The organism is Kitasatospora dryopteridis, assembly GCF_050749075.1.
Lineage (GTDB): Bacteria > Actinomycetota > Actinomycetes > Streptomycetales > Streptomycetaceae > Kitasatospora.
This window is the reverse complement of record NZ_CP192749.1, coordinates 5,479,770-5,595,112: the sequence shown is the minus strand read 5'-3', so window position 1 is coordinate 5,595,112 and position 115,343 is coordinate 5,479,770. Positions and strand designations below refer to the sequence as shown.

The window sequence follows — 115,343 nt, the reverse complement described above, 5'->3', positions numbered from 1 at the left end:
GAGGTCGACCGGGGCCGCGTTCTGCGTCTGGGTGCCGCCGGATCCGCCCGTGGAGCCGGACGAACCCGAGGGGGACGAGGAGGAGCAGCCGGTGACCGCGACGGTGCCGCCCGCGGCGAGCACGGCGGCCGCGCCGCACAGCAGGGTGCGGCGGGAGGCGGCGGGGCCCCGGTCGGTCTCGGCGGCGGAAGCGGTGGCGGCGGGCTCGTTCATGCGGGCGGCTCCTCGGACGCGGGTACGGGCGGACCGGCCGCAGTCTATGCCCCTTACCTGGGCGTGCCGTTGGCTCGAGCGGTACTGACACACCACCTCCCCGGCCGGCCCAGGGCCGGGGAGGTTCGGTGAGTGTGTGCCTCGCTACTTCTTGGCGGCGGCCCGCTTGCGGGCGGCGCCGCCGGCCGCCGTGGTGCGGCTGCCGCCGCGCCGGGCGGCCGGGACGGCCGCGTCGGAGACCTCGGCGAGGATGTCGCGCAGGAACTTGCCGGTGTGGCTGGCGGTGATCGCCGCGATCTCCTCCGGGGTGCCCTCGGCGACGACGGTGCCGCCGCCGCTGCCGCCCTCGGGGCCCATGTCGACGATCCAGTCGGCGGTCTTGATGACATCGAGGTTGTGCTCGATGACGATCACCGTGTTGCCCTTGTCGACCAGGCCCTCCAACACCCTGATGAGCTTGCTGATGTCCTCGAAGTGCAGGCCGGTGGTGGGCTCGTCGAGCACGTAGACCGTGCGGCCGGTGGAGCGCTTCTGCAGCTCGGAGGCGAGCTTGACGCGCTGAGCCTCGCCGCCGGAGAGGGTGGGGGCGGACTGGCCGAGCCGGACGTAGCCGAGGCCGACGTCGTTGAGGGTGCGCAGGTGCCGGGCGATCGCCGGGACGGCCTCGAAGAAGGCCAGCGCCTCCTCGATCGGCATGTCCAGCACCTCGGCGATGGACTTGCCCTTGTAGTGGACCTCCAGCGTCTCCCGGTTGTAGCGGGCGCCGTGGCAGACCTCGCAGGGGACGTAGACGTCCGGCAGGAAGTTCATCTCGATCTTGATGGTGCCGTCGCCGGAGCAGTTCTCGCAGCGGCCGCCCTTGACGTTGAAGGAGAACCGGCCGGGCAGGTAGCCGCGGACCTTGGCCTCCTGGGTCTCCGCGAAGAGCTTGCGGACGTGGTCGAAGACGCCGGTGTAGGTGGCCGGGTTGGAGCGCGGGGTGCGGCCGATCGGCGACTGGTCGACGTGCACCACCTTGTCGACCAGGTCGGTGCCGGTGATCCGGGTGTGCCGGCCGGGCACGCTGCGGGCGCCGTTCAGCTCCCGGGCGAGGTGGGTGTAGAGGATGTCGTTGACCAGCGTGGACTTGCCGGAGCCGGAGACGCCGGTGACCGCGGTGAAGGTGCCGAGCGGGAAGCCGACGGTGACGTCCTGCAGGTTGTGCTCGCGGGCGCCGTGCACGGTGAGCTGGCGCTTCTTGTCCCGCGGGCGGCGGACGGCCGGGGTGGGGATGCTCCGCCGGCCGGAGAGGTACTGGCCGGTCAGCGACTCGTCGTTGGCCAGCAGCTCCTTCAGCGAGCCGGAGTGCACCACCTTGCCGCCGTGCTCGCCGGCGCCGGGGCCGATGTCGACGACCCAGTCTGCGGTCTTGATGGTGTCCTCGTCGTGCTCGACGACGATCAGGGTGTTGCCGATGTCGCGCAGCCGCACCAGCGTCTCGATCAGCCGGTGGTTGTCGCGCTGGTGCAGGCCGATGGAGGGCTCGTCCAGCACGTAGAGCACGCCGACCAGGCCGGAGCCGATCTGGGTGGCGAGCCGGATGCGCTGGGCCTCGCCGCCGGAGAGGGTGCCCGCGGCGCGGTTGAGGGAGAGGTAGTCCAGGCCGACGTCGACCAGGAAGCGCAGCCGCTCGTTGACCTCCTTGAGGACCCGCTCGGCGATCTTCTTGTCGCGGGCGGTCAGCTTCATCGCGCCGAGGAACTCGGCGCAGTCGCTGATCGACATCGCGGAGACGTCGGCGATCGACCTGTCCTGGATGGTGACCGCGAGGACCACGGGCTTGAGCCGGGTGCCGTTGCAGGCGGGGCAGTGCACCTCGCGCATGTACCCCTCGAAGCGCTCCCGGCTGGAGTCGCTCTCCGCCTCGGAGTGGCGGCGCTGCACGAACGGCACCGCGCCCTCGAAGGAGGTGGTGTACGAGCGGTCGCGGCCGTACCGGTTGCGGTACTTCACCTCGACCTGGGTGCGGTGCCCGTACAGCAGGGCCTTGCGGGCCCGGGCGGGCAGCCCGGCCCAGGGGATGTCGGTGCGGAAGCCGAGCTCGCCGGCGAGCGCGTCGATCAGGCGCTGGAAGTACTCCTTGGTGTGGCCCTGGGACCACGGGTGGATGGCGCCCTCGTCGAGCGACTTCTCCTCGTCCGGGATCACCAGCTCCGGGTCGACCTCCATCCGGTTGCCGAGGCCGGAGCACTCCGGGCAGGCACCGAACGGCGAGTTGAAGGAGAAGGAGCGCGGCTCCAGCTCCTCGAAGGAGACGTCGTCGTACGGGCAGTAGAGGTGCTCGGAGTACATCCGCTCGCGCTCGGGGTCGTCGTCCGGGAGGTCGACGAAGTCGAGCACCACCATGCCGCCGGAGAGCTTGAGGGCCGTCTCGACCGAGTCGGTGAGGCGGCGCTTGGCGCTCTCCTTGACCGTGAGGCGGTCGACGACCACCTCGATGGTGTGCTTCTCCTGCTTCTTCAGCGTCGGCGGCTCGGTCAGCTGGACGGTCGCGCCGTCCACCCGGGCGCGGGCGTAGCCCTTGGACTGCAGGTCGGCGAAGAGGTCGACGAACTCGCCCTTGCGCTCGCGCACCACCGGGCTGAGCACCTGGAAGCGGGTGCCCTCGGCGAGCTCCAGCACCCGGTCGACGATGGCCTGCGGGGACTGCCGGGCGATCGGCCGCGAGCAGTGCGGGCAGTGCGGCTTGCCGATCCGGGCGAACAGCAGGCGGAGGTAGTCGTAGACCTCGGTGATGGTGCCGACGGTGGACCGCGGGTTGTGGCTGGTGGACTTCTGGTCGATCGAGACCGCGGGCGACAGGCCCTCGATGAAGTCGACGTCGGGCTTGTCCATCTGCCCGAGGAACTGCCGCGCGTACGAGGACAGCGACTCGACGTAGCGGCGCTGGCCCTCGGCGAAGATCGTGTCGAAGGCCAGCGAGGACTTGCCGGACCCGGAGAGGCCGGTGAAGACGATGAGGGAGTCGCGGGGCAGGTCGAGCGAGACGTTCTTGAGGTTGTGCTCGCGAGCACCGCGGACGATCAGGCGGTCGGCCACTGCTTCTGGCGCCTTTCTCCGGGGGAGGTGGGCTTCGGGGGGCATGGGACGTGAGGGCGGTCGGTGATCCCCGATCCACCGCGGCCCGGCCCCGGGCGGGCTCCGCGGCGGCTGCAGCGCAGCGGCCACAGGCATGCCTCAGGGGGACCAACCGGCGGGACGGGCGTTTTCTTCCGACTCGGGACAGTCAGCCTATAGCGCAGGCGTTCGAATATCGACCTTGTCCAGTGGAGACCACCCGAATGAGTGACGCGCCCCCGACACGTTGATCGTCAGGACGGGAAAAGCGCCAGCTCGGCGCCGCACCCGGGCGATAGCGTCGCCGTGACAACGACCGGCGGCCCCCGCGGGAAACGCCGGCCACCGCACCGCGCACCACCGGGAGACCGCCCATGACCGCCCCCGAGTCCGCAGGCATCCCGCCCGAGGCACCCGCCGCCAGGGCCGCCGAGAGCCTCAAGGCCGTCGCCGACGGCACCGCTCACCTGCTGCGCACGGTCGCCGGGCTCGCCCCGGAGTCCGTCGCCGCGCCCTCCGCCCTTCCCGGCTGGACCCGCGGCCACGTGCTGGCCCACCTGGCGCGCAACGCCGACTCCCTGGTCAACCTGCTGGAGACCGCCCGCACCGGCGTCGACATCCCGCAGTACGCCACCCCCGACGCCCGCGAGCAGGGCATCCGGGACGGCGCAGGACGCCCGCTCGACGTCCAGCTCGCCGACCTGCAGCGGACCGCCGAGCGGCTCGCCGCCACCGCCGCCGCCCTGCCCGACACCGCCTGGGACGTCCCGCTGCGGCACCGCACCGGCTACGTGTTCCCGGCCTGCGAGGTGCCCTGGAAGCGGCTGATGGAGGTCGAGTACCACCACGTCGACCTGGACGCCGGCTACACCCCCGCGCACTGGCCGGAGTCCTTCGCCGCCGCCGAGCTGGCCCGGCTCGCCGGGCGGCTCGCCGACGTGGAGGGCCTGCCGGCCGTGCTGCTGGTCGCCGAGGACACCGGCGCCCGCGCCCGGATCGGCGGCCCGGAGGGCACCGAGCTGACCGTGGAGGGGCCCGTCCGGGGGCTCACCGCCTGGCTCTCCGGCCGCTCGGACGGCGACGGGCTGCAGGTGCACCGGGCCGGCGTCCTCGTGCCCGGGCCGCGGTCGGTGCTGCCCCCGCTTCCGCCGCTGAACTGAACAGGCGATGATGCAGGTGACGGACTTTCAGCCGGTATCCGGCCACGACCATCGAGGAGCAGAGCGATGACCTACCACGGAGCGGTCAAGGTCGGCGGTCCGCCCGACGTGCGGGAGCTCGCCCACCTCATCGTCACCAAGGTGGCGGTCGGCCCGTACGACAACAACGCCTACCTGCTGCGCTGCCGCGCCACCGACGAGCAGCTGCTGATCGACGCGGCGGCCGACGGCCAGGTCCTGCTGGAGACGGTGGGCGAGAGCCTGGCCACCGTCGTCACCACCCACCGGCACCACGACCACTGGGCCGCCCTGGCCGACGTCGTGGCCGCCACCGGCGCCCGGACGGCGGCCGGCCGGATCGACGCCGAGGGCATCGACGTCCCCACCGAGCTGCTGCTGGACGACGGCGACGTGCTGCGGGTCGGCCAGGTCGAGCTCACCGTCCGCACCCTGGTCGGGCACACCCCGGGCGCGATCGTGCTGATCTACGACGACCCCCAGGGCCACCCGCACGTGTTCACCGGCGACTGCCTCTTCCCCGGCGGCGTCGGCAACACCTGGAAGAACCCGGAGGCCTTCGCCAGCCTCTTCCGCGACGTCAACGAGAAGATCTTCGACGTGCTGCCGGACGAGGCCTGGGTCTACCCCGGCCACGGCAACGACACCACGCTCGGCACCGAGCGCCCGCACCTCGACGAGTGGCGCGAGCGCGGCTGGTGAGCGGCGGGCGGGGCGGCCACGCCCCACGACAGCGCAGCGGCGGGGTGTGACCGGTCCCCTCGGTCGCACCCCGCCGTGCGGGATCGGGTGGGTCAGACGTCGGCGCCGTCGCGCTCGTCCGCCTTCGCCAGTTCCTCGCGCTCCTGGCGGCGCGAGGCGATCAGGCTGGTCACGGTGGTCACGGCCAGCACCACCACGATGAAGCCCAGCGAGGCGCCGATGCTGATCTCCGGCACGTGCACCCCGCTCTCGTGCAGGGCGTGCAGGACCAGCTTCACGCCGATGAAGCCGAGGATCACCGACAGGCCGTAGGCGAGGTGGACCAGCTTCTTCAGCAGGCCGCCGATCAGGAAGTACAGCTGGCGCAGACCCATCAGCGCGAAGGCGTTCGCGGTGAAGACGATGTACGGGTCCTGGGTCAGGCCGAAGATCGCGGGGATGGAGTCCAGGGCGAACAGGACGTCGGTGGTGCCGATCGCCAGCATGACGATCAGCATCGGCGTCATCAGCCGACGGCCGTTCTCCACGATGAACAGCTTGGTGCCGTGGTACTTGTCGGTCGCCGGGAAGCGCTTCTCGATCGACTTGAGCAGGCGGTTCTCCTCGAACTCCTCCTCCTCGTCGGAGCGGGCGTCCTGGATGAGCTTCCAGGCCGTCCAGACGAGGAACGCGCCGAAGATGTAGAAGACCCAGGAGAAGGTGGAGACCAGGGCCGCGCCGCCGGCGATGAAGATCGCCCGCAGCACCAGCGCGATGATCACACCGAACATCAGCACGCGCTGCTGGTAGATCTTCGGCACCGCGAACTTGCCCATGATCAGGATGAACACGAACAGGTTGTCGACGCTCAGCGACTTCTCGGTGATGTAACCGGCGAAGAACTCGCTCGCGGGCTGCGAGCCGTACTGCTTCCACAGGAAGCCGCCGAACAGGGCCGCCAGGATGATCCAGACGGTCGTCCAGATCCCGGCCTCCTTGATCGAGACCTCGTGCGGCTTGCGGCCGCCGATGAAGAAGTCGGCGACGATCAGGGCGATCAGCACCCCGATCGTCCCGATCCACAGGCTCAGGGAAACGTCCACGTCTGCTCCTCCGGCAGGTAGGCGAACAGGCATCGTCACTGCCGGAGGTCTCCTCCACCCTGCGGCTCACCGATGGAGCACGCGGGCCAGCACCCCGGGACACCCGATGGGCGGACATCCGTGATGACGGGGCTGCTGCGGGGGAGTACTCCCCTCCGCTCTTCCGCCGAGGCTAACAGAATCACCAAGACAAGGTAAAGAAGGTAAAGAGCCGTCAGGGGGTCGCGCGCGATCGCACCTCAGAGGAACGGCTCGATGGCGGGCAGCATGTCCTGGAAGGTCCTGGCCCGGGCCGGTGCGCCGATCGCCTGCATCGCCCAGCCGCCGCCCGGCTCCCGGAAGACCTTGGCCATGATCTGGCCGGTGTGCCGACCGCCCGCGGCCAGCTCGTACCGGGCCAGTTCCTGCCCGGTGGACTCGTCGACCAACCGGCAGTGCGCGTCCTGCACCTCGGTGAAGCTCTGCCCGGTGTACGAGCTGACCGTGAAGACGATCTGGGTGATGTGCACCGGGACGTGCAGCAGGTCGACCAGGATCGCCTCGTCGTCGTCGCCCGAGCCGACCCCGCCGGTCACGTTGTCCCCGGTGTGCTGCACCGAGCCGTCGTTGCTCGCCAGGTGCCGGAAGAACACCACGTCGGAGGGGGTCTTCTCGGCGTACAGCAGGGCCGAGGCGTCCAGGTCGACCTGGCGGCTGCGGGTGCCGAACAGGCCCCTGCGGGGCGCCGCCCGCCAGCCCAGGCCCATCCGGACAACCGACAGCGACTCCCCCGAGCTCTTCTGCAGGCTGACGCTCTGCCCCTTGGCCAGATTCACCGACACCGTGCTTGCCTCTCTCCTCAGCCCGGCGGGAGCGGTCCCACCGCGGCGCGACGACGGAACACCCCGTTTGCCGTCCCCCGGCTGAGGCCCCCCTTGCCCTGCGGCCGGCACCGCCGTCGGCGGCCCCGTACGGGCCGCGGGCGGCAAGTGCCCGCAGGCCAGCCTAGGGCCTGCGGGCACATGTCATGCAGGGTGCACCCCGGGCCGGCTCCCGGGCTGCCGCGGGGCTCAGGCCATCCCGGCCTCGCGCATCTGCCGGAGCTCCTTCTTCAGCTCCCCCACCTCGTCGCGCAGCCGCGCGGCGACCTCGAACTGCAGCTCCGCCGCGGCCGCGTGCATCCGGTCGGTGAGGTCCTGGATGAGCTGGGCGAGCTCGGCGGCCGGCAGGCTCTTGGCCGGCTTGCGGTCCGCGCCGAGCGCCGGGACGGGCGTACGGGCCTTGCCGCCGCCGGCCCCGCGGTACCCGGTGGCGAGCAGCTCCTCGGTGTCCACGTCCTCCCGCGCCATGGTGGCCAGGATGTCGCCGATCTTCTTGCGCAGCGGCTGCGGGTCGATGCCGTTCGCCTCGTTGTACGCCTGCTGCACCGCCCGGCGGCGGTTGGTCTCGTCGATGGCGAGCTCCATCGCCGGGGTGATCCGGTCCGCGTACATGTGGACCTGGCCGGAGACGTTGCGCGCCGCACGGCCGATCGTCTGGATCAGCGAGGTGCCCGAGCGCAGGAAGCCCTCCTTGTCCGCGTCGAGGATCGCCACCAGCGACACCTCGGGCAGGTCCAGGCCCTCGCGGAGCAGGTTGATGCCGACCAGCACGTCGTACTCGCCGGCCCGCAGCTCGCGCAGCAGCTCCACCCGGCGCAGCGTGTCGATGTCGCTGTGCAGGTACCGGACCCGGATGTCCAGGCCGAGCATGTAGTCGGTCAGGTCCTCGGCCATCTTCTTGGTGAGGGTGGTGACCAGGACGCGCTCGTCCCGCTCGACGCGGGTGCGGACCTCGTGCACCAGGTCGTCGATCTGTCCCTCGGTCGGCTTGACGACCACCTCGGGGTCGATCAGGCCGGTCGGGCGGATGATCTGCTCGACCGTGCCGTCGCCGCGGGACAGCTCGTACTTGCCCGGGGTCGCCGACAGGTAGACGGTCTGGCCGATCCGCCCCAGGAACTCCTCCCACTTCAGCGGGCGGTTGTCCATCGCGGACGGCAGCCGGAAGCCGTGGTCGACCAGCGTCCGCTTGCGGGAGGCGTCGCCCTCGTACATCGCGCCGATCTGCGGCACGGTCACGTGCGACTCGTCGATGACCAGGAGGAAGTCCTCCGGGAAGTAGTCGAGCAGCGTGTTCGGTGCGGTGCCCGGCTCGCGGCCGTCGAAGTGCATCGAATAGTTCTCGACGCCGGAGCAGCTGCCGATCTGGCGGAGCATCTCGATGTCGTACGTGGTGCGCATCCGCAGCCGCTGGGCCTCCAGCAGCTTGCCCTGCTTCTCCAGCACCGCGAGGCGCTCGCCGAGCTCCTTCTCGATGTCGTTGACCGCGCGCTCCATGCGCTCCGGGCCGGCGACGTAGTGCGAGGCCGGGAAGACGTAGATCTGGTGGTCCTGGCTGATGATCTCGCCGGTCAGCGGGTGCAGCGTGTACAGCGCCTCGATCTCGTCGCCGAACATCTCGATCCGGACGGCGAGCTCCTCGTACACCGGGAAGATCTCGATGGTGTCGCCGCGGACGCGGAAGGTGCCGCGGGTGAACGCCAGGTCGTTGCGGGTGTACTGGATGTCGACGAAGCGGCGGAGCAGCGCGTCGCGGTCGATCTCCTCGCCGACCTTGAGCGGGACCATCCGGTCCACGTACTCCTGCGGGGTGCCGAGGCCGTAGATGCAGGAGACCGAGGCGACCACGACCACGTCGCGGCGGGTGAGGAGGGAGTTGGTCGCGGAGTGGCGCAGCCGCTCGACCTCCTCGTTGATCGAGGAGTCCTTCTCGATGTAGGTGTCCGTCTGCGGGACGTACGCCTCGGGCTGGTAGTAGTCGTAGTACGAGACGAAGTACTCGACCGCGTTGTTGGGCAGCAGCTCGCGGAACTCGTTGGCGAGCTGGGCGGCCAGGGTCTTGTTCGGCGCCATCACCAGGGTGGGGCGCTGGAGCTTCTCGATCATCCACGCGGTCGTCGCGGACTTGCCGGTGCCGGTCGCGCCGAGGAGGACGACGTCCTTCTCGCCCGCCCGGATGCGGCGCTCCAGCTCGGCAATCGCCGCCGGCTGGTCGCCGCTCGGCTGGAAGGGGCTGACGACCTCGAAGGGCGCCACTGACCGCTCGATACTCGTGATGGGTCGCACGGGTCCACCGTACGACCCCCCACCGACAACCGAGGCGGGAATTCGCAGCCGGCCGGCCATGCTCCTGAGCGGCCGGCCCGGAGGGCACGCCCTAACGGGCGCTGTCGCGGGCGAGGGCGACGAGGCGGGAGATGGCGCGGAGGTACTTCTTGCGGTAGCCGCCGCGGAGCATCTCCTCGGGGAAGACCTGGTCGAAGGGGATGCCGGAGGCGGTGATCGGGAGTTCGCGGTCGTACATGCGGTCGGCGAGGACGACCAGCCGCAGCGCGGTGGACTGGTCGTCGACCTGCCGGACGCCCCGCAGGAAGACGGAGTGGACCTCGTCGAGGAGGGCGCCGTAGCGGCTCGGGTGGACGGCCTTCAGGTGCTCCAGCAGGGCGTCGAAGTCGTCGAGGGAGGCGCCGGGGGTGGCGGCGGCGCGGGCGGCGACCTCGTCGTCGCCGTACGGCGGCGGGGCCTCGGGCAGGCCGCGGTGGCGGTAGTCCTGGCCGTCGATCCGGACGGGCCGGAAGTGGGCGGAGAGGCCCTGGATCTCGCGGAGGAAGTCGGCGGCGGCGAAGCGGCCCTCGCCGAGCTTGTCCGGGAGGGTGTTGGAGGTGGCGGCGAGCTTGACGCCGTTCTCGACGAGGCGGCTGAGCAGGGTGGAGACGAGGACGGTGTCGCCCGGGTCGTCGAGTTCGAACTCGTCGATGCACAGCAGGCGGTGCCCGGAGAGGGTCTCCACCGCGCCCTTGAAGGTGAGGGCGCCGACCAGGTTGGTGAGCTCGACGAAGGTGCCGAAGGCCTTCGGCCCGGGGGTGGCGTGCCAGAGCGAGGCGAGCAGGTGGGTCTTGCCGACGCCGTACCCGCCGTCGAGGTAGATGCCGGCGGGGCCGGCCGGGGCGGGGGCGGAGCGGCGGAACCAGCTGCGCTTCGGGGCGGCGCCGCTGCCGTTGAGGGAGGCGGCGAACTGCTCCAGGACCTGCACGGCCTCGTACTGGCTGGGCTGGGTGCCGTCCGGGATGTAGCTGCCGAAGCTGACGCCGGAGAACCGCGGCGGCGGGACCATCTCGGCCACCAGTCGCTCGGCGGGGACCACGGGGCGGCGGTCGGTGAGGGCTGTCACGGTGGCCGTCTCGGAGGCGGTGGCGTCGGCGTGGGGGGCTGCGGGCACGGTAGTACAGGGTACGCCCCGTGGAAGACTCGCCACCATGCACCTCTTGATGAATCCGCTCACAGCCCCCGTCGCGGACCCGGCGTCGCTGGAGTCGTTGGCCGCGCTGTACGCGTACCCGGAGCAGGTGGCCGCGGGCCGCCCTTGGCTGCGCGCCAACATGGTGTCCAGCCTGGACGGCTCCGCCCGGCTGGAGGGGCTCTCGGAGGGGCTGTCGAGCACCGCGGACAAGCGGATCTTCGGGGTGCTGCGGGCGCTGGCGGACGTGGTGCTGGTGGGTGCGGAGACCGTCCGGGCGGAGGGGTACCGGCCGGGCCGGGCCCGGGCCGAGTTCGCTGCGGCCAGGAAGGCGGCGGGCCAGGCTCCGGCGCCGGCGATCGCGGTGGTGAGCCGGGGGCTGTCCTTCGACCTGTCGGCGCCGCTGCTCACCGAGCCGCTGGTGCGGACGGTGGTGATCACCACGGAGGACTCCCCCACCGAGGCGCGGCGGGCGCTGGCGGAGGTCGCGGACGTGGTGGTGGCCGGGGAGCGGTCGGTGGAGCTGCCGGCGGCGGTGGCGGCACTGACCGCGCGGGGCTGGACCAGGCAGCTCACCGAGGGCGGGCCGCGGCTGCTGGGCGGCCTCGCGGCGGAGGGGCTGCTGGACGAGATGTGCCTGTCGCTGGCGCCGCTGCTGACCGCCGGGGACGCGCCGCGGATCGCGTACGGCCTGCCCGTCGCGGACCTGCGGCCCATGCGGCTGGTGTCGCTGATCGAGGAGGACGGCTTCCTCTTCACCCGGTACCTGCGGGCGGAGCCCGGCCCGGCGGCCGGCTGAGGCGGGTCCGGCGGCGGGCCGGGCCCGGGCGTGGCCCGTGTGGTGCGTGTGCAGCGTGAGGAAAGCTTCCGCCGGGCAAGATGAGGGCAAGCGGACCCGGGGGCCTGCACCGTCGAAGGGACTCACGTGTTCAAGACCGTACTGATGATCGAAAAGGCGCTGTCCGACGCGGACGTCGAGCTGGTCACCACCCTGCACGGTGACGAGAAGGTGTCCTTCGTGGTGCTGATGCAGCCCCGCGGAAGACAGGACGAGCTGCTGAGAGCGCTCGACGACGTGGCGCTCGGCCATCTCGACAGAGCGGTGCACGAGCACGACACGGCGGCGGGGCCCACGGTGGCCGGGGAGTCGCTGGAGCACAGCCTGCGCCACCTGCGCGCGGCCGGCGCCGAGGCCACCGGCCGGGTGGTCGAGGAGAACCCGCTGGACAACCTGAAGGACGTGGTGGAGGAGCACGGCGCGGACGAGGTCCTGGTGCTCACCTCGCCGCACTTCGTCGAGGAGTTCTTCCACCGCGACTGGGCCTCGCGGGCCCGGCACAAGGTCGGCGTTCCGGTGCTCAAGCTGTTCGCCAGCGAGTCCTGAGCCCGTCCGCCGGTGGTGCAGAATCGTCCTTGCGGAACCACCGCGAGGACGATTCTCGTCCTCCCAGTCCCCGGCTGTACGGAGCATCCCTTGAACGACGCCGCGCACGACCTGCACGCCCCGCATTTCATCGGCATCGGCGGCGCCGGCATGTCCGGACTGGCCAAGATCCTCGCGGTCCGCGGTGCCCAGGTCTCCGGCAGCGACGCCAAGGAGTCCGAGACGGTGCTGGCGCTGCGCGCCCTCGGCGCGCAGGTCTTCGTCGGCCACGCCGCGGAGAACCTGCCGGCCGGCACCAGCAGCGTCGTGGTCTCCAGCGCGATCCGCGCCGACAACCCGGAGCTCGCCGCCGCCCGAGAGCGCGGGATCCCGGTCGTGCACCGGTCCGACGCGCTCGCCGCGCTGATGGGCGGCCGCCGCGCGCTCGCCGTCGCCGGCACCCACGGCAAGACCACCACCACCAGCATGCTGGCGGTGAGCCTCGGCGAGCTGGGCCTCGACCCCTCGTACGCGATCGGCGGCGACCTGGACGCCCCCGGCTCCAACGCGCACCACGGCACCGGCGACATCTTCGTCGCGGAGGCCGACGAGAGCGACCGCAGCTTCCACAAGTACGCGCCCGAGGTGGCGATCGTCCTCAACGTGGAACTGGACCACCACGCCAACTACGCCTCGATCGAGGAGATCCACGAGTCCTTCGAGACCTTCGTGGGCCGGATCGTGCCGGGCGGCACCCTGGTGGTCTCCGCCGACCACGAGGGCGCCCGCGAGCTGACCCGCCGCGTCGCCGGCCGGGCCGACCTGAACACCGTCACCGTCGGCGCCGCCGAGGACGCGGACGTGCGGGTCCTCTCGGTCAGGGCGCGCGGCATGTCCAGCGAGGTGACCGTCCTGCTGGGCGGCGAGGAGCTGTCGTTCACCGTCTCCGTCCCCGGCCGCCACTACGCGCACAACGCGGTCGCCGCGCTGGCCGCCGGCGTGGCCCTGGGCGTCCCCGCGGCCGACCTGGCGAAGGCGCTCGGCAGCTACACCGGCGTGCGCCGCCGCCTGCAGCTGAAGGGCGAGGCCGCGGGCGTGCAGGTGATCGACTCCTACGCGCACCACCCCACCGAGATGGCAGCCGACCTGGACGCGATCCGCGAGGCCGCGGGCGCCGGCCGGGTGCTGGTGGTCTTCCAGCCGCACCTGTTCAGCCGCACCCAGCAGCTCGCCGAGGAGATGGGCGACGCGCTGGCCATGGCCGACGCCTCCGTGGTGCTCGACATCTACCCGGCCCGCGAGGACCCGATCCCCGGCGTCACCAGCGAGCTGATCATCGACGCCGCCCGCCGGGCCGGCGCCGACGTCGCCGCCGAGCACGAGTTCGCCGCCGCCCCGGCCCGCCTCGCCGCCATGGCCAAGTCCGGCGACCTGGTGCTCACCATGGGCGCCGGCGACGTGACCAACCTGGGCCCGGAAATTCTCGCCCGCCTCGCGGACGTTGCACCCGGAGCCTGATGGGAGGACTGTCGTGACCCACGAGATCCGGAAGACCGACGCCGAGTGGCGGGCCGAGCTGAGCCCCGAGGAGTACCACGTGCTCCGCGAGGCGGGCACCGAGCGCGCCTTCACCGGTGAATACACCGACACCAGGACGGTCGGCGTGTACAGCTGCCGGGCGTGCGGCGCCGAGCTCTTCAGCAGCGAGACGAAGTTCGAGAGCCACTGCGGCTGGCCCTCCTACTACGCGCCGCTGGCCGAGGACCGCGTCGAGTACATCCAGGACACGTCCTTCGGGATGCGCCGGGTGGAGGTGCGCTGTGCCCGCTGCGGCAGCCACCTCGGCCACGTCTTCGAGGGCGAGGGCTACGACACCCCGACCGACCAGCGTTACTGCATCAACAGCATCTCGCTGAAGCTCCGGCCCGCCGAGTAGGGCCGAGACCCACGAGCGCGCTCCCGCACGCCCTGCCACCGCAGAGCCCCACCGTGCCAGACTGATCATCAGTCGGACCGCACGAGAGGACCACGGTGGCAGGGCGTCGCACTTCCGGAGTACTGGCCATGCTGGCGGAGGCGCAGCGCCAACAGCACCGCCGGGAGGAGGCGCAGCGCCGGGCCGACGCGGCCGCGCAGCGGCAGTACGAGCGGGCCCGGCGGGACGCCGAGCGGGCGGCGGCGCAGGGCCAGCGGGAGGCGCTGCGCGCGTACCGGCAGAGCCGCGAGGCGGATGCGGCGCGGCGGACGGCGGAGCTGGAGGCGCGGGTCGAGGAGCTGCGCGGGACGCTGGCGACGGGCCTGCGCGGGCGCGGCTTCCGCCTCACGGACCTGACGGCGCCCACCGCCCCCTTCGACCCGGGGCAGCTGGGGGTGCCGGTGCCGATGCCAGACCAGTCCTGGTACCTGATACCGCCGCTGACGGGGCCGCAGGCGTTCAACCCGGCGGCCCGCCGGGAGTGGGACGAGCAGGCGGCGCAGGCCCGCGCCAGGTTCGAGCAGGACTGGTACGCGGCGCAGGACGCCGAGCAGCAGCGGCTGCGGCAACTGGCGGAGTACCGGGCGGAGTTCGACGCCTGGCTGGCCTCGCGGCAGCAGCTCGCGACGCAGGCCGCCCACCTCTCCGACGGGCTGCGCTCGGGCTCCGGCGAGGCCGTCGCGGAGTACTTCGAGACGGCGCTCGGCTGGCGCGGCGACTGGCCGGAGGGCTTCCCGCACGCGGCCGAGGCGGTGTGGGACGCGGGCGCCCGGCAGCTGGTGGTGGAGTGGCCGCTGCCGGACTTCTCGGTGGTGCCGGCGGTTGCCCGGCACCGGTACGTGAAGACCGACGACCGGGACGCCGAGGTGGCCCGCCCGGTGGGCGAGCGGCGCGCCCTGTACCGGGAGGTCCTCGCGCAGTGCGCGCTGCGGGTGCTCGCGGAGGCGTTCCGGGCGGACGCCGAGGGCCTGCTGGCCTCGGTGGTGGTGCACGGCGTGGTGGAGGCCGTCGACCTGGCGACCGGACGGGAGGAGAGCCGCTGCCTGGTGTCGGTGGCCGCCGAGCGGGCCGACTTCCTGGCGCTCGACCTGGAACGGGTCTCGGCGGTGGACTGCCTGGTGGAGGCGCTGCACGGACGGCTGTCGGCGCGTCCCGACAAGCCGGAGGCCGTCCGTCCGCAGCCGGTCTCCGCACCCGCCGCACCGGTGCCGTCGGTGGCGGCGGACGGCGAGGGCCCGGACCTGTTCGCCATGGACCCGATCGCCTTCGAGGAGCTGATCGCCGAACTGTTCCGCCGCCGCGGCCTGCGCACCCGGACGACCGCGCGCAGCGGCGACGAGGGCGTGGACGTCCTCGCGGAGGACCCCGACCCGATCACCGGCGGACAGATCGTCATCCAGGCGAAGCGGTACCGGCACACCGTGCCGCCGGCCGCCGTCCGCGACCTGGACGCCACCATGGCCCGGTGCGGCGCCAACCGCGGCATCCTGGTCACCACCTCGGGCTTCGGCCCCGGGTCGCGGCGCTGGGCGGAGGGCCGGCCGCTGACCCTGGTGGACGGGCCGATGCTGGTGGCGCTGCTGCGCGAACACGGCCTGCCGGGCCGGCTCGGCACGGACGGCACGCGGCCGGCGGCGGGCCGCGGCGGCCGGCGGCGGGCGGCGGCCCCGGAGCCGACGGTACTCCCGGAGCCCACGGTGCTTCCGGAGCCCACGGTGCTCGGGCCCGGGCAGAACGCGGTGCTGCCCCAGGGTTCGCTCGGTGCGCTGACCGTCCGCTTCTCCTCCGCGGGCGGGGACGCCGATCTGACGCTGCTGCTGCTCACGGCGGAGGGCCTGGTGCGCGGCGACGAGGACTTCGTCTTCTACCACCAGCGAAGCGCCGCCGCCGGGGCGGTGCTGCTCGGCGAGAAGGCGGTCGCGGACGGGCGGCGCAGCGAATCGGCGGTGCTGCGGCTGGCGGACCTCCCGGCGGACGTCCACCGGGTCGCCGTCTCGGTCAACATGGACGCCGACTCGCCGCTGACCTGTGCCCACCTCGCCGACGCCGAACTGCTGCTGCACACCGGGGACGGCACCGGCTGGTCGTTCCGCCCGCCGGCGGACCCGGCGGTTTCGGCGATGCTGGTCGCCGAGGTCTACCGCTACCGGGCGGCCGGCGGCCCCGCCGTGTGGAAGGTCCGCGCAGTGGGCCAGGGCTGGGCCGACGGCCTGGCCGGCCTGGCCCGCGCCCACGGCGTCGACGTCGGCTAGGTGTGGTGTCTCGGGACCATGGTCACGCGAAGTCCTCGAAGGTGAGCTGCTGCGGGATGTCCGCGAGTGGTTCGGGCGGCTGGTCGAAGACGATCCGGTGGTCGCTCCCGGCGGTCCGGCTGAAGGGCGGTCGGCCGCCGAGCGCGGCGTGCGGCCGCTCGTGGTTGTAGTAGTTCACGAACTCCGCGAGCGCGACGCGGCGTTCATGCTCGGTTGTGTAGTCGCGGACGTACGCCCACCCGTGCTGGTGGCGCTCCTGGACTCGGCGGCCGCGTTCACCGGGAGCCCTGGGATCTCAGGGCTCCCCGCGTGAGCGACTGTGCGTGGCGTCAGCGTGTGAACTTTTCGATGGCCGCCGGGGTGACGGGGGTGAAGAAGTTGACGAGGTTGCCGTCGGGGTCGCGGAACAGCAGCGACCGGTTGCCCCAGGGCATCGTGGTGGGCTCGTTGACGAAGTCGGTGACGAAGCCGGTCAGGTTCCGGTGAACGCGGTCCACGTCGTCGACGAGGAACTCGGTGATCACGCTGTGGTTGTCCGCCGGGCGGGCAGAGCCCGGAGCGAACAGCGGGACCGTGCGGGTGCCGGCGATCGCGAGGGTGGCGCCCGCGGTCTGGAGTTCGGCGAAGTCCTCGGTGGCCCACGTCGCCCGCGCCCCTGTGGCTCGCTCGTAGAAGTCGACGAGGCGTGCGACGTCGCCGGTGATGATGCGGATCGAGACGAAGTCCATGGGAATCTCCTTGGCTGTGCTGGAGGCGTGCACGTCGCAGGCTAGGAGAAATAGTGGACAGAATCGGTCCTGTATTCGCGTTAGGCTGCCAACATGCCTCGACCAACCGGCCGCGTGCTGACACTCCTGGAGCTGCTGCAGTCGGGCGGCACCCGGACGGTGGCCGAACTCGCCGACCGGCTCGGCGTCGAAGGGCGCACCGTGCGCCGGTATGTGGACCAACTGATCGACCTCGACGTGCCCGTGGAATCGGTGCGCGGCCGCTACGGCGGGTACCGGCTCGCCCCCGGGTACCGCTTGCCTCCGCTCATGCTCAGCGACGACGAGGCGCTGGCCGTGCTGCTCGGCCTGGTCGCCGGCCGCCGAGCAGGGCTGACGACGACGGAGCACACGGCGAACGAGACGGCATCGGCGAAGATCCGGCGGGTGCTGCCCAAGCACACCGCCCGCCGGCTCGACACACTCCTGGAAGCTCTCGCCTTCACGGATCAGCCCGGCGAGTTCGACACCCCGGACGCCGGGGTCCTGCTCACGATCGCCGATGCGGTGCGCCACCACCGACCGGTCTCGATCCGCTACACCGACCGTGACGGACGGCGCAGCGAACGCACGCTGCACGCGTACGGGATCGTCGCCCATGCGGGCCGGTGGTACGTCACGGGCAAGGACGCCCGGATCGGCGAGGACCGGACCTTCCGGCTCGATCGCATCGCGGACGCGCGGACCCTGCCCGGCTCATTCGAAGCGCCCGTGGGTCCCGGTCCGGCACAGCGCGTGTTGTCGGGGTTCGCCACGGCCGAGTACCGGCATGAGGTGACCTTGCGGATCCACGGGACGGTCGAGCAGATCCGCGCCCACCTTCCGGCCGGCGTCGCGAGCCTGGAGGAGCACGAGTCCGCGGCCGGCGAGGACCGCGCGACCGAGCGCTGGCTGCGCGTCGAGCTGCGGGCGGAGCGGCTCGACTGGTTGCCCCCGGTACTCGCCTCACTCGACCGGCCGTTCGTCATCGAGCGCCCCGATGAACTCCGCGACCTCGTCATCGCGCTCGCCGATCGCCTCACGTCCTACGCCGCCGAGCCTGACCGCGAGGAACCAATGTCATGAGATGGCACAGCTAGGAACCCCCACGCGCCCCTGGGCGGGATCTCCCGGTCAGGAGGGCAACCGGCGGCTGTACTTCCATTCGGCGGCGCAGCGTTCGTAGCCGAGCCAGTCGTTGACGGCCAGCATCGGGGCGTTGCTGCCGTCGTTGTGGGTGAAGGCCTCGGTGATGCCGGCGGCGCGGGCGCGGTGCAGCGAGTCGGCCTTGGCGAGCTTGGCGAGCCCGCGGCCGCGGTGGGCACGGGCGGTGGTGGTGAAGGAGGACCAGTAGCGGCCCTCGCCGTCGGTCTGGGCGGCTGAGAAACCGACCGGGCGGCCGTCGGCGAGGACCACGGTGGTGAGTTCGCGGTCGAGGTCGGGCCGGTGCCAGATCTCGGCGAGCCAGGACTCGTAGCCCTGGTCGGCGAGGTCGACGTCGCCCGGCTCGTCGCGGGTGCCCTCGACGTCGACCAGGTAGAGCGGGTACGGGTCGTCGGCGAAGTCGGCGGCGGTGCGCAGTTCGGTGCCGGCCGGCGCGTCGGGCAGCGGCGGCAGCGGGGCGGTGAGGTCGCGGCGGGCGAAGTAGGCGACCCGGCCGCGGGTGTAGCCGCGGGCGGCGGCGAAGGCGTGGGCGGCCGGTTCGTCGTCGACCCAGCAGTGCGCGTGCCGGACGCCCTCGGCGGCGAGCGCCTGTTCGGTGGCGTGCAGCAGAGCGGTGCCGGCGCCGCGTCCGCGGTGCTGCGGGACGACGTGGACGGTGGCGAAGCCGTGGCCGGGCTCCTCGCTGTCCGGGTAGGCGCCGAAGCGGGAGGTCGCGAGGATCTCGCCGTCGGCCTCGGCGAGCAGGAGCCGCAGGTGGGGCTGGGCGGCGACCTGCCAGGCGACGGTCTCGGGGGTGGTGACAAGATACGGGCGGCCGGCGCGCAGAGCGGCGCAGGCGGCCTCCGCGTCGGCCGGTCGGAAGGCACGGATCGTGGGCGTCATAGACACGTCACGTTAATGACTCGGCTGCCGCGGCGCCGCCGAATATCCCGGGTCCGGTGCCGACGCGCCAGAAAGCTCAAGTTCAGCTCTGAGTTCGGTCGCCGGTGGTTGGCAGCCTCATCGGGCCGGTACACCCTCTGCACGAGGGAGAGGGGGGAGGGCGCATGGCGCACTCGACGGAGCCGCCCCGGCTGGGGGTGGGGATCGGCTGGCGGGCGGAGATCGACACCGCGGTCGAGCGGCTGCCCGGTGTGGACTGGGTGGAGGTGGTGGCGGAGAACGTCTGCGCCGGCCACCTGCCCCGCTCGCTGGAGGTGCTGCGCGAACGCGGCGTCACCGTGGTGCCGCACGGGGTCTCGCTCGGCATCGGCGGTGCCGAGCCGCCGTCGCCGCAGCGGCTGGCCCGGCTGGCCGAGGTGGCCGGGGCGCTGGGGGCGCCGCTGGTCACCGAGCACCTGGCGTTCGTCCGGGCGGGCGGAATGGAGTCCGGCCACCTGCTGCCGGTGCCGCGCTCGCGGGACGCCCTGCGGGTGGTCGCGGAGAACGTGCGGATCGCCCAGGACCAGCTGCCGGTGCCGCTGGCCCTGGAGAACATCGCGGCGCACCTGCGCTGGCCGGACGACGAGCTGACCGAGGGTGAGTTCCTGGCGGAGCTGGTGGAGCGGACGGGCGTGCGGCTGCTGGTCGACGTGGCCAACCTGCACACCAACCGGGTCAACCTGGGCCTGGACGTCTCCGCCGAGCTCGCCCGGCTGCCGCTGGAGGCCCTCGCGTACGTGCACGTCGCGGGCGGGGTCGAGCGGGACGGGGTGTGGCACGACACGCACGCCCACCCGGTCACCGGCCCGGTGCTGGACGTGCTCGCCGAGCTGTGCGGGCACGCCGCGCCGCCCGGGGTGCTGCTGGAGCGCGACGGCGCCTTCCCGCCGCCCGCCGAGCTGGCCGGCGAACTCGCCGCGATCCGCGCCGTCCTGGCGGACGCACCGGCCCGAAAGGGGGTGCCGCACCGTGTCTGAGCGCGACGAGTACCTGCTGCGCGGGGACGACGCCGAACTGGCGGTGGCCCGGGCGCGGCTCGCCGACCGGCAGGCCGGGCTGATGGCCGCACTGGTCGCCGGCGGCCCGGTGCCGGAGGGCTTCGACCCGGCACAGGTCGCCACCCAGGCCCGCGGCCTGGCCTCCAAGCGGCGGGACACCGTCGCCCGGGTGGTGCCGGAGCCGGCCCGCATCCTCGGCGCGGACTGGCGGCCGCTGTTCGAGCGGTACGCCCGGACCGGTCCGATGCGCGGCGGCTACCGGGCCGACGCAAGGGAGTTCGCGGCCTGGGCACTGGCCGCGGAACCGTCCGCCGCCTGGCGGGCGGAGCTCGAGAGGTGGTTGCGGCCGGAGGCCGCGCCCCACCGCACCGGGGCCTTCCGGGCGGTGCGGGCGGTCCACGGCCGTCTGCGGCGCCGCACCGGCGCCGCCACCGACGGCCGGTAGCCCGGCCGGCGGGATCGACCGAGATCCTTCCTGTTCGACCCACGGGGGAGACAAACGATGTGGACTGTTGAATTCACGGTGGCCCTCGTCCTGGTCCTGGCGGCCGGGACGGTGGTGGCCGTCGCCAACGCGCGGATGCGGCGGGTGCCGCACCCGCAGGGCCTGTCCGGGCGCGGGCTCCCGCTGCTGGACACCGCCTTCCTGGCGGGCGGCCCCGCCCGGGCCGCGGACACCGCCCTGGTGCGGATGCAGCAGGAGGGCCGGGTGATCGTGTCGCGGGCCGGCACGGTCACCGTCACCGACTCCTACCCGCGGGACGCCGTCGAGGCGGCGCTGATCGACGCGGCGGGCCCGGCCCGGCAGATCCAGGTGGACGCGCTGCGCCGGGCGGTCGCCCGCAGCGCCGCCGTCCAGGACATCGGCAACCGGCTGGCGGACCGCGGCCTGATGCGCCGTCCGGACCGCCACCGCGCGGTGGTGGTGGCGCGCCGCTTCCTCGGCCTGGCCCTGGTGGCCACGGTGGTGCTCGGCGTGGTCGCGATGGTCTCGTGGGCGACCCGGACGTTCTCCGACCGCTACGACGGCGCCCCGCCGATCTTCCCGTTCGCGGCGCTGCTGGTCCTCGGCATCGTCCTGATGGTGACCACCCGGCCCGACCGCAGCCGGATCACCCCGGCGGGCCGCCGCCAGCTGTCGCTGATGCAGGACGGCACGCCCTGGCGGCCGCACGACGTGGCGGCGCCGGCGGCGGCGCTGCTGGTCCTCGGCGCGCTCGCCCTGGAGGGCACCGACGAACTGGAGGACGAGGAGCTGCGGGCGGCCCTGGCGGCCCGGCAGCTGGCCACCTCCACCTCGTCCGGCTCCGACTCCGGCTCCTCGTCGAGCTGCGGCGGGTCGGTCACCTGGTGCGGGTCGAGCGACTCGGGCAGCGGCTCCTCGTCGAGCTCGTGCGGGTCGTCGAGCTGCGGGTCCTCGTCGAACTCCTGCGGGTCCTCGTCCAGCTCTTGCGGGTCCTCCGGCAGTTCGTGCTCGTCCGGCAGTTCGTGCGGCTCGAGCTGCGGCGGTGGATGCGGCGGCGGCTCCTGACCGGGTCGGTCACAGTTCGGTATCGCGGGCCGGGGACGTGTTCCCCGCCCGCCCCCACCGGGACTAGAACAAGCCCATGTGGGTGCTCCTCCTGATCCCGGCCTGCGCGGCTGCCGCGCTCTCCTGCCTGCAGCTGGTCCGGGTGGCGACGAGGGCGGACGTCCTCGACGGCACCGCACGACCGTCCGAAGCGGTGGGCATCGGCCTCTACGAGACCGCCTACCTCGCCGGCGGACCGGCCAGGGTGGTGGAGCTCGCCCTCGTCCTGATGGCCGGCCGCGGGCGGCTGCACCTGGCGCACACCGGCTGGACGACGGTGGTCGACCCGCGCGGCCGCAGCCGGCTGGAACGGGCCCTGATCGAGGCCATCGGTCCCGAGGGCCAGTGCCGGACGGCACCGCTGCGGGCCGCCCTGGCCGGCCACCCGACCGTGCGGGAGATCGGTGAACGCCTCGCCCGGGCCGGGCTGGCCACCCCCGAGTCCGTCCGGGTGGACACCTCGCGGGCGGTGAAGCAGGTACGCCGGGCATTGCTGCTCTGCCTGCTGCTGCTGGCCGCGTCGCTGGCCCTGGCCGCACCGGGCACCGGGGACGCCGGCGCGGCGGTCGCCTGGTTCTCGCTGCCGCTGATCCTCACCTGCGGCACCCTGCTGATGGCCCGGGTGGACGTCCACACCTACACCCGCTTCGCCGCCCCGGCCGGCATGGAGGTCCTGCGGACCGCCCGCGTCCCGCGCCAGCTCGGCCACGACCGCGACCCGGAGCAGGCCATGCTCACCGCCGTCGCCATGGTCGGCCCGGCAGCCCTCGCCGACGAACGCCTCCGCGCGGCCCTACGGACGTAGGGCAGGCCGAAGGGGCGCGTGAGGTGCTCCCCACACGCCCCTCGACGGCCCGTCAGTGCGGGTGTCAGGCCAGACCGGCGAAGAGGTCGGCGACCGGCTTGCGGCGGCCGGTGAAGAACGGGACCTCCTCGCGGACGTGCAGCCGGGCCCGGGACGGGCGCAGGTCGCGCATCAGGTCGACGATCCGGTGCAGCTCGTCCGCCTCGAAGGCGAGCAGCCACTCGTAGTCGCCGAGCGCGAAGGAGGCGACCGTGTTGGCCCGGACGTCCGGGTACCCGCGGGCCATCATGCCGTGCTCGGCGAGCATCGCGCGGCGCTCCTCGTCGGGCAGCAGGTACCACTCGTAGGAGCGGACGAACGGGTACACGCAGACGTACTCGCGGGGCCGCTCGTCGGCGAGGAACGCCGGGATGTGCGACTTGTTGAACTCCGCCGGGCGGTGCAGCGCCATGTTCGACCAGACCGGCTCCAGGGCGCGGCCCGCGGCGGTCCGCCGGAAGCGGTTGTACGCCTCCTGCAGGTCGTCGGAGTTCTCGGCGTGCCACCAGACCATCACGTCGGCGTCGGCCCGCAGGCCGGAGACGTCGTAGGTACCGCGCACCGTGACGTCCTTGGCGGCGAGCTGGGCGAAGAGCTCCTCCACCTCGGCGGCGAGGGCGGCGCGGTCCTCCGGCAGCTCGCCCTTGAGCTTGAACACCGACCACATGGTGTAGCGGATGACCTGGTTGAGGTCGCGGGCCTTCTTCTTCGCGGGCTGCTGTTCAGTGCTCTCAGTCATGTCCTCATTGTCCCTTCCGCACCGGCGGCACCGGCCGCCGGGGTCAACAACTCGTTGACGGCGCGGCGGGCGCTGCCGATGCAGGCCGGGATGCCCACGCCGTCGTACGCCGCGCCGCAGACCGCCAGCCGGCCGGCCGCGGCCACCTGCTCCCGCACCCGCGCCATCCGCTCCAGGTGCCCCACCGGGTACTGCGGCAGGCCGGCCCGCCAGCGGGTGACCGCGGTGGCGTACGGGGCGGCGCGCAGGCCGGTGGCGCGTTCGAGGTCGGCGAGGGAGCGGGCGACGAGCTCCTCGTCCGGCAGGTCGAGCGCCGCCTCCTCGCGGTGCCGTCCGAGCGAGGTGCGCAGCAGGAAGGCGTCGGGGGCGGAGCGGTCGAGCCAGCCCCACTTGTGCGAGGAGAAGGTGGACGCCTTGATCGCCCGGCCGTCCACCGGCGGCACCAGGAAGCCGCTGCCGTACGGGAGGGCGGCGGTGTCGGCGCGGTGGAAGGCCATGGTGACCAGGGCCATGCCGGCGTACTCGACGGTGTCCAGTTCGGCGGCGGCGGCGGGCACGTCGGTGCGCAGCAGGGCGGCCGCCTGCGGGGCGGGCACGGCGAGCACGACGGCGTCCGCGGGGAGGACCTCGCCGCCGGTCGCCACGCGCCAGCCCTCGGGGGTACGGCGCAGTCCGTCGACGGGGCTGTCGGTGCGCAGTTCGGCGCCGGCCCGGCGCAGGTGGGCGGCCGCGGCCTCGGGGAGGGTGCCGAGGCCGCCGCGGAGACCCTGGAAGACCGGCGGTCCGTCCGCGGCGCGCGGCGCGCCGACCAGGGCGTGCACGCCCTCGACGAGGCCGGTGCCGGCCCGGGCGAGCGGCAGCAGCTGCGGGACGGCGGCGCGCAGCGAGATCTCGTCGGCGTGGCCGGCGTAGACGCCGCCGAGCAGCGGTTCGACGAGGCGGTCGACGACTTCGCGGCCGAGCCGGGCGGCGACGTACTCGCCGATGGCGACGTCCTGGCCGACCTCGGTGGGCCGCTCGTGCCGGGCGCGTTCCAGACCGGCCTCGGAGAGCACCTCGGAGGCGGCGAGCGCGGCGAGGTCGCCGGGGACGCCCATCAGCTGTCCGCCGGGCAGCGGGCGCAGGGCGCCCCGGGTCCAGATCGCGGCGCGGGCGTCGGTGGGCGGCTCAAGTTCGTCCGCGAGTCCGACCGCCCGGGCGAGCTCGACGGCCTCGGGTCGGCGGGCGAGCATCGACTCGGCGCCGAGGTCGACCCGGACGCCGCCGACCTCCCCGGCCATGAGTTTGCCGCCGAACCGGCCGGACGCCTCCAGCAGCGTCACCCGGCGCGATCCGTCGGCCAGGAACACCGCGGCGGCGAGTCCGGCGATGCCGCCGCCGATCACCACGACATGAGGTTCTGCCATGTCCCGCAGTCTTGCACTCCTTACCCCCGGGGCCCCGGCTGCCCCGGCCGCCCGGCGGGGGCGGCCGCGCCGGCGGGCCGCCCCGGATGTCGGCGGCTCGTCAACTCCGGTGCGGCGCAGGGCCGGTGTACACCGGGACGAGGCCGGTTCGTGACCACTTCGGGATCACCGGAGCGGGTCCGGCCGGGCCGTTGCCGCGTCCAATGGTGCGACCGGAGCGAATCCCAGGGGAGGACGGACATGAGGTCCAGGGGCAGACGGGTGCTGGCGGGTGCGGCGGTGGCGGCGGTGCTGCTGCTGAGCGGGTGCAGCGCCGCGGAGCGCGGGGGTGCGTCCTCGGCGGACGCGGCGGCGGCGCCGGCCGAGGCGGTGGCACCAAAGGCGGCGCCGACCGCGGGCGGGCCCGCGGCGGGTGCGGGCGCGGCGGACAAGCCGGCCGGGCAGCCCACCGCCAATGCGTCGGGGGCGCCGACCGCGAACGCGGCCGACCACCGGTTCATCGCCTACACCGGCCGGATCGTGCTGGAGGTGAAGGCCGACGACAAGGGCGGTGCGGCCGAGGCGGTGCGGCGGGTCGCCGCGGACACCGGCGGCTACGTCGGCAGCGAGTCGCTCTCCGACGGGCGCGGCGGCCAGGGCGCCGGGCGGCTGGTGCTGCGGGTGCCGTCGGCCCGCTACCAGCAGGTGATGGAGCAGCTGGCGGGGCTCGGCACCGTGGTGTCGCGCAGCAGCGAGGCGGACGACCTGACGCAGCAGGTGGTCGACACCGAGAGCCGGATGAAGACCCAGCAGGCGTCGGTGGACCGGGTGCGGGCGCTGCTCGCCGAGGCGAAGTCGCTGTCCGAGGTGGTGTCGCTGGAGGGCGAGCTGACCCGGCGCGAGGCGGACCTGGAGTCGCTGAAGCAGCGCCAGCAGGAGCTGGCCTCGCAGACGTCGCTGTCGACCGTCACGGTGGAGCTGCGCCGTCCGGCCACGGCCCCGCCGGTGGCGGAGAAGGAGGACAGCGGCCTGTGGGCGTCGGTGGGCCGTGCGTTCGGCGGCGGCTGGCACGTCCTGCTGGCGGTGGTGCGCGGGGTGCTGGTGACGCTGGCGGCGCTGGCGCCGTTCCTGGTGGTGCTGGCCCCGGTGGCCTGGCTGGTCCGGCGGGCGGTGAAGCGGCGGCCGGCCACGCCGGTGCCGGCCTGGGCGGTGCCGCGTCAGGCGGGTGCCCCGGCGGCTGCGCCCGCGCCGCAGCCGGCGCCCGCCGCGCCGGCGGCCGAGGTGCAGAAGCCCGAGGGGCAGGAGCCCGGGACGGCCGGGGAGTGAGCACGGCGCGGCGGGGGCCCGGCCCGGGCCCCCGCCGCGGCGGTGTCAGCGGGCGCTGGCCTCGTGCACGAAGGCGACCAGGCGGGTCAGCGCGTCCGGGTCCATGGTCGGCATGACGCCGTGTCCGAGGTTGAAGATGTGGCCGCTGTCGCCGAGTGCGGCGGCGGCGTGCAGCACCTCGCGGGCCTTGGTCTCGACGACGTGGGTGGGTGCGTAGAGCACCGCCGGGTCGAGGTTGCCCTGCAGGCCCTTGTCGGGGCCGACCCGGTCGGCGGCGACGTTCAGCGGCACCCGCCAGTCGACGCCGACGACGTCCGCGCCGGCCTGGCCCATCAGGCCGAGGAGTTCGCCGGTGCCGACGCCGAAGTGGATGCGCGGCACGCCGTAGTGGGCGACCTCCTCGAAGACCCGGGCGCTGGCGGGCATCACCGAGCGGCGGTAGTCGTCGGGGGCGAGCGCGCCGACCCAGGAGTCGAAGAGCTGGATCGCGGAGGCGCCGGCCTCGATCTGGATCTTCAGGAAGGCGGCGGTGATGTCCGCCAGCCGGTCGACCAGGCCCGCCCACAGCTCGGGGGCGCCGTACATCATGGCCTTGGTCTTCTCGTGGCTCTTGGACGGCCCGCCCTCGACCAGGTAGCTGGCGAGGGTGAACGGGGCGCCGGCGAAGCCGATCAGCGGGGTGGTGCCGAGCTCGTCGACGAGCAGCCCGACCGCCTCGGTGATGTACGGCATGTCGTCGGGCTCCAGCGGGCGCAGCCGCTGCAGGTCCTCGACGGTGCGGATCGGGTCGGCGATGACCGGGCCGACGCCGGGCTTGATGTCGACGTCGATGCCGACGGCGCGCAGCGGCACCACGATGTCGCTGAAGAAGATCGCCGCGTCCACCTTGTGCCGGCGGACGGGCTGCAGCGTGATCTCCTTGACCAGCTCGGGGCGCATGCAGGACTCCAGCATCGGAATCCCCTCGCGCACCTTGAGGTACTCGGGCAGCGAGCGGCCGGCCTGCCGCATGAACCACACGGGCGTGTGCGGCACCGGCTCGCGGCGGGCGGCGCGCAGGAAGACGGAGTCGTACGCGGCGCCGCGGCGCACGGTGGACTGCGGGTCGGTCTCGGCTGCGGGGGTCGCCGCGGGTGTCTCGCTCACGGGTCAAATCTTCGCACGCGCCGCCCGCGGGGCCGCTCCGGGCGGCTCGTAGGTTCGTCCGATATCCACAACCCGTGGCGCTACGGCGCGCCGCACCGGCGAAAGTTGCTCGGATTGGGGGCGCGGGCGACCTAGGCTTCCCTCCATGGCAGCGGTCGGCGGACACCCCGCACAAGGTGGCGGAACTGAGAAGGAGGCGGCGCCGATCGAGTTCCGCCGCGCGGTCGAGGCGCTCGCCGGCGCCCGGCTCCGACCCGAGGTGCTGCTCTCCCCCGCGCCGGCCCCGCGCCGGCTGGCCCCGTTCGCGTACGCGGTGACCGCCGTGGTCGAGGTGGACGGCGAGGAGCTCGCGGACGGCCGCCTGGTGCTGCTGCACGACCCCGCCGGCCAGGAGGCCTGGAACGGGGACTTCCGCGTGGTGACGATGACCAGGGCCGAACTGGAGCCCGAGATCGCCGGCGACCCGATGCTGAGCGAGGTCGGCTGGGCCTGGCTGATGGACGCGCTGCAGGCGCACGGCGCCGGGTACGCGGAGCCGGGCGGCACGGTGACCCGCTGCGCCTCGCACTACTTCGGGGCGCTGGCGGAGCGTCCGGCGTCGACCGAGATCGAGGTGCGGGCGTCCTGGACGCCGGCCGACAAGCGGTTCGAGCGGCACCTGGCGGCCTGGGGCGACATGCTGTGCATCTGCGCCGGGCTGCCGCCGACCGCCACGGCGCCCGTGGCGATGACGGACGCCCCGTCACTCGGCGGCGTGGTGCCGATGCCGGCCCGCCGCCGGCCCCGCCCGCACTGAGCCGCGGGCCGCGGTACGGCCGCCGCTGCCCTTCCGGGGGACGTCCCGTCCGGCGCGGCCACTGCCACTCCCAGGGCTGATGGAGTGTGACTTCCGTCGCCGTCCGCGTCAATTACCCGGCAAAAATTGATCATTTCGATCCGGTATCGATCGAATCTGTGCGATTCAAGGGCATGTCGTATCAGTCACCTGCGCGATTTGTCCGTATTGTTACTCACTAGATCGTGATCTTTCGCTAAAGCCGGGCACGGATGATGCCGAAGGTGTCAGTGACCCTTTCCGATCGCGGAACACTCCGACCGCCCCCATCGGGGTTCCGTCCGCCACTCCCCACAGGAGGCCTGGTGTCGGTCCTTCTCGAGCACCCCGCAAACGTGGTCGCCTACCGGCCGACGAAGCCCACCGCCATGGTGGTCATCGCCGACCCGCGCGTCCGCCTCGTCTTTCGCGGTTTTCTTGATCGTCTTGTGGGCTACGCGGCTGCGGCGGCCCAGGCCCGGTGGACGGCGGCGATTTCGTGGTCGGTGGGCTGACCTGCGTGTTCGGGCATATTCCTGGCCGCAATGACGGTGCGCCGGAGCTTGACGACCATGTCCTGGAAGGACGGGGTGGTCTTGGTGGTGTACCAGGGGGCGCGGGCCCGGTGCTCGGCGACGTCGGCGGGGTGGTGGCCGTGAAGGGCGTACCAGATGACGGTGAGGCTGTAGACGTACAGGCCGAACGGCACGGTGCGCTCGACCGCCGCCCGGACCCTGTTCTGGGCCTGGCCGACGTCCAGGTGTTCGCGGACTTCCTCGAAGGTGGTCTCGATCGACCAGCGGCCGGCGTAGCGTTCCACCAGCTCGGCGGCGGGGGTGGTCAGGTCGGTGGTGACCAGGGCCAGGTCGAAGGGCTTGGTCGAGCCCGGGTCGCGGACGAGCAGGACGCGGATGGTGCGGGTGTGGAAGCTGCCGTACCACAGGCAGACGAGCTCGGCGATGTGCACGGTCGCGGGCGGCCGGTTGTACCGGGTGACGGTGTGCGCGGTGAAGACTGCCTGCTCGGCCCAGCTCTTCGGGGTGCCGATCTTGGCGCCCTTCAGGCACGGCCGGCCACGGCGGCCGGTCGGCGGCGGGGCGAGTTCGTACAGGGCGGCGTTGACCGGCAGCCGGCACGTCCACGTCACCGTGCCGGGCAGCTCGCGCAGGGCGCGGCCGTGGTAGGCGCCGTCGGCCACCACGTCGATCCGCCGGTCGGTGAACGCGCGGGCCAGCAGCGCGACCAGGTCGAGGGCGAGATCGACTTTCGTCTTCCCCTGTTTGGGGCGCCACAGCCGGGCCAGGATGGGCAACGCGATCGGGCGGGTGAGGAAAGGCAGGCGCACCACCAGGGCGACCACCACGAAGCAGGTCCCCCGCCCGATGGGCTTCGGTCCGGTGGCCGCACCGTCGTACTGCCACGCGGCACCGAAGACCTTGCGCCCCGTGCGCTTGAACAGCGTGTCGTCGACGGCGACCTGCAGCGCAGCCCCCGCGGGCAGCAGCCGCTCCACGATCAGACGGGCCAGCACGAGGCCGACCCGGTCCAGGTCCCACACCCCGGCGGCGAAGAACCGGTGGGCCCGGTCGTGCGGCCACCGGGCCGACAGTCCGGCGCCGGTCAGCATCCCGGTCACCGTCCGCCGCCCAGTACGTGTCACCGTCCCCGTGACCAGCGCCGCGAGCGTCTCGAACGACGGCGCGGTGAAGCAATCCCGGAAGACCGCCAGCACGAGTAACAGCGAAGGGGGTACGGTCCCCGGTGGAAGCATCGACGGCCCCTCGACAGAGGTGGAACAGACCCGTCGATGCTTCCGCACGTCTACGACACAAGCCCCCTCTTTCGATCATGAAAACCGCGAAAGACGAGTCAGCTCGCCATGCCGCTCAACGCCGCCGCGCTGGTCGCCGTCCAGGGCTTCGGCCCGCGGGTGAACCGGCGCCAGCTCGACCAGTGGCTGGCCGCCCTGCAGCGCGCCCGCGAGCTGCCGGAGTCCCAGCTGCCCGCCGCCGCGGCGCCGCACGACGGGCCGCCGCCGCCCCGCGCCTGGGCCGACAAGGACCCGGTGGCGGCGGCGCGGCTGTCCGCGGCGCGGGCCGCGGTGTCGGCGATCGCCGAGGAGAAGAACCTGCCGGCCGAGAACCTGATCACGCCGGACCTCGTCCGGCGGGTCTGCTGGGAGCCCCCGGCGGTGGCCGACGCCGAGAACATCGCCACCTCCCTCCGCCGCCTCGGCGCCCGCCGGTGGCAGACCGACCTGGTCTCCCCGGCCCTCGCCACCGCCTTCGACGAGGCCGCCGGCTAGGTCGGGGCGGCAAGCCGCCAGGGGCGCGGGGAACTGCGCGAGAAGGAAGGCCACGATCCGTACCTTCCTTCTCGCGCGGTTCCCCGCGCCCCTGTTTTGCTCGGCCCGACCTGTGTGCTGGGGGACACACCCCGTCCGGGGGGTGTGGCCCCTGGGCAAGTTAGTTACCGACGGGTAGCATGGCTGTGAAGCAGCGCCGCTCCACCCGTGAGCCGTGCGGACTGCGCTTAACGTCATGTCCCCTGGGAGGAGAGCCCCCGTGCCTCGTACCGCGAGGGACGTCGTCTTCGTCGACGGCGTCCGCACCCCGTTCGGCAAGGCAGGCCCGAAGGGCATCTACCACGAGACCCGCGCGGACGACCTGGTCGTCAAGTGCATCCGTGAGCTGGTGCGCCGCAACCCGAACCTGCCCGTCGAGCGCATCGACGAGGTCGCCATCGCCGCGACCACGCAGATCGGCGACCAGGGCCTGACCATCGGCCGCACCGCCGGCCTCCTCGCCGGCCTGCCGAAGTCCGTCCCCGGCTACGCCATCGACCGCATGTGCGCCGGCGCGATGACCGCCGTCACCACCACCGCGGGCGGCATCGCCTTCGGCGCGTACGACATCGTCGTCGCCGGCGGTGTCGAGCACATGGGCCGCCACCCGATGGGCGAGGGCGTGGACCCGAACCCGCGCTTCGTGTCGGAGAAGCTGGTCGACGAGTCCGCCCTGTTCATGGGCATGACCGCGGAGAACCTGCACGACCGCCTCCCGCACATCACCAAGGAGCGCTGCGACGCCTACGCCGTGCGCTCCCAGGAGAAGGCCGCCAAGGCGTACGCCAACGGCGACATCCAGCCGGACCTGGTGCCGATCGCGATCCGCAACACCAACCCCGAGGTCGGCGAGACCGGCTGGGGCCTGGCGACGACGGACGAGCCGATGCGCCCGGGCACCACCATGGAGTCGCTGGCGAACCTCAAGACCCCGTTCCGCCCGCACGGCAACATCACCGCGGGCAACGCGGCCGGCCTGAACGACGGCGCCACCGCCTCGCTGCTGGCCGCCGAGGACGTCGCCGAGGAGCTCGGCCTCCCGATCAAGATGCGCCTGGTCTCCTACGCCTTCGCCGGCGTGGAGCCCGAGGTCATGGGCATCGGCCCCGTCCCGGCGACGGAGAAGGCGCTGGCCAAGGCCGGCCTGACCATCGACGACATCGGCGCCTTCGAGATCAACGAGGCGTTCGCCGTCCAGGTGCTCTCGCTGCTCGACCACTACGGCATCGCCGACGACGACGAGCGCGTCAACCCGTACGGCGGCGCGATCGCCTTCGGCCACCCGCTGGCCTCCACCGGCGTCCGCCTGATGACGCAGCTGGCGCGCCGCTTCGAGCAGCGCCCCGACGTCCGCTACGGCCTGACCACCATGTGCATCGGCTTCGGCATGGGCGGCACGGTCATCTGGGAGAACCCGCACTTCGAGGGGAACAAGTGACCGTGAGCACCACCGAGCTGCTGAAGCGCGCCGCCGAGCTGTTCCCCGGCGAGGTCGTCACCACCGCGCACGTCCGCCACCTGGACCTGCCCAAGCAGGCCGGCAAGCTGGCGCTGATCACCCTGGACAACGGCTTCGACCACACCAAGCCGACCACCTTCGGCCCGGGCTCGCTCGCGAAGCTCTCCGAGGCGCTGGACCAGGTCGAGGCCGAGGCCGCCGAGGGCAAGATCGCCGCGGTCGCCATCACCGGCAAGCCGTTCATCTTCGCGGTCGGCGCCGACCTCAAGGGCGTCGAGGTGCTCAAGGAGCACAGCGACGCGCTGGCCATCGGCAAGGGCGGCCACGACGTCTTCAAGCGGATCGCCGCGCTGCCCGTCCCCTCCTTCGCCTACTACAACGGCGCGGCGATGGGCGGCGGCGTCGAGGTCGGCCTGCACTGCACCTACCGCACGGTGAGCTCCGGCATCCCGGCGTTCTCGCTGCCGGAGGTCTTCCTGGGCCTCGTCCCGGGCTGGGGCGGCTGCACCATCCTGCCGAACCTGATCGGCCCGGCGAAGGCCGTCAAGGTCATCGTCGAGAACTCGATGAGCCAGAACAAGCAGCTCAAGGGCAAGGAGGTGTTCGAGCTCGGCATCGCGGACGCGATCTTCGAGCCGGCCGACTTCCTGGAGCAGTCGCTGCACTGGACGGCCTCCGTGCTCACCGGCGAGACCGCCGTGGCGCGTGAGGAGATCGACCGCGGCAAGGCCTGGGACGACGCCGTCGCCTGGGGCCGCCTGGTCGCCGACGCCAAGGTGCACGGCGCCGCGCCGGCCGCCTACAAGGCGCTGGACATCATCCAGCAGGTCAAGGACCAGGACCTGCAGGCCGGCTTCGACGCCGAGGACGTGGCGCTGGCCGACCTCATCATGGGCGGCGAGCTGCGCAGCGGCCTCTACGCCTTCAACCTGGTGCAGCGCCGCGCCAAGCGCCCCTTCGGCGCGCCGGACAAGTCGCTGGCCCGCCCGGTCAGCAAGGTCGGCGTCGTCGGCGCGGGCCTGATGGCCTCGCAGCTGGCGCTGCTGTTCGCCCGCCGCCTCGAGGTGCCGGTCGTGCTGACCGACATCGACCAGGAGCGCATCGACAAGGGCGTGGGCTACGTCCACGGCGAGATCGACAAGCTGCTCGACAAGGGCCGGATCAACGGCGACAAGGCCAACAAGCTCAAGGGCCTGGTCTCCGGCCACCTGGACAAGGCGGTCGCCTTCGGGGACGCGGACTTCGTGATCGAGGCCGTGTTCGAGGAGATGGGCGTCAAGCAGAACGTCTTCGCCGAGCTGGAGGCCGTGGTCTCGCCGACCACCATCCTGGCGACCAACACCTCCTCGCTGTCGGTCACCGAGATGGCCTCCAAGCTGGAGCACCCGGAGCGGGTCGTCGGCTTCCACTTCTTCAACCCGGTCGCGATCCTCCCGCTGCTGGAGATCGTCCGCGCGGAGAAGACCGACGACGCCTCGCTGGCCACCGCCTTCGGCGTGGCCAGGAAGCTGAAGAAGACGGCCGTGCTGACCAAGGACGCCCCGGCGTTCGTGGTGAACCGGATCCTGACCCGCTTCATGGGCGAGATCCAGGGCATCATCGACGAGGGCACCCCGTTCGAGACCGTCGAGAAGGCCGTGCAGCCGCTCGGCCTGCCGATGTCCCCGATCGCGCTGCTGGAGCTGGTCGGCCCGGCCATCGCCCTGCACGTGTCGGAGACCCTGCACGGCGCCTTCCCGGAGCGGTTCACCGTCTCCGAGAACCTCGGCAAGGTGGTCAAGGCCGGCAAGCGCGGCTTCTACATCTGGCAGGACGGCAAGCAGGTCCCCGACCCCGAGGTGCTGGAGCTGCTGACCTTCGGCGACAACGTGCTGACCGAGGAGCAGGTGCGCGCCCGCGCCCTGGACGCGGTCGCGCAGGAGATCGGCCTGATGCTGGACGAGGGCGTCGTCGGCGAGGCGCAGGACATCGACCTGTGCATGATCACCGGCGCCGGCTGGCCCTTCCACCTGGGCGGCATCACGCCGTACCTGGACCGCGAGGGCGTCTCGGAGCGCGTGAACGGCAAGCGCTTCCTCGCCCAGGGCGTGGCCTCCGTCCCGGCCTGAGCCCCGTAGCGACGACGAAGGGCCCCCGCCACCCGGCGGGGGCCCTTCGCGCGTCCTGGAAGCCCCTGCGGCCGCGCCGCCGCCCGCAGGGTTCCGGGGGCGGAGCGGGGCGCGAAGGTGCGGCGGAGGGCCGTGCGCTACTTCTTCAGGCGGTAGATGACGGTGTCGCCGGTGACGCCGACGACCTCGTAGTGGGTGTCGAGCAGGCTCTCGATGCGGGGGATCAGCAGCGGCTGGTAGGGGGCGGTACCGGAGTCGTCGACGACGATCTCGGGCAGGCCCTTGGCGGCGAGCTCCTGGTCGAAGGTCTGCCAGGCCTCGCTGACGCTGTACTGCTCGCCGACCTTCTGGCCGTCCTTGCCGCCGCTGAAGTTGGTCAGGAAACCGGCCGTCAGGTAGCGGCTGGCGGGGCGGCGGTCGGCCAGCCAGTACAGCTCGGGGTGCATGCCCCAGACCAGCACGGTGTCCTTGGGCGTGGTCTGCTTGGCGACCGCGGTGGCGACCTCGGTGGTCTGGGTGAGCTTCTGCCCGGGCCAGAACACCGCGAGCCCCCAGAAGAAGGTGCAGGCGACGGCCGAGTACGTCAGCACGGGCCGCCAGCGCACCGCGGAGGTGGAGACGGCGCCGACGCCGAGCAGCACCAGCGGCGGCATCAGCTGCAGGTAGTAGTGGCCGAAGAAGTGGAAGCCCACGCTGACCGCGACAGCCGAGGACAGCAGCCACACCCACAGGTCGGCGGTGGAGCCGTGCTCCTCCGCCGCCCCGGGCAGGCTGCGGCGGCCGCGGCGCAGCCACAGCCGGTACCCGATCGGCACGACGAAGCCGAGCCCGGCGGCCAGCAGGATCGCCGAGTTGCCGAGCGCCCGGCCGGTCATCTGCAGCCAGGCGCCGCCGAGCGAGGCGTAGTCTCCGCTGCCGGTGACCACCCAGAACAGGAAGCCCTTGGGCTTGGTGAGGATCAGTGCGACCAGGGCTATCGGCAGGGCGAAGCCGAAGCCGATGGTGGCCAGGGCGGGCGGCCAGCGCACGCCGCGCCGCCGGGTGTCCTGCAGCAGCATCCACAGCACCGGCAGCAGCACTGCGCCGCCGGTCTGCTTGGTGAGCGAGCAGAGTGCGACCGCGATGCCGGCGGCGAGCCAGCGGCGGCGCTCCGCGTAGCGGAAGGCGGCCACCATGGCGGGCAGCATGAAGACCTCGAAGGTGGCCGCCTGGGTGTCCTCGGGCGAGAGGCCGATGGACAGCAGCAGGTACAGCACGCCGGCCGCGCCGCCGGCCCGGTTGCCCCAGCGGCCGCGGGCGATGGAGGCCAGCAGCACGGCGGTGGCGAGGTGGGCGACGATCGCCAGGCTGCGCTGCGGCCACAGCGAGCCGGAGCCGAACAGGGCGAAGCACGCCTGGTAGAGCCAGGGCAGCAGCGGCGGCTTGCGGTCGACGACGGTGTCGTAGAGCACGCCGCCGTCGGCGAGCATCCGGGCCTGGGTGGCGAGGTAGCCCTCGTCCGGGCTCCACACCGGCCGCAGGAAGGACGGGATGTGGGTGAGGACGGCCAGCAGGGCCAGCACCGGGACCAGCCGGCTCCAGTAGCCCGTCCGGACCTGCTCGCGGATGCGGGCGGTCACGGCGGGGCGGCTGGAGGTCGGTGTGGGCACGGGTGACAACCTACCGGGCGCCCGTGTCGGCGGGTGCGCTGGTCCGGGATCGCGACCGGTCTGCCCTGGTTCGGGCGTGCCGGAGCCCCGGGTGCGAGCGGTTCGGACCCGGGGCTCCGGCGGTGGCAAGGCGTCAGGCCTGGACGGGCTGCGCGCCGAGGCGCGCCACCAGGGCGGTCACCTGACGGGCGATGTCCGGGGCGGTGAGGCCGATCTCGGCGAGGATCTCCTCGCGCTTGGCGTGGTCGAGGAACTCCTGCGGGATGCCGAAGTCGCGCAGCGGCAGGTCGACGTCGGCGTCGCGCAGGGCCTGCGCGATCGCGGCGCCGACGCCGCCGACGCGGCCGTTGTCCTCGACGGTGACGACGACGCGGTGCTCGGAGGCGAGACCGGGCAGGGCCTTGTCGACCGGCTTGACCCAGCGGGGGTCGACGACGGTGGAGGTGATGCCCTGGGCGTCGAGCAGCTCGGCGGCCTCCAGGCAGATCGGGGCCATCGCGCCGACGGAGACGATGAGCACGTCGGCGCGCTTGTCGCCGCCCGGCTCGCCGCTCTCGCGGAGCACGTCCATGCCGCCGACGCGGCCGAGGGCGGGGACGGCGGGGCCGACGGTGCCCTTGGAGTAGCGGACGACGGTGGGGGCGTCGGGGACCTCGACGGCCTCGCGGAGCTGGGCGCGGACCTGGTCGGCGTCGCGCGGGGCGGCGAGCCGCAGGCCCGGGACGGTCTGCAGGATCGACATGTCCCACATGCCGTTGTGCGAGGCGCCGTCGGTGCCGGTGACGCCGGCACGGTCGAGCACGAAGGTGACGCCGAGCTTGTGCAGGGCGACGTCCATCAGCACCTGGTCGTAGGCGCGGTTGAGGAAGGTCGCGTAGACGGCGACGACCGGGTGCAGGCCGTTGGTGGCCAGGCCGGCCGCGGAGACGGCGGCGTGCTGCTCGGCGATGCCGACGTCGAAGATGCGGTCCGGGTAGGCCTTGGCGAAGGGGGCCAGACCGACCGGGTGGAGCATGGCGGCGGTGATCGCCACGATGTCCTTGCGCTCGCGGCCGAGGGCGACCATCTCCTCGCCGAAGACGGACGTCCAGTCCTTGCCGGAGGACTTCACCGGGAGGCCGGTGTCGGGGTGGATGACGCCGACCGCGTGGAAGCGGTCCTCGTCGTTGTTCTCGGCGGCGTGGTAGCCGCGGCCCTTCTCGGTGATGCAGTGCACGATGACCGGGCCGCCGAAGCCGCGGGCCTTGGTGAACGCGGACTCCAGCGCCACCAGGTCGTGACCGTCGATCGGGCCGATGTACTTGAGGCCGAGGTCCTCGAACATGCCCTGCGGGGCGATGAAGTCCTTGAGGCCCTTCTTGGCGCCGTGCAGGGTGTCGAACATCGCCTGGCCGACGACGGGGGTGCGCTGCAGCGCGTCCTTGCCCCAGGAGAGGAACCGCTCGTAGCCCTGGGTGGTGCGCAGGGTGGAGAGGTGGTTGGCGAGGCCGCCGATGGTCGGGGAGTAGGAGCGCTCGTTGTCGTTGACGACGATGACGACCGGCAGGTCCTTGGCGTCGGCGATGTTGTTGAGCGCCTCCCAGGCCATGCCGCCGGTGAGCGCGCCGTCGCCGATGACGGCGACGACCGGGCGGTCCTTGTGGCCCTGGATCTTGTTGGCCTTGGCCAGGCCGTCGGCGTAGCCGAGGACGGTGGAGGCGTGCGAGTTCTCGATCACGTCGTGCTCGGACTCGGCGCGGGACGGGTAGCCGGAGAGGCCTCCCTTCATCTTCAGCCGGGAGAAGTCCTGGCGGCCGGTGAGCAGCTTGTGGACGTAGCTCTGGTGACCGGTGTCGAAGAGGATGCGGTCGCGCGGGGAGTCGAAGACCCGGTGCATGGCGATGGTGAGCTCGACCACACCCAGGTTGGGGCCGAGGTGGCCGCCCGTCTTCGAGACCTCTTCGACCAGGAAGCCCCGGATCTCCTCGGCCAGGTCGGCCAGCTGCGCCGGGGTGAGCCGGTCGAGATCGCGCGGTCCCCTAATGCGGGTCAGCAGGGCCACCCGTTCCTCCTCGTTGACTGTTCCCGGACCACCGTCGGTCCGGCCGGGCTTCCCCGACTGCACGAGTCTAATGTCCGGCTGGCGGACACCACGCGGCGCAGGGGGCTCCCATGACATGACGGGGCCCGGCACCCGATCGGTTCGGGTGCCGGGCCTCACACTGCGTTCGGCGTGTCGTCAGCCCCGGCCGCTGGACTTCTGGGTCCGGCGGGAGACGGAGTCGAGCACGACGGCGCCGAGCAGCACCGCGCCGGTGATCATGTACTGGATCGCCTGGTTGACGTGCACCAGGTCGAGGCCGGTGATGATCGACTGGATGACCAGGATGCCGAGCAGGGCGGACCAGGTCTTGCCGCGGCCGCCGAAGAGGCTGGTGCCGCCGATGACGGCCGCCGCGATCGAGTTCATCAGGACGTTGCCGCTGCCGAGCAGCTTGTCCGCGGAGCCCTGCTGGGAGGCGATGAAGAGGCCGCCCAGGGCCGCCATGCCGGCCGAGATCATGAAGACCGAGATCCGGACCCACGCGACGTTGATGCCGGCGCGGCGGGCCGCCTCGACGCTGCCGCCGACCGCGAAGATCTGCCGGCCGTAGGAGGTGCGGCGGAGCACGAAGTCGGTGATGACGACGATCGAGAGGAAGATCACCAGGGGCAGCGGCAGGCCGCGGTCCTGGTTGAGCATGTAGGCGGCGACCAGGCCGATGACGGCGAGCACGCCGGTGCGCAGGGCGATCTCGCTCATCGGGCGGGCCGGCAGGCCGGCGTCGCCGCGGCGCTTGGCGTCCAGGAACTGGCCGGCGCCGAAGAGCGCGATGCCGAGGATCGCGAAGCCCCAGGTGAAGGCGACGTCGCCGTCGCCGAGGAAGTAGGTGTCCAGGTTGGCGAGGACGCCGTCGTTCAGGACGTTGACGGTGCCCTTGTCGCCGAGGACGTACATCTGCAGACCGCTCCAGGCGAGCAGGCCGGCCAGGGTGACGACGAAGGCGGGGACGCCGATCTTGGCGAAGAAGAAGCCGTGCAGGGCGCCGATGGCGACGGCGGCCGCGATGGCGATCAGGCAGGCGAGCCACTCGTTGAGGCCGGAGCGCACCGAGAGGACGGCGGCTATCGCGGCGGAGACGCCGGCGATCGAGCCGAGGGAGAGGTCGATCTCACCGAGCAGCAGCACGAAGACGATGCCGACGGCGATGAGGCCGGGGCCGGCGACCCACTTGGTGATGTTGGTGAGGTTGTCGGCGTTCAGGAAGTCGCCGGTGATGCCCTGGAAGATGGCGCCGATGAGGATCAGGCCGAGCACGACCGGGACGGAGCCCAGGTCGCCGCTCTTCATCTTGCGCTTGAACTCGGCGAGGTAGCCGGAGAATCCGGCCTCGCGGACGAGCAGTCGGGGGTCGACGGCCGGGGACGCGGCGGGCGCGGGCGCCGCCTCGGCTGCACCGTCGGTGGTCTGGTCGGTCGTCACTTCGCTTCCTCCGCGAGACGTGCCTGACGCCGGGTCACGGCGTTCTCGGTGGCGCCGGTGATGGCGGAGATGATCTCCTCGTGCGAGGTGCCGGCCACCTCGAAGACGCCGTTGTTGCGGCCCAGGCGGAGCACCGCGACGGTGTCCGCGACGGCCTTGACGTCGGCCATGTTGTGGCTGATCAGGATGACGCCGAGGCCGCGGTCGCGCAGGCGCTCGACCAGGTCGAGGACCTGGGCGGTCTGCTCGACGCCGAGGGCGGCGGTGGGCTCGTCCAGGATGACGATCTTGGGGTCGCCGACCAGGGCGCGGGCGATCGCGACGACCTGGCGCTGACCGCCGGACAGCGCGGCGATCGGGATGCGGACGCTGGGGATGCGGATCGACAGGGTGTCGAGCAGCTCCTTGGCACGCTTCTCCATCGCGACCTCGTCGAGCGCGCCGAACTTCTTCAGCTCGCGGCCGAGGAACAGGTTGCCGACCACGTCGAGGTTGTCGCAGAGCGCGAGGTCCTGGTAGACGGTGGCGACACCGAGGGCCTGGGCGTCGTGCGGCCGGTTGATCGCGACCTTGTTGCCCTCCCACTCGATGGAACCCTCGTCGATGGGGTGCACACCGGCGATCGTCTTCACCAGCGTCGACTTGCCTGCACCGTTGTCGCCGACCAGGGCGACCACCTCGCCGGCGTGGACCTCCAGGTGTACATCGGTGAGCGCCTGAACGGCACCGAAGCGCTTGGAGACACCGCGCAACGCCAGTACGGGTGCGCCTGTCACGTGAACCATCTCCTTCATCCGCGCCGGCCCCCGGAAGTGGGCATGACACGGCCTGCCGCGCGCCGACCCGGGCGCGAAGGTTAGTGCGAGAAAAGGGGTGGGGCGGGCCGGGGACCTCGGGGCCCCGCCAGGAGGAACCGGCCGGCCGCGCCGCAGGGTGGGCGCCCCGTGCGGGGCGCCCACCCGTGGAGGACTACTGCAGGCCCGCGGCCTTGCAGGCCTCGGCGTAGGTGCCGGTGCAGATGTCGGCGACGGTGTACAGCTTGTCGGCGATCACGGTGTCCTTGATGTTGGCCTTGGTGACGACCTTCGGGTCGAGCAGCTTGGCCGGGATGCCCTTGTCGGTGTCGCTGTCGATGCTGGAGGAGGCGATGGCCTTGACGTCCTTGCCCTGCAGCAGCGCGACGGCGAGCTCGGCGGCCGAGTCGGCCAGCGGCTTGTACGCCTTGTAGATGGTGTACGACTGCTCGCCGCTGACGAGGCGCTGGATGGCGTCGAGGCCCGCGTCCTGGCCGCCGACCGGGACGTTGATGCCCGCGGACTTCAGCTGGGTGATGATCGCGGCGGCCATGCCGTCGTTGGCCGAGTAGACGGCCTGGAAGCCGTCCTTGCCGAGCTGGGTGATCGCGGCGCCGATCTTCTGGCCGGCCACGGTGGGCTTCCACTCACCGGACTGCTCGTAGACGACCTTCTTGACCTTGCCGTCGAGGACCTTGTGCGCACCGGACTTGAACTTGCCGGCGTTCGGGTCAGCGTCGTCACCGTTGATCATGACGATGTTGGACTCGGCGGCCTTGGCGCCCAGGGCGTCCAGCAGGGCCTGGCCCTGCAGCTGGCCGACCTTCTCGTTGTCGAAGGAGACGTAGGCCGAGACCGGGCCGGTGGCCAGGCGGTCGTACGCGATGACCTTGACGCCCTTGTCGGCCGCCTCCTTCACCCAGGACTGGGTGGAGGCCGCGTCGAACGCGTCCAGGATGATGACCTTGACGCCCTGGGCGATCAGGGTGTCGAACTGCTGCTTCTGCTTCGCAGCCGAGCCCTCGGCGTTGCTGTACTTGACGGTGCAGTCGCCGCACAGCTCCTTGACCTTGGCCTCGATGAACGGCTTGTCGAAGGACTCGTAGCGCACGGAGGAAGCGTTCTCCGGGAGCAGCAGGCCGATCGACTTGGTGTCGCCGCCCTTGGCGTCGTCCTTCTTGTCGCTGCCGGCCTTGCCACAGGCGGCCATGGAGAGGGCCATCGAGACAGCAGCGGTACCGATGACAGCGCGACGCATCATTGCGTTCATGGTGGGGGTGCCTCCCTGACAGTGCCGCAACCTTGCGGCGAGGTTGAGTGGAGTCAACCTCCCCCGCACCTTGTCGTCAATAAGTAAAACCGCGACCGCGCTGATCCGAACCCTTTCGTTATCTTCCTGAAGGCGAAGCCGAGATCAAACGACTCGGCTCCGCCTGTCTGCGCAGCTCAGGCGGACGATGCCGAGGCCAGGCCGGTATGCCGGATGGCACCCGATTCGCCCATCTCGCTCATCACCAGGGCCAGCGCGCCGAGCACCTCCGCCCGGCCACCGAGCGTGCCCGGGACGACCGAGAGCTGCCGGGCCGCACTCGGGATGGCGTACCGCGCCACCGAGTCCCGGATCGGGGAAAGCACCAGCTCACCGGCCTCGGCGAGCTCGCCGCCGAGGATCACCCGACGGGGGTTCAGCAGGTTGCACAGCGTGGCGACACCGCTGCCGATCTGCCGCCCGGCGTCCGCGATGACCCGCCGGCAGCCGAGGTCGCCCTGCTGGGCCAGCTGCACCACCTTGTTCAGCGTCAGCTCCCCCGGGTGGCTCGCGTTCAAGAGGTTGAGCAGGTAACGGGAGCCCACGAAGGTCTCCAGGCAGCCGCGGTTGCCGCAGCGGCAGACCGGCCCGGCCTCGTCCAGCGTGATGTGCCCGATCTCGCCCGCGGTGCCGCCCGGGCCCCGGTAGATCTGCCCGTTGATGACCAGTCCGGAGCCGACGCCGCTGGCCACCTTGATGTACGCCAGGTCGCTCAGCCCGCGGCCCGCGCCCCACACCAGCTCGCCGAGCGCGCCCAGGTTGGCGTCGTTGTCCACGTACACCTGCATGCCGAGCCGCTGGGAGAGCTCCCGGCCGGGGTTGATGCCCGTCCAGCCCGGCAGGATCGCGGTGGAGCCGAGCGCCCCGGTCTCCACGTCGATCGGGCCCGGCACTCCGAGGCCCACCCCGATCACCTTGTCCGGCCGGAACCCGGCCTGCGACAACAGCCGCCCGACCAGCGCCTCGGCCCGGTCGAAGCCCTGCTGCGCCGACACGTCGGTGTCGATCGGCTCGCTCTCCTCCGCGAGCACCCGGTGGGCCAGGTTGCCCACCGCGACCCGCAGATGGGTGTGGCCGAAGTCGACGCCGACGACGATCCCGGCGTCACCGCTGAGCGAGACACTGCGCGCCCGTCTGCCTCCTGAGGAGGTGTCGGCCACCACGACGGTGCCGCTCTCCTTCAGCTCGCGGACGATGTTGGACACCGTTGCCGCCGACAATCCCGTGGACCTGGCGATCTCGGCCTGGGTGAGCGAGCCGGCCATCCGCACGGCCCGCAGCACCCTCTCGAGGTTCGCCCGGTGCAGCGAGGACTGCGATCCCGGCGTGTCCATCGACATGATTCACCCTCCCAGGGCACGGGAACCCGACCGTTCCCGCCCCTGCCGCGCCCTTGCGGCGGAGCTCGTTGTGGCCGGCGGGTCCGTCACCCTGCGGTGTCGAAGCCTCAACCGGGCGTTCATCTTCAACTTCTGAACTCTAAGCTCAGCCAAGCCCGCAATACAGAGTCAAGGGCGAATGCAGATCGTTGCGAAACCTCAGCCGCCGCCCTACGTCGAGTGTCGTAGCCGAACGCGCAACCCGCCCGACGGCCCCGGAAATCGCAGGTCCGCGCGGGGGACGCTCGTGAAAGGATGCCCCCAACCAAGCCTGACGAAGGAGTCCTGCGAGTGCCTGGCACCAACTTGACCCGTGAGGAGGCCCGTACCCGGGCCGCACTCCTGCATGTGGAGTCGTACGACATCGAGCTCGACCTGGGCTCGGCCCCCGAAGGGGGCACCTTCCGGTCCACCACCGTGGTCCGCTTCTCCGCCAACACCCCGGGTGCCGCCACCTTCATCGACCTGGTCGCGCCGAGCGTGTCCGAGATCGTGCTGAACGGCGAGGCCCTCGACCTCGCCAACTTCGCCGACAGCCGGATCGCGCTGCCCGCCGTCCGGGCCGAGAACGAGCTCCGAGTGGTCGCCGACTGCGCGTACACCAACACCGGCGAGGGCCTGCACCGCTTCGTCGACCCGGTCGACGGCGAGACCTACCTCTACACCCAGTTCGAGGTGCCGGACGCCCGCCGCGTCTTCGCCGCCTTCGAGCAGCCCGACCTCAAGGCGACCTTCCGCTTCACCGTCACCGCCCCCGAGGGCTGGGTCGTCGTCTCCAACTCCCCCACCCCGGAGCCGGCCGGCGAGGGCGCCGTCCGCACCTGGTCCTTCGAGCCCACCCCGCGGATGTCGACCTACGTCACCGCCCTGGTGGCCGGCCCCTACGTGGGCGTCTTCGACGAGTACGCCAGCGGCGACCAGCGGGTGCCGCTCGGCGTGTACTGCCGCCCCTCGCTGCGCGAGTACCTGGACGCCGACGCGATCTTCGAGGTCACCAAGCAGGGCTTCGACTACTTCCAGGAGAAGTTCGACTTCGCCTACCCGTTCGCCAAGTACGACCAGCTGTTCGTGCCGGAGTTCAACGCCGGCGCGATGGAGAACGCGGGCGCCGTCACCCTGCGCGACCAGTACGTCTTCCGCTCCAAGGTCACCGACGCCTCGTACGAGATGCGCGCCGCGACGATCCTGCACGAGCTCGCCCACATGTGGTTCGGCGACCTGGTGACCATGGAGTGGTGGAACGACCTCTGGCTGAACGAGTCCTTCGCGACCTTCGCCGAGGTGGTCTGCCAGGCCGAGGCCCCCACTTCCAAGTGGCCGCACTCCTGGACGACCTTCGCCAACCAGATGAAGACCTGGGCCTACCGGCAGGACCAGCTGCCCTCCACCCACCCGATCATGGCGGAGATCAACGACCTGGAGGACGTCCAGGTCAACTTCGACGGCATCACCTACGCCAAGGGCGCCTCGGTGCTCAAGCAGCTGGTCGCCTACGTCGGCCAGGACGCCTTCTTCAAGGGCGTCCAGGCCTACTTCAAGCGCCACGCCTGGGGCAACACCACCCTCCCCGACCTGCTCGGCGCCCTCGAGGAGGCCAGCGGCCGCGACCTGAGGACCTGGTCCAAGGCCTGGCTGGAGACCGCCGGCATCAACCTGCTCCGCCCCGAGCTGCACATCAACACCGACGGCGACATCGAGTCCTTCGCGATCCTGCAGGAGGCCCCCGCGCTCCCCGCCGGCGCCCGCGGCGAGGCCGTGCTACGCCCGCACCGGATCGCGGTCGGCCTCTACGAGCTGGTCGACGACTCCCTGGTCCGCACCGACCGGATCGAGCTCGACATCGACGGCCCGCGCACCGAGGTGCCCGAGCTGGTCGGCCGGCACCGCCCCGCCGTCCTGCTGCTCAACGACGACGACCTCTCCTACGCCAAGGTCCGCCTCGACGAGGACTCGCTGGCCGTCGTCACCGAGCACCTCGGCGACTTCGCCGACTCGCTGCCGCGCGCCCTGTGCTGGGCCTCCGCCTGGGACATGACCCGCGACGGCGAGCTCGCCACCCGCGACTACCTGTCGCTGGCCCTCTCCGGCCTGCAGCGGGAGTCCGACATCGGCGTCGTCCAGTCCGTGCAGCGCCAGGTCAAGCTCGCCCTCGAGGCGTACGCCGACCCGGCGTGGCGCGAGGAGGGCCTGCAGCGCTGGGCCGCCGCCGCCGAGGAGCAGCTGCGCGCCGCCGCCCCCGGCAGCGACCACCAGCTCGCCTGGGCCCGCACCCTGGCCGCCGCCGCCCGCACCGACGCCCAGCTCGGCCTGCTCGCCGGCCTGCTGGACGGCTCCGAGACGATCGAGGGCCTCGCCGTCGACACCGAGCTGCGCTGGACGCTGCTGGCCCGGCTCGTCGCCACCGGCCGCGCCGACGACAAGGCCGTCGACGAGGAGCTGGTGCGCGACAACACCTCCTCCGGCCAGGAGCACGCCGCCAGCTGCCGGGCCTCCCGCCCGACCGCCGAGGCCAAGGCCGAGGCGTGGGCCTCCGTCGTGGAGTCCGACAAGCTCACCAACTACGTGCAGGAGGCCGTCATCGGCGGCTTCCAGCAGGCCGACCAGCGCGCGCTGATCGCCCCCTACCGCGAGAAGTACTTCGCCGCGGTCAAGGGCGTGTGGGAGAGCCGCAGCCACGAGATCTCGCAGCAGATCATCGTCGGCCTGTACCCGGCCTACCAGGTCGAGCAGGCCACCCTGGACGCCACCGACGCCTGGCTGGCCTCGGCCGACCCGGCGCCGGCCCTGCGCCGCCAGGTCGTCGAGGCCCGCGCGGGCATCGAGCGCGCCCTCAAGGCCCAGGCCGCCGACCGCGCCGCAGCCGGCCGCGCCTGACCCGGTCCGGCGGCCGGGCGGTGCACCCCGCCCGGCCGCCGGCGGTCACACCGGCGCCGAAGGAGCCGCAGGCACGGCCGGCAGGCGGACGGTGAAGACGGTGCGGCCCGGCCGGCTGGCCGCGTCCACCGTGCCGCCGTGCGCCTGGACGACGGCCTGCACGATCGACAGACCGAGCCCGGTCGAGCCGGTGGCCCGCGACCGGCCCCGGTCCCCGCGCACGAACCGCTCGAAGACCCGGTCCGCCAGCTCCGGCGGAATGCCCGGGCCGGTGTCGGCGACGGACAGCCGCACCTCCCCGCCCGCCCGCTCCAGGGCGAGCTCCACCACGGTGCCGGGCGGGGTGTGGGTCCGGGCGTTGGCCAACAGGTTGGCCACCACCTGGCGCAGCCGGTCGGCGTCCCCGCGGACGAGCACCGGCTCCTCGGGCAGCACCAGCCGCCAGCGGTGGTCCGGCCCGGCGGCGCGGGCGTCGGCCACGCCGTCCAGGGCGATCCGGGTCAGGTCGACCTCCTGGTCGGCCAGCGGCCGGCCCGCGTCCAGGCGGGCGAGCAGCAGCAGGTCCTCGACGATCGCGCCCATCCGCCCGGCCTCGGCGCCGATCCGCTCCAGCGAGTGCACCACCGGTTCGGGCACCGCTCCGGGGTGGCGCAGCGCCAGCTCGGCGTGTCCGCGGACGGCGGCCACCGGGGTGCGCAGCTCGTGGCTGGCGTCGGCGGCGAACGCCCTCAGCCGCTCCTCCACCGCGTGCCGCCGGGCGAGCGCGGCGCCGACGTGGCCGAGCATCCGGTTGAGCGCCGCGCCCACCCGGCCGACCTCCGTCGCCGGGTCGTCGTCGGGCACCCGCTCGGAGAGGTCGACGGCGCCGCTCGCGAGCGGCAGCGCACTGACCCGCTCGGCGGTCGCGACCACCCGGTCCAGCGGCCGCAGCGACCAGCGGACCCAGAGCGCGCCGGCCACCCCCGCCGCGGTGACCGCAATGGCGAAGACCATCAGTTCCAGGGTCGTCAGACGCTCCACGGTGTCCTCGACCTGACCCATCGGCAGGCCGCTGACCAGCACGTCGCCGTCCCGGCCGGCCATCGCCTGCATCCGGTAGGGCCCCTTGAGCGCAGCGAGCTCCACGGTGTGCGGGCGGCCGCCGACGGGCAGCGCAGCCAGGCCACGCTGGTCGGCGGCGGAGAGGTCGACCCGGTCGTCGGCGTTGGGGCGGTCGGCGTCGTCGGCGTCTCCGTCCACCACACCGGCCGCGGTGGCCCGGCCGTCCAGCAGCCGGGCGCCGAAGGTGCCGGGGGTCTGCGCCCGGGTGTCGGTGGCGCCGCCCCGGCCAGCGTGCTCCAGGCTGGCGGCGTACCGGCCGCCGGTGTCGGCGAGCTGCTGGTCCAGCCGGTCGACCAGGAAGTGCCGCAGGGCCGCGGTGGTGGCGAAGCCGACCGCGGCGCAGGTGACGACCAGCAGCACCAGAAGTCCGGCGATCAGCCGGGCGCGCAGGGTCCGCGGCACGAGCCGCCCCGCCCGCGCGCGCAGGCGGGCGGCACGGTTGCCGGCGGCCGTCACGGGGACGCCTTGATCAGGTAGCCGGCGCCGCGCACGGTGTGGATCATCGGCGTGCGGCCGGCGTCGATCTTCTTGCGCAGGTAGCTGATGTACAGCTCAACGACGTGCGCCTGCCCGCCGAAGTCGTACGACCAGACGGCGTCCAGGATCTGCGCCTTGCTCAGCACCTGCCGGGGGTGGTGCATCAGGTACGCCAGCAGCGCGTACTCGGTGGGGCTGAGCTCGATCGGCTCCCCGCCGCGGGTGACTTCGCGGGCCGGCTCGTCGAGCACCAGGTCGCCGAGCACCAGGGCGTGTGCGGGCGGCTGCCCGGCGGGTGGGGGCGGAGCCGTGCGGCGCAGCAGTCCGCGCAACCGGACGACGACCTCGGCCAGGCTGAACGGCTTGGTGACGTAGTCGTCGCCGCCCGCCGCGATCCCGGCGATCCGGTCCTCGACGGCATCCCTGGCGGTGAGGAAGAGCACCCGCACCTCGGGCTGCGCGGCGTGGATGCGGCGCAGCACCTCCATGCCGTCGAGGTCGGGGAGCATCATGTCGAGCACCACGGCGTGCGGCCGCCAGGCGGCCGCGGTGCGGACGGCGGCCTCGCCGGTGGTCTCGCCGGCGGCCTCCCAGCCCTCGTAGCGGAGCGCCCCGCAGACCACCTCCACCAGATCGGGCTCGTCGTCGACGACGAGGACGCGCCATCCCTGTCGGTCGGCGGAGTCGTCCATGGTGCTCCCTAGGTGTGCTTCGGTGGCTCTCATTCTGGCCCGCCGCGATGAGAAAGCGCTGAGATCCCGTGGCGCCACCCGGAGCCGTCAAACCGGCCCCCACCTGCGAAGACACGTCCCTCGGCAGCTGCCGTGGCGCCTCGTACTCAGAGGCAACTGAGAGCTTCCGATGCCATCGTGGGCCACCTCGGCGGCACCCGCCGCCGGGTTCGAAGGAGGTTCCCGATGGCCACCGCAGCCCCACCGCGGTCCGCCGCCCGGACGCACCGGGCAGTGCCCCGCCGTCCGGTCGCCGCCGTGCCGGCCGCCGTGCTCGCGCTGATCGCGGCGGGAGCGCTCGGCGTCACCGCGCTCTGGTGGAAGGACACCGCCTCGGTCGTCGGCGCGGCCGGCTGGCTCACCAACGCCGGTCGGCTCACCGGACTGCTCGCCGGCTACGCCGCACCCGTGCTGATCCTGCTGATGGCCCGGCTGCCCCCTCTCGAGCGGGAGGTCGGCGCCGACCGGCTGGCCCGCTGGCACGCCTTCGGCGGGCGCTGGATGGTGACCATGGTGACCGTCCATGTGCTGACGATCGTCTGGGGGTACGCGCTCACCAACGACCGGGGGGTGGTCGCCGAGGGCGTCGACATCGTCTTCCACTACCCCGAGATGATCAAGGCGACGCTGGGCACGCTCCTGCTGCTGGGCACCGGCGCGGTCTCGGCCCGGGCGGCCCGCCGCCGACTCTCCTACGAGACCTGGTACTACCTGCACCTGGCAACCTACGCGGCCGTCGCGCTCGGTTTCGGCCACCAGCTCGCGACCGGAGCCGACTTCGGCGACCCCAAGGCCAAGGCGCTCTGGTACGCGCTGTACCTGGGCACCGCCGTCCTCGTCGGCTGGTACCGGCTGGTGCGGCCGTGGCTGCTCGACCGCCGGCACCGGCTGCAGGTCGCCGAGGTCCGGCCGGAGGCCCCCGGCGTGGTGTCGCTCTTCCTGACCGGCCGCCGGCTGGACGAACTGCGAGCCGAGCCGGGGCAGTTCTTCCGGTTGCAGTTCCAGGCGCCCGGACTGCGCTGGGCCGCCAACCCGTACTCGCTGTCGGCACCGCCGCACCCGCACTTCCTGCGGTTCACGGTCAAGGAGCTCGGCGGGCACAGCGCCGCCGTGGCCGCCCTTCGCCCTGGCACCCGGGTGAGGGCCGAGGGCCCGTACGGGGCCTTCACGGGCCGGCTGCAGCGGGAGCGCCGGGTGCTGCTGCTCGGGGTCGGCGTCGGCATCACCCCGTTGCGGGCACTGTTCGAGTCCCTGCCGGGCCAGGTGACCCTGGTGCAGCGCGCCCGCCGGCCGGAGGACCTGCTCTTCCGGGAGGAGCTGGCGGGGGTCGCCCGGCGGCGGGGCGGCCGGGTGTACGAGCTGGTCGGCTCCCGTGCCCAGGTCGGCGACCTCGGCACGGCGCTGCGCCGGCTCGTCCCCGACCTCGCCGAGCACGAGGTCTACCTCTGCGGGCCGGAGGCGATGGCCGAGGAGGCCGTCCGCTCCCTGCGGGCCGCCGGCGTGCGGCCGAACCGCATCCACCGCGAGTCCTTCGCCTTCTGATCCACGTCCCGAGGAGGACCCTCCCATGCGCCGAGCCGTCGTCAGCAGCGCCGCCACCGCGGCCGGAATCGTGCTGCTGCTCTCCCTGAAACCGCACGACGGGGCCGGTGCCGCCCCGGTCATCAGCTCGGGCGGGACCGGCGGCACCACCGATGCCTCCTCGGGGTCGGCCGGCAGCTCCGGGTCGTCCTCGGGGTCGTCGGGGTCCACGAGCACCTCGGGGACCCGGACGGTCACCGGGGACGCCGCCAACACCCGCTACGGCCCCGTCCAGGTCAAGGTCACGCTCGACGGCAGCCGCATCACCGCCGTCGACGTGATCCAGTACCCCGCGAACGACCACCGCGACCAGGAGATCAACAGCTACGCTCTTCCGCTGCTCAACCAGGAGGCGATCGCGGCCCAGAGCGCCCAGATCGACGTGGTCAGCGGCGCCACCTTCACCAGTGACGGCTACACGAAGTCCCTGCAGAGCGCCCTCGACAAGGCCGGGCGGTGAGGCCGCGGTGCTCCGCCACGCCGAGCCCGTGATGGGCACCGTCTTCTCGATCGCCGTCCGCGACCCGGGCCCCGGCACCTCCGAGGTGCTGCGCCGGATCGCCGCCCGGCTGCACCGGATCGACGCGGTCTTCTCCCCCTACCGTGCCGACAGCGACATCAGCCGGCTGGACCGCGGCGAGCTCGCCCCGGAGCAGTGCGACCCGGACGTCCCCGCCGTGCTGGAGGCCTGCCGGACCGTCGCCGCGGAGACCGGCGGATGGTTCACCGAGCGCCCGGCCGGCCTGCTCGACCCCAGCGGCTGGGTGAAGGGCTGGGCCGTCGAGGAGGCGTCGCGGATGCTGCGCGAGGCCGGCTCCCGGCAGCACTGCGTCAGCGGCGGCGGCGACGTGCAGACCGCGGGCGGGCCCTGGCGGATCGGCATCGCGCACCCGCTGCTGCCCGGCCGGCTGGCCGCCGTGCTCGGCGGCCACGACCTCGCGGTCGCCACCTCCGGCACCGCCGAACGCGGCGCGCACGTCGTCGACCCGCACACCGGCCGCCCCGCGGCCGGCATGGCCTCGCTCACCCTGGTCGGCGCCGCGGGCACCGGCATCGCCCGCACCGACGCCTGGACGACCGCCGCGTTCGCCATGGGCCCGCTGCGCGCCCTCGACTGGGTGCGGGAGCGGCCCGGTGTGGAGGCGCTGGCCGTCCTCCCCGACGGCACCAGGCGCTGGACGGACGGGTTGGCCCGGCACCTCCCGGCTGTCGGGCCCGCCGACTGGCACCCGCCCGCCCTCGCGCGCCCCTGACCGCCCGGGCGGGTGCGGACGCCGCCGGACATGCCGGAGCGCCGCCGGGGCGGGTGCCCCGACGGCGCTCGGACGGATGTCTTACTTGTTCTTGCCCTTGCTGCGCAGCGAGGGCAGCATCACCAGGCCGGCGATCAGCAGGAAGAGCGCGATCGGCAGGAGCACGTAGATGCCGATGACCTCACCGGTGCTGATCCCGCTGCCCGGTTCGTCACCGTCGTCGCGGGTCAGGGCCATGGCGGGCGACGTCATCAGCATCATCAGCGTGGCCGCCGCGGTGACCGCACCGGCGCGCACAGCATTCCTCTTGTCCACGTTTCCCACGGTACCGGCCGCTCACACGGCGCCGCGCGGCGGGGTGGGCCTTCCGAGCCCCGCCGCGAGCCCCGCGACCAGCCGGGCCGTGGACGGCGCCTGGGCCAGCGCGTCCAGGGTGACCGGGTGGCCCTCCCGGTCGGCCACCGGCAGCCGCCAGTTCGGGTACTGGTCCCAGGTGCCGGGGAGGTTCTGCGGGCGCGGGTCGCCGACCGCGTCCGGCAGCCAGACGCCGACCAGCGCCGCCGGCGTCGCCCGCAGGAAGTCGTAGAGCGCCTCCGGCGTCGGCTCGGCGCCCTCCGGGACGAGGCCGCGGGCGGTCAGCTCCTCACGCCACTCGGCGAGCTCGGCCCGCGCCGCGTCCTGCTCGTCGTCCAGCGGCCGGGCCAGCAGGCCGAGGCGGTGCCGGAGTTCGACGTGCTCGCCGCTGAGCCGGGCGGCGGTCGGCGGCAGGTCGTGGGTGGTCAGGGTGGCCAGGCAGCCGGCCCGCCAGCGCTCCGGCGGGAGGATCTCGCCCTTGCCGTGCCAGTCCCGCTCGAACCACAGCACCGAGGTGCCGAGGATGCCGCGCCCCGTCAACTCCTCGCGCACACCGGGCTCGACGGTGCCCAGGTCCTCGCCGATCACGTACGCGCCGGCCCGGTGCGCCTCCAGCGCCAGCACGCCGAGCATCGCCTCCGCGTCGTAGCGGACGTACGCGCCACGGGTCGGCGGGTGCCCGGCCGGCACCCACCACAGCCGGAACAGGCCCATCACGTGGTCGATCCGCAGCGCCCCGGCGTGCCGGGCCGCGGCCCGCAGCAGCTCGCCGAACGGCTCGTAGCCGGCGGCGGCGAGCGCGTCCGGGCGCCACGGCGGCAGGCCCCAGTCCTGGCCGTGGGCGTTGAAGGCGTCCGGCGGGGCGCCGACCGAGATGCCCTCCGCCAGGACGTCCTGCAGCGCCCAGGCGTCGGCGCCGTCCGGGTGCACGCCGACCGCGAGGTCGTGGATCAGACCGACCGCCATGCCGGCGTCCTCGGCGGCCCGCTGGGCCCGGCCGAGCTGCTCGTCCACCAGCCAGGCGAGCCAGCGGTGGAAGCCGATCCGGTCGGCGAGCACCGCCTTCGCGGCGGCCACGTGCGGGCTGTCCGGGCGGCGCAGGCCCTTCGGCCAGGTGTGCCGGTTCGGGCCGTGCTCCTCGGCGAGGGCGCACCAGGTGGCGTACCGCTCCAGCCACTCGCCCTCGCGGGCGGCGAACGCCCGGAAGGCGGCGTCCCGGCCGACCGTGCGGGGCACCGCGTACAGCGCCTCCAGCGCCTCCCGCTTGAGCGCCCAGACGGCGTCCCGGTCGATCAGTCCGTCGTGCTCCAGCACCTCGGCGCGCAGCCGGCCCCCGCTCGGCGTACCCGCGCACGGCGGTGTCGGCGTACGCGTACTCGGGCACGTCCTCGATCCGCAGGTGGACGGGGTCGGCGAAACGCCGGGAGGAGGGGCGGTACGGCGACGGGTCGGAGGGCGCCCCGGGCATGCCGGAGTGCAGCGGATTGATCTGCAGGAAGCCGGCGCCCAGCTCGTGGCCGGCCCACCGGGCGAGGTCGGCCAGGTCGCCGAGGTCGCCCATGCCCCAGGAGCGGTCGGAGAGCACCGAGTACAGCTGGGCGAGGAAGCCCCAGCTGCGGCCCTGCGGCTCCGGCAGCCGCTCGGGGGCGACGATCAGGGCGGCGGAGGACTCCCGCGGGCCCGCCTTCGCGGTCAGCCGGTGCCGGCCGAGGGGGAGGTCTGCGGGCAGCCAGTGCGAGTGGCCCTTCGGGAGGTCCCAGTGGCCGCCGTCCTCCAGCTCGACGGCGAGTTCCGCCTCGGCGGGGACGTCCAGGGCGGTGCGGCGGCCCTGACGGACCACCACCGTCGGCGGCAGCAGCCGGGCGGCGGTCTCCACCCGGTGCCTGTGCAGCTCGGCCTGCACGGCGTCCGGCGTCGAGGCGTCCACCCCGAGCGCGGCCAGCACGGCGACCAGGGTGTCCGAGCCGACCGGGACCGCCCCGCCGCCCGGGTTGTAGCTGCTGTCCACCCCGTACGCGTGCGCCAGCGCCACCAGTTCCGGCGGCGGGGGCGGCGCGTCCTCGGCGGGGACCTGCTCCCCAACTGCCTGGTCACGGTCAAGGTATGCAGCCACTCGCGGCTCCCTGCAGTCGGGCCATCACCGAACGCGAACAGGCACAGTCCTACCCGCCGCGGGGCCCGGTGACCCCGTCCGACACGACGGGCGCACGGGACGCAGGCGCAGATTCGTGCACACGTACCTCCCCGCCCGCGGGGCCGGGCGATCCCGGGGCGCCTCTCGGGAGCAAATCGGGCATACCTGCCACCGGCGTTGACACCCGGGCGGTCAGCTGGTGGGCTGGCCCGCTGAGGCGGGTACGAGCGGCGATCCGGGTGGCGGGCCCGGTGAGCTGTAGTTGTGGGTGTGGAGGAGGTCCGGTGCAGGCACGGGTGTCGGTGGCCGCCGGGCGGCGGCTGAGGCAGCAGCTGGACCAGAGTCCTGCGCTGCGCGAACTCCTCAACCACCCGGCCGCGCTGACGACGCGCCGTACGGCGGCCCGGACCGCCCGCCAGCTGGCGCCCAAGGCCGCGGACCGCTTCATCGCCGACATCAAGGGCACCGAGCCGCTGCTGGCCTCCGTCCGCGCCGAGCGCCGCACCCCCGCGGGCCGGCGCCGCAGCACCCTGCAGCTGGCCGCGACGCTGTCGGCGGCCGCCGTGGTCGGCGGCCTGCTGGCCGGCCCGCCGGCCCTCGCGGTGCCGACGATCGGCGACCGCGCGGTGGCCACCGCCCCCGTCACCCCGCTCGGCTCGATCAGCGAGCCGCAGGTGTACCCCCGCCCGCAGCAGCTGCAAGCGGCCGGTGACGCCGTCGCCGTCCCCGACACCGTCGCCCTGGTGACGGCCGGCCGGGCGGACGGCCCCGCGCTGGCGGCCGTCCGGCAGGTGCTGGGCACCGCGGGTGCGACCGACATCGTCGAGGCCGACCCCGCCGACTCCCCCGCCGCCGGTTCGCTGGTGGTGTACGTGGGCGGCCCCGCGGAGGGCGCGGGCGGCGACACCGAGCAGGTCCTGCGCCGGCTGGCGTCGGCCGCCGGCCGGGCGGCGTCCGAGGTGTCGGTGGCCGGGCTGCCGGCCGGCGGGTACGTGCTGGCGGCCGGTCAGCTGCCCGCGGCGGGCGGCGGCAGCTACGGCGCGGTGGTGCTGGCCGGTGCCGACGCCACGGGCACCTTCTACGCCGCGCAGAGCCTGCGGCAGCTGCTCGCCCCGATCGAGGGCGGCCAGGGCCAGGCCCCGGCCAACGCCGGCCGCGGCTTCCCCGGTGTGGTGCTGCGCGACTGGCCGACCGGCGCGCCCGTCCGCGGCACCGCCGAGTCGTTCTACGGCACACCGTGGACGACCGCGGAGCGCATGGAGCAGCTGGACTTCCTCGGCCGCACCAAGCAGAACTTCTTCCTGTACGCGCCCGGCGCCGACCCGTACCGCACCTCCCGCTGGCGCGAGGAGTACCCGAAGGCGCAGGCCGACGCGCTGCGCCGGCTCGCCGAGCGGGCCCGGGCCAACCACGTGGTGCTCGGCTACTCGATCGATCCCGGGCAGTCGTTCTGCTACAGCTCGGGCAAGGACGTGGACGCGCTGGTCGCCAAGCTGGACGGGCTGCGCCGACTCGGCTTCCGCGCCTTCCAGCTGCAGTTCCTGGACGTCAGCTACGACGAGTGGCACTGCCCGGGCGACCGCCGCACCTACGGCACCGGTCCGGCGGCGGCCGCGAAGGCGCAGGCCGAGCTGGTGGCGAAGGTGCAGCGGCGGGTGATCGCCGAGCACCCGGAGCTCGCCCCGCTGACGGTGGTGCCGACGGAGTACCAGAAGCAGGGTGCGACGCCGTACCGGAAGGCGCTGGCCGCGGCGCTGCCGGCGGGTGTGCAGGTCGGCTGGAGCGGCGGCGCGGTGATCGCGCCCAAGGTGACCGGCGACCAGCTCGCGGAGACGGCCGGGCTGTTCGACCGGCCGCTGGTCACCATGGACAACTACCCGGTGAACGACTCCACGCCGGACCGGCTGTTCCTCGGCGGGTACGCGGGCCGCGACCCTGGGGTGGCGACCCGTTCGGCGGTGCTGCTGACCTCGGCGATGGCGCAGCCGGTGGCCTCCCGGCTGCCGCTGGCGACCGCCGCGGACTTCGGCTGGAAGCCGGAGGGCTACCGGTCGTCGGAGTCGGTGCGGGCGGCGGTGCACGCGCTGTCGGGCGGCCGGGCGGCGGAAGCGGCGCTGGCCGCGCTCGCCGCGAACAGCTCGTCGTCCCCGCTGGACAAGACGGAGTCCGGCTATCTGGCGCCGCTGCTGGAGCGTTTCTGGACGGCGCTGGAGCCGTCCTCGGGCGGGTCGCCGGACCAGGCGGCGCTGCAGGCGGCGGCCGCCCCGCTGCGGGAGGCCTTCGCCACCATGGCGGGCGCTCCGCAGGCGCTGGCCGGGGAGCCGGTCGCGCAGGACGCCGGGCCGTGGCTGGAGCGGCTGGCCGCGTACGGCCGGGCCGGGCAGGCGGCGGTGGCGATGCTGCTGGCGCAGCGCGGCGGGGACGGCAGTGCGGCCTGGCAGGCCCGGGTCGACCTGCGGCAGCTGCGGGAGCGGCTGGCACAGGGCGCGGTGACGGTCGGCGCCGGGGTGCTGGACCCGTTCCTGGAGCGGGCGCTGAAGGACGCCGACACCTGGGCGGGCGTGGACGCCGCAGGGGGCACTCCGACCACCACGATCGGCACCGCGAACGACCACGGCCCGGCGCTGATGACGGACGGCGCGCCGGACACCTTCTACTGGAGCGCCTCGCCGCCGCAGGCGGGCGACGCCGTCGGCCTGGACCTCGGCAACGGCCGGCCGCTGGGCCGGGTGACGGTGCTGATGGGCTCGTGGGGCGACGGGCCGGACGCGGCGACGGCCGCCGACGACTACCTGCGCGACGGCGTGCTGGAGTACTCGACGGGCAGCGGCGGCTGGCGGCAGCTGGCGGTGGTGCACGGGCAGAAGAGCGTCTCGGTGAGCGCGCCGGCGGGCACCGTGGCGAAGGCCGTCCGGCTGCGGGCCCGGACGGGGCAGAAGACCGCGGTGGCCGTCCGGGAGTTCTCGGTGACGGCGCCGGACGACACGCCGGCCGTGGTGACCGGCCCGGCGGCGGCGCCGGGCTCCTCGCCGGACGCGGTGCTGGACGGCGACCCGGACACCGCGTTCCGCGCGGCCGAGGCGCCGACGGCGGCCTCCGCGCCGCTGACCGTCGAGCTGGGCTCGGCCCGGCCGCTGGACCGCGTGACGGTGCTGACGGACCCGAACGTGCAGGCGTCCGCGACGGTCGCGGTGCGCGGTGCGGACGGCTCGTGGACGACGATCGGCACGCTGAAGCCGGGTTACAACGAGCTGTCGGCCGGCGGCCGGGCGGCCGAGGCGATCCGCTTGGCGTGGGCGCCGGGCTGGCAGGCGCCGGTGGTCAACCAGATCGTGCCCTGGTACGCGGACACCCCGGCGGCGCGGCTCAGCCTGTCGGACGCGACCCTGGACGTGGTGACCGGGCAGGCGGTGCCGCAGGTGACCAAGGCGGTGCTGGAGACCGGCCGCCCGGAGGGCACCAGCGGTGAGCTGAAGGTGGAGGTGCCGGCGGTCGCCAAGGGCCTGACCGTCACCCAGGGCGCCGCGGTGGCGGTGCCGCGCGGCGGCCGGGTCGGGGTGCCGCTGCAGGTGGTGGCGGCGGCCGGGACGCCGTCGGGCACCTACCGGGTGCCGGTGACGTTCACCGCGGGCACGCTGACCGTCCGGCAGGACCTGCTGGTGCACGTGGTGCCGCCGACCGGCGGCCCGGACCTGGCACGGGCGGCGACCGCGACCTCCTCGGCGAACGAGACGCCGTCCTTCCCGGCCTCGAACATCAACGACGGCGACCCGCGGACCCGCTGGTCCTCGCCGGCCTCGGACGGCTCCTGGGTGCAGCTGGAGCTGCCGAAGGCCGTCCGGCTGGGCTCGGCGGTGCTGCACTGGCAGGACGCGTACGCGGCCGCGTACAAGGTGCAGGCCTCCGCGGACGGGGTCACCTGGACGACCGTGGCCTCCGTGGAGGACGGCGCGGGCGGCGCGGAGACGGTCCGCTTCGACGCCCCGGGCACCCGCTTCCTGCGGGTGCAGGGGGTGACCCGGGCGACGAAGTACGGCTACTCGCTGTGGGGTGTCGAGCTGTACGCGGTCACCGGCTGACCAGCAGGCCGTCCAGTGAGGTGAGCGCGCCCGGCGTACGGCCGGTGCGGTCGAGCAGCCGCGCCTGCAGGCCGGCGGCGAGGGCCCCTTCGACGTCCTCGACGGGGTGGTCGCCGATGTGCAGGATGCGGGCGGGCTCGACGCCGAGGCGTTCGGCGGTGAGCAGGTAGATCGCCGGGTCGGGCTTGGAGTGGCCGCAGTCGACGGCCCGGACGACCGCGCTGAAGTACGGGTCGAGGCCCGTCCAGGAGAGTTCGGCGTTGCCGTTGGTGGTCAGCGCGAGCGGCATCCGCCCCGCGAGTGCGGCGACGGTGGCGCGGACCTCGGGGAAGAGCCTGGTCGAGCGGGCGCGGGCGGCCATGAACGCCCGGAACACCAGGTCGGCGAGGTCGGGGCGGTCGGGGGCGCGGCGGCGGACGGCCTCGGCGAAGGCGGCCCGGCGCAGTTCGGGCAGGGTGGCCCCCGGGTGGTCGGCGGCCACCTCGGTGCGGATCCGCTGCAGCCAGTCGACCGGTACCGGCGGTTCGCCGAGCGCGCTGCCGAGCACCTCGGCGGCGTGCGCGATGGCCGGGCCGTAGGAGGCGGTGAAGTCCCAGAGGGTGTCGTCGCCGTCGAAGGACACGGCGTCGAAGGACGGCCCGTCCGGGGACAGCCCGTCCCGGGGCGGCGCGTCGGGGGACGGGTCGGCTGCGGTCGGGCGGCTCTCGGCCGGCACCATGCGGTCTCCTGGTGGGGATGCAGACGGCGGGCCGCCGACGCTCCCGCTGAGGGGTGCGCCGGCGGCCCATGAGGCGTACCGAAGTGTGACGGGCAGGCCCTTGTCTGTCAGGCGGAGAGCGGTTCGGGCTCGCCGCGGCGGGTCGGGTGGGTCCGGACGGCCGGAGCCGGCAGGGCACCCGCGTGGTCGGTATGGTCGTGGTGCTCGTACTCGCGGAACTGGTCGAGCCCGCCGTACGGCTCCAGGTAGGGGCGCCAGCGCGGGTCCTTGATCCCGGTGCCGATGACGCGCCAGGCCAGGCCGCTGGGCGGGGCCGGGGGGCGCTTCATGCGCCAGCCGAGGTCGGAGAGGTGCCGGTCGGCCTTCATGTGGTTGCAGCGGCGGCAGGCCGCCACCACGTTGTCCCACCGGTGCTGGCCGCCCCGGCTGCGCGGGATGACGTGGTCGACGCTGGTCGCGGCGGCCCCGCAGTAGACGCAGCGCCCGTGGTCGCGGGCGAACAGGGCGCGGCGGGTGAGCGGGACGGGCCCGCGGAACGGGACCCGCACGAAGCGGGTCAGACGGACGACGGACGGTGCCGTCACGGTGGTGGTGGCGCTGTGCAGTGTGGTTGCCGAGTCCTCCAGGCTGACTGCCTTGTGGTTGAGGACCAGGATGAGGGCGCGGCGGGTGGAGACCACTCCGAGTGGCTCGTACGACGCGTTGAGGACCAGGACATGCGGCACGGATGCCTCCTTGGACGCCTGCGGCGCGTGGCTCGCGCCGGGACGAGCGGGTGATCGCATTGCGGCGCGATCTCCCCCAGTGTCGCCTTACGCCTTGGTACGGCGCCACCACTCCTGTGTAACGGACCGGATGTGGAATCCGTCATAGGCGGTATGCCCACGCGTCGGGCGCGGTGCACGCGTCGTCGCCGGTGAGGGCCCGTTCGGGCGGGTCGCGGCGGCTGACGAGCCGTCCGGGGCAGGGCCGCGGGGCCGCTAGGGTTGGACGGGACGGTCCGCCAGCCGGGCCGTGCCGGCGCCCCGCGCCGGCCGTACCCGCTCCACGGAGGGCCCTGCACGTGTTCCGGTCCGGTGTCACAGGCCTACTGGCCGAAGCCACCCCCTCGCCCGCCCAGCCCACGCTCGACCTGAAGCTGCCGACCAGCGCGGACGAGGTGTCCGCCTCCACCAAGCAGGCCGCGAGCTGGCTGGACCAGAACTGGCAGAGCTGGGTCGAGGGCGGTGTCCGCATCGTCTTCATCGTGGTGCTGGCGCTGGTCCTGCGGGCAGTCGTGCGCAAGCTGATATCGCAGCTGGTGGCGCGGATGGGCCGGCCCTCGGAGGAGGAGGACGAGATGGGCCGCCTCGGCGGCCTGCTGGCCAACAGCGGGGTGGTCAACACCGAGCGCCGGCAGCAGCGGTCCGAGGCGATCGGCTCGGTGCTGCGCAGCGTGGCCTCGTTCACCATCCTCGGCACGGCGGCGCTGATGGTGCTGTCGGCGCTCGGGGTGAACCTGGCGCCGCTGCTCGCGAGTGCCGGTGTGGCCGGTGTGGCGATCGGTTTCGGCGCCCGGAACCTGGTGACGGACTTCCTGTCCGGCGTCTTCATGATCATGGAGGACCAGTACGGCGTCGGCGACGAGATCGACACCGGGGTGGCCACCGGCACCGTGCTGGAGGTCGGCCTGCGGGTGACCAAGCTGCGCGGTGCGGGCGGCGAGATCTGGTACATCCGCAACGGCGAGGTGAAGCGGATCGCCAACATGAGCCAGGGCTGGGGCACCGCCACGGTCGACGTCCAGGTCGGCTACAAGGAGGACCTCGTCCGGGTCGAGTTGCTGATCGCCGAGGCCGCCGAGCAGCTCTCCAAGGAGAGCCCGTTCGACGAGCTGATCTGGGGCCGGGTCAAGGTGCTGGGCGTGGACTCGGTGGCCACCGACTCGCTGGTGCTGAAGGTCGAGGCTCGGACGACGCCGGGCAAGTCGGCGCAGGTGGCGCGGGCGCTGCGGCAGCGGCTCAAGCAGGCGTTCGACGAGGCCGGGGTGAAGCTCAAGGAGGAGGCGGTGACGGTGTCGGCGACGCCGGTCGCGGCCGTCCCGGCGGCGGACATCGCGGCGCCCTCGGCGCTGTCGGACCCGCTGTCCCCGCAGTCCGCGGCGGTCAAGCCGATCCCGGCGCAGTCGGCGGAGTAGCCGCGGCGCGACAGCCGTACGAAGGGCCCCGTTCCCGGGTGGGAACGGGGCCCTTCGCGTGTCCGCGGCCCCGCTCCCCCGGGTGGGCCGTGGCCGAGGGGCAGGCGACCTGTCGGTGGCCCATTGACACCCGCTCCGGCCTGGCCCTACGGTCCTCCCATAGCGACTGGAAACTTTCCTAACAGTTCTCCGGACCCGTCCCCGGGCCCCGGGAGCGACCCGACGGCACTCGCAGAGGAGGATCGAGACGTGACCGACACCACCCGACCCCCGCTCGCGGGCACCCCGAGCCTGCTCCGCGCGATCAACGACCGCGCCGCCCTGGAACTGCTGCTCGCCAACGGCCCGCTGTCCCGCACCCAGATCGGGACACTCACCGGCCTGTCCAAGCCGACCGCCTCCCAGCTGCTGACCCGGCTGGAGGCGGCGGGCCTGGTCGTCCCGGTCGGCACCACCGCGGGCGGGCCCGGGCCGAACGCCCAGCTCTACCAGGTCAACCCGGCCGCCGGGTACGTCGCCGGGCTGGACGTCACCACCACCCACGTGCGGATCGGCGTCGCCGACATCACCGGCACCACGCTCGCCGAGCACCAGGTCGCCACCAAGGGCTGGTCCGCCGCCGGCACCGTGGAGAAGGTCGGCGAGGCCGTCGCCGAGGCCGTCCGGCAGGCCGGGCTCGCCCCCGGCAGCCTCCGGGAGACCGTCATCGGCGTCCCCGGCGCGCTCGACCCGGCCACCGGCAAGCTCCGCTACGCCTCGCACCTGCCCGGCTGGCACTCGCCGAGACTCGTCGCCGAGCTGGAGGCCGCGCTCGGCACCCCCGTCTCCGTCGAGAACGACGTCAACCTGGCCGCCATCGCCGAGCAGGCCTTCGGCGCGGCGGCCGGCTGCGAGGACTTCGTCCTGCTCTGGGCCGAGGAGGGCATCGGCGCCGCGATAGTGATCGCCGGGCGGCTGCACCGCGGCTTCACCGGCGGCGCCGGCGAGGTCGGCTACATGCCGGTGCCCGGCGCCCCGGTCGTCCGCGACGTCCGGCGGCGCAACTCCGGCGGCTTCCAGGAGCTGGCCGGCGCCGACGCCGTCATGGAGCTGGCCGCCGCGCACGGGCTCGCCGCCGCCACCGCCGAGGAGGCCGTCGCCCTCGCCCTGGCCACCCCCGGCGACGGCGACCGCTTCCTGGAGGTGCTCGCCGAGCGGATCGCGGTCGGCCTGGCCGTCATCGTCTCGGTCGTCGACCCGGAACTCCTCGTGCTCTCCGGCGGCATCCCCACCGCCGGCGGCGAGCGGCTGCGCGGCTACGTCCAGGACGCCCTCGCCCTGATCTCCATCCCCCGCCCCGAGGTGCGCTGCAGCGCCGTCCCGGGCTCGCCCGTCCTGCACGGCGCGCTCCAGCGCGCCCTGGCCACCGCCCGGGAAGCGGCCTTCACGACCCACTGACCCCCCGCCACCCGATCCCCTCCGCGCCGAACCCCGCCACCGCCCCGCACCCATCCCCCGCACACGGGCCGAAGGGCGATGCCCCCTGCCCGCGTACCCCCAGGAGGACCCCGAAGTGCACATTCCGCGCAGCACCCGCCGCACGCTCGCCGCCGCAGCCGGCGCCGCCTGCCTCGCCCTGCTCCCCGCCTGCACCGGCACCCCCCAGGGCGGCTCGGACGACGGCTCCGCCGAGGGCAAGGACGTCACCATCACCTTCTGGCACGGCTGGAGCCAGGAGAACGAGACCAAGGCGATCAACGACAACATCGCCGCCTTCGAGAAGCTCCACCCGAACATCCACGTCAAGGTGGTCGGCAACATCGCCGACGACAAGAGCGAGCAGGCCCTGCGGGCCGGCGGCGCGGACGCGCCCGACGTGGTGTCCTCCTTCACCACCGACAACGTCGGCAAGTTCTGCTCGGCCAGGGTCTGGGCCGACCTCAACCCCTTCCTCAAGAAGGACGGCGTCGACCCGGCGAAGACCTTCCCGGCCGCGATGCTGTCCTACAGCGCGTTCCAGGGGAACCAGTGCGCGCTGCCGCTGCTCGGCGACGCCTACGGCCTCTACTACAACAGGACCGCGTTCGCCGCCGCCGGCATCGCCGCGCCGCCGAAGACCTTCAGCGAATTCGAGGCCGCCGCGGTCAAGCTGACGATCGCCCAGGGCGACGGCTTCAAGCAGCTCGGCTTCATGCCGAACTACCACGGCTACGAGTCCACCCCCTCGCACTTCCTCGGCCAGTACGGCGCCGGGTACTTCGGCAAGGACGGGAAGTCCGACATAGCCGGCGACCCGAAGGTGGCCGCGATGTACTCCTGGCAGAAGGGCCTGGTCGACAAGCTCGGCGGCTTCGAGAAGCTGGAGAAGTACCGCACCGGCTTCGGCGACGAGTTCAGCGCCAAGAACCCGTTCACCACCGGCCAGGTCGCGATGGCCATCGACGGCGAGTGGCGCACCGCCTCGCTCGCCGAGGACAAGCCCGCCTTCGAGTGGGCGACCGCGCCCTTCCCCGTACCGGACGACCAGGCGGCGAGTTACGGCCGCGGCTACCAGACCGGCACCGTCATCGGCATCGCCAGCGGCAGCCGCAAGCAGGCCGCGGCCTGGCAGCTCGTCAAGTACCTCACCACCGACACCGATGCGGTGGTCGGCTTCGCCAACGCCATCCACAACGTGCCGAGCACCTTCGCCGCGCTCGACTCCCCGAAGCTCGACGCCGACGCCAACTTCCGCACCTTCCTGGACATCGCGAAGAACCCGCACTCCTCCACCACGCCCGCCTCGGTCAACGGCGGCGCCTACCAGGTCTCCATGCAGAACCTCGGCTACGAGTACGAGTCCGGCCGGCTCGCCGACCTGAAGGCCGGCCTCGCCGCCACCGCCAAGGAGATCGACGCGGCCATCGACCAGGCCAAGTGACGGACACGCCATGGCACTTCTCCACGCACCCCGGCCGGCGGCGCTGCGCCGCAAGCGCCGCCGGGAGGCGGGCCGCACCCTCGCCTTCCTCTCCCCCTGGCTGATCGGCTTCGGGCTGTTCTTCGCCTACCCGCTGGTCTCGACCGTCTACTTCTCCTTCATGAGGTACGACGGCTTCACCGCCCCGACCTTCACCGGCCTGAAGAACTGGACCTACCTCTTCCAGCACTACCCGTTCTTCTGGCAGGGCCTGCGCAACACCCTGTGGCTGGTGGCCGTCATGGTCACCCTGCGGGTCGCCTTCGGCCTCGGCATCGGCCTGCTGATCACCAAGGTGAAGACCGGCGGCGGGTTCTTCCGCACCGCCTTCTACCTGCCCTACCTGGCCCCGCCGGTGGCCGCCACCATGGCCTTCGCCTTCCTGCTCAACCCCGGCACCGGCCCGGTCAACCACCTGCTCGGCGACCTCGGTCTGCCGCAGCCCGGCTGGTTCACCGACCCCGACTGGTCCAAGCCCGCGCTGACCCTGCTCGCCCTGTGGGGCATCGGCGACCTCATGGTGATCTTCATGGCGGCGCTGCTCGACGTGCCGAAGGAGCAGTACGAGGCGGCCGAGCTCGACGGCGCCGGACCCTGGCAGCGGTTCCGCTTCGTCACCCTGCCGAACATCACCCCGATCGTGCTGTTCGCCGTGGTCACCGGGGTCATCCAGACCATGCAGTACTACACCCAGGCGATCGTCGCCGGGAAGGTCGCCAGCGGCGTGATCGGCGGCTCCGGCCAGCAGTTCGAGCCCGGCTACCCGCACGGCTCCACCTGGACGCTGCCGCAGATGGTCTACAACCTGGGCTTCCAGCGCTTCGACACCGGCACCGCCTGCGCCGCCGCCCTCGTCCTGTTCGCGATCTCGACGGCCTTCACCGCGCTGCTGCTGCGCCGCGGCTCCGGCCTGGTGGAGGACTGAGCCATGACACTCTCCACCGCCCTGCCGCTGCCCGCCGGCGCCCGTACGGCCGCCGCACGCACCGCCCGCCGCCGCGCCGCCCTCGAGTGGATCGCCGTGCACTCGCTGGCGATCGCCGCCGCCCTGTTCTTCCTGCTGCCCTTCGTCTTCGTGCTGCTCACCTCGGTGATGAGCGACCGCCAGGCGCTCACCTCCGAGCTGTGGCCGACGAGTTGGCACTGGGAGAACTACGTCCAGGTCTGGCGCACCCCCGGCTTCCTCACCTGGTGGCGCAACAGCCTGCTGTACGCGGGCGCCGGCACCCTGCTCACCGTCTTCTCCAGCCTCCCCGTGGCGTACGCACTGGCCAAGTTCCGCTTCCGCGGCCGACGGCTCGCCCTGATGGCGGTGGTCTCGATGATGATGCTGCCGCCGCAGGTCACCGTGATCCCGATGTACCTGTTCTGGGCCAAGCAGCTCCACCTCACCGGCTCGCTCTGGCCGCTGATCGTGCCGATGGCCCTCGGCGACGCCTTCTCGATCTTCCTGCTGCGGCAGTTCCTGCTCACCGTGCCGAACGAGTACCTGGAGGCCGCCCGGATCGACGGCTGCGGCGACGTCCGCACCCTGCTGCGGGTGGTACTGCCGATGGCCCGGCCCGCGATCGCCGCGGTCGCACTCTTCCAGTTCTTCTACTGCTGGAACGACTACTTCGGCCCGCAGATCTACGCGAGCGAGAACCCGGGCGCCTGGACGCTCAGTTACGGCCTGGAGTCCTTCAAGGGCGCCCACCACACCGACTGGAACCTCACCATGGCGGCGACCCTGCTGGTGATGGCTCCGGTGATCATCCTCTTCTTCTTCGCACAGAAGGCCTTCATCGAAGGCGTGACACTGACAGGGGTCAAGGGCTGATGTCCGCATTGAAGTTGGCAATCGTCGGCGGCGGTTCCACCTACACACCCGAGCTGATCGACGGCTTCGCCCGGCTGCGGGACACCCTGCCGATCGGCGAACTCGTCCTGGTCGACCCGGCCGCCGACCGGCTGGAGCTGATCGCCGGCCTCGCCCGGCGGATCTTCGCCCGGCAGGGCCACGACGCCCGGGTCACCACCGCGTCCGAGGTCGCCGCCGGGGTGCAGGGCGCCGACGCCGTCCTGCTGCAGCTGCGGGTCGGCGGCCAGGCCGCCCGCAACGAGGACGAGACCTGGCCGCTGGAGTGCGGCTGCGTCGGCCAGGAGACCACCGGCGCAGGCGGATTGGCCAAGGCACTGCGCACCGTCCCGGTGGTGCTGGACATCGCCGAGACCGTCCGCCGGGCCAACCCGGACGCCTGGATCGTCGACTTCACCAACCCCGTCGGCATCGTCACCCGCGCCCTGCAGACCGCCGGCCACAAGGCCGTCGGCCTGTGCAACGTCGCGATCGGCTTCCAGCGGAAGTTCGCCGCCCACCTCGCCGTCGAGCCCGAGCGCATCCGGCTCGACCACGTCGGCCTCAACCACCTCACCTGGGAGCGCGGCGTCACCCTGCTCGACGCCCCCGGCGCGGCCACCGGCCGCGAGGTGCTGCCCGAACTCCTCGCCGGCCACGGCGAGGCGATCGCCGCCGACCTCCACCTGCCGCTCGACGTGATCCGCCGGCTCGGTGTCGTGCCCTCCTACTACCTGCGCTACTTCTACCAGCACGACCTGGTGGTCGAGGAGCTGAAGGAGAAGGGCTCGCGGGCCGCCGAGGTCGCCGCGATCGAACGGCAGCTGCTGGAGATGTACGCCGACCCTGCTCTGGACACCAAGCCGGAACTGCTCGGCAAGCGCGGCGGCGCCTTCTACTCCGAGGCCGCCGTCCAGCTGATCGCCGCCCTGCTCGGCACCGGCGGCGCCGCCGGCGTCCAGGTGGTCAACACCCGCAACGACGGCATCCTGCCCTTCCTGCCCGACGACGCGGTGATCGAGGTACCCGCCGAGGTCGACCCGCAGGGCGTGCGCCCGCTGCCGCAGCGCCCGGTCGAGCCGCTGTACGCGGGCCTGATCGCCGCCGTCACCGCGTACGAGCACCTGGCGCTGGAGGCGGCCCTCAAGGGCGGCCGCGACCGGGTCTTCGACGCCCTGCTGGCCCACCCGCTGGTCGGCCAGATCGACCTCGCGGACCGGCTCGCCGACCGGCTGATCGCCCACAACCGCGCCCACCTCGGCTGGGCGTGACCCGACGATGACCGCCTCGCACCACCCCCGGGGGAACCGATGAACCGCCAGCACGACGCCCGGCTCCCCGGCGTCCTCGCCATCGACGCCGGGAACAGCAAGACCGACGTGGCACTGGTCGCCACCGACGGCACGGTGCTCGGCACCGCCCGCGGCGGCGGCTTCCAACCGCAGCTCGACGGCGCCGACGAGGCGATCGGCGCACTCGCCCCGCTCGTCGAATCGGTCACCGCACAGGCCGGGTCGAGACCCGGCACCCCGGTGGCCGCCCACGTCTCGGCCTGCCTCGCCAACGCCGACCTGCCGGTCGAGGAGGAGCGGCTGCTGGCCGCCGTCGAGGCCCGCGGCTGGGGCACCACCGCAGCCGTCGCCAACGACACCTTCGGCCTGCTGCGGGCCGGCACCGACGGCCCGCGCGGCGTCGCCGTGGTCTGCGGCGCGGGCATCAACTGCGTCGGCCTGCTGCCGGACGGCCGCACCGCGCGCTTCCCCGCCCTCGGCCGGCTCACCGGCGACTGGGGCGGCGGCGGCGGGCTGGCCGCCGAGGCGATGTGGCACGCCACCCGGGCCGAGGACGGCCGCGGCGAGGCCACCGAGCTGGCCGCCGCGATCGGCGGCCACTTCGGGCTGGCCTCCGCCACGGCCGTCGCCGAGGCGGTGCACCTCGGCGGGCTCGCCCCCGAGCGGCTGCACGAGATCGTCCCGCTGCTGTTCGCCGCCGCGGGGGCCGGCGACCCGGTCGCGCTCGGCCTGGTCGACCGGCAGGCCGACGAGATCGTCCGCTTCGCGGTGGTCGCGCTGCGGCGGCTCGGCCTGCTGGACGAGCCCGCCCCGGTGGTGCTCGGCGGCGGGGTGCTGGCCGCCCGGCTGCCGCTGCTCGTCGACAACGTGACGGCCCGCCTGGCCGCCGCCGCCCCGCTCGCCGAACCACGCATCGTCGCCGCACCGCCGGTACTCGGCGCCGCCCTGCTCGGCCTCGACCGGATCGGCGCCGGCGCGCAGGCCCAGCTGCGGCTGCGCGCAGCGTACGAACCCGAGCACTCGGCGGCAGCCTGACTGTGTTTTCGCCCGCTCGCCTCCGGGCGCTGTGCTGTCGCCCGCTCGCCTCCGGGGCCGGGGTGGCGGCGCAGCCCCTCCGGACACCCGCTGCCGTCCCCGTGGTCCGCACACCACGGGGGCGGCGGCGGGCCGCTGCCACCGGCCAGGCGGACGGCGGGTTAAGTCCTGGTCAAGAATTCGGCCCGACAGGTTTGTGCGTTGATACGGCGGTCCGACGACCGCTACGCTCCCGGCTTCGTACCTGCGCCCGTCCACGGGGCGCACACCCGATCCCCAGGGGGCAACGCCAGATGGCGATCCGCAAGTCCACCATGCAGGAGCAGGTCGCCGAGGCGATCGCCGCGATCGAGCCGAACGACCGGCCCGTCGTGACCTTCCACACCGTCACCGGCCCCAGCCCGTGGCTGATGAGCCAGCTCGGCCTGATCGGCCAGCTGTTCGTGAAGTACTACTTCGTCACCCTCACCGAGCGGGTCGTCGTGGTGCACCGCGCCTCGCGGATGAGCAACCGCCCGCAGGAGCTGGTGCACGTGGTGCCGCTGGAGCAGGCGCGCACCCTGATCACCGAGGTGAAGCGGGCCACCCTGTGGAGCTCGATGCGCTTCCACTTCCCCAACGAGGAGAAGCCGACCCGCCTGAACGTCGCCCGCTACTGGCGCACCGAGCTGGACCAGTTCGTGCCCGCGCTGACCGGCGTGCAGATCTCCGGCTGAGCAGCAGCCCGCACAGGCCGGAGGCCGGGACCGCTGCGGTCCCGGCCTCCGGCCGTGTCGCACCCCCCATGTGCCGGTCGGTCTTAGAGCCGCTCGTCCGCCCAGACGGCGAGGATCTTGGCGCAGGCGTCCACCGACTCCCGCCAGGTGCGGGCGGCGCCGTCGTCGGCCTCGTCGCTGACGTGCTTCACCAGCCGCACCGGCACTCCGGCCCGGCGGGCGACGGTGGCCAGCGCGTAGCCCTCCATGTCGACCAGGTCGGCCTGGAGCGCCAGCCGCTCGCGGGCCTGCGGGTCGGAGACGAAGAGGTCGCCGGTGGCGAGGGTCGGGCCGACGCCGTCGGTGAGGGTGATGGCGTCGCCGTAGGTGCGGCCGGTGAGTTCGCGCAGCACCGGGGTGTCGATGTCGTGCTGCAGCACCCGGGCGATCTCGTGGGTGGTGCCGGCGAGGCCGGGGCGCAGGGCGCCCGCGGTGCCCAGGTTGACCACCTCCGCGGGGCGCGGGCCCTGGGCCAGCACGGTGGCCAGCGCGGCGGTGGCGATGCCGGTGAGCAGCACCGGAAGGCGCTCGCCGAGGTGGGCCGCCTCCTCCCGGACGGCGACGACGATCAGCGGACGGTCCGGGGTGATGGTGCCGAGCAGACGCATGGCGCCCATGCTACGGGCGCCTCCGGACCCTCCCTGCGGGCGGTGCGACCGGGCCGCGTAGGGTGCCGGTGGCCCGGGGCCCTTCACGGCACGCACACAGAACGTCCGTGTTCGGCCCGGATCGGGCCCTTTGGCGCAACCTCAAGATCGGCACAACTCGCGTGTGGCCGTCACATCCGGCGGCCATACTGCTGGCATCGGGGGTCCCCCGGCCCGGACGGGCCGCGGGAGACAGGGGAGGGGTGGGGCGGGTGAAAAAAAAAAAAAAAAAAAAAAAAAAAAAAAAAAAAAAAAAAAAAAAAAAAAAAAAAAAAAAAAAAAAAAAAAAAAATTGATCTTCCCGATGCCGGTGAGCAGCACCGGAAGGCGCTCGCCGAGGTGGGCCGCCTCCTCCCGGACGGCGACGACGATCAGCGGACGGTCCGGGGTGATGGTGCCGAGCAGACGCATGGCGCCCATGCTACGGGCGCCTCCGGACCCTCCCTGCGGGCGGTGCGACCGGGCCGCGTAGGGTGCCGGTGGCCCGGGGCCCTTCACGGCACGCACACAGAACGTCCGTGTTCGGCCCGGATCGGGCCCTTTGGCGCAACCTCAAGATCGGCACAACTCGCGTGTGGCCGTCACATCCGGCGGCCATACTGCTGGCATCGGGGGTCCCCCGGCCCGGACGGGCCGCGGGGGACACAGGGGGAGGGGTGGGGCGGGTGACGGGACCGGCGGTCATCGAAGGGACGGCGCCGTCGCCGGGCGCTCGCGGCTCGGCGGCACGGCTGCCCGGGCTGCAGGACGCCGGCGAGCGGCTGGCCGAGCTGCGGCGCGCAGTGGGCACACCGCCGGGCCGGCTCCGGCTGGCCGGCGCCGCACTGGTCGCCCTGGTGCTGCTGTTCGGGGGGACAGCGGCCCGGCAGTCCGACACCCGGGCCACCGCCACCGACCAGGTGGTCGAGCACAGCCAGCCGCTCAGCCGGGACGCCGCCGAGATCTACCGCTCGCTCGCCGACGCCGACACCACCGCCGCGAGCGGCTTCCTGCTCGCCGGCGACGAGCCCGCCGAGCTGCGCAAGCGGTACGAGGAGGACCTCGCCACCGCCGGCGAACTGCTGACCCGGGCCGCGGCCCGGACGACCGCCAGCTCCGAGGCGCAGCGCTTCATCGCCCAGCTGAACCGCCAACTGCCGCAGTACGCGGGCCTGGTGGAGACCGCTCGGGCCGACAACCGGCTGGGCCTGCCGCTCGGCGGCGCCTATCTGCGGTACGCCTCGGGGCTGATGCAGAACACCATGCTCCCGGCCGCGCAGCAGCTGGTCGCGGCGGAGTCGGACCGGCTGGACGAGGACTTCGACGCCGCCGAGTCGGTGCCGTGGGCGGCGGTGCTGCTGGGCCTGGCCGCGCTGGCGGCCCTCGGCGCGTACCAGGTGCAGCTGTTCCGCCGCACCAACCGGGTGTTCAACCCGGGGCTGGTGGCGGCCTCGGCGGCGGTGGCGGCGGCCACCCTGTGGCTGACGGTCGGCGGCATGGTGGCGTCCGGGTCGCTGGAGGCCGGGCGCAGCCACGGTGCGGAGCCGCTGCGGGTGCTGGGCCAGGCGCGGACGGAGGCGCTGCAGGCCCGTGCCGCGGAGAACCTCAACCTGGTGGCCCGCGGGGCGAGCGACAGCTACACCAAGCGCTGGCAGGCGGTCAGCGAGGCGCTCGGCGGCAAGCACGCCGAGGGCGGCGGCCGTACCGGGACGGGCACGCTGGTGCGGGCGGCGGACCTCGCGCCCACGGGCGAGGCCGAGCGCCGGCTCGCCGAGGCCCGCAAGCAGTTCTCCGCCTGGGACGGCAGGCACGACGCGGCGGCCGCGAGCGACCGGGCCGGCGACTACGAGGCCGCGCTGCGGGCCACCGTGGCGGTCGGCTCGGACGCCACGACCGAGGCCGCGTGGGCGGCGATGGACCGCGAGCTGGCCGCGGCCGGCAAGGCGGAGCAGGCCCGCTTCACCTCGGAGACCTCCGGGGTGGCGGGCGGGTACGAGGTGCTCGCCGTGGGCGCGGCGGTGCTGGCCGTGCTGGCTGCGGCGGGGATCGTCAGGGGCATCGGCCGCCGGCTGGCCGAGTACCGGTGAGAGGGCGGGGGATGACGGTGCGCACGATGACGGGCCGTACGGTGCGGCGGAGGACGGCGGCCGGTGCGGCCGCGGCGGCGCTCGCGGTGGCCGCGGGGGTGCTCGGCACCGGCGGCGGTGCAGGCGGCAGCGCGGACGGCGGGGCGGCGGCGGTGCAGGCGGCCCCGGCGGCAGCGGCCGCCCCGGCGCTGGCGCCGGCCGCGGACTGCGACGTGAAGAAGAGCGCCGCACCGGCCGAGGACCCGAACGGGCCGACGATCCGGCGCATCCGGCAGCGCGGCTCACTGGTCGTCGGCGTCGACCAGAACAGCTTCAACTGGGGCTTCCGCAACCCGCGGACGGGCCGGATCGAAGGCTTCGACATCGACCTCGCCCGGGCCGTCGCCGCCTCGGTGCTCGGCGACCCGGAGAAGATCACCTTCCGGACGGTGCCGACCGCGCGCCGGATCGAGGCGGTCAAGAACGGCGAGGTCGACCTGATCACCCGCACCATGACCATCACCTGCGAGCGGCTGAAGGAGGTCGCGTTCTCCGCGCCGTACTTCCGCACCGGCCAGCAGGTGGTGGTGCCGCGGGCGGCGAAGGTGACCTCGCTCGCCCAGGCGTTCAGGGGGCGGCGGGCCTGCGTGGCCGCGCAGTCCTCGTCCGAGGCGGAGCTGAAGCGCGACGCCCGCGGCACCAGCGGGGTCCGGGTGGTGGAGAACCAGCTGGACTGCCTGGTGCTGATGCAGCTCGGCCAGGTGGACACCACGCTCACCGACGGCTCGCTGGCCGCGGCCCAGGCCGCCCAGGACCCGACCGTGCAGGTGCTCGACGAGGCCATCTCGGACGCCTACATGGGCGTCGCCGTCAACAAGTCCGCACCCGATCTGGTGGCCTGGGTGAACCAGGTGCTGGTGGAGTACCGCTCCGGTGGGGGGTGGCAGCAGAGCTACACGCGCTGGCTGGCGCCCACCATGGGTGCCTCGCCCGCCCAGTACCTGCCGTAGTCTCGTCACCCCGTCACCCGTCGTCCCGTCACCCGAGGCACCGTCACCGCAGGCCGCCGCCGCAGCGCAGCGGTGCCCGCACCGGGGCCGGGCGACCCCACCGGAGAGGAAGGACCGTTGGCAGGAACTGCCGGCCCGGCGATGAGCCGGGAGGAGGTGGACCGCGCACTCGCGCGGCTGGGAGCCGAGCGCGACGCCGTGGAGGCGGCGCTGCTGGACCTGCAGGACCATCCGGGCCGTCGGCTGCTGGAGGGGGCAGCCCTCACCGGGCGCACCCTGGAGCGCTGGTCCGTCGCCGGGCAGGGCCTGTCGGTGCTGTGGGCGCTGTTCGACCGCTACTCGGAGGCGCTGGCCTCGGCGCGCGCCGTCCGCTCGCGCCGCAACCGCCCCGGCTCCGCGGAGCTGGCCGAGCTCAGCGAGCTGCTCGGCGGCGCCTCGGTCACCGTCTCCGGCGGGCAGCTGCCGGACGGCGGCGCCCGGCTCGGTGCGCCCGCCCGGCTGGTCGAGCAGGTCAGCCTGGCCGAGCTGCTGGAGCGGATGAACGCCTGGTACGCGACCGTGCTCGAGGTGGCGGCGGCCGCGGACGCGGTCTGGTCGGCGCTGCCCGCGCGGATCGACCTGCTGCTGGCCGAGCTGCACCGGGTGCAGATGCTGGCGCTGTCGGTCGGGGTGCGGCCGGGCGGCCACCCGCTGGCCGACGACCTGGCCGGCCTGGCCGAGGACCTGGCGGCGCAGCGCGCCGAGGTGGTCGCCGACCCGCTGTCGCTGTGGCGGCCGGCCCGGGTGCCGGCCCAGCGTGCGGAGGGTGCCCCGCCGGGGCCGACGGCGGCCGGGACGGCGGGGGTGGTCGACACCTCGCGCTTCGACCGGGCGGGCCGGGCGCTGGACGACGTCCGGGTGGAGCTGGAGGGGCTGCTGCGGCTGCGCGACGAGTCGCACGAGCGGCTGCAGCAGGTCGCCGACCTGCTGCAGCGCGCGGACGCCACGCTGGCCGAGGCCCGCCGGGCGCGCGGCGAGGTGCTGGCGAAGATCGCGGCGACCGAGGTGCCGGCCGTGCCCGGTCCTGCGTCCGCGCTGCGCGAGCGGATCGGGCTGGCGGTGGAGCTGCAGCACGGCGGCCAGTGGCACCGGCTGGGCCCTCTGCTGGACGCCCTGGAGGACGCGGCCGCCAAGGAGCTCGGCCGGGCGCGGCACTCGCTGACCGAGGTGGCCCAGCCGCTGGCCGTCCGGGCCGAGCTGCGGGGGCGGCTGGAGGCGTACAAGGCGATGGCCGCCCGGCTCGGGATCACCGAGGACCCGGAGGTCGTCGAGCGGTTCGAGAAGGCGCGCTGGCTGTTGTGGAGCGCGCCCTGCGACCTGCGCGCCGCCGCGGAGGCGGTCGCGCGCTTCCAGCAGGCGGTGCGCCCGGCGCCGGCGCTTCCGCCCGCGCCGAGGGTTGCGGACGACGGGAACGGGCAGGACGAACAGGCCCCGGCGGTGCAGGACGGCCGGCCGGTGCGGGACGCTCAGGGGGGCGGCGAATCCGATGGGTGAGACGTGCACGCGGCCGGAGTGCTCCGGCAGCGGAGTGATCGACGCCGACGGCTACTGCGACGAGTGCGGGCTGGCCGCGGCACCGGCGGCCAAGGGCGGTTCCGCGGCGGGGGCCGCTGGGGCGGCGCCGGCCGGTCCGGCCCGGTGCACCCGGGACTGCCCGGGCACCATCGACGCCGACGGCTACTGCGACGAGTGCGGGCTGGCCGCCGAAGCGGGCGCCCGGACGGCGCCGCACGTGCCCTCGGCCCGGGTCTCCCCCGACTCGGCGCGCTCCGCGCAGGTGCGCACCGGCTCCTCGGTGTCGGCGCGGACGATGTCCGGCCGCTCCCGCTCGCACCGCTCCACCCGGACGGGCAGCGGGCGCTCGGTCTCGGTGCGCAGCAGCCGCGGCACGGGCGGCACCGGGCGGCGCGGCAACCTCGGCGCCGGCCTGGTGACGGTGCCGGCCGTGCCGCGGCCCGACCCGGCCGCGGCCGTGCTGGACAACCCGGAGGTGCCGGAGCGCAAGCGGTTCTGCTCCAAGTGCGACGCGCCGGTCGGCCGGTCGAAGGACGACGTCCCGGGCCGCCCGGAGGGCTTCTGCACCAAGTGCGGCACGCCGTACTCGTTCACCCCCAAGCTGCGCCGCGGCGACCTGGTCGGCGGCCAGTACGAGGTGGTGGGCTGCCTGGCGCACGGCGGGCTCGGCTGGATCTACCTCGCGATCGACCGCCGGGTCAACGACAAGTGGGTGGTCCTCAAGGGCCTGCTGGACACCGGTGACGAGGACGCGCTGGCGGTCGCCCTCGCCGAGCGCCGCTTCCTGGCCGAGGTCGACCACCCGAACATCGTCCGCATCATCAACTTCGCCGAGCACCCGGACCTGCGCACCGGCTCCACCGACGGCTACATCGTGATGGAGTACGTCGGCGGCAAGTCGCTCAAGGACATCGCCAACGAGCGCCGCACCCCGGACGGCGGGCGCGACCCGCTGCCGGTGGAGCAGGCGATCGCGTACGCGCTGGAGGCGCTGCCCGCGCTCGGCCACCTGCACGCCCGCGGCCTGGTGTACTGCGACTTCAAGATCGACAACGTGATCCAGAGCGAGGACTCGCTCAAGATCATCGACATGGGCGCCGTCCGCCGCTTCGACGACGACGGCCCGATCTACGGCACCGTCGGCTACCAGGCGCCCGAGATCGCCACCGACGGGCCGACGCCCGCCTCCGACCTCTACACCGTCGCCCGCACCCTGGCCGTGCTCAGCATCGACTTCCGCGGCTACGCCACCACCCACCGGCACGAGCTCCCCGGACCCGACGAGGTGCCGCTGTTCGCGCAGTACGAGTCGTACTACCGGCTGCTCGTCCGGGCCACCGACCCCGACCCGGCCCGCCGCTTCGGCTCCGCCGAGGAGATGGCCGACCAGCTCACCGGCGTGCTGCGCGAGGTCCTCGCCCTCCAGGACGGCCGGCCCCGGCCCGCCCTGTCCACCCTCTTCGGGCCCGAGGTCCGGGTCGTGGACACCGAACTCGCCGGCGGTCCGCTGGATGCGGCCGCCGCCGCACTCGCGCTGCCCGTCCCGCGCGTCGACACCGCCGACCCCAACGCCGGCTTCCTCGCCGCACTCGCCGGCACCGCCCCCGGCGAGGCCCTCGCCGCCCTCGCCACCGCACCCGCCCCCTCGCTCGAACTGCGCCTGCGGGCCCTGCGCGCCCACCTGGAGCTCGGCGACCCGGCCACCGCCGCCGGCGAACTCGACGGCATCGAGAAGGACCACCCCGGGGACTGGCGGGTCGTCTGGTACCGCGGCCTCACCGCCCTTGCCGAGGGCAGGGCCCAGGCCGCCGCCGAGGCCTTCGACGCGCTCTACGACGCCTTCCCGGGCGAGCCCGCCCCCAAGCTGGCCCTCGCGGTCTGCGCCGAACTGCTCGGCAACCTCGAGGACGCCACCGAGTTCCACCGCCTGGTCGCCACCACCGACCGCACCTACGTCGGCGCCTCCTTCGGCCTGGCCCGCGTCAGGCTCGCCGCCGACGACCGGACGGGCGCGGTCGACGCCCTGGAGGCGGTCCCGGAGTCCTCCGCGCACCACACCGCGGCCCGGATCGCCGCCGTCCGCGCCCGGCTGCGCGGCCGCCCGGCGACCGACCCGCTCGGCCCGGACCTCACCCGCTGCTCCGAACAGCTCGCCGCGCTCGGCCTCGACGCCCGGCGGCGCGAGGAGCTCGCCGTCGAGGTGCTGGACGCCGCCCTCGGCTGGGTCGTCGCGGGCCGACCGGGCGCCGCCGCGAACACCGCGGGGGCCGCCGCGGACCCGACCCGCGAAGTGCTCGGACATCCTGCGGAGGAACGGGAACTGCGCTTCGCCCTGGAGCACTCCTACCGGGTGTTGGCACGGTTGTCCGACCGTGCCGAGAAGAGGATCGAGATGGTGGAGCGGGCCAACCGGGCCCGCCCACGGACGTGGGTGTGAGCAATGCCGCAGCAGCAGACCGTGTGCCCCAGCTGTGCCGAGACCCTGGACCCGGAGGACGCCTTCTGCGGCGCCTGCGGGCGCAGCACGTCCGAACCCGAGCCGCCCGCCGGTGAACGGACGGTGACCGACCGCCGGGGGCCGGGCGCCGCCGTGCCCGACTCCCCGTCGGGCACGCACCCGGCCGGCGCCTGCGTGCACTGCGGGGCCGCCGAGGTCACCGCCGACGGGTACTGCGAGGCCTGCGGCAAGGCCCAGCCCAAGCCGCGCGACCACCAGGAGCGGGCGATGGCCGGCGTCGCCGGGGTCAGCGACCGCGGCCTGCGCCACCACCGCAACGAGGACGCCTTCACCGTCGCCGGCACCGCGCTGCCCGGCGGCCGACCCGCCGTCATCGCCGTGGTCTGCGACGGCGTCTCCTCCTCCGCCCGGCCCGACGAGGCCTCCGCGACCGCGGTGGACGCCGCCTCCGAGTCGCTGCTCAGCTCGCTGGAGCGCGGCGACGACCCGACCGCCGCCATGCGACGGGCCATCACCGACGCCGCACGGGCCGTCACCGAGCTCGCCTACGACGGCCGGACCCCGTCCCAGCCGGGCGGCGGCCTCAACGCGCCCGCCTGCACCTACGTCAGCGCGATCTCCGCCGACGGCCTGGTCACCATCGGCTGGGTCGGCGACACCCGGGCGTACTGGATCCCGGACGACCGCGAGTCCGCCGAGCCGTACCGGCTCACCGAGGACGACTCCTGGGCCGCCCGGATGGTGGCCGCCGGACTGATGAGCGAGGCCGAGGCCTACGCCGACCCGCGGGCGCACGCCATCACCGGCTGGCTCGGCGCCGACGCCGAGGAACTCCTGCCGCACACCGTGGCGTTCACCCCGCACGTGCCCGGCGTGGTGCTGATCTGCACCGACGGGCTGTGGAACTACGCGGAGGCCGCCACCGACCTCGCCTTCTTCGTCCGCGCGGACGCCCGCACCGAGCCGCTCGCCGCGGCCCGGGCCCTGGTGAACTTCGCGGTCACCGCGGGCGGGCACGACAACATCACCGTCGCGGTGCTGCCGATCGACCCGGCCGCCGACGACCACGAACCCACCCTGCTCGACCTGCCCGTGCAGCGCCCCGCGGAGCCCGCCGCCGCGGCGGCCGGCGTCCCCGCGCAGGGGCACGACGCCACACTGCCGGACCTCCCGCCGGTGCCGCCGGCACCCCCGGCAGCGCCCGCGCCGCCGATGCCGGGCTTCCCGCCCGCGGCCCCCGGCCGCACCGGCTGACCGGCGCCGGTGCGGCCCGGGCCGGGCACGAGCCCCCGGGCCGTACCGGCCTGCCGCCGGCCGGCGAGCACGACCGCACGAGCACGACCGACGACCACCCGCCTGACCGCTCGACAGGAGCCCTCAAGCCATGGCAAGTCTGTCCAGGCCGAACGCGCCACGATTCGACGTCGACATCTTCCAGAACGAGTACCTCGCGGAGGGCGCCCGCGAGGTGAACGCGATCGTCACCGTCACCGCCACCGGCGGGGGCACCTCCGGCGGACGGCCGCTGTCCGCCGGGGACGGCGCCGACGCCGCCGTGGTGATCATGATCGACTGCTCCGGCTCGATGGACTACCCCGCCGCGAAGATGCGCAACGCGCGCGAGGCGACCGCCGCCGCCATCGACACCCTGCGCGACGGCGTCGCCTTCGCCGTGGTGGCCGGCACCCACGAGGCCAAGGAGGTCTACCCGGGCGGCGGCGAACTGGCCGTCTCCGACCCGTCCACCCGGGCCGCCGCCAAGACCGCCCTGCGCAAACTGACCCCGATGGGCGGCACCGCGATCGGCACCTGGCTGGCGCTCGCCCACCGGCTCTTCGAGAGCCGCCCCGACCGTTCCATCCGGCACGGCATCCTGCTCACCGACGGGCGCAACGAGCACGAGAAGCCCGCCGAGCTGCAGGCCGTCCTCGACCGGGCCTCCGGGTACTTCACCGCGGACTGCCGCGGCGTCGGCACCGACTGGGAGGTCGACGAGCTGCGCCGGATCTCCTCCGCACTGCTGGGCACCGTCGACATCGTCGCCGAGCCCTCCGGCCTCGCCGACGACTTCCGGGCGATGATGTCCACCGCCATGGGCAAGCAGGTCGCCGACGTCTCGCTGCGGATCTGGACCCCGGCCAACGCGCGGGTCACCTACGTCAAGCAGGTCGCGCCCGCGGTGGAGGACCTCACCGGCCGCCGCACCGACACCGGCCCCCGGGCCGGCGACTACCCGACCGGCTCCTGGGGCGACGAGAGCCGCGACTACCACGTGTGCATCGAGGTGCCGGCCGCCTCCGTCGGCGACGAGATGCTGGCGGCCCGGATCAGCCTGGTGCTGCCGCAGCCCGACGGCACCGCCGAGGTGCTCTCCCAGGGGCTCGTCAGGGCGGTCTGGACCGACGACCTGGCCTCCTCCACCCGGATCAACCAGCAGGTGGCCCACTACACCGGCCAGGCCGAGCTGGCCGCCTCGATCCAGGAGGGCATCGCCGCCCACCGCGCCGGGGACGTCGACCGGGCCACCGCCAAGCTGGGAGCGGCCGTCCGGCTCGCCCACGCGACCGGCAACGACGGCACGTTCCGTCTGCTGGAGAAGGTGGTCGACGTCGTGGATGCGAAGGAGGGTACGGTTCGATTCCGTAAGAACGTGAGCGAGGCCGACTCGATGACACTCGAGACCCGGTCGACCAAGACCGTGCGTGTGAAGAGATGACCGGCCACCCTGGGCCGGACCTGCAGGAATGTTGGGGGATTTAATGCCGATCTGCCCTAGGGGCCATGAGTCGCAGGCCGAGGACTGGTGCGACTTCTGCGGCTTCCCGATGACTCCGCCGCCCGGTCTGGCCGTCCCGGGCGCGCCGCCGGCCTCCGGCTCGCCGTTCGGCGGGTCCGGCGGTCCGGGCTACCCGCCGCCCCCGCCCGCCGGGCCCCCCGCGGGCGGCCCGTCCCACGGCGGCGGAGGCGGCTACGAGCGGCCGTCCTACGAGCCGTCCGGCCGCGACTCCGGGTACGGGCAGCCGCCCTACGAGGAGCCCCCGTACGAGCGGCGCGGCGGCCTCGGCGGCCTGTCCATCGGCGGCGGCGCCCCGTACGGCGGCTCGCCGGACATCACCGCCGGCCTCGTCACCTGCCCGATCTGCCGCACCCCGCAGACCGGCCGGTACTGCGAGGAGTGCGGCTACGACTACGACCTGTCCGCGCCGCAGCGGCCGCAGGCGCCCACGCCTCCCCCGGCAGCCCCGCCCACGGCACCTCCCCCGCCCCCGCCGGGCGCCCCCGGCGGCGGCTACGGCTACCCGCCGCCGGCCGCGCCTCGGCACCCCCGGCGCCGCCCGCCGCACCGCCCGGCTACCGGCCGCCGAACCTGGAGAAGCAGGGCTTCGACCGGCCGGCCCCGGCGCCGTTCGCCGAGCCCGACGGCTACGAGCGGACGGGCCCGGTCTACGCCGAGCCCGGCCACAGCACGGGCGACGGCTTCGGCACGTCCTTCCGGCTGGCCCCGCCCGGGCCCGGCCAGCAGGCTCCCGGCCACGCTCCCGGGCAGCCCGGCGGGCACGCGCCCGGCCGCCCCGGCGCCGGCCCCACCGCGCCGCCGCCCCCGCCGCCGACCCGCACCCAGTGGATCGCGGTGGTCAGCGCCGACCGGGACTACTTCGCCGACATGATGGAGCGCAGCGGCCCGGACGCGGCGGGGCTGTTCTTCCCGCCGTACTGCCCGGAGCGGCGCATCCCGCTGACCGGCCGCGGCCAGCTGCGGATCGGCCGGCGCAGCCAGCAGCGCGGCACCGTGCCGGAGATCGACCTGTCGGTCCCGCCGGAGGACCCGGGAGCCTCGCACCAGCACGCCCTGCTCGCCGAACAGCCCGACGGCAGCTGGGTGCTGGTCGACCAGGACTCCACCAACGGCACCACCATGAACGGCGGCGCCGACCCGGTGCCGCCGCACACCGCGATCCCGCTGAACGACGGGGACCGCATCCACATCGGCGCCTGGACGACGATCACGCTGCACCGCGCCTGACGCACCGTCGGGCGGGGCCGGTCGCCAACCGGCCCCGCCCGTGCGGTTTTTACCGGCTCTTGCCCGGAAAAGGAGCAGCGCCGCGACCGGCCGGCCCCTATTGTCATGGATCATGACTGCAGCTATATCCGCCGACGGGATCCGGAAGCGGTACGGGGACGTCCAGGCCGTCGACGGGGTGTCGCTCACCGTCGAGACCGGCGAGTTCTACGGAATACTCGGGCCCAACGGGGCGGGCAAGACCACCACGTTGGAGATCCTGGAAGGCATCCGCGAGCCCGACGAGGGCCGCGTCGAACTGCTCGGGCTGAAGCCCTGGCCGCGCAACACCGCCCTGCTGCCGCGCATCGGCGTGCAGTTCCAGGCGTCGTCCTTCTTCAACCGGCTGACCGCCCGCGAGACGATCCGCACCTTCGCCTCCTTCTACGGCGTCGGGCCGAAGCGCGCCGACGCGATGCTCGAGAAGGTCGGCCTCTCCGAGTCCGCCGCGGTGCAGACCGAGAAGATGTCCGGCGGCCAGGCGCAGCGGCTCTCCATCGCCTGCGCGCTCGTCCACGACCCGGAGCTCGTCTTCCTGGACGAGCCCACCACCGGCCTCGACCCGCAGGCCCGCCGCAACCTGTGGGACCTGCTGCGCGACATCAACGCCGAGGGGCGCACCGTCGTCCTCACCACGCACTACCTGGACGAGGCCGAGGTGCTCTGCGACCGGGTCTCCGTGATGGACCACGGCAAGGTGCTGAAGACCGGCGCCCCGGCCGCGCTGGTGCGCGAGATCGACGACACCGTCCGGATCAGCGTCGAGTCCGGCCTGCTCGCCGCCGACACCGCCCGGGAGCTGTTCACCGCGGCCGGCGCCGAGCTCGTCGGGCTGGAGAACGACGGCGTCTCGCTGTCCGTCTCCACCCGCATCCCCGCCCCGGTGCTCTCGGTGCTCGCCGAGCAGAACGCCCTGCGCGGCCTGGAGGTCCGCGGAGCCACCCTGGAGGACGTCTTCCTCCGCCTCACCGGACGGGAGTACCGGGCATGACCGCCACCGCCCCCACCGCTACCGACCGCGAGCCCGCCGCCCCGGCCCCCGAGGCGCCGGAGCGCGCCAGCGCCTTCGCCGGACTCGCCCGGGTCATGCTGCTGGGCTTCGTGCGCGACCGCGGCGCGCTGTTCTTCACCCTGCTGATGCCGCTGATCTTCCTGCTGATGTTCGGCACGCTCTTCAAGAGCGCGGGCGCCCCGCACGTGGAGATCGCCCAGGTCGGCTCGGTGCAGCTGCTGGACTCCGTGCAGGGCGAGGACCGCACCGAGCTGGAGAAGATCCTCACCGTCACGAAGTTCGACGACGAGGCCGCCGCCCTGGAGAAGGTCCGCAAGGGCGACCTGGACGCGCTCGTCGAGCAGGGCCAGGGCGGCCAGGTGGTGCTGCGCTTCAGCGCCTCCGACACCGTCAAGGCCGGCAGCGTCCGGGCGATCGTCGACAACCTGGTCAAGGCCGCCAACCAGGCCGCGACCGGCAAGCCGCCGGCGTTCACGCTCGCCGCGAGCCAGGTCGAGGACGAGTCGCTGAAGCCGATCCAGTACCTCACCCCGGGCCTGCTCGGCTGGGCCATCGCCTCCGGTGCGGTCTACGGCGCCTCCTTCACCCTGATCAACTGGCGGACCAAGCGGGTGCTGCGCAGGCTGCGGCTCGCCCCGGTCTCCATCCCCGCGGTGATCGGCGCCCGGGTCGCGGTCAACTGCGTGATCGCCCTCGCCCAGACGGCGATCTTCCTGCTGATCGCCACCACGCCGTTCTTCGGGCTGAAGCTCACCGGCAACTGGTGGCTGATCGTGCCGCTGGTGCTCTGCGCCACCATCGCCTTCATGTCGATCGGCCTGCTCACCGGCGGACTCGCGAAGACCGAGGAGGCGGCGAACGGCATCAACCAGCTGATCATCCTGCCGATGTCCTTCCTCGGTGGCGCGTTCATCCCGCTCGACGGCAGCCCGGGCTGGCTGCAGACCGTCTCCAAGGTCTTCCCGCTGCGCTACCTGGTCACCGCCTCTCAGTCGGTGCTCAGCCGCGGCGGCGGCGTGATGGACGCACTGCCCGCGATGGGCGGACTGCTGGCCTTCTCGGCCGTGCTCTGCCTGATCGCCTGGCGCTTCTTCAACTGGGACGACGTGTAGCCGGCGGCCCGGTCGCAGGGACGGAACCGCAGGGGTCGTAGGCCGGAAGACCGGTGTACGGCCCCTGCGGCCGTCTGCGACCATGGTCGGGTGAACGAGATCCCGCAGAGCACGCTTGCCGAGGAGACCTTTTTCGACGCGATCGGCGGCGAGGCCACCTTCCGCCGGCTGGTGCACCGCTTCTACCAGGGCGTCGCCGAGGACGAGCTGCTGCGGCCGATGTACCCGGAGGAGGACCTCGGCCCCGCCGAGGAGCGCTTCGCGCTCTTCCTCATGCAGTACTGGGGCGGGCCCCGGACCTACAGCGAGGAGCGCGGCCACCCGCGGCTGCGGATGCGCCACTCGCCGTTCAAGGTGGACCGCGCCGCGCACGACGCGTGGCTGCGGCACATGCGCACCGCCCTCGACGAGCTGGAGCTGCCGGAGGACGCCGAGCGCCAGCTCTGGGACTACCTGACGTACGCCGCCGCCTCCATGATCAACACGGCCGACTGAGGCCGCACCGGGCCCCGGCCCGGCAGGGATCCGGAGCGGGTCCTGCAAAGGTCACGCCGCGGGAGCCCCGGCCCGGGATCGACTACCGGACGGGCCCGAGGTGCCCCTCGACGGCGGTGTGGGCGATCGGCGGGCGGCCCCAGAGAGCGAGGAGGTCGTTGGCCACCTCCACGACTGCCAGCGGGTGCTCGTCGCCGCGCACCTCGACGCAGGCGGCGGACAGTCCCCGCCGGACCGCCCCGGCACCGAGGAGGACGCGCCACTCGTCCGGCCCGAGCCCCAGGTACTCCAGCCCGGTCAGGCCGGCGATCTCCAGCGGGTCGGCGAGCGTGCCGGGGTGCGCGGTGAGGGTGCGCAGCCGCGGCAGCCCGGCGACGGGTTCCCGGTCGTAGGGCACGGTCGGCTGCCCCCGGGGCGGGAGCCGGTGGCTCAGGGGCAGACTCCACCCCGTCGAACCGATGCTTCCCGCCACGTGGCCGGTGCCGGCGGCCAGGCGGTCGGCGTGCTCGGACCGCAGGAGCGCCAGCAGCGACTCCCAGGTGGCGAAGTCCTGGAGCGCGGGCACAGGTGTCCTCCGGGCGGTGCGGCGGTCGTGGGTGGCGGTCCGAAGGACCCTGCCGACCGTCACCGACAGCCGCGCCGAACCCGGCGGGGACTTCCGTCGGGCACGGCCTACCGCAGCGGGCTGAGCCCCAGTCCGGCGCCGGGGGCGGCGGTGCTGCGGACGGCGATCGAGCCGGCCGGGGCGCTCAGCCGCAGCCAGCCGCCCGCGCGGTGCACGGTGAGCGGGACGGCGGGCCGCAGGAAGCCGATCACATGGGCGGCGTGCGCGGCCCGCAGCGGAAGACCGGGGACGGCACCCAGCGGGCGGGACCAGATCTCGTCGGCGAGCGCGTCGAGGACCTGCCGCGAACGGTGGTGCTCGGGCACGGCCTCACTGCGCCGGCGGAACTCGCCGACGGCGGCCGTGACCTCGGGGAGGACCTCGAAGGCCGGCGGCTCGGCGACCAGCTCCCAGCCGGTGCGGGGCGGCAGCAGGCCCCAGGCGGGGCCGGTGACCGGGGCGGGGACGGTGACGGTGCCGTTCTCCGTGTCCACGGCGTCCAGCAGCTGCCCGGCGGAGACGGTGGCGTCCGTCCCGGCGGGCCCGCCGGTCAGCCGGGCGGTGCGGACGGCGATCGCCCCGGAGGTGCCGAGCGGGAGCCGCCCGAAGACCGCGAGCACCCCGCTGTCCTCCGGGCCGGGCACGGCCTGGAGGCGGACCGCGGCGGCGCGGTCGAAGCGCAGCAGGCGGGCCAGGAAGGCGGCGAGGTCGGCCGCCCCGCCGTGTTCGGCGAGGACGAGGGCGGCGGGTCGGCCGGTGACGGGGATGCTGCTCACGATCGTGCGTACCGTCCGGCTCAGGCGACGGCCGCGGCGGCCGGGGCCTCGTCCATGAAGCGGGAGAGGAACTCGCGCTCGACGGGGCTGATCCGGCGCGGCCGGCCCTCGACCAGGTCGTAGGGGACGACCACGGTGGAGGCCTTGACGTAGACCGTCACCTTGCCGTCCTCCGCGGTGTCCTTGATCTCGTAGGAGACGGTGAGCGAGGCGCCGCCGATCTTGGTGACCCAGGTCTCGATCGTCACCGGGGCCGGGCGGTGGACCAGCGGCCGCTTGTACTCGATCTCGTGGCGCGCCACCACCGAGCCGCCCGCGAACTCCCCGGCGCCGGCCTCGGCGGCCTGGGTGAACATGAAGTCGATCCGGGCCTCCTCCAGGTAGCGCAGGAAGACCACGTTGTTGACGTGGCCGAAGGCGTCCATGTCGGACCACCGCAGGGGGCAGGCGTAGATGTGGCGTGCCACGAAGGATCTCCTCAGACTTCGGTCGCCCGTGGACGGAACACGGGCGGGTGGCCGGGCAGGGCGCCGTTGGGGGCAGCCTGCCCGGCCGTTGTTGCGCCGGCGTTGCCGGCGGCTGTCGTCACGGGGACGGTCAGCCGCGGGTCAGCTTCTTGTAGGTGGCGCGGTGCGGGCGGGCGGCGTCCGCGCCGAGCCGCTCGATCTTGTTCTTCTCGTAGGACTCGAAGTTGCCCTCGAACCAGAACCACTTGCTGTCGCCCTCGTAGGCGAGGATGTGGGTGGCGACGCGGTCCAGGAACCAGCGGTCGTGGGAGATGACCACGGCGCAACCCGGGAAGTCGAGCAGGGCGTTCTCCAGGGAGGAGAGCGTCTCGACGTCCAGGTCGTTGGTGGGCTCGTCGAGGAGCAGCAGGTTGCCGCCCTGCTTGAGGGTGAGCGCCAGGTTGAGGCGGTTGCGCTCACCGCCGGAGAGCACGCCGGCCGGCTTCTGCTGGTCCGGGCCCTTGAAGCCGAACGCGGAGACGTAGGCGCGGGACGGCATCTCGACCTGGCCGACGTTGATCCAGTCGAGGCCGTCGGAGACGACCTCCCACAGGGTCTTCTTCGGGTCGATGTTGGCGCGGTTCTGGTCGACGTAGCTGATCTTGACGGTCTCGCCGACCTTGACCTTGCCGTCGTCCGGGGTCTCGAGGCCCTGGAGCATCTTGAAGAGCGTGGTCTTGCCGGCGCCGTTCGGGCCGATCACGCCGACGATGCCGTTGCGCGGCAGGGTGAAGCTCAGGTCGTCGATCAGCAGCTTCTCACCGAAGCCCTTGGAGAGGTTGTCCACCTCGACGACGACGCTGCCCAGGCGCGGGCCCGGCGGGATCTGGATCTCCTCGAAGTCCAGCTTCCGCATCTTGTCGGCCTCGGCCGCCATCTCCTCGTAGCGGGCGAGGCGCGCCTTGGACTTGGCCTGGCGGCCCTTGGCGTTGGAGCGGACCCACTCCAGCTCTTCCTTGAGCCGCTTGGCGCGCTTGGCGTCCTTCTGGCCCTCGACCTTGAGACGGGTCTGCTTGGTCTCCAGGTAGGTGGAGTAGTTGCCCTCGTAGGGGAACGCCCGGCCGCGGTCGAGCTCCAGGATCCACTGGGCGACGTTGTCGAGGAAGTAGCGGTCGTGGGTGACCGCGACGACGGTGCCGGGGTACTTGGCGAGGTGCTGCTCCAGCCAGTTCACCGACTCGGCGTCGAGGTGGTTGGTGGGCTCGTCGAGGAGCAGCAGGTCGGGCGCCTCCAGCAGCAGCTTGCAGAGGGCGACGCGGCGCTTCTCACCACCGGAGAGCTTGGTGACCGGCCAGTCGCCGGGCGGGCAGCCCAGGGCGTCCATGGCCTGCTCCAGCTGGGCGTCGAGGTCCCAGGCGTTGGCGTGGTCCAGGTCCTCCTGGAGGCGGCCCATCTCCTCGAGCAGCTCGTCCGAGTAGTCGGTCGCCATCAGCTCGGCGATCTCGTTGAACCGGTCGAGCTTGCCCTTGATCTCCTTGACGCCGTCCTCGACGTTCTCCAGGACGGTCTTGGACTCGTCGAGCGGGGGCTCCTGGAGGAGCATGCCGACGGTGAAGCCCGGCGAGAGGAAGGCGTCGCCGTTGGAGGGCTGCTCCAGACCGGCCATCATCTTCAGCACCGTGGACTTACCGGCACCGTTGGGGCCGACGACGCCGATCTTCGCCCCGGGGAGGAAGGACAGCGTCACGTCGTCAAGGATGACCTTGTCGCCGTGTGCCTTGCGCACCTTGCGCATGGTGTAGATGTATTCCGCCACGTGAGATCGCTCCGGCGTCGTCGGGTGTATTCGGCTTGCAGCCTTCCATTGTGCCGCACCGGGCAGGCCCTCCCGAACTCCCGCCGGTCACACCGGTCGGCCGGGCCGACGAGGGCCCCGGGGAACGCGCCGGCCCCGCCCTCCGGGGTGGGAGGACGGGGCCGGGCCCGGGTGCCTCAGCCGTGGGAACGGCTCACACCCGCGGTGCGGTCGCTCAGGCGGCGCTGCGGCCGTGGCGGCCGCGGCGACGCAGGGCGAAGACGGCGCCGCCGCCGGCGGCGACGAGCAGGCCCGCGATGCCCGCGATCATGCCGGTGTGGCTGCCGCCACCGGTGCTGGCCAGGCTGCCGCCGGTGGTCGAGCCGGTGCTGCCACCGGTCGTCCCGCCGGTGGTGGTGCCGCCCGTGGTGCCGCCGGTCGTGCCACCGGTGGTGCTGGTGGTCTTGCAGTCGAGGATGCCCTTGAACTCTTCCTTGAGGTTCGGGCCGGTCACCTTGATGTCGTAGGTGGCGTCCTCGGTGACCGGGACGAGCACGGTCTCGGTCTTGCCGGCCCCGACGGTGATGCTCTTGCCCGGGGTGACGGTCACGGTGGCCTGCTCGTCACCGCTGTTGGTGACGGTGACCTGGACACCGTTCTTGGTGCAGTCGACCTTGGCCGTGGCCTCCAGCAGCGGGCCCTTGGCCTGCGTCCAGGTGGCCTTGGCGGTCTTGTTGACGCTGAGCTCCTCGGAGCCGGCCAGGATCATCGTCTGGCTGTGCTTCTCGGGGGTGTAGCCGACGCTCAGGAAAACACGGCCGGTGGGCACGGTGGTGGTGGCCGAGGCCTTCACCGTGGCCGAGCCGGCCGCGGTGCCCGCGGGGACGTCCAGGAACAGCTTGGTGTCCTTGGCGATCGGGCCCTTCAGGTCGGAGACGGCCTTGCCGTCCTTGTCGACCAGCTTGACCTTGCCGCCGGAGGAGTCGCCGGTGAGCGCGAGCTTGACCGACTCGGCGCTGCTGTTGAGGGTGAACGGGCCGAGCTTGCTGCCCGACTTGCCGCTCACGGCGGACGGGTCGAGGTCCAGCGAGGGCGCCGGCTCGGCGGGCAGGCCGGTGTTCTTGCTGCCCGCGAGGTACTCGGTGAGCTGCTTGGCCTCGGCGTCGAGCGGCGTGGCGGCGGTCTTGTTGTCCGAGTAGCGCCAGATCGCGGCCTGGGTGCCGGCGGCCGCGTCCTCCTTGGTGAACTCGCCCTTGATGCCGACCGCGGTCTTCACCGCGTCGAGGGAGAGCTTCGGGTAGGAGTGCTCGAGGATCCAGCGGATCTTGCCGGCGGCCTCGGCCTTGCCCGGGGCGCCGAGCGAGCTGGACGCCCAGTTGGACTCCTGGTACTTGACCGCGTCCTTGATCTTGACACCGTGGTCGATGTCGATGCAGTACGTCTGGATGAGCTTGCCGTCATCCGTCTTCAGCGTGAACAGACCGCCCTGGATCACGTGGCCACCGCCGGTGTCGACGGACCCGCTGACCATGGTCGGCTGAATCGTCGCGGTGATGCCCGCGCCGCTGTCGGCGGAGGCCGCACCGGCGGCGATCAGGCCGCTCGCCACGGCAATGCCGGACGCGAGCATGACAGTACCTATGCGGGAGACAGCCCGCTTCTGGCTGTGGAACATGAGTGATCCCTCCGGGCCGGGCTCTGCCGATGGCAGCCCGCCCTGCAAAGCGGTGTCCCCTGTGACACCGCTGCACATGTGTGGACCCGACGCATCATATTGAGGGTTGAGACGCTTCCCACAGTTGTGCGGAACCAGGACAGTTCCGTTGCCGTTTTGTTATCAAGGAGCAGACGGATCGTTTTGGTTGACGTTTCACCAGATCTCACGGATCGTCATCGCACCACCGCCGGAACGGCGCTGCCCCCGCGCCCGGCGGCCGGGTCACCCGGCCGACCCGGACAGCCGGCCGGCAGCGGCCGCGGCCGGCACCCCGTCGCCGCCCACCGACGCGGCGCCAACTCCGCCCGCACCGGCCGCAGTCACGCGCTCGGCAGCGCGCCGCGCCTCGACCGCGGCGACGATCCAGTCCGGCACGGCCTCGCCGACCGGAGCCGGATCGCCCGCCCGCCCGAGGCCGACGGGACCGGGCGCATCCGAACCGCCCTTCTCCTGATCGGACCGTCCGCGGACGGTCCATCGGAACGCCGAGGTGCCACGGGTCAGGTCGTGGCCCACCGAGCGGGCGTCGATCTCCACCGCCGTACGGCGCGCACCCTCCTCGCCCCACTCCCTGACCCGCAGTCGGCCGCTGACCACGACCGGGTCGCCCTTGTTCACCGAACTCACCACGTTCGTCGCCAGCCAGCGCCAGGCGACGACCGTCACCCAGGTCGTCTCGCCGTCGACCCAGTCGCCGCTGCCACGGTCGAAGCGCCGCTCGGTCGCGGCCATCCGGAAGTTGGCGACCGGGACACCGGCCGGCGTCTGCGCATAGGTGACCGCCGAGGCGACATTGCCGACGATCGTCACCAGGGTCTCATTCACGGAAAATCTCCCTCCGGGCGGAAATGGCCGAGCCGAATCGCTCGCACCGCGATGGTTCCGAACCGCCGGAATGCCCGGAAGGGAACGTGCAAATCCTGTGGAAAACCGGGGGGTGTGGAGAACTCCGCTCACTCGGGAGCGTGAATCACAATGGGAATTCGAGCCTCCGGGAACCTGCCGTACCGCGAGGTCATGACAACGCTGCGGTCGGCCCGCACCCACCGTCGGGCCCCGAACAGGTGGCCGGAGTCCGCTTCCGTCCAGGTCGTCCAACCGAAGTAACCCAAATCCGACCCCCACCGCGCGGACTTCAAGCCGATTCACACGCCGAATCCATAACAGGTGGGGAGGCAGCCCCGTAACGACTGCACAACGTCCGGGTCCAGATCCCGTCAGACCGCTGCACGTCCGGCCGCCACCTGCGATTATCGGACCGCTCCGCCAAGGCCGACACACCCGACGCGGTGCCGGAAGGTCCGGCGGAGGATGCGGACACCCTTATCCTGTCCCGGGCATCCCGTGCCGGACGGGGCAGGGTGCCGCCCACCAGCCGTACCCCTGGAGCCCGGGCCCGGGCACCGTTTGAACGCCCGCAGGTCCGCCACCACCCAGGCCGGCGCCCTCCGGGCCGACCCAGCCATGCCCCCATAGCTCAGCGGATAGAGCACCCGCCTTCTAAGCGGTAGGTCGCAGGTTCGAATCCTGCTGGGGGCGCCACCACGGCACGGCCGCCGCCGGCCGACCGGTCCACCGCCGGCCCGGCGACGAACCGCACAGGCGGCAGATGCCGCCGTCCCGCGCCCGCCCGGCGTCAGTTCGCGGCGATCCCCGCGAGAGCACCGTCCAGCAGGGCGATCTGGCGCTCCGCCGGGAACTCGTCCGGTGCGAAGAGCGCCTGCACCACCAGCCCCAGGACGAACGCCTGCAGCGCCGCCGCGATCTCCCCCGGCCCGCGCCCGGCGGGCAGTTCGCCGGCCCGCTGCGCCTGCGCCACGAACTCCGTGAGCCGCTCCCGCGACCGCCGGTAGCGCCCGGCGTGATCGGCCGCCAGCTCCCCGTCGGCGAGCGCGGCGTCCCAGGAGCCCACCCAGATCCGGTTGTCGGCGGCGCTCGCGGCGTCCAGCGGCAGCACGTCCAGCAGCAGCGCCCGCACCATGGCCAGCCCCCCGGCGGGGGCGGCGCGTTCGGCGGCCGGGCGGGGCCGTTCGGCCGCCCGCCGGTCCAGCACCTCCAGCGCATGCGCCACCAGGGCGCGCTTGTTCGGGAAGTAGTGGGTGAGCAGGCCGGTGGTGGCCCCCATCTCGGCGGCGACGGCGCGCAGCGTCAGGCCGCCGAAGCCACGGGCCGCGAGGACCCGCCACACCGCCTCGGAGACGTCTCGGCGGCGGGCGTCGTGGTCTCCACGGGCGGGCGTCATGCGCGCTAGGGTACCTGCCAAACGTTTGTTATGTATCCAGGCCGCGTGCCGCACACCGGCACGCACCACCGCGGCGGCCCGACGGTCGCCGCACCGACCGGAGGGACGCCCGCCGTGTACGCCGTACCGCTCGCCGAGGACGCCGAGCTCCGCCCGCTGGAGCCCTGGCAGGCCGCCGAATTCTTCGAGCACATCGAGCGCGCCCGCGCCAACACCGACCCGTGGATACCGTGGGCCACCCGATCCACCGATCTCGAATCGGCCCGTGCGACGCTGCAGGGATTTGCCGACCGGCAGGCCGCCGACAGCGGGCGGATCTTCGGAATCTGGCTCGGCGGGACACTGGTCGGCGGCGTGATGTTCGTGCACTTCGACACCGCGGCCGGGATGTGTGAAATCGGTGTGTGGACCGAAAAGAACGGTGAAGGGCGGGGCCTCGTCAGCACTGCCGTCCGGCACCTGATCGACTATGCGGTCCTCGAGCGCGGCCTGCACCGGGTCGAGTGGTGGAACAGCACCGGCAACGCCCGCAGCCGCGCGGTGGCGCAGCGGATGGGCATGCACCTGGACGGCACCATGCGCGAGCACCAGCTGTACAACGGCGTCCGGCTGGACTACGAGGTGTGGTCCGTCCTCGCGCACGAGTGGCGGGCCCGGGCCGGCGGGAGCGCCGGCAGCGGGGACGGGGGCACGGGCGGGGCCGCCGGTACGAAATCCGGGTGACACCCACCTCCGCACGACGGATGATCGGACGTCGGCCCGGACACCCGCGGGCCCGCCACACGCCACCCCGATGCAGCCCTCCCGAGGAGGACCTCCGCATGGTCCAGCGCAGCACCGTTCCGAGCCTGTTCCCGCCGCCCGGCTACGCGCACACCGCGGTGGTGGAGCCGGGCACCCGGCTGGTGTTCCTCGCCGGCGGCGTGCCGCTGGACAAGGACGGCACCCTGGTGGGCCCGGGTGACCGGGTCGCGCAGACCCGCCGGGTCCTGGCCAATCTGGAGGAGGCGCTGCGGCACGTCGGCAGCACCCTGGCGGACGTGGTGGCCAGCACCGTGTACGTGGTCTCCGGCGAGCCCGGCCCGCTCTCCGAGGTGTGGGACGTCGTCAACGCCTCCGGCCTGGCGGACGGGCCGCACACCTCGACGCTGCTCGGGGTGGCCTGCCTCGGCTACACCGGCCAGTTGGTGGAGATCACAGTCACCGCCGTGGTCCGGGAGGACGCCGCTGTGGAAGGGTGAGGTGCACCCCTCACCCATCCCCGGAGGCAGTGATGGCCGAAGTGTTCGAGACCGGCGTGGCCGGGCTGCGCGCGGAGCTCGACGGTCCGGTGGCCACGCTCGTCCTGGACCGGCCTGAGCGGCGCAACGCCATGACGCTGGCGATGTGGCGGGGCCTGCCGGGCGTACTGGACCGGATCGCCGCGCAGCCGGGTGTCCGGGCGCTGCTGGTGACGGGTGCGGCGCGGACGTTCTGCGCCGGTGCGGACATCGCCGAACTGTCCGAGGTGTACGCCGATCCGGCGCGGGCCGATGCCTACCACGCGGAGAACGTGGCCGCGGAGGAGGCGCTGGCCGCCTTCCCGTACCCGACGATCGCCGTGGTGCACGGCGCCTGCGTGGGCGGGGGCTGCCAGTTGGCGGTCGCCTGCGACCTGAGGTTCGCCGCGCACGACGCGCGGTTCGGCATCACCCCGGCGAAGCTGGGCGTGGTCTACCCGTCGGTGCCGACCGTGCGGCTGGCCGGGCTGGTGGGGCCGGCGCGGGCCAAGTACCTGCTGTTCTCGGGCGAGTTGGTGACCGCGGAGCGGGCGGAGCGGTTCGGCCTGGTGGACGAGGTGCTGCCGGCCACCGAACTGGACGGGCGGGCCAGGGAGTTCGCCGGCCTGCTGGCCAAGCGCTCGCCGCAGACGATCGGCGCCGTGAAGGCCGCGCTGCCGGTGCCGCCGCAGGAGGCGGCCGCGGCGGTGGCGCCGTGGGAGCGCAAGTCCCGTGAGGCGCCGGACGTCCGGGAGGGACTGGCCGCCTTCCTGGAACGGCGCGAGCCCCGGTTCTGAGCCCGGGGCCCGGCGCCGCCGGTGCCGTGCAGTGCCGTGCAGTGCAGTGCAGTGCGTCAGCGGATCGGCATCCCGGAGATGGCCCGGGAGATGACCAGCCGCTGGATCTCGCTGGTGCCCTCGAAGATCGTGTAGATGGCGCTGTCGCGGTGCATCCGTTCCACCGGATACTCCCGGGTGAAGCCGTTGCCGCCCAGGATCTGCATGGCCTGCGAGGTCACCCACTTCGCGGTCTCGCCGGCGTACAGCTTGGACATGGAGCCCTCGGCGCTGGTGAACGGCTTGTTGGTGGCGGCCATCCAGGAGGCCCGCCAGACCAGCAGCCGGGCCGCGTCGATCCGGGTCTTCATGTCGGCGAGCTGGAAGGCCACGCCCTGGTTGTCGATGATCGGGCGGCCGAACTGCACCCGGGTCTTCGCGTAGTCGAGCGCGACCTCGTACGCGGCGCGGGCGATGCCGATGGCCTGGGCGCCGACTGCGGGGCGGGAGGCCTCGAAGGTGGCCATCGCGGCGTTCTTGCCCTTGGCCGAACCCGAGGCGCCGCCGGCGGCGCGCTCGCGGGCACGGGCGAGCCGCTCGTCCAGCTTCTCCTTGCCGCCGAGCAGGCAGTGGCCGGGCACCCGGACGTCGTCGACGACGACCTCGGCGGTGTGCGAGGCGCGGATGCCGTGCTTCTTGAACTTCTGCCCCTGGGAGAGGCCGGGGGTGCCCGGCGGCACCACGAAGGAGGCCTGGCCGCGGGCGCCGAGGGCCGGGTCGACGGTGGCGACGACCACGTGGACGTCGGCGATGCCGCCGTTGGTGGCCCAGGTCTTGGTGCCGTTCAGCACCCACTCGTCCTTGGCCTCGTCGTAGACGGCGCGGGTGCGCAGCGCGGAGACGTCGGAGCCGGCGTCGGGCTCGGAGGAGCAGAAGGCGGCGACCTTGACGTCGTCGGGGGTGCCGAACATCTGCGGCGCCCAGGTGCCGATCTGCTCCTCGGTGCCGTTGGCGAGCACGGCGACGGCGGCCAGCGTGGTGCCGACGATGGACAGGCCGATGCCGGCGTCGCCCCAGAAGAGCTCCTCCATGGCGATCGGGATGCCGACGCCGGAGGGGTCGAAGTACTGCTGGGCGTAGAAGTCGAGCGAGTAGATGCCGACCTTCGCGGCCTCCTGGATGATCGGCCAGGGGGTCTCCTCGCGCTCGTCCCACTCGGCGGCGGCGGGGCGGATCACGTCGGCGGCGAAGCCGTGCAGCCAGTCGCGGACGGCGATCTGGTCCGGGCCGGGGTCCAGGGAGAAGGTGCTCATCGGGAATGCCTCCGCAGGAGCGTGCGCAAGGAAAGGAAGGGTGGCGGCGGCGCCGCAGCAGGGTGTTACCTCGGGTAACATCGAGGGGAGTCTGCTACTCATTGGTAGCGATGTCAACGCCCGACCGAGGAGGACGCAGCACCGTGTCGACCCCCGCCGCAGCACCGGCCGGCGAGCCCCGCAGGGAGCAGCTGCTCAACGCCGCCGACCGGGTCGTCCAGCGCGAGGGCCCCGGCGCCAGCATGAACGCGATCGCGGCCGAGGCGGGCATCACCAAGCCGATCCTCTACCGGCACTTCGGCGACCGGAACGGCCTGATCGGCGCCCTGACGGAGCGCCACACCGCGGGCCTGCTGGCCGCCGTCCGCGCGGCGCTCAGCGAGCCGCTGGAGCGCCGCGACCAGGTCGAGCACGTCATCGACACCTATCTGGCCGCCATCGAGTCGCGGCCGCAGGTCTACCGGCTGCTCACCCACCCCGAACCGGGCGACCCGACCGGCGCCGGCAACGCGCTGGCCCCGGCGCTGCGGCAGATCGCCGAGGAGATCACCCGGGCCGTGCAGACCCAGGTCGACCTGGGCGCCGACACCCCGCTGCTCTCCGAGGCCTGGGGCCGGGCCATCACCGGCATGGTGCTGGCGGCCGGCGACTGGTGGCTGGAGCAGAAGCCCTGCCCGCGGCCGCGGATGGTGCAGGCGCTGGCCGACCTGCTGTGGGGCCGGCTGGCGGCGGCCGCCGCGCTGCCGCCGGTGGTGGCGCCGCCCGCGGCCGAGCCGGACGCCCCCGAGGAAACCTGAGTACTGCTCACCTCTTGCCGCGAGCCCTTCTGACGCCGCATCATCTCGCTCACCGACTCCCGTGCGAGGTGTCCCGTGCGCGTCCTCCGTACCGCCGCAGCACTCCTCCTGGCCGCAGCCGCGCTGCTCGGCGCCGCGCCGCCCGCGGTACCGGCCCGGGGCGCGGTCGACCGTGTCCCGACCGGCACCGCCACCACCCCCGACGGCCGCACCCTGTTCACCGACCGCGCCGGCCGCACCCTGCAACTGCGCGGCTTCAACCTCGACAAGTACGCCGAGGCCACCGGCGCCGACCTGGCCGCCGTCGCCGCGCAGGGCTTCACCCTGGTGCGGATCGCCGTCTCCTGGACGCGGCTCGAACCGGCCGCCGGCCGCTACGACCGCGCCGAACTCGCCCGCGTCCGCGGCCTGCTGGACGCCGCCGCCCGGCACGGCCTGCTCGCCGTCGTCGACTTCCACCAGGACGTGTACGGGCCGGCGTTCGGCGGCGGCGACCGCGGCATCCCCCGCTGGGCGACCCGCGACGACGGCCTGCCCTTCGAGCCCGACCCGGACGACTGGTTCGCCGGCTACTTCCAGCCCGCCGTGCAGGCCGCCTTCCGCCACCTGTACGACGACCCGGACCTGCGCGCCGCCCAGACCGCGCTGTACACCACCGTCGCCCGCGAACTGCGCGGCCACCCCGCCCTGTTGGGCTACGACCTGTTCAACGAGCCGTTCGGGCCGATCGACGGCGACCCGTCGGACCCGGCCGTGCTGGCCGCCGCCGCTGCCGAGCTGGAGCAGGGACGGCTCGCCGACATGTACCGCCGGCTGATCGCCGCCGTCCGCCGGGTCGACGACCGCTCCTGGCTGTTCGTCGAACCGACCGTGCTGGTCGGCCAGGGCGTACCGACCCGGCTGCCGCAGTTCGCCGACCCGCGCCGCGGCCGGGACCGGATCGGCTACGCGCCGCACTTCTACGACACCGCCGTGGAGGCCGGCCGGGACTGGGACGAGTCCGGCGGCTTCGTGGAGCGCTACACCGCCGCGATCACCGCCTACCCGCGGGCCGGCCGGCTGCCGGTGCTGGTCGGCGAGTGGGGCCCGCCGAGCGCCCGCACGCCCGGCAACGCCCGCCTGGTGGAACGCCAGACGGCCGCGATGGCGGGCTTCGCCGCGGGCTGGACGATGTGGTACTGGTGCCGGGGCGAGGGCGGGTACTGCGTGCTCGGCCCGGACGGCCGGCCCGCCCCCGGGCACGGGCCCGCCTTCGGCCCGTACGCCGCCGCCCTGGCCGGGCTGCCGGTCGCCGAGTCCTTTGACGGCGGGCGCTGGACGCTCACCTTCACCACCGGGCGGCCCGGCGGGACGAGCCTGCTCGACGTGCCCGCATCGGCCTTCCCGCAGGGCTTCCGGGTGCAGGCCCCCGGAGCCGCGGTGGAGGTCCGCCGCCCGCAGGGCGAGCGGGCCGGGACGGTCCGGCTGGCGTACCCCGCCGTCCGCCCCGGCACCCGCGTCACCGTGGTGCTCTCCCCCTGACCGGGAGAGAGGTGCTCCCCGCCGCGGCCGGTCAGACCAGGCCGCGGCGGGCCAGCAGCGGACCGATCTCCGGGTCGCGGCCGACCACGGCGCGGAAGCAGTCCAGCGCCGGACGGCTGCCGCCGCGGGCGAGCAGCTCGCGCCGGAACACCTCACCGCTCTCCCGGACACTGCGGCCGTTGCCGTCGAACCACTCGACGGTGTCCGCGTCCAGCACCTCGGACCAGATGTAGGCGTAGTACCCGGCGCTGTAGTCGCCCGCGAAGACGTGGCTGAAGTACGGCGTCCGGTAGCGCGGCGGCACCGCCGCCACCGTCAGGCCGGCCCGGGCCAGCGCCTGCGCCTCGAACTCCTCGGCGTCCGCAACCTCGTGGCCCGCCGGGAGGGTGTGCCAGGCCCAGTCGATCACGGCCGCGCCCAGGTACTCGACCGTGCGGAAGCCGACACCGAAGGACTCCGCGGCCGCCATCCGCTCCACCAGGGCGTCCGGCAGCGGCTCCCCGGTGGCGTGGTGGCGGGCGTAGTTGGCCAGCACCTCGGGCCGGGTCATCCACATCTCGTTGACCTGGGAGGGGAACTCCACGAAGTCGCGCGGCACTTCGGTGCCCGAGAAGAGCGGGTAGCGGACGTCGGAGAACAGCCCGTGCAGGGCGTGCCCGAACTCGTGGAAGAGGGTGCGCACCTCGTCCCAGGTGAGCAGCGCGGGCTCGCCCGGCGCCGGCTTGGCGATGTTGAGGTTGTTGACCACCACCGGCCGCTTGCCCAGCAGGTGCGACTGCTGCACCAGTTCGTTCATCCAGGCGCCGCCGCGCTTGGAGTCGCGGGCGAAGAAGTCGCCGAGGAACAGGCCCATCGAGGTGCCGTCCTCGTCGAACGCCTCGAAGACCCGGGCGTCCGGGTGGTACGCCACCAGCTCCGGCCGTTCGGTGAAGCTCACCCCGTAGGCGAGGTTGGCCGCGAAGAACACGCCGTCGTGCAGCACCCGCTCGAGCTCCAGGTAGGGGCGCAGCTCCGCCGCGTCCACCTGGTACGAGGTCTGCCGCACCCGCTCCGCGTAGTACGCCCAGTCGTGGGCGGCGATCTCGGTGAGGCCGTCGGCGCGGGCGGCGGCGAGCAGTTCGGCGGCCTCACGCTCGGCGTTGGCGACCGCGGGGCCGGCGAGGCGGCCGAGCATCGCGTCCACCGCGGCGACGCTGCCCGCGGTCTCGTCCGCCACCACGTACGCGGCGTGGCTGGGGTGGCCGAGCAGGGCGGCGCGCTCGGCCCGCAGCGTGGCCATGGTGATCGCCAGCGGCCCGTTGGCCCCGGCGGCCCGTCCGAGCGAGGCCGCGAGCAGGCGCTCGCGCAGCGACCGGTCGGCGAGCTGGGCGAGCTCGGTCTGGTTGGAGAAGTTCTTCAGGCTGAGCACGTACGAGCCGGGGCGGCTGAGGGCGCGGCCGTTCTCGGCCGCGGCGGCGACGGCGTCCGGCGACAGCCCGGCAAGCTGCCCGGCGTCGTCCACGACGATCGCGCGGGCCCGGGTGTCCTCCATCAGGTTGCGGCGGAAGGCGGTCGCCGCGGCGGCGAGTTCGGCGTTGATCTCGCGCAGCCGCTGCTGGTCGGCGGCCGGCAGTTCGGCGCCGGCGCGGACGAAGGCGGTGTGGTGGCGCTCCAGCAGCCGCAGCGACTCGCCGTCCAGAGCGAGGCTCTTGCGGCTGCGGTACAGGGTGTCGACCCGGGCGAACAGCCCGGCGTCCAGGTGGATCGCGTCCCGGTGGCCGGCCAGCCGCGGGCTGATCACCGCGTCCAGCTCCTGCAGGCCGGGGCTGGTGTCGGAGTCCCCCTGGTTCTCGAAGGCCAGCCGGACGCGGCGCAGCAGCGCACCCGAACGCTCGAGCGCCACCACCGTGTTGTCGAAGGTCGGCGGCTCCGGGTCGGCCACGATCGCGGCGATCTCGGCGAGCTGCAGCGCCATGCCCCGCTCGAACGCCGGCAGGTAGTGCTCCTCGCGGATCTCGGCGAAGGGCGGCAGCTCGTGGACCAGGGTGCTGGTCCCGTAGAAGGGGTTGTCGCTCATTCCGCCGACCCTACGCGCTGTCACCACCACTGCCTACGGGCTCGGGAGGCGGCTTCCGCCCGCTGGCGGAACCCCGCCGCGCGGGCCCACGGAGCCGGCCCGACCGGGCGCGGGCGCCGGTGCCGCCCCCGCGTCGGCCGGGCGTTGTCGGTGGTGCGCGCTACGGTCGGAAGCAGGGCCGCCCGGCCCTCCGTACCCATGCCGCACGCCCGAGCACCTGCCCGGCTGCCGCCGACGAGAGACGGGAGGAGGCCACCGATGGCCCCCCGGTACGCCCTGGTCCCCGACCCGCACGGCCCCGGCGGCCGCCTGCAGCCGCTCGCCGACGACGGCGGCCCGCTCGGCCCGCCGCAGCACGCCCCCTCGCTCGCCGCGGCGGTCGCCGAGGTGGAGGCCGCCGGTCAGCCGCGCTGGGTGTTCGCCTCCGCCGACAGCGCGTACGCGCCGCTGCTGCCCGTCCGGCTCGCCCGCAGCCACGACCTTCGGCTCACCGAGCCGCTGCTGCTCGGCCACGAGGGCCGCTGGGGCGAGCCCCGCTCGCTCGGCGCCGCCTGGGCCCGGCTGCGCGGGCTCCCGGTGCCCGCCGACCTCCCCGAGAGCGCCGCCGCCGAGGACGAGCAGGACGGCCTGTTCGCCCCCGACCGGCTGCAACTGCCGCCCGGCGCCGACCCGCTGGAGGCCGTGGTGGCCGTCCACGCCGAACAGCTGCGGCGGACGGCGGCGATCGACGACCCCGCCGAGCGCCACCGCTTCCGGCTGCTGGCGGCCGCCGAGTCGGCCGGCGGCCTGCTCGCCGCCGAGATGGCCCGCGACGGCCTGCCCTGGCGCAGCGACCTGCACGACCTGCTGCTCACCGAGCTGCTCGGCCCGCGCCCGCAGATCCCCGGCACCCAGCCGCGCCGGCTGGCCGAGCTCTCCGTCGAGCTGCAGCAGTCGCTCGGCGGCCGCCCGTTCAACCCGGACTCGCACGGCCAGGTGCTGAAGGCCTTCGCCGAGCAGGGCATCCACCTGTCCTCCACCCGCAGCTGGGAGCTGCGCCGCGTCGACCACCCGGCCGCCGAGCTGATGATCCGCTACAAGGAGCTGTCCCGGCTGCACGCCGCGCACGGCTGGGCCTGGCAGGCCGCCTGGGCGCGCGGCGGCCGCTTCCGGCCGGAGTACGTGGTCGGCGGGGTGGTCTCCGGCCGCTGGGCGACGCGCGGTGGCGGGGCGCTGCAGATCCCGCGCATCCTGCGCCGCGCCGTGGTCGCCGACCCGGGATGGGCACTGGTCGTCGCCGACGCGGCGCAGCTGGAGCCGCGGGTGCTCGCCGCGCTGTCCCAGGACGCCGGGCTGGCCCGCACCGCCGCCGAGGGCGACCTGTACGAGGCGCTCGCCGCGACCGCCTTCCACGGCGACCGCGGCAAGGCCAAGCTCGGCCTGCTCGGCGCCATGTACGGGCAGACCAGCGGCGACATCGGCCCGCTGCTGGCCACCCTGCGGCGGCGCTACCCGGCCGCCATGGGCTATGTGGAGGCCGCCGCGCGCACCGGCGAGGACGGCGGCATCGTCCGCTCCCGGCTGGGCCGCACCTGCCCGCCGCCGTCCGCGGACTGGCTCGACCTGACCGAGGCCCCGGAGACGGCGGGCGAGGCCGGCGGCCGCTCGGCCCGCGCCCGCGGCCGCTTCACCCGCAACTTCGTCATCCAGGCCAGCGCCGCCGACTGGGCACTCGCCCTGCTGGCCGCGCTGCGCCGCCGGCTGGCCGGGCTGTCCTCCGGGGCCGACCGGCCGCACCTGGTGTTCTTCCAGCACGACGAGGTGGTGGTGCACGCCCCGGCCGACCTCGCCGACCGGGTCGCCGGGGAGGTGGCGGCGGCCGCGGAGGAGGCCAGGGTGCTGGTCTTCGGCGACACCCCGGTGCGCTTCCCGATGAGCACCGCGGTGGTCGACTGTTACGCCGACGCCAAGTAGCAGCAGCCGCCCGGTCAGAGCTTGCGGAAGCCGCGGGCCTCCTCGGCGGCGCGCACCACCTCGTCCAGCGCGGCCCCGGTGGAGGCGGTGACCACCGCGGCGACGGCGCCCTCGACGAACGGCGCATCGGCCAGCACGGCCCGGCCGCCCGGCCGCTCCGCGAGCACCAGTTTCACCGTCATCACTGCGCTGCCGAGGTCGGCCAGGACGGCCGCGCCGCCGCCCCCGTCCGCCTCGTCGAGGGCGCGGGCCACCTTCTCGTCGCTGGTGCCGAGCCGGCCGTCCGCGGTGCCGGCGGCGAGCGCCACCCGGACGGTGCCGGACCCCAGTTCGGCCAGCAGTTCGGCCAGTCCGGCGGCCAGCGCCGGGCTGTGCGAGACCAGGACGACGCCCACCGGTGCAGCCATGCCCGCACCCTACCCACGGCACCGCCCGACGCCGGTCGTCCCCGGAGCGGCTCGCGCCGGCCCCTGGCGCGGCGGGGCCGGGCGGGGCTACGGCGTGTCGCAGCGCCCGGTCCCCGGGGGTGTCCGGCGTAACGTCGGGCCCGGAGAGCCGCGCCCGAGGGAGTGCCGCGTGAAGAAGCTGATCAACAGCCCGGAGACCGTCCTGGCGGACGCCCTCGCCGGCGTCGCCGCCGCACATCCGGAGCTGGCGGTGGACGCAGCCGCCCGGGTGGTCCGCCGCGCGACCCCGGCCGGGGCGGGCAAGGTGGCGCTGGTCTCCGGCGGCGGCTCCGGCCACGAGCCGCTGCACGTCGGCTTCGTCGGGACGGGCATGCTGGACGCCGCCTGCCCGGGCGAGGTCTTCACCTCGCCCGTCCCCGACCAGATGCTGGCCGCCGCCCGGGCCGTGCACACCGGCGGCGGGGTGCTGTTCATCGTGAAGAACTACACGGGTGACGTCCTCAACTTCTCGCTCGCCGCCGAACTCGCCGCCGAGGAGGGCATCGAGGTGGCGACCGTCCTGGTCGACGACGACGTGGCCGTGCAGGACTCCACCTTCACGGCGGGCCGCCGCGGCACCGGGGCGACCGTCGCCGTGGAGAAGGCCGCCGGCGCCCTCGCCGAACGCGGCGCGCCGCTGGCCGAGGTCGCCGCCGTCGGCGAGCGGGTGAACGCCGCGTCCCGCTCGTTCGCGATCGCGCTGACCGCCGCCACCGTGCCGGCCGCGGGCCGCCCCGGCTTCGACCTGCCCGAGGACGAGATCGAGGTCGGCGTCGGCATCCACGGCGAACCGGGCCGCCGCCGCGAGCCGCTGCGCCCGGCCCGCGACCTGGTCGCCGAGGTGGTCGACACCGTCCTCGCCGACCACGACCTCGCCTCCGGCGACGAGGTGATCGCCCTCGTCAACGGGATGGGCGCGACCCCCCTGCTGGAGCTGTACGTGGTCTTCGGCGAGGTCCGGGCCCGGCTGGACGCGGCCGGGGTGCGGATCGCCCGCAGCCTGGTCGGCAACTACGTGACCAGCCTGGACATGGCGGGCTTCTCACTGACCCTCACCAAGGCCGACCCCGAGCTGCTGCAACTGTGGGACGCCCCGGTCGCCACCCCCGCCCTGACCTGGTCCTGAAGCCCCGCGGGCGGACACCGCCCGAGCCCGTACCGGCCGAGAGGATTCCACGCCCGTGGACGCCGTCCTGGACACCGCCCGCACCGAGACCTGGCTCCGCGCACTCGCCGCGGCCGTCACCGCGCACGAGGCCGAACTGACCGCACTGGACGCCGCGATCGGCGACGGGGACCACGGCAGCAACCTGCGCCGCGGCTTCACCGCCGTACTGGCCGCGCTGGACGCCGGGGCGGCCGGGGATTCGCCCGGCACGGTGCTGGCGACGGCCGGCCGCACCCTGATCTCGACGGTCGGCGGCGCCTCGGGACCGCTGTACGGGAGCGCCCTGCGGGCCGCGGGCAAGTCGCTCGGCGAGACGGCGGCCGGGCCCGCGGAGGTGGCCGGGGCGCTCGATGCGGCGCTGGCGGCGGTGCAGGGGCTGGGCGGCGCGCAGCCTGGCGACAAGACCATGGTGGATGCGTTCGTCCCGGCCGCTGAGGCCTTCCGGGCCGCGGCGGGCGACGGGCTGCCGGCCGCGGCGCAGGCAGCCGCCGCGGCCGCCGAGCAGGGGGCGCGATCCACCGTGCCGCTGGTGGCCCGCAAGGGCCGGGCCTCCTACCTGGGCCCCCGCAGCGCCGGCCACCTCGACCCGGGAGCGGCCTCGACCGCCCTGCTCTTCGCCACCCTGGCCGACACCTGCCGGGAACGGTGAACCACTCAGGGGCGCTGGGGGCACTTGTTCCTACTGGTGGTGATGGTGCTCGCCGGGACGGCTGACCAGCATCAGCAGGGCGTCGTCGCCGAGTTCACCGCCGGTGTGGACGAGCAGGTCGGCGTAGACGCGGCCGACGGCGGACTCCAGTTCGGCGGCGGAGCGGGCGGCGCCGCGTACCAGCGGGCCGACCCGTTCGGCGAGCGGGTAGAACTCGCCGGTGCGGTGGTGGCGGGCCTCGACCACCCCGTCGGTGCACAGCACCATGACGTCGTCCGGTCCGAACGGCCGCCGCATGCTGACGGGTTCGCCGGGGGCCAGCGGGCCGAGCCCGAGCGGCACCCAGGGCTCGGCGGCCTCCAGGACGTCGGCGGTGCCGTCGGCGTGGACGCGGATCGGCGGCACGTGGCCGAAGTGCATCAGCTCCACCGAGCCGGGCTCGCGGAACTCGGCGAACAGCGCCGTGGTGAACTCGCCGTCCGGCACGTGCCGTTCGACGCTGGCCTCGATCCGCGCCGCGACCGAGGCCAGCCGCTCCTCGTCGTACGCGGCCTCGCGGAAGGCGCCGAGCACCACGGCGGCGGTCTGCACGGCGCCCAGGCCCTTGCCGCGGACGTCGCCGACCAGGACCCGGGTGCCGTGCGGGGTCTCCAGGACGGAGTAGAGGTCGCCGCCGATCCGCGCGGCGTCCGCGGCGGAGACGTAGCGCACGGCCAGCCGCAGCGGCCCGACGGTCGGTCCGGGGCGGCGCAGCAGGGCGCGCTGGGCGGCCTCGGCGACGGAGCTGACGGCGGCGAAGGCGGCGGCGCGGCGCATGCGCAGCTCGGCCACGAAGGCGCTGACCGCGGTGAGCACGACGTAGCTGAGCAGTGCGCCGAGCAGGAAGCGGCTGTCGTTGAAGGTGGCGACCTGGTCGTAGTTGCTCAGCCACAGCAGGGAGAGGAAGCCGACGCCGCAGACCATCAGGACTTCGACGGGGGTCAGCAGCAGTGAGGCGATGGACGGCACGACGACCATCAGCGGGGCCAGGTAGCGGTCCTGTCCGGTGAAGAAGTCGACCAGCGAGATGACCAGGATGGCGAGCAGCGCCGGGGTGGCCCGGCGCCGGAAGGAGAGGTCCTGCAGGTCGGTGGCGAGCATCGCGGACCTGCGGCGGGCCGGGGCCAGCCCGGTGGCGTCGGGCGCTGCGGCGCGCTGGGCTCGGCTGATCCGGAACACATAACCGAACATATCGGACAGCCCGTCGGGGCGCGGCGCACACCGCCGCCCGCCGAGGGGGCGACATGCCCGAGGGCCGCATCCGTCGCCGCGCATCCGCGTGGCCACCCTCTGTCCGCACGGCGCGGGGCTGCGCGCGCCGGGGCCCGAGATACATGCCACAGCCCCCCCGGCTGCCCGGAATACCCCAGGGGGGTATGGTGTTGGCAGAGAATGAGCGCGCAGCAGGCCGCGCCGCGAGACCACGGAGGTACTCATGTCCAGCACCGTCACCTACACCGTCACCGGCATGAGCTGCGGCCACTGCGAGAAGTCGGTGAACTCCGAGCTGTCCGGCATCCCCGGGGTGACCGGGGTCGCCGCCGACGCCAAGACCGGCACCGTAACGGTCTCCTCCGCCGCCCCGCTCGACGACGAGCAGGTCCGCGCCGCCGTGGACGAGGCCGGCTACGAGCTCGTCGGCCGCACCGTCTGACCGCCGCGGGGGCGCGGCGACCCCGCGCCCCGACCCGTCGCCCGAGGAGCAGCTGAGATGAGCACTACCGTGCAGGACACAGGCACCGCCCAGCAGCGCGTCGAACTGTCGATCGGCGGCATGACGTGCGCCTCCTGCGCCGCCCGGATCGAGAAGAAGCTCAACCGGATGGAGGGCGTCGAGGCGAGCGTCAACTTCGCGACCGAGAAGGCGCGCGTGGACTTCGCCCCCGGCATCGACGTCGCCGAGCTGATCGCCACCGTCGAACGCACCGGCTACACCGCGGAGCTCCCCCCGCCGCCCGCTCCCGAGCCGGCCGCGGAGTCCGCCACGGGGCCGGAGGGGTCCGCCGCGGGCCGCGAGCCGGATCCGCTGCGCGACCGGCTGCTGGTCAGCGCGGTGCTGTCCGTCCCGGTGGTCCTGCTGTCGATGGTCCCCGCCCTACAGTTCGACAACTGGCAGTGGCTGGCGTTCGCGCTGACCGGGCCGGTCGTGGTGTACGGCGGAGCGCCGTTCCACCGCGCCGCCTGGACGAACCTCAGGCACGGCGCCGCGACCATGGACACCCTGATCTCGCTCGGCACCCTCGCCGCCTTCGGCTGGTCGGTGTGGGCGCTGTTCCTCGGCGACGCCGGCATGCCCGGCATGCGGCACGGCTTCTCCCTGACGGTCGGCACCGGCGACGCCTCCGCCACCCTCTACCTGGAGACCGCCGCCGCCGTCACCACCCTGATCCTGCTCGGCCGCTGGCTGGAGGCCCGCTCCAAGCGGCGCGCGGGCGCCGCCCTGCACGCCCTGCTGGACCTCGGCGCGAAGGACGTCGCAGTGCTCCGCGACGGCCGCGAGGAGCGCGTCCCGGTCGGCCGGCTGGCCGTCGGCATGCGCTTCGTGGTCCGCCCCGGCGAGAAGATCGCCACCGACGGCACGGTCGTCGAGGGCGCGTCCGCCGTGGACGCCTCGATGCTCACCGGGGAGTCCGTACCGGTCGAGGTCGCGGTCGGCGACACCGTCACCGGAGCCACCGTCAACGCCGGCGGCCGCCTGGTCGTCGAGGCCACCCGGGTCGGCGCCGACACCCAGCTCGCCCGGATGGCCAAGCTCGTCGAGGAGGCCCAGAACGGCAAGGCCGCCGCCCAGCGCCTCGCCGACCGGATCTCCGCCGTCTTCGTCCCGCTGGTCATCCTCACCGCGCTGGCCACCCTGGTGGCCTGGCTGCTGCTCGGCAACGGCCCCACCGCGGCGTTCACCGCCGCCGTCGCCGTGCTGATCATCGCCTGCCCGTGCGCCCTCGGCCTGGCCACGCCCACCGCACTGATGGTCGGCACCGGCCGCGGCGCCCAGCTCGGCATCCTCATCAAGGGCCCCGAGGTGCTGGAGACCACCCGCCGGGTCGACACGATCGTCCTCGACAAGACCGGCACCGTCACCACCGGCCGGATGTCCCTGGTCGCCGTGCACACCGCCGACGGCACCGACGAGCACGAGGTGCTGCGCCTGGCCGGAGCCCTGGAGCACGCCTCCGAGCACCCGGTCGCCGCGGCGGTCGCCGCTGCCGCGGCCGAGCGCACCGGCCCGCTGCCCGCCGTCGACGGCTTCGCCAACGTGCCCGGCCTCGGTGTGCAGGGCACCGTCGAGGGCCGCGCCGTGACCGCCGGCCGCGAGGCGCTGCTCACCGCCCGCGCCATGCCGCTGCCGCCGGAGCTCGCCGCCGCCCGCACCGCGGCCGAGCAGGCCGGGCGCACCGCCGTCGCGGTCGGCTGGGACGGCTCCGCCCGGGCCGTCCTGGAGATCGCCGACACGGTGAAGCCGACCAGCGCCGCCGCCATCGCCGACCTGCGCGCGCTCGGCCTGCGCCCGGTGCTGCTCACCGGCGACAACCGGGCCGTCGCCGAGGCGGTCGCCGCCGAGGTCGGCATCCCCGCCGAGGACGTCCTCGCCGAGGTGCTGCCCGAGGACAAGGTCGCCACCGTGCGCCGGCTGCAGGCCGAGGGGCGCTCGGTGGCGATGGTCGGCGACGGGGTCAACGACGCCGCCGCGCTCGCCCAGGCCGATCTCGGCCTCGCCATGGGCACCGGCACCGACGCCGCCATCGAGGCGGGCGACCTCACCCTCGTCCGCGGCGACCTGCGCACGGCGGGCGACGCCATCCGGCTCTCCCGCCGCACCCTGGCCACCATCAAGGGCAACCTGTTCTGGGCCTTCGCCTACAACGTGGCGGCGATCCCGCTGGCCGCGGCCGGGCTGCTCAATCCGGTGGTGGCGGCCGCCACCATGGCCTTCTCCTCGGTCTTCGTGGTCACCAACAGCCTGCGGCTGCGCCGCTTCGACGCGTCCTGAGGCACCACAACCAAAAGGGCCGACGGCCCCGGGCGGTGTCCGCCCGGGGCCGTCGCACGTGCGGGCTCAACGGCCGAGCAGCTCGCCGCCGTTGCAGTGCAGGATCTCGCCGGTGATGAAGCCGGCCTCCGGGGAGGCCAGGAAGTAGACGGCCGCGGCGACCTCGCCGGGCTCGCCGATCCGGCCGAGCAGGGTGCGGGCGGCCCGGCGGGAGACCTCGGCCTCGTCCAGCCGCGGGCCGAAGAACTCGGTGCCCGACACGGTGCCCGGCGCCACGATGTTCGCGGTGATCCCGGACGGGCCGAGCTGCGCGGCCAGGAAGTGGTTCCACGCGTGCAGCGAGGCCTTCGCCGCCCCGTACGAGCCGGCGCCGCGCAGGGCGGCGATGGAGCTGACCGTCACGACGCGGCCGGAGCCCGGCGTCAGCCGTTCCCTGATGGACTCGGTGAGCAGCACCACGGTGAGCACGTTGCGCTCGAAGTCGCCGCGCCAGCGGGCGAGGACGGCGTGCGGGCCGGCGCCGATCACCGTCTCCCGGCTGCCCGCGTTGTTGACCAGGACGTCCACGGTGGCGGGCAGGGCGGTCAGGGCCGCCTCCACGGCGTCCGGGTCGGCGAGGTCGCAGACCAGCGGCGTGACGTTGTCGCCGAGCTCGGCGGCCGCCTGCTCCAGCACCGCGCGCCGACGCCCGACGATCACGACGCGCTCCCCCGCATCGGCGAACCGGCGGGCCACCTCGTACCCGATGCCGGTGCCGCCACCGGTGACGACGACGTTCCTGGTCATCTACGCACTCCCTCCCTGCCCCGACGCCGCGCCGCACAGCGTGCGGACGGTCCGTACCGGAATAGCTCGATTCCTATCACGCTGGGTTGCGAAGGCTGCGGGGAGGGTGACGCAGCGCGCCGGAAAGCGTGTGATAAGGGGACGGACCGCGCGGCCGGGTCAGGCACCGCGCGCACACGGAGCGTGGAGAGAGGCAACTCACACTCCCGGAACGTAACTCCCGGACCCCGGATACGTCATACCGTGTGTACTGCGGTTGTTTTTTCCGGCCCGCGGCGGTGTGGCGAACGGCTTCACGCCTCCGCACCGGTGGCTGCCGCGAACGGGGCTCCGGCGGGCCCCGGTACGGCCGCCGACGGTTTCGGCGGCACAGCGCACGGCGCCGGGGTGCGAGGGTCAGGGACGCTTTGAGCGGCCGTTCCTGGCACGGTCGCACCCGGGTGCCGTGCGCCGGGACCTCCCTGCGGGCCGCGGCGCCCGCCGCAGGCACGCCGAAGGGCCCGGCACTCCCGAGGGAGCGGCCGGGCCCTTCGCACGAACCGGGTCAGCGGTCGCCGAGCTCCACGTAGTCGCGGATCGCGGTGCCGGTGTAGATCTGCCGCGGACGGCCGATGCGGCTGGTCGGGTCGTTGATCATCTCGTGCCAGTGGGCGATCCAGCCGGGCAGCCGGCCCAGCGCGAACAGCACGGTGAACATGCTGGTCGGGAAGCCCATGGCGCGGTAGATCAGGCCCGTGTAGAAGTCCACGTTCGGGTAGAGCTTGCGCGAGACGAAGAAGTCGTCGCTGAGCGCGTGCTCCTCGAGCTTCAGGGCGATGTCGAGCAGCTCGTCGGTCTTGCCGAGCTGGCCGAGCACCTCGTGCGCCAGGAGCTTGACCTGCGCGGCGCGCGGGTCGAACGCCTTGTACACGCGGTGGCCGAAGCCCATCAGCTTGACGCCGTCCTCGCGGTTCTTCACCTTGCGGATGAACGCGTCGACGTCGCCGCCGTCCTTCTGGATCTGCTCCAGCATCTCCAGCACGGCCTGGTTGGCGCCGCCGTGCAGCGGGCCCCACAGCGCCGAGATGCCCGCCGAGATCGAGGCGAACAGGTTGGCGTGGCTGGAGCCGACCAGGCGCACCGTGGAGGTCGAGCAGTTCTGCTCGTGGTCCGCGTGCAGGATCAGCAGCTTGTCCAGGGCGTTCACCACGACCGGGTTGAGCTCGTAGTCCTCCGCGGGGACGGCGAACGTCATCCGCAGGAAGTTCTCGACGTAGCCCAGGTCGTTGCGCGGGTAGACGAACGGCTGGCCCATGGCCTTCTTGTAGGCGTAGGCCGCGATCGTCGGGAGCTTCGCCAGCAGGCGTACCGTGGACAGGTGGCGCTGGGCCGCGTCGAACGGGTTGTGGCTCTCCGGGTAGAAGGTGGAGAGCGCGCCGACCACCGAGGACAGCATCGCCATCGGGTGGGCGTCCCGCGGGAAGCCCTGGTAGAAGCGCTTGACGTCCTCGTGCAGCAGGGTGTGCTGGGTGATCTCGTTGGTGAAGGCCGACAGCTCCTCGGCCTTGGGCAGCTCACCGTTGATCAGCAGGTACGCGGTCTCGATGAAGTTGCCGCGCTCCGCGAGCTGCTCGATCGGGTAACCGCGGTAGCGCAGGATGCCGTTGTCGCCGTCCACGAAGGTGATCGCGGACTTGTAGGCGGCGGTGTTGCCGAAGCCGTTGTCCAGGGTGACCAGGCCGGTCTGCGGGAGCAGCTTCGAGATGTCGAAGCCGGCGTTGCCCGCAGTGCTCTCGACGACGGGGTACTCGTACTCGCCGTCCTGGTACCGCAGTACTACCGAGTTGTCGCTCACGTCTTCCTCACCGACGAAATGAATTCTCATCCGAGTGCCCTGACGTTCCTACGATCCCCCATCCGGAGGACAGCCGCGCACCCGGGGTGGGCCGAAAAGGGGCCCGCCATACAAAACCTGTCGCCGAAGCCGGTGTGAACCGGACAAGATCGGCACCAGACCAGGTTCCGCCTTAAATCTCTTCACGTCAAGACAACCCGGGACCGTACCGCACCCCCGCCGGATCATCCAACCGCAAGCCGATGATCAAGCGCAGAATGCCTCCGACCTGCACTGACGGCCCGGACCGCCTGGCCGATCGCCCTCCGTGACCCCACCAGTACAACCAGTCGCTTCGCCCTCGTCACGGCCGTGTAGAGCAGATTTCTCTGAAGCATCGACCATGCCGATGTAGTGACCGGAATCACCACCGCCGGGTACTCGCTCCCCTGCGAGCGGTGAATGGTCACCGCATACGCATGCGCCAACTCGTCGAGCTCGTCGAAGTCGTAGCCCACCTCCTCGTCCTCGTCCGTCCGCACCGTCAGCCGCTGCTCCTCGACACTCAGCGAAGTGACCACCCCCACCGTGCCGTTGAACACGCCGTTCGCCCCCTTCTCGTAGTTGTTGCGGATCTGCGTCACCTTGTCCCCCACCCGGAACGTCCGCCCGCCGAACCGCCGCTCCGCCAGCCCCTCCCGGGCCGGCGTCACCGCGGCCTGCAACAGCGTGTTCAGGTTCCCCGCCCCCGCAGGACCCCGGTGCATCGGTGCCAGCACCTGGACGTCCCGCCGCGCATCCAGCCCGAACCGCTGCGGAATCCGCCGCGCCACCACGTCCACCGTCAGCCCCGCCGCCCGCTCCGCGTCCTCCTCCGCGAACAGGAAGAAGTCCGGCAGCCCCTCCGTCACCGGCGGCAGACCCTCGTTGATCCGGTGCGCATTGGTCACCACCCCCGACTGCTGCGCCTGCCGGAAGATCCGGGTCAACCGCACCGACGGGACCGGGCTCCCCTCCGACAGCATGTCCCGCAGCACCTCGCCCGCCCCCACCGACGGCAACTGGTCCACGTCCCCCACGAACAGCAGGTGCGCCCCCGGCGCCACCGCCTTCACCAGCTTGTTCGCCAGGATCAGGTCCAGCATCGACGCCTCGTCCACCACCACCAGGTCCGCATCCAGCGGCCGGTCCCGGTCGTACGCCGCCTCCCCGCCCGGTCGCAGCTCCAGCAACCGGTGCACCGTCGACGCCTCCGCCCCCGTCAGCTCCGCCAACCGCTTCGCCGCCCGCCCCGTCGGCGCCGCCAGCACCACCTTCGCCCGCTTCGCCAGCGCCAGCGTCACGATCGACCGCACCGTGAACGACTTGCCGCACCCCGGGCCGCCCGTCAGCACCGCCACCTTCCTGGTCAGCGCCAGCTTCACCGACTCCCGCTGCTCCGGCGCCAGTTCGGCCCCCGTCTGCCGCGCCAGCCAGGCCAGCGCCGCCTCCCAGTCCACCCCCGCGAACCCCGGCATCCGGTCCGCGTCCGCGTTCAACAACCGCAGCACCTGGTTCGACAACGACACCTCGGCCCGGTGGAACGGCACCAGGTACACCGCCGACACCGGCAGGCCGCCCTCCCCCGGCACCGACTCCCGGACGACCCCCTCCTCCGCCACCAGCTCCGCCAGGCAGTCGATCACCAGCCCGACGTCCACCTGCAGCAGCTTCACCCCGTCCGCGATCAGCCGCTCCTCCGGCAGATAGCAGTGCCCCTGGTCGCTGCTCTGCGACAGCGCGTACTGCAGCCCCGCCTTCACCCGCTCCGGCGAGTCGTGCGGAATCCCCACCGCCTGCGCGATCCGGTCCGCCGTCAGGAACCCGATCCCCCACACGTCCGCCGCCAACCGGTACGGCTCGTTCTTCACCACCCCGATCGAGGAGTCCCCGTACTTCTTGTAGATCCGCACCGCCAGCGAGGTCGACACCCCCACGCCCTGCAGGAAGACCATCACCTCCTTGATGGCCTTCTGCTCCTCCCACGCCGCCGCGATCATCTTCGTCCGCTTCGGCCCCAGCCCCGGCACCTCGATCAGCCGGCCCGGCTCCTGCTCGATCACGTCCAGCGTGTCCACACCGAACGCATCCACGATCCGCTCCGCGAACCGCGGCCCGATCCCCTTGATCAACCCCGACCCCAGGTACCGCCGGATGCCCTGCACCGTCGCCGGCAGCACCGTCGTGTAGTTCTCGACCGTGAACTGCCGCCCGTACTGCGGATGCGAACCCCAGCGCCCGAACATCCGCAGCGACTCGCCCGGCTGCGCCCCCAGCAGCGCCCCCACCACCGTCAGCAGGTCGTTCGCCCCGCGCCCGGTGTCCACCCGGGCCACCGTGTACCCGGTCTCCTCATTGGCATAGGTGATCCGCTCCAGCACGCCCTCGACCTGGGCGAGCTGCCGCGGAGGCCCCTGCTGTTGCTGCTTGGCCTGCCGGCCGTCCGTGGCCACGAGGCCCCTCCCGGTGCTGGCGAACGCTCGATGCCGGTGACCGCTGGAAGCGGGTGGCCGTCGATGCTGGTGACCGCTGTGCCACGCACGGTACCTCCCCGCGCGGACAGCCGGGCACGCCACTGGTGAAACCACCGTTCCGCGGGGCGGAAAGGCCCCGTGGACGGCCGCGCGACCACCCTCACGGGTGACAGACCGTCGAACCGGCGTAGGGTCGCCCCATGACCGACCTCGCCATCCGGCCCGCGACCGCCGCCGACCTGCCCGCGATCGTCGCCATGCTCGCCGACGACCCCCTCGGCGCCACCCGCGAATCCCCGGACGACCCCACCCCCTACCAGGAGGCCTTCGCCCGCATCGCCGCCGATCCCCACCAGCACCTGGTCGTCGCCGAACGCCTCGGCCGCACCGTCGGCACCCTGCAACTCACCGTCGTCCCCGGCCTCTCCCGCCGCGGCGCCACTCGCACCATCGTCGAAGGCGTCCGCATCCACGCCGACGAACGCGGCAGCGGCCTCGGCACCACCATGATCGAATGGGCCGTCGACCGCTCCCGCGAACTCGGCGCCGAACTCGTCCAACTCACCTCGGACGCCACCCGCACCGACGCCCACCGCTTCTACGAGCGCCTCGGCTTCACCGCCTCCCACCTCGGCTTCAAGCTCGCCCTGTAGGCCGCACCGGGGTTTTCCGCGCGCGGCTGCGCCCCGCCTGTCGGTCCTCCCTGCCAGACTCGGCCGATGACCGACCCACGCTCCCCGATCACCGCCTTCTGGGACGCAGCCGCCGCCACCTTCGACGACGAGCCCGACCACGGCCTGCGCCACCCGGCGACCCACGCCGCCTGGGCCGCCCGCCTGCGCGACTGGCTGCCGGACCCTCCCGCCCACGTCCTCGACGTCGGCTGCGGCACCGGCTCGCTCTCGCTGCTCCTCGCACAGCAGGGCCACCACGTCACCGGGGTCGACCTCGCCCCGCGCATGATCGCGCACGCTCGCGCCAAACTCGCCGCCACCGGTCTCGACGCGGACTTCCGCATCGCCGACGCCACCGATCCGCCGCAGCGCACCGGCGGTTACGACGTCCTGCTCTCCCGGCACCTGGTGTGGACGCTCCCCGACCCGCACGCCGCACTGCGCCACTGGGTCACCCTCCTCCGCCCCGGCGGCACCCTGCTGCTCATCGAGGGCCGCTGGCACGAGGCCGACGACGACAGCTCCCCGTACGCACCCGGCGCCCAGCCCCTCCCCTGGAACGGCGGCGTACGCTCCCGGGACCTCGCCGCTGCACTCCGCCCGCACGTCACCGAACTCAGCACCACACCGCTGAGCGGCGACGAGCTGCTGTGGGGCCGGCCGGTGCGCGACGAGCGCTACGCCATGGTGGCCAGGGTCTGATTCGGCCCGGATTTATCCGGAAATGCGAGAAGCCCCGCCCGGGACCCGGGCGGGGCTTCTCTGAAGAATTGTTCGGCGGCGTCCTACTCTCCCACAGGGTCCCCCCTGCAGTACCATCGGCGCTACGAGGCTTAGCTTCCGGGTTCGGAATGTGACCGGGCGTTTCCCTCGCGCTATGACCACCGAAACACTGTGAAACACATCGAACGACCGGCACAAGGCCTGTTCGTGGTTTCAGAACCAACACAGTGGACGCGAGCAACTGAGGACAAGCCCTCGGCCTATTAGTACCGGTCAACTCCACCCCTCACGGGGCTTCCATATCCGGCCTATCAACCCAGTCGTCTACTGGGAGCCTTACCCTCTCCAGGAGGTGGGAGTGCTCATCTCGAAGCAGGCTTCCCGCTTAGATGCTTTCAGCGGTTATCCCTCCCGAACGTAGCCAACCAGCCATGCCCTTGGCAGGACAACTGGCACACCAGAGGTTCGTCCGTCCCGGTCCTCTCGTACTAGGGACAGCCCTTCTCAACACTCCTACGCGCACAGCGGATAGGGACCGAACTGTCTCACGACGTTCTAAACCCAGCTCGCGTACCGCTTTAATGGGCGAACAGCCCAACCCTTGGGACCTACTCCAGCCCCAGGATGCGACGAGCCGACATCGAGGTGCCAAACCATCCCGTCGATATGGACTCTTGGGGAAGATCAGCCTGTTATCCCCGGGGTACCTTTTATCCGTTGAGCGACGGCGCTTCCACAAGCCACCGCCGGATCACTAGTCCCTACTTTCGTACCTGCTCGACCCGTCAGTCTCACAGTCAAGCTCCCTTGTGCACTTACACTCAACACCTGATTGCCAACCAGGCTGAGGGAACCTTTGGGCGCCTCCGTTACCCTTTAGGAGGCAACCGCCCCAGTTAAACTACCCACCAGACACTGTCCCTGATCCGGATCACGGACCCAGGTTAGACATCCAGCACGACCAGAGTGGTATTTCAACGTCGACTCCACCCAAACTGGCGTTTGGGTTTCAAAGTCTCCCACCTATCCTACACAAGCCGAACCGAACACCAATATCAAGCTATAGTAAAGGTCCCGGGGTCTTTCCGTCCTGCTGCGCGAAACGAGCATCTTTACTCGTAATGCAATTTCACCGGGCCTGTGGTTGAGACAGTCGAGAAGTCGTTACGCCATTCGTGCAGGTCGGAACTTACCCGACAAGGAATTTCGCTACCTTAGGATGGTTATAGTTACCACCGCCGTTTACTGGCGCTTAAGTTCTCAGCTTCGCCCGACCGAAATCGGACTAACCGGTCCCCTTAACGTTCCAGCACCGGGCAGGCGTCAGTCCGTATACATCGCCTTACGGCTTCGCACGGACCTGTGTTTTTAGTAAACAGTCGCTTCTCGCTGGTCTCTGCGGCCACCCCCAGCTCGGAGTGCAAGACTCGTCACCGGGGCTGGCCCCCCTTCTCCCGAAGTTACGGGGGCATTTTGCCGAGTTCCTTAACCACAGTTCACCCGAACGCCTCGGTATTCTCTACCTGACCACCTGAGTCGGTTTGGGGTACGGGCCGCCATGAAACTCGCTAGAGGCTTTTCTCGACAGCATAGGATCATCCACTTCACCACAATCGGCTCGGCATCGGGTCTCAGCCTTGATGAGTGACGGATTTGCCTATCACTCGGCCTACACCCTTACCCCGGGACAACCACCGCCCGGGCTGGACTACCTTCCTGCGTCACCCCATCGCTCACCTACTACCACCTTGGGCCGCCGGCTCCACCACTCCCCTTCACCCGAAGGATCCGGGGCGGCTTCACGGGCTTAGCATCAGAGGGTTCAGCGTTGGCGCTTCACAGCGGGTACGGGAATATCAACCCGTTGTCCATCGACTACGCCTGTCGGCCTCGCCTTAGGTCCCGACTTACCCTGGGCAGATCAGCTTGACCCAGGAACCCTTGGTCAATCGGCGCAAGAGTTTCCCACTCTTGTATCGCTACTCATGCCTGCATTCTCACTCGTGAACCGTCCACGACTCGATTCCTCGGCCGCTTCACCCGGCACACGACGCTCCCCTACCCATCCACAGCGCCGTTGGGCGTATTCTGTGAATGACACGACTTCGGTGGTGTGCTTGAGCCCCGCTACATTGTCGGCGCGGAATCACTTGACCAGTGAGCTATTACGCACTCTTTCAAGGGTGGCTGCTTCTAAGCCAACCTCCTGGTTGTCTCTGCGACTCCACATCCTTTCCCACTTAGCACACGCTTGGGGACCTTAGTCGGTGTTCTGGGCTGTTTCCCTCTCGACCATGGAGCTTATCCCCCACAGTCTCACTGCCGCGCTCTCACTTACCGGCATTCGGAGTTTGGCTAAGGTCAGTAACCCGGTGAGGCCCATCGCCTATCCAGTGCTCTACCTCCGGCAAGAAACACGCGACGCTGCACCTAAATGCATTTCGGGGAGAACCAGCTATCACGGAGTTTGATTGGCCTTTCACCCCTAACCACAGGTCATCCCCCAGGTTTTCAACCCTGGTGGGTTCGGTCCTCCACACGGTCTTACCCGCGCTTCAACCTGCCCATGGCTAGATCACTCCGCTTCGGGTCTTGGGCATGCAACTCGAACGCCCTATTCGGACTCGCTTTCGCTACGGCTACCCCACACGGGTTAACCTCGCTACACACCGCAAACTCGCAGGCTCATTCTTCAAAAGGCACGCAGTCACAGTCCGAAGACTGCCCCCACGGCTTGTAGGCACACGGTTTCAGGTACTATTTCACTCCGCTCCCGCGGTACTTTTCACCATTCCCTCACGGTACTATCCGCTATCGGTCACCAGGGAATATTTAGGCTTAGCGGGTGGTCCCGCCAGATTCACACGGGATTTCTCGGGCCCCGTGCTACTTGGGAAATAGGCAAGCAAGCCGCTGATGTTTCGTCTACGGGGGTCTTACCCTCTACGCCGGACCTTTCGCATGTCCTTCGACTACACCAACGGTTTCTGACTCGCCGACCGGCCGGCAGACCGGTCAAGCCCACTCCCACAACCCCGTCACGGCAACCCCTGCCGGGTCTCACACCATGACGGTTTGGCCTCATCCGGTTTCGCTCGCCACTACTCCCGGAATCACGGTTGTTTTCTCTTCCTGCGGGTACTGAGATGTTTCACTTCCCCGCGTTCCCTCCACATACCC

87 protein-coding genes, 1 tRNA gene, 2 rRNA genes and 6 pseudogenes (2 of these 96 cut by a window edge) are annotated in these 115,343 nt (G+C 73.1%); 53 read left to right on the top strand and 43 right to left on the bottom strand.

Annotated features, from left to right (window positions below):
• Positions 1–213 carry the 5' end (the start) of a Rieske (2Fe-2S) protein gene (locus ACQ614_RS25220; protein WP_363492313.1) on the bottom strand. It extends 282 nt beyond the left edge of the window, so the window shows 213 of its 495 coding nt (coding positions 1–213); the start codon lies at positions 211–213; the stop codon falls past the left edge of the window.
• A 144-nt stretch (positions 214–357) separates the two neighbouring features.
• Positions 358–3,291: an excinuclease ABC subunit UvrA gene (uvrA, locus tag ACQ614_RS25215; protein WP_431680943.1), complete on the bottom strand. Its 2,934-nt coding sequence runs from the start codon at positions 3,289–3,291 to the stop codon at positions 358–360.
• Between the two features lie 392 nt (positions 3,292–3,683).
• Here uvrA and ACQ614_RS25210 point away from each other — a divergent pair, with 392 nt between their 5' ends.
• Both ACQ614_RS25210 and ACQ614_RS25205 read left to right on the top strand, forming a co-directional pair.
• The gene (locus ACQ614_RS25210) at positions 3,684–4,469 is read left to right on the top strand and encodes a maleylpyruvate isomerase family mycothiol-dependent enzyme (protein ID WP_431680941.1); all 786 of its coding nucleotides are present in this window, start codon (positions 3,684–3,686) and stop codon (positions 4,467–4,469) included.
• Positions 4,470–4,535: 66 nt separating this feature from the next.
• Complete coding sequence (locus ACQ614_RS25205; RefSeq protein ID WP_431680939.1) at positions 4,536–5,189, top strand: MBL fold metallo-hydrolase; 654 nt, start codon at positions 4,536–4,538, stop codon at positions 5,187–5,189.
• Between the two features lie 92 nt (positions 5,190–5,281).
• Here the strand turns inward: ACQ614_RS25205 and ACQ614_RS25200 are convergent, their stop codons facing one another.
• From ACQ614_RS25200 to zapE, 4 genes are all read right to left on the bottom strand, one after another.
• Positions 5,282–6,271 carry a TerC family protein gene (locus tag ACQ614_RS25200; RefSeq protein ID WP_431680938.1) on the bottom strand — a complete coding sequence of 330 codons (990 nt, stop codon included), beginning with the start codon at positions 6,269–6,271 and terminating at the stop codon, positions 5,282–5,284.
• 239 nt (positions 6,272–6,510) lie between these two features.
• Entirely contained in the window at positions 6,511–7,092 is a 582-nt protein-coding gene (locus tag ACQ614_RS25195; RefSeq protein ID WP_431680937.1) for a TerD family protein, read from the bottom strand.
• A 228-nt stretch (positions 7,093–7,320) separates the two neighbouring features.
• A complete protein-coding gene (uvrB, locus tag ACQ614_RS25190) occupies positions 7,321–9,417 on the bottom strand; it encodes an excinuclease ABC subunit UvrB (protein ID WP_431680936.1) in 2,097 nt (698 codons plus the stop codon).
• 91 nt (positions 9,418–9,508) lie between these two features.
• Positions 9,509–10,609 (bottom strand): cell division protein ZapE, encoded by a 1,101-nt coding sequence (gene zapE, locus ACQ614_RS25185; protein WP_431680935.1) that lies wholly within the window; start codon positions 10,607–10,609, stop codon positions 9,509–9,511.
• Between zapE and ACQ614_RS25180 the strand changes: the two genes are divergently transcribed.
• The 5 genes from ACQ614_RS25180 (at position 10,608) to ACQ614_RS25160 (ending at position 16,178) form a co-directional block, all read left to right on the top strand.
• Positions 10,608–11,387, top strand: coding sequence for a pyrimidine reductase family protein (locus ACQ614_RS25180; RefSeq protein WP_431680934.1), 780 nt, complete (start codon positions 10,608–10,610; stop codon positions 11,385–11,387). The genes zapE and ACQ614_RS25180 overlap by 2 nt on opposite strands.
• Before the next feature lie 126 nt (positions 11,388–11,513).
• A complete protein-coding gene (locus ACQ614_RS25175) occupies positions 11,514–11,972 on the top strand; it encodes an indole-3-glycerol phosphate synthase (protein ID WP_431680933.1) in 459 nt (152 codons plus the stop codon).
• A gap of 90 nt (positions 11,973–12,062) precedes the next feature.
• Positions 12,063–13,469, top strand: a complete 1,407-nt coding sequence (murC, locus tag ACQ614_RS25170) for a UDP-N-acetylmuramate--L-alanine ligase (RefSeq protein ID WP_431680931.1) — start codon at positions 12,063–12,065, stop codon at positions 13,467–13,469.
• 13 nt (positions 13,470–13,482) lie between these two features.
• Positions 13,483–13,887 (top strand): peptide-methionine (R)-S-oxide reductase MsrB, encoded by a 405-nt coding sequence (gene msrB / locus ACQ614_RS25165; RefSeq protein WP_431680930.1) that lies wholly within the window; start codon positions 13,483–13,485, stop codon positions 13,885–13,887.
• A 128-nt stretch (positions 13,888–14,015) separates the two neighbouring features.
• Positions 14,016–16,178 (top strand): restriction endonuclease, encoded by a 2,163-nt coding sequence (locus ACQ614_RS25160; protein WP_431680928.1) that lies wholly within the window; start codon positions 14,016–14,018, stop codon positions 16,176–16,178.
• A gap of 22 nt (positions 16,179–16,200) precedes the next feature.
• Here the strand turns inward: ACQ614_RS25160 and ACQ614_RS25155 are convergent.
• Positions 16,201–16,434: pseudogene (locus ACQ614_RS25155) on the bottom strand (integrase core domain-containing protein); the annotation flags it as partial.
• A gap of 73 nt (positions 16,435–16,507) precedes the next feature.
• Positions 16,508–16,906, bottom strand: a complete 399-nt coding sequence (locus ACQ614_RS25150) for a VOC family protein (RefSeq protein WP_431680927.1) — start codon at positions 16,904–16,906, stop codon at positions 16,508–16,510.
• Between the two features lie 93 nt (positions 16,907–16,999).
• On the opposite strand from ACQ614_RS25150, the gene ACQ614_RS25145 reads away from it, so the two are divergent.
• The gene (locus ACQ614_RS25145) at positions 17,000–18,010 is read left to right on the top strand and encodes a helix-turn-helix transcriptional regulator (RefSeq protein WP_431680926.1); all 1,011 of its coding nucleotides are present in this window, start codon (positions 17,000–17,002) and stop codon (positions 18,008–18,010) included.
• Between the two features lie 48 nt (positions 18,011–18,058).
• Here ACQ614_RS25145 and ACQ614_RS25140 read toward each other — a convergent pair whose 3' ends face one another.
• Positions 18,059–18,970: a GNAT family N-acetyltransferase gene (locus ACQ614_RS25140; RefSeq protein WP_431680925.1), complete on the bottom strand. Its 912-nt coding sequence runs from the start codon at positions 18,968–18,970 to the stop codon at positions 18,059–18,061.
• Between the two features lie 164 nt (positions 18,971–19,134).
• Here ACQ614_RS25140 and ACQ614_RS25135 point away from each other — a divergent pair.
• The 3 genes and pseudogenes from ACQ614_RS25135 to ACQ614_RS25125 all read left to right on the top strand — a co-directional run bounded on the left by ACQ614_RS25135 (position 19,135) and on the right by ACQ614_RS25125 (position 22,382).
• Positions 19,135–20,452: pseudogene (locus ACQ614_RS25135) on the top strand (multinuclear nonheme iron-dependent oxidase).
• A gap of 57 nt (positions 20,453–20,509) precedes the next feature.
• Positions 20,510–21,538, top strand: coding sequence for a TIGR04222 domain-containing membrane protein (locus ACQ614_RS25130; protein WP_431680924.1), 1,029 nt, complete (start codon positions 20,510–20,512; stop codon positions 21,536–21,538).
• Positions 21,539–21,614: 76 nt separating this feature from the next.
• Complete coding sequence (locus ACQ614_RS25125) at positions 21,615–22,382, top strand: TIGR04222 domain-containing membrane protein (protein WP_431680922.1); 768 nt, start codon at positions 21,615–21,617, stop codon at positions 22,380–22,382.
• A 64-nt stretch (positions 22,383–22,446) separates the two neighbouring features.
• Here ACQ614_RS25125 and hemQ read toward each other — a convergent pair whose 3' ends face one another.
• Complete coding sequence (hemQ, locus tag ACQ614_RS25120) at positions 22,447–23,160, bottom strand: hydrogen peroxide-dependent heme synthase (protein ID WP_431680921.1); 714 nt, start codon at positions 23,158–23,160, stop codon at positions 22,447–22,449.
• Entirely contained in the window at positions 23,157–24,566 is a 1,410-nt protein-coding gene (gene hemG / locus ACQ614_RS25115) for a protoporphyrinogen oxidase (protein WP_431680919.1), read from the bottom strand. Before hemG ends, hemQ begins: the two co-directional genes overlap by 4 nt.
• 240 nt (positions 24,567–24,806) lie before the next feature.
• Between hemG and ACQ614_RS25110 the strand changes: the two genes are divergently transcribed.
• Positions 24,807–25,871 carry a DUF4349 domain-containing protein gene (locus ACQ614_RS25110; protein WP_431680918.1) on the top strand — a complete coding sequence of 355 codons (1,065 nt, stop codon included), beginning with the start codon at positions 24,807–24,809 and terminating at the stop codon, positions 25,869–25,871.
• Between the two features lie 45 nt (positions 25,872–25,916).
• Here the strand turns inward: ACQ614_RS25110 and hemE are convergent, their stop codons facing one another.
• Positions 25,917–26,963: a uroporphyrinogen decarboxylase gene (gene hemE / locus ACQ614_RS25105; protein WP_431684018.1), complete on the bottom strand. Its 1,047-nt coding sequence runs from the start codon at positions 26,961–26,963 to the stop codon at positions 25,917–25,919.
• Between the two features lie 199 nt (positions 26,964–27,162).
• On the opposite strand from hemE, the gene ACQ614_RS25100 reads away from it, so the two are divergent.
• Both ACQ614_RS25100 and ACQ614_RS25095 read left to right on the top strand, forming a co-directional pair.
• Positions 27,163–27,813: a DUF3000 domain-containing protein gene (locus ACQ614_RS25100; protein ID WP_431680917.1), complete on the top strand. Its 651-nt coding sequence runs from the start codon at positions 27,163–27,165 to the stop codon at positions 27,811–27,813.
• Positions 27,814–28,157: 344 nt separating this feature from the next.
• Positions 28,158–28,250: pseudogene (locus ACQ614_RS25095) on the top strand (DNA-binding response regulator); the annotation flags it as partial.
• Between the two features lie 35 nt (positions 28,251–28,285).
• Here ACQ614_RS25095 and ACQ614_RS25090 read toward each other — a convergent pair.
• Positions 28,286–29,602, bottom strand: coding sequence for an IS701 family transposase (locus tag ACQ614_RS25090; RefSeq protein ID WP_431675996.1), 1,317 nt, complete (start codon positions 29,600–29,602; stop codon positions 28,286–28,288).
• Positions 29,603–29,704: 102 nt separating this feature from the next.
• Between ACQ614_RS25090 and ACQ614_RS25085 the strand changes: the two are divergent.
• The 3 genes and pseudogenes from ACQ614_RS25085 to ACQ614_RS25075 form a co-directional block, all read left to right on the top strand.
• Positions 29,705–30,136 (top strand): annotated as a pseudogene (locus tag ACQ614_RS25085) (ribonuclease D); the annotation flags it as partial.
• A 259-nt stretch (positions 30,137–30,395) separates the two neighbouring features.
• Positions 30,396–31,613, top strand: a complete 1,218-nt coding sequence (locus tag ACQ614_RS25080) for a thiolase family protein (protein ID WP_363500724.1) — start codon at positions 30,396–30,398, stop codon at positions 31,611–31,613.
• A 2-nt stretch (positions 31,614–31,615) separates the two neighbouring features.
• The gene (locus tag ACQ614_RS25075; RefSeq protein WP_431680916.1) at positions 31,616–33,742 is read left to right on the top strand and encodes a 3-hydroxyacyl-CoA dehydrogenase NAD-binding domain-containing protein; all 2,127 of its coding nucleotides are present in this window, start codon (positions 31,616–31,618) and stop codon (positions 33,740–33,742) included.
• Between the two features lie 137 nt (positions 33,743–33,879).
• Here the strand turns inward: ACQ614_RS25075 and ACQ614_RS25070 are convergent, their stop codons facing one another.
• The 6 genes from ACQ614_RS25070 to ACQ614_RS25045 form a co-directional block, all read right to left on the bottom strand.
• The gene (locus tag ACQ614_RS25070) at positions 33,880–35,391 is read right to left on the bottom strand and encodes an ArnT family glycosyltransferase (protein WP_363500730.1); all 1,512 of its coding nucleotides are present in this window, start codon (positions 35,389–35,391) and stop codon (positions 33,880–33,882) included.
• Positions 35,392–35,524: 133 nt separating this feature from the next.
• Entirely contained in the window at positions 35,525–37,432 is a 1,908-nt protein-coding gene (dxs, locus tag ACQ614_RS25065; RefSeq protein ID WP_431680914.1) for a 1-deoxy-D-xylulose-5-phosphate synthase, read from the bottom strand.
• Between the two features lie 177 nt (positions 37,433–37,609).
• Positions 37,610–38,893 carry a sugar ABC transporter permease gene (locus tag ACQ614_RS25060; RefSeq protein ID WP_431680913.1) on the bottom strand — a complete coding sequence of 428 codons (1,284 nt, stop codon included), beginning with the start codon at positions 38,891–38,893 and terminating at the stop codon, positions 37,610–37,612.
• Positions 38,890–39,678: an ATP-binding cassette domain-containing protein gene (locus ACQ614_RS25055; RefSeq protein ID WP_363500739.1), complete on the bottom strand. Its 789-nt coding sequence runs from the start codon at positions 39,676–39,678 to the stop codon at positions 38,890–38,892. Before ACQ614_RS25055 ends, ACQ614_RS25060 begins: the two co-directional genes overlap by 4 nt.
• Positions 39,679–39,862: 184 nt before the next feature.
• Positions 39,863–40,957, bottom strand: coding sequence for a sugar ABC transporter substrate-binding protein (locus tag ACQ614_RS25050; RefSeq protein WP_431680911.1), 1,095 nt, complete (start codon positions 40,955–40,957; stop codon positions 39,863–39,865).
• Positions 40,958–41,133: 176 nt separating this feature from the next.
• Entirely contained in the window at positions 41,134–42,330 is a 1,197-nt protein-coding gene (locus tag ACQ614_RS25045; protein WP_363500748.1) for an ROK family transcriptional regulator, read from the bottom strand.
• A 336-nt stretch (positions 42,331–42,666) separates the two neighbouring features.
• Here ACQ614_RS25045 and pepN point away from each other — a divergent pair, with 336 nt between their 5' ends.
• A complete protein-coding gene (gene pepN / locus ACQ614_RS25040) occupies positions 42,667–45,249 on the top strand; it encodes an aminopeptidase N (RefSeq protein ID WP_431680910.1) in 2,583 nt (860 codons plus the stop codon).
• A gap of 45 nt (positions 45,250–45,294) precedes the next feature.
• Here pepN and ACQ614_RS25035 read toward each other — a convergent pair whose 3' ends face one another.
• Both ACQ614_RS25035 and ACQ614_RS25030 read right to left on the bottom strand, forming a co-directional pair.
• Complete coding sequence (locus ACQ614_RS25035) at positions 45,295–46,806, bottom strand: sensor histidine kinase (protein WP_431680909.1); 1,512 nt, start codon at positions 46,804–46,806, stop codon at positions 45,295–45,297.
• Positions 46,803–47,552, bottom strand: coding sequence for a response regulator transcription factor (locus ACQ614_RS25030; RefSeq protein ID WP_431680908.1), 750 nt, complete (start codon positions 47,550–47,552; stop codon positions 46,803–46,805). The genes ACQ614_RS25035 and ACQ614_RS25030 overlap by 4 nt, the downstream gene beginning before the upstream one ends.
• A gap of 192 nt (positions 47,553–47,744) precedes the next feature.
• Between ACQ614_RS25030 and ACQ614_RS25025 the strand changes: the two genes are divergently transcribed.
• The 3 genes from ACQ614_RS25025 to ACQ614_RS25015 are packed head-to-tail and all read left to right on the top strand — an operon-like array spanning position 47,745 to position 50,392.
• A complete protein-coding gene (locus ACQ614_RS25025; RefSeq protein WP_431680907.1) occupies positions 47,745–49,100 on the top strand; it encodes a ferredoxin reductase family protein in 1,356 nt (451 codons plus the stop codon).
• A gap of 25 nt (positions 49,101–49,125) precedes the next feature.
• Positions 49,126–49,599, top strand: a complete 474-nt coding sequence (locus tag ACQ614_RS25020; RefSeq protein ID WP_431680906.1) for an FMN-binding protein — start codon at positions 49,126–49,128, stop codon at positions 49,597–49,599.
• Positions 49,600–49,630: 31 nt separating this feature from the next.
• On the top strand, positions 49,631–50,392 hold the full coding sequence (locus tag ACQ614_RS25015; RefSeq protein WP_431684017.1) for an FAD:protein FMN transferase: 762 nt from the start codon (positions 49,631–49,633) through the stop codon (positions 50,390–50,392).
• An 81-nt stretch (positions 50,393–50,473) separates the two neighbouring features.
• Here the strand turns inward: ACQ614_RS25015 and ACQ614_RS25010 are convergent, their stop codons facing one another.
• Positions 50,474–50,707 carry a hypothetical protein gene (locus ACQ614_RS25010; RefSeq protein WP_431680905.1) on the bottom strand — a complete coding sequence of 78 codons (234 nt, stop codon included), beginning with the start codon at positions 50,705–50,707 and terminating at the stop codon, positions 50,474–50,476.
• 21 nt (positions 50,708–50,728) lie between these two features.
• Positions 50,729–52,778, bottom strand: a pseudogene (gene malQ / locus ACQ614_RS25005) (4-alpha-glucanotransferase).
• A gap of 386 nt (positions 52,779–53,164) precedes the next feature.
• On the opposite strand from malQ, the gene ACQ614_RS25000 reads away from it, so the two are divergent.
• On the top strand, positions 53,165–56,959 hold the full coding sequence (locus tag ACQ614_RS25000) for a beta-N-acetylglucosaminidase domain-containing protein (protein ID WP_431680903.1): 3,795 nt from the start codon (positions 53,165–53,167) through the stop codon (positions 56,957–56,959).
• Here ACQ614_RS25000 and ACQ614_RS24995 read toward each other — a convergent pair.
• Both ACQ614_RS24995 and ACQ614_RS24990 read right to left on the bottom strand, forming a co-directional pair.
• Entirely contained in the window at positions 56,949–57,677 is a 729-nt protein-coding gene (locus tag ACQ614_RS24995; protein ID WP_431680901.1) for an HAD family hydrolase, read from the bottom strand. The genes ACQ614_RS25000 and ACQ614_RS24995 overlap by 11 nt on opposite strands.
• Before the next feature lie 107 nt (positions 57,678–57,784).
• Entirely contained in the window at positions 57,785–58,402 is a 618-nt protein-coding gene (locus ACQ614_RS24990; RefSeq protein ID WP_363494496.1) for an HNH endonuclease, read from the bottom strand.
• A gap of 338 nt (positions 58,403–58,740) precedes the next feature.
• On the opposite strand from ACQ614_RS24990, the gene ACQ614_RS24985 reads away from it, so the two are divergent.
• The 8 genes from ACQ614_RS24985 (at position 58,741) to ACQ614_RS24950 (ending at position 67,671) form a co-directional block, all read left to right on the top strand.
• Complete coding sequence (locus tag ACQ614_RS24985) at positions 58,741–59,853, top strand: mechanosensitive ion channel family protein (RefSeq protein ID WP_431680899.1); 1,113 nt, start codon at positions 58,741–58,743, stop codon at positions 59,851–59,853.
• Positions 59,854–60,102: 249 nt separating this feature from the next.
• On the top strand, positions 60,103–61,290 hold the full coding sequence (locus ACQ614_RS24980) for an ROK family transcriptional regulator (protein ID WP_363494498.1): 1,188 nt from the start codon (positions 60,103–60,105) through the stop codon (positions 61,288–61,290).
• Between the two features lie 121 nt (positions 61,291–61,411).
• The gene (locus ACQ614_RS24975) at positions 61,412–62,752 is read left to right on the top strand and encodes an extracellular solute-binding protein (RefSeq protein WP_431684016.1); all 1,341 of its coding nucleotides are present in this window, start codon (positions 61,412–61,414) and stop codon (positions 62,750–62,752) included.
• Between the two features lie 10 nt (positions 62,753–62,762).
• The gene (locus ACQ614_RS24970) at positions 62,763–63,716 is read left to right on the top strand and encodes a carbohydrate ABC transporter permease (protein WP_431680898.1); all 954 of its coding nucleotides are present in this window, start codon (positions 62,763–62,765) and stop codon (positions 63,714–63,716) included.
• Between the two features lie 3 nt (positions 63,717–63,719).
• A complete protein-coding gene (locus ACQ614_RS24965) occupies positions 63,720–64,610 on the top strand; it encodes a carbohydrate ABC transporter permease (protein WP_431680897.1) in 891 nt (296 codons plus the stop codon).
• 8 nt (positions 64,611–64,618) lie between these two features.
• A complete protein-coding gene (locus ACQ614_RS24960; protein WP_431684015.1) occupies positions 64,619–65,899 on the top strand; it encodes a 6-phospho-beta-glucosidase in 1,281 nt (426 codons plus the stop codon).
• Positions 65,900–65,938: 39 nt separating this feature from the next.
• On the top strand, positions 65,939–66,955 hold the full coding sequence (locus tag ACQ614_RS24955; RefSeq protein WP_431680896.1) for an N-acetylglucosamine kinase: 1,017 nt from the start codon (positions 65,939–65,941) through the stop codon (positions 66,953–66,955).
• Between the two features lie 293 nt (positions 66,956–67,248).
• Positions 67,249–67,671, top strand: a complete 423-nt coding sequence (locus ACQ614_RS24950) for a hypothetical protein (protein WP_431680895.1) — start codon at positions 67,249–67,251, stop codon at positions 67,669–67,671.
• Positions 67,672–67,754: 83 nt separating this feature from the next.
• Here the strand turns inward: ACQ614_RS24950 and ACQ614_RS24945 are convergent, their stop codons facing one another.
• Positions 67,755–68,318 carry a nucleosidase gene (locus ACQ614_RS24945; RefSeq protein WP_431680893.1) on the bottom strand — a complete coding sequence of 188 codons (564 nt, stop codon included), beginning with the start codon at positions 68,316–68,318 and terminating at the stop codon, positions 67,755–67,757.
• A 141-nt stretch (positions 68,319–68,459) separates the two neighbouring features.
• Positions 68,460–68,768: a hypothetical protein gene (locus ACQ614_RS24940; RefSeq protein WP_431680892.1), complete on the bottom strand. Its 309-nt coding sequence runs from the start codon at positions 68,766–68,768 to the stop codon at positions 68,460–68,462.
• A 254-nt stretch (positions 68,769–69,022) separates the two neighbouring features.
• Between ACQ614_RS24940 and ACQ614_RS24935 the strand changes: the two genes are divergently transcribed.
• The 10 genes from ACQ614_RS24935 to ACQ614_RS24890 all read left to right on the top strand — a co-directional run bounded on the left by ACQ614_RS24935 (position 69,023) and on the right by ACQ614_RS24890 (position 82,106).
• Positions 69,023–70,423, top strand: a complete 1,401-nt coding sequence (locus ACQ614_RS24935) for a hypothetical protein (RefSeq protein WP_431680891.1) — start codon at positions 69,023–69,025, stop codon at positions 70,421–70,423.
• A gap of 26 nt (positions 70,424–70,449) precedes the next feature.
• Complete coding sequence (locus tag ACQ614_RS24930) at positions 70,450–71,412, top strand: glutamate ABC transporter substrate-binding protein (RefSeq protein WP_431680890.1); 963 nt, start codon at positions 70,450–70,452, stop codon at positions 71,410–71,412.
• A 141-nt stretch (positions 71,413–71,553) separates the two neighbouring features.
• Positions 71,554–72,945 carry a hypothetical protein gene (locus ACQ614_RS24925; RefSeq protein ID WP_431684014.1) on the top strand — a complete coding sequence of 464 codons (1,392 nt, stop codon included), beginning with the start codon at positions 71,554–71,556 and terminating at the stop codon, positions 72,943–72,945.
• Positions 72,938–75,403, top strand: a complete 2,466-nt coding sequence (locus ACQ614_RS24920; protein WP_431680889.1) for a tetratricopeptide repeat protein — start codon at positions 72,938–72,940, stop codon at positions 75,401–75,403. The genes ACQ614_RS24925 and ACQ614_RS24920 overlap by 8 nt, the downstream gene beginning before the upstream one ends.
• 3 nt (positions 75,404–75,406) lie before the next feature.
• The gene (locus ACQ614_RS24915) at positions 75,407–76,678 is read left to right on the top strand and encodes a PP2C family protein-serine/threonine phosphatase (RefSeq protein ID WP_431680888.1); all 1,272 of its coding nucleotides are present in this window, start codon (positions 75,407–75,409) and stop codon (positions 76,676–76,678) included.
• Between the two features lie 130 nt (positions 76,679–76,808).
• Positions 76,809–78,140, top strand: a complete 1,332-nt coding sequence (locus ACQ614_RS24910) for a VWA domain-containing protein (RefSeq protein WP_431680886.1) — start codon at positions 76,809–76,811, stop codon at positions 78,138–78,140.
• A gap of 459 nt (positions 78,141–78,599) precedes the next feature.
• Positions 78,600–79,448, top strand: coding sequence for an FHA domain-containing protein (locus ACQ614_RS24905; RefSeq protein ID WP_431680885.1), 849 nt, complete (start codon positions 78,600–78,602; stop codon positions 79,446–79,448).
• A 112-nt stretch (positions 79,449–79,560) separates the two neighbouring features.
• Positions 79,561–80,478 carry an ABC transporter ATP-binding protein gene (locus ACQ614_RS24900; RefSeq protein WP_431680884.1) on the top strand — a complete coding sequence of 306 codons (918 nt, stop codon included), beginning with the start codon at positions 79,561–79,563 and terminating at the stop codon, positions 80,476–80,478.
• Positions 80,475–81,611 (top strand): ABC transporter permease, encoded by a 1,137-nt coding sequence (locus ACQ614_RS24895; RefSeq protein WP_431680883.1) that lies wholly within the window; start codon positions 80,475–80,477, stop codon positions 81,609–81,611. Before ACQ614_RS24900 ends, ACQ614_RS24895 begins: the two co-directional genes overlap by 4 nt.
• A 90-nt stretch (positions 81,612–81,701) precedes the next feature.
• The gene (locus tag ACQ614_RS24890) at positions 81,702–82,106 is read left to right on the top strand and encodes a globin (RefSeq protein WP_431680881.1); all 405 of its coding nucleotides are present in this window, start codon (positions 81,702–81,704) and stop codon (positions 82,104–82,106) included.
• 82 nt (positions 82,107–82,188) lie between these two features.
• Here ACQ614_RS24890 and ACQ614_RS24885 read toward each other — a convergent pair.
• From ACQ614_RS24885 to ACQ614_RS24860, 6 genes and pseudogenes are all read right to left on the bottom strand, one after another.
• Positions 82,189–82,500, bottom strand: a pseudogene (locus tag ACQ614_RS24885) (SMI1/KNR4 family protein); the annotation flags it as partial.
• 278 nt (positions 82,501–82,778) lie between these two features.
• Complete coding sequence (locus ACQ614_RS24880; RefSeq protein ID WP_431680880.1) at positions 82,779–83,486, bottom strand: hypothetical protein; 708 nt, start codon at positions 83,484–83,486, stop codon at positions 82,779–82,781.
• Positions 83,487–83,506: 20 nt separating this feature from the next.
• Complete coding sequence (locus tag ACQ614_RS24875; RefSeq protein WP_363494530.1) at positions 83,507–83,953, bottom strand: acyl-CoA thioesterase; 447 nt, start codon at positions 83,951–83,953, stop codon at positions 83,507–83,509.
• Positions 83,954–84,083: 130 nt separating this feature from the next.
• Positions 84,084–85,748: an energy-dependent translational throttle protein EttA gene (gene ettA, locus ACQ614_RS24870; RefSeq protein WP_431680879.1), complete on the bottom strand. Its 1,665-nt coding sequence runs from the start codon at positions 85,746–85,748 to the stop codon at positions 84,084–84,086.
• Between the two features lie 214 nt (positions 85,749–85,962).
• A complete protein-coding gene (locus ACQ614_RS24865; RefSeq protein ID WP_431680877.1) occupies positions 85,963–87,357 on the bottom strand; it encodes a Cys-Gln thioester bond-forming surface protein in 1,395 nt (464 codons plus the stop codon).
• 309 nt (positions 87,358–87,666) lie between these two features.
• Complete coding sequence (locus ACQ614_RS24860) at positions 87,667–88,269, bottom strand: single-stranded DNA-binding protein (protein WP_431680875.1); 603 nt, start codon at positions 88,267–88,269, stop codon at positions 87,667–87,669.
• Between the two features lie 641 nt (positions 88,270–88,910).
• Here ACQ614_RS24860 and ACQ614_RS24855 point away from each other — a divergent pair.
• Positions 88,911–88,986 (top strand) — tRNA-Arg (locus ACQ614_RS24855).
• A gap of 94 nt (positions 88,987–89,080) precedes the next feature.
• On the opposite strand, the gene ACQ614_RS24850 is transcribed toward ACQ614_RS24855, so the two are convergent.
• Positions 89,081–89,686 (bottom strand): TetR/AcrR family transcriptional regulator, encoded by a 606-nt coding sequence (locus tag ACQ614_RS24850; RefSeq protein ID WP_431680874.1) that lies wholly within the window; start codon positions 89,684–89,686, stop codon positions 89,081–89,083.
• Positions 89,687–89,800: 114 nt separating this feature from the next.
• Between ACQ614_RS24850 and ACQ614_RS24845 the strand changes: the two genes are divergently transcribed.
• From ACQ614_RS24845 to ACQ614_RS24835, 3 genes are all read left to right on the top strand, one after another.
• Complete coding sequence (locus ACQ614_RS24845; RefSeq protein ID WP_431684013.1) at positions 89,801–90,409, top strand: GNAT family N-acetyltransferase; 609 nt, start codon at positions 89,801–89,803, stop codon at positions 90,407–90,409.
• A gap of 98 nt (positions 90,410–90,507) precedes the next feature.
• Positions 90,508–90,927, top strand: coding sequence for a RidA family protein (locus tag ACQ614_RS24840; RefSeq protein ID WP_431680873.1), 420 nt, complete (start codon positions 90,508–90,510; stop codon positions 90,925–90,927).
• 32 nt (positions 90,928–90,959) lie between these two features.
• On the top strand, positions 90,960–91,742 hold the full coding sequence (locus tag ACQ614_RS24835) for an enoyl-CoA hydratase/isomerase family protein (protein WP_431680872.1): 783 nt from the start codon (positions 90,960–90,962) through the stop codon (positions 91,740–91,742).
• Between the two features lie 56 nt (positions 91,743–91,798).
• Here ACQ614_RS24835 and ACQ614_RS24830 read toward each other — a convergent pair whose 3' ends face one another.
• Entirely contained in the window at positions 91,799–93,034 is a 1,236-nt protein-coding gene (locus tag ACQ614_RS24830) for an acyl-CoA dehydrogenase family protein (protein ID WP_431680871.1), read from the bottom strand.
• Positions 93,035–93,144: 110 nt separating this feature from the next.
• Between ACQ614_RS24830 and ACQ614_RS24825 the strand changes: the two genes are divergently transcribed.
• Both ACQ614_RS24825 and ACQ614_RS24820 read left to right on the top strand, forming a co-directional pair.
• Positions 93,145–93,831: a TetR family transcriptional regulator gene (locus ACQ614_RS24825; RefSeq protein ID WP_431680870.1), complete on the top strand. Its 687-nt coding sequence runs from the start codon at positions 93,145–93,147 to the stop codon at positions 93,829–93,831.
• Between the two features lie 75 nt (positions 93,832–93,906).
• On the top strand, positions 93,907–95,352 hold the full coding sequence (locus ACQ614_RS24820) for a cellulase family glycosylhydrolase (protein ID WP_431680869.1): 1,446 nt from the start codon (positions 93,907–93,909) through the stop codon (positions 95,350–95,352).
• 31 nt (positions 95,353–95,383) lie between these two features.
• Here ACQ614_RS24820 and ACQ614_RS24815 read toward each other — a convergent pair whose 3' ends face one another.
• On the bottom strand, positions 95,384–97,408 hold the full coding sequence (locus tag ACQ614_RS24815) for a M3 family metallopeptidase (protein WP_431680868.1): 2,025 nt from the start codon (positions 97,406–97,408) through the stop codon (positions 95,384–95,386).
• A 258-nt stretch (positions 97,409–97,666) separates the two neighbouring features.
• On the opposite strand from ACQ614_RS24815, the gene ACQ614_RS24810 reads away from it, so the two are divergent.
• Entirely contained in the window at positions 97,667–99,361 is a 1,695-nt protein-coding gene (locus ACQ614_RS24810) for a bifunctional 3'-5' exonuclease/DNA polymerase (protein ID WP_431680867.1), read from the top strand.
• Positions 99,362–99,375: 14 nt separating this feature from the next.
• On the opposite strand, the gene dhaM is transcribed toward ACQ614_RS24810, so the two are convergent.
• Positions 99,376–99,768, bottom strand: a complete 393-nt coding sequence (dhaM, locus tag ACQ614_RS24805) for a dihydroxyacetone kinase phosphoryl donor subunit DhaM (protein ID WP_431680866.1) — start codon at positions 99,766–99,768, stop codon at positions 99,376–99,378.
• A gap of 169 nt (positions 99,769–99,937) precedes the next feature.
• Here dhaM and dhaK point away from each other — a divergent pair, with 169 nt between their 5' ends.
• Positions 99,938–100,933 carry a dihydroxyacetone kinase subunit DhaK gene (dhaK, locus tag ACQ614_RS24800; protein ID WP_431680865.1) on the top strand — a complete coding sequence of 332 codons (996 nt, stop codon included), beginning with the start codon at positions 99,938–99,940 and terminating at the stop codon, positions 100,931–100,933.
• A gap of 55 nt (positions 100,934–100,988) precedes the next feature.
• Positions 100,989–101,624 (top strand): dihydroxyacetone kinase subunit DhaL, encoded by a 636-nt coding sequence (gene dhaL, locus ACQ614_RS24795; RefSeq protein WP_431680864.1) that lies wholly within the window; start codon positions 100,989–100,991, stop codon positions 101,622–101,624.
• A gap of 30 nt (positions 101,625–101,654) precedes the next feature.
• Here dhaL and ACQ614_RS24790 read toward each other — a convergent pair whose 3' ends face one another.
• Positions 101,655–102,842, bottom strand: coding sequence for a PP2C family protein-serine/threonine phosphatase (locus ACQ614_RS24790; RefSeq protein WP_431680863.1), 1,188 nt, complete (start codon positions 102,840–102,842; stop codon positions 101,655–101,657).
• 256 nt (positions 102,843–103,098) lie between these two features.
• Here ACQ614_RS24790 and ACQ614_RS24785 point away from each other — a divergent pair, with 256 nt between their 5' ends.
• Positions 103,099–103,317, top strand: coding sequence for a heavy-metal-associated domain-containing protein (locus tag ACQ614_RS24785; protein ID WP_431680862.1), 219 nt, complete (start codon positions 103,099–103,101; stop codon positions 103,315–103,317).
• 57 nt (positions 103,318–103,374) lie between these two features.
• A complete protein-coding gene (locus ACQ614_RS24780; protein WP_431680861.1) occupies positions 103,375–105,654 on the top strand; it encodes a heavy metal translocating P-type ATPase in 2,280 nt (759 codons plus the stop codon).
• A gap of 66 nt (positions 105,655–105,720) precedes the next feature.
• On the opposite strand, the gene ACQ614_RS24775 is transcribed toward ACQ614_RS24780, so the two are convergent.
• The 3 genes from ACQ614_RS24775 to recD2 form a co-directional block, all read right to left on the bottom strand.
• Positions 105,721–106,440 carry an SDR family NAD(P)-dependent oxidoreductase gene (locus tag ACQ614_RS24775; protein ID WP_431680860.1) on the bottom strand — a complete coding sequence of 240 codons (720 nt, stop codon included), beginning with the start codon at positions 106,438–106,440 and terminating at the stop codon, positions 105,721–105,723.
• Positions 106,441–106,984: 544 nt separating this feature from the next.
• Positions 106,985–108,274, bottom strand: coding sequence for a citrate synthase (locus tag ACQ614_RS24770; RefSeq protein WP_431680859.1), 1,290 nt, complete (start codon positions 108,272–108,274; stop codon positions 106,985–106,987).
• A gap of 224 nt (positions 108,275–108,498) precedes the next feature.
• Positions 108,499–110,745, bottom strand: a complete 2,247-nt coding sequence (gene recD2, locus ACQ614_RS24765) for an SF1B family DNA helicase RecD2 (RefSeq protein WP_431680857.1) — start codon at positions 110,743–110,745, stop codon at positions 108,499–108,501.
• A 221-nt stretch (positions 110,746–110,966) separates the two neighbouring features.
• Here recD2 and ACQ614_RS24760 point away from each other — a divergent pair, with 221 nt between their 5' ends.
• The gene (locus tag ACQ614_RS24760) at positions 110,967–111,419 is read left to right on the top strand and encodes a GNAT family N-acetyltransferase (protein WP_363494570.1); all 453 of its coding nucleotides are present in this window, start codon (positions 110,967–110,969) and stop codon (positions 111,417–111,419) included.
• A gap of 66 nt (positions 111,420–111,485) precedes the next feature.
• Positions 111,486–112,142, top strand: coding sequence for a class I SAM-dependent methyltransferase (locus ACQ614_RS24755; protein WP_431680856.1), 657 nt, complete (start codon positions 111,486–111,488; stop codon positions 112,140–112,142).
• Positions 112,143–112,212: 70 nt separating this feature from the next.
• Here ACQ614_RS24755 and rrf read toward each other — a convergent pair.
• Positions 112,213–112,329, bottom strand: a 5S ribosomal RNA gene (gene rrf, locus ACQ614_RS24750).
• A gap of 77 nt (positions 112,330–112,406) precedes the next feature.
• Positions 112,407–115,343 (bottom strand): 23S ribosomal RNA (locus tag ACQ614_RS24745) (it continues 169 nt past the right edge of the window).

Excerpts from the sequence above, each read along its gene's own strand:
- ACQ614_RS25210 (WP_431680941.1), top strand. The coding sequence starts at position 3,684 with ATGACCGCCCCCGAGTCCGCAGGCATCCCGCCCGAGGCACCCGCCGCC.
- ACQ614_RS25205 (WP_431680939.1), top strand. The coding sequence starts at position 4,536 with ATGACCTACCACGGAGCGGTCAAGGTCGGCGGTCCGCCCGACGTGCGG.
- ACQ614_RS25180 (WP_431680934.1), top strand. The coding sequence starts at position 10,608 with ATGCACCTCTTGATGAATCCGCTCACAGCCCCCGTCGCGGACCCGGCG.
- zapE (WP_431680935.1), bottom strand. The coding sequence starts at position 10,609 with ATGGTGGCGAGTCTTCCACGGGGCGTACCCTGTACTACCGTGCCCGCA.
- ACQ614_RS25160 (WP_431680928.1), top strand. The coding sequence starts at position 14,016 with ATGCTGGCGGAGGCGCAGCGCCAACAGCACCGCCGGGAGGAGGCGCAG.
- ACQ614_RS25150 (WP_431680927.1), bottom strand. The coding sequence starts at position 16,906 with ATGGACTTCGTCTCGATCCGCATCATCACCGGCGACGTCGCACGCCTC.
- ACQ614_RS25145 (WP_431680926.1), top strand. The coding sequence starts at position 17,000 with ATGCCTCGACCAACCGGCCGCGTGCTGACACTCCTGGAGCTGCTGCAG.
- ACQ614_RS25140 (WP_431680925.1), bottom strand. The coding sequence starts at position 18,970 with ATGACGCCCACGATCCGTGCCTTCCGACCGGCCGACGCGGAGGCCGCC.
- ACQ614_RS25130 (WP_431680924.1), top strand. The coding sequence starts at position 20,510 with ATGTGGACTGTTGAATTCACGGTGGCCCTCGTCCTGGTCCTGGCGGCC.
- ACQ614_RS25125 (WP_431680922.1), top strand. The coding sequence starts at position 21,615 with ATGTGGGTGCTCCTCCTGATCCCGGCCTGCGCGGCTGCCGCGCTCTCC.
- hemQ (WP_431680921.1), bottom strand. The coding sequence starts at position 23,160 with ATGACTGAGAGCACTGAACAGCAGCCCGCGAAGAAGAAGGCCCGCGAC.
- hemG (WP_431680919.1), bottom strand. The coding sequence starts at position 24,566 with ATGGCAGAACCTCATGTCGTGGTGATCGGCGGCGGCATCGCCGGACTC.
- ACQ614_RS25110 (WP_431680918.1), top strand. The coding sequence starts at position 24,807 with ATGAGGTCCAGGGGCAGACGGGTGCTGGCGGGTGCGGCGGTGGCGGCG.
- ACQ614_RS25100 (WP_431680917.1), top strand. The coding sequence starts at position 27,163 with ATGGCAGCGGTCGGCGGACACCCCGCACAAGGTGGCGGAACTGAGAAG.
- ACQ614_RS25090 (WP_431675996.1), bottom strand. The coding sequence starts at position 29,602 with ATGCTTCCACCGGGGACCGTACCCCCTTCGCTGTTACTCGTGCTGGCG.
- ACQ614_RS25055 (WP_363500739.1), bottom strand. The coding sequence starts at position 39,678 with ATGGTTCACGTGACAGGCGCACCCGTACTGGCGTTGCGCGGTGTCTCC.
- ACQ614_RS25050 (WP_431680911.1), bottom strand. The coding sequence starts at position 40,957 with ATGAACGCAATGATGCGTCGCGCTGTCATCGGTACCGCTGCTGTCTCG.
- ACQ614_RS25045 (WP_363500748.1), bottom strand. The coding sequence starts at position 42,330 with ATGGACACGCCGGGATCGCAGTCCTCGCTGCACCGGGCGAACCTCGAG.
- ACQ614_RS25030 (WP_431680908.1), bottom strand. The coding sequence starts at position 47,552 with ATGAGAGCCACCGAAGCACACCTAGGGAGCACCATGGACGACTCCGCC.
- ACQ614_RS25025 (WP_431680907.1), top strand. The coding sequence starts at position 47,745 with ATGGCCACCGCAGCCCCACCGCGGTCCGCCGCCCGGACGCACCGGGCA.
- ACQ614_RS25020 (WP_431680906.1), top strand. The coding sequence starts at position 49,126 with ATGCGCCGAGCCGTCGTCAGCAGCGCCGCCACCGCGGCCGGAATCGTG.
- ACQ614_RS25015 (WP_431684017.1), top strand. The coding sequence starts at position 49,631 with ATGGGCACCGTCTTCTCGATCGCCGTCCGCGACCCGGGCCCCGGCACC.
- ACQ614_RS24995 (WP_431680901.1), bottom strand. The coding sequence starts at position 57,677 with ATGGTGCCGGCCGAGAGCCGCCCGACCGCAGCCGACCCGTCCCCCGAC.
- ACQ614_RS24970 (WP_431680898.1), top strand. The coding sequence starts at position 62,763 with ATGGCACTTCTCCACGCACCCCGGCCGGCGGCGCTGCGCCGCAAGCGC.
- ACQ614_RS24965 (WP_431680897.1), top strand. The coding sequence starts at position 63,720 with ATGACACTCTCCACCGCCCTGCCGCTGCCCGCCGGCGCCCGTACGGCC.
- ACQ614_RS24955 (WP_431680896.1), top strand. The coding sequence starts at position 65,939 with ATGAACCGCCAGCACGACGCCCGGCTCCCCGGCGTCCTCGCCATCGAC.
- ACQ614_RS24950 (WP_431680895.1), top strand. The coding sequence starts at position 67,249 with ATGGCGATCCGCAAGTCCACCATGCAGGAGCAGGTCGCCGAGGCGATC.
- ACQ614_RS24945 (WP_431680893.1), bottom strand. The coding sequence starts at position 68,318 with ATGCGTCTGCTCGGCACCATCACCCCGGACCGTCCGCTGATCGTCGTC.
- ACQ614_RS24940 (WP_431680892.1), bottom strand. The coding sequence starts at position 68,768 with ATGCGTCTGCTCGGCACCATCACCCCGGACCGTCCGCTGATCGTCGTC.
- ACQ614_RS24930 (WP_431680890.1), top strand. The coding sequence starts at position 70,450 with ATGACGGGCCGTACGGTGCGGCGGAGGACGGCGGCCGGTGCGGCCGCG.
- ACQ614_RS24925 (WP_431684014.1), top strand. The coding sequence starts at position 71,554 with ATGAGCCGGGAGGAGGTGGACCGCGCACTCGCGCGGCTGGGAGCCGAG.
- ACQ614_RS24920 (WP_431680889.1), top strand. The coding sequence starts at position 72,938 with ATGGGTGAGACGTGCACGCGGCCGGAGTGCTCCGGCAGCGGAGTGATC.
- ACQ614_RS24915 (WP_431680888.1), top strand. The coding sequence starts at position 75,407 with ATGCCGCAGCAGCAGACCGTGTGCCCCAGCTGTGCCGAGACCCTGGAC.
- ACQ614_RS24910 (WP_431680886.1), top strand. The coding sequence starts at position 76,809 with ATGGCAAGTCTGTCCAGGCCGAACGCGCCACGATTCGACGTCGACATC.
- ACQ614_RS24900 (WP_431680884.1), top strand. The coding sequence starts at position 79,561 with ATGACTGCAGCTATATCCGCCGACGGGATCCGGAAGCGGTACGGGGAC.
- ACQ614_RS24895 (WP_431680883.1), top strand. The coding sequence starts at position 80,475 with ATGACCGCCACCGCCCCCACCGCTACCGACCGCGAGCCCGCCGCCCCG.
- ACQ614_RS24865 (WP_431680877.1), bottom strand. The coding sequence starts at position 87,357 with ATGCTCGCGTCCGGCATTGCCGTGGCGAGCGGCCTGATCGCCGCCGGT.
- ACQ614_RS24850 (WP_431680874.1), bottom strand. The coding sequence starts at position 89,686 with ATGACGCCCGCCCGTGGAGACCACGACGCCCGCCGCCGAGACGTCTCC.
- ACQ614_RS24840 (WP_431680873.1), top strand. The coding sequence starts at position 90,508 with ATGGTCCAGCGCAGCACCGTTCCGAGCCTGTTCCCGCCGCCCGGCTAC.
- ACQ614_RS24835 (WP_431680872.1), top strand. The coding sequence starts at position 90,960 with ATGGCCGAAGTGTTCGAGACCGGCGTGGCCGGGCTGCGCGCGGAGCTC.
- ACQ614_RS24830 (WP_431680871.1), bottom strand. The coding sequence starts at position 93,034 with ATGAGCACCTTCTCCCTGGACCCCGGCCCGGACCAGATCGCCGTCCGC.
- ACQ614_RS24825 (WP_431680870.1), top strand. The coding sequence starts at position 93,145 with ATGTCAACGCCCGACCGAGGAGGACGCAGCACCGTGTCGACCCCCGCC.
- ACQ614_RS24815 (WP_431680868.1), bottom strand. The coding sequence starts at position 97,408 with ATGAGCGACAACCCCTTCTACGGGACCAGCACCCTGGTCCACGAGCTG.
- ACQ614_RS24810 (WP_431680867.1), top strand. The coding sequence starts at position 97,667 with ATGGCCCCCCGGTACGCCCTGGTCCCCGACCCGCACGGCCCCGGCGGC.
- dhaM (WP_431680866.1), bottom strand. The coding sequence starts at position 99,768 with ATGGCTGCACCGGTGGGCGTCGTCCTGGTCTCGCACAGCCCGGCGCTG.
- ACQ614_RS24785 (WP_431680862.1), top strand. The coding sequence starts at position 103,099 with ATGTCCAGCACCGTCACCTACACCGTCACCGGCATGAGCTGCGGCCAC.
- ACQ614_RS24780 (WP_431680861.1), top strand. The coding sequence starts at position 103,375 with ATGAGCACTACCGTGCAGGACACAGGCACCGCCCAGCAGCGCGTCGAA.
- ACQ614_RS24775 (WP_431680860.1), bottom strand. The coding sequence starts at position 106,440 with ATGACCAGGAACGTCGTCGTCACCGGTGGCGGCACCGGCATCGGGTAC.
- ACQ614_RS24760 (WP_363494570.1), top strand. The coding sequence starts at position 110,967 with ATGACCGACCTCGCCATCCGGCCCGCGACCGCCGCCGACCTGCCCGCG.
- ACQ614_RS24755 (WP_431680856.1), top strand. The coding sequence starts at position 111,486 with ATGACCGACCCACGCTCCCCGATCACCGCCTTCTGGGACGCAGCCGCC.